Below are 81,919 nucleotides of genomic sequence, written 5' to 3' on the forward strand. Positions count from 1 at the left end.
CCCCAAAGCGCCAAGCGATCTAAAATGTACACTCTGAATTAAAGCTCTATTAATAGTGTACACTCCAGCAAAGATGATACCTATACTATTTCGAAGGTGTAAACGTTGTTAAAAGTAATTCAATACTTTATAATAAATTAGTTAGTATATCCCCCGAATTATCCCCATAAATCCATTTCAATGGATTCAAATAACCAGGACCTTGTCCAAGCGCATATTCATGCAAAACTAAAACTAAAACAAAAAAACTGAAACAAAAAAGTTAAATAATACCACTCAAATTTAACTGAATCATCTAATTATTCACTTTTTAACATTCGGAAAAGAGGTGCTTTTAAATGAAATTATCGCCAGTTGAACAGGAAAAATTACTTCTTCACGTAGCTGGAGAACTTGCACTTAAACGTAAAGCGCGAGGAGTAAAGTTAAATTATCCGGAGTCGATGGCGCTTATATGCCATTACATCATGGAAGGTGCACGTGACGGTAAAACGGTTGCACAGTTGATGAGCGAAGGAAAGCATGTACTTAGGGTTGAGGATGTAATGGAAGGTGTCGGCGATATGATTAGCGATGTGCAGATTGAGTGTACATTCCCGGATGGTACGAAACTTGTAACTGTCCATAATCCAATTCAATGAGAGGAGGAAATTCATATGAAACCAGGAGAAATTAGACCGTCAGAAGGTTTGATCGAAATTAACTTTGGGCGAGATGTGTCAACAGTTCGAGTTGCGAATACAGGTGACCGGCCGATTCAAGTCGGTTCCCATTTCCATTTCATCGAAGTAAATAAATTTTTAGAGTTTGATCGTCAACAGGCAGTCGGTATGCATTTAAATATACCCTCAGGCACTGCGGTTCGATTTGAACCGGGTGAAGAAAAAAAAGTAGATCTGGTTGAATTCGGAGGCAAACGTCAAGTATTCGGTTTGAATAAATTGACGGAAGGTTCTACGCATAATAAGGATGAAATTATAGAGAAGGCATCCGAAGGCGGTTATAAAGGAGCTGAAGGTCATTGAAGTTAACGCACGAGCAATATGCAAAAATGTACGGTCCGACGGTAGGCGATAAAGTACGTCTTGCTGATACGGATCTATGGATTGAAATTGAAAAGGATTATACAACATACGGCGACGAAGGTATTTTTGGAGGCGGAAAGTCATTACGAGTTTCAATGGGTCAAAATGGTAAAAATACATCTGATGAAGGTGTTCTTGATTCTGTGATAACAAACGTCATGATTATTGATTACACAGGTATAGTGAAAGCGGATATTGGCATGAAAAACGGGCGTATTGTCGGCGTCGGAAAAGCAGGGAATCCACATACAATGGATGGCGTGGATCAGGACATGATTATCGGTGTTGGAACTGAAGTTTATGCAGGCGAAGGCTTGATTGCAACAGCTGGGGCGATTGACACACATATTCACTTTATCAGTCCTCAACAGGTAGATACTGCACTTAATGCTGGGACAACAACATTCATTGGTGGAGGAACAGGTCCTGCAGCCGGCTCAAAAGCAACTAGTGTGACGCCAGGAAAGTGGCATCTTCACAGGATGTTGCAAGCGGTTGAAGGTTTACCCGTCAATGTCGGTTTGCTTGGAAAGGGTAGTGCATCGACGCACGAACCTTTGGTAGAACAGATCCTTGCGGGTGCAATTGGCCTGAAAATCCATGAAGATTGGGGTGCGACACCATCCGCGCTGGATCAGAGTTTAATGGTTGCAGACGACTATGACATCCAAGTTGCACTTCACTCTGATACCCTCAATGAAGCGGGCTTCGTTGAAGATACGATCGATGCGATTGCGGGGCGCGTCATCCACGTTTTCCATACAGAAGGAGCAGGCGGCGGGCATGCACCCGATCAGCTTAAGATGGCTGCATTGCCGAACATCTTGCCTGCGTCAACAAATCCGACAAAACCATTTACAACGAATACAATCGATGAACACTTGGACATGCTGATGGTTTGTCACCATTTGAAACATGATGTGCCAGAAGATGTAGCATTCGCAGATTCGCGTATTCGTCCCGAGACGATTGCCGCGGAGGACATCATGCAGGACATGGGTATTCTTAGCATTATGTCATCCGACTCACAGGCTATGGGCCGTGTTGGAGAAGTGACAATCCGAACATTTCAAACGGCGAATAAAATGAAACAGCAGCGCGGACCTCTCCCTCAAGATGAAGGAAAAGATAATGATAACCACCGTGTAAAGCGTTATATTTCAAAGTTGAACATTAACCCGGCGATTGCCCACGGAATTAGTCATGAAGTCGGTTCGCTTGAAGAAGGAAAACTGGCGGATATTATCCTCTGGGATCCAGCATTTTTTGGGGTGAAAGCAGAGGTTGTTATTAAAGGTGGAATCGCTGTTTACGCAATGACGGGAGATCCGAACGCATCCATTCCTACACCACAACCTATGATGGGGCGCCGTATGTACGGTTTTCAAGGTCAGGGTCCGCAAAACGCGGGAATGACTTTCCTACCTAAAATTGCCGTGGAAGAGGGACTGCCGGAACAACTTGGTTTGAAACGAATGATCGGTACGGTGAAAAACTGCCGTTCTATTAGCAAAGCAGATATGAAGCATAATAGTGAAACGCCTGAAATTGACGTCAATCCGGAAACATATGAAGTGAAAATTGACGGTGTTTTGGCTACGTGTGAACCTGTAAGCGTTCTCCCGATGGCACAGCGCTATTTCCTATTTTAACTTCATTTAACGGGGTTCAAAACCCGAACGCAATCACACCGAGGCGTGATTGAATTTTAAAGGAGGATGTAAAGTGTTAATTGAAAAGTTAATCGGCAACGTGGGTAGAGAAGAAGAAATTGCCGGTAAAAAAACGGAATGGGTTGAACTTGACTGGGAAGAGTTGAGCAAGCGCATACTCCGTACAGAAACCGATCATGGGACAGATATCGCACTAAAACTTAATCAGGAAGAACCGCTTCAATACGGCGACCTCCTTTTTGAAGATGCTGAGCGCCGCATTGCAATCCGGACGAAAATGGAGCCGGTCATTGTTATCAGCCCGAAAGATATGACGGAAATGGGTAAAGCCGCATTCGAACTCGGCAACCGTCATACCCCTTGTTTAATTGATGAAAACGAAATTATCGTGCGTGCAGACCATACGTTAAATAAGTTGCTAGATGAAGTAGGTGTTTCCTATGAAACAACGGAAAGAAGATTCAAACAGCCCTTCAAATACCGCGGACACTCTCACTGATTCTGCACTTTTACGGTTATTCCAAATCCATGACTCTGCTTTTCCAATCGGATCCTACACGCAGACCTATGGCATGGAAACGTATATACAAGAGGATTTAATCCGGACGAAAGAGGATTTAATCGCTTATTGTACATCGTTTCTATTTCATAACCTGGTTCGCGGTGATGCAATCTTGATCAAAGAAGCGTATGCAGCAGCAGAGGAAAAGGATGTTGAGCAACTTCTTTATTTGGAGCAATTATGCGGGGCCATGAAGCTTGCGAAGGAATCACGTGATGCGAGTATTAATCTTGGCAGACAGTTTATTAAAACGGTGGCTCCGCTCGGAACGGACAAGTTCCTGGCTGAATGGAAAGACCGCATTGATTCGAAAGAGATTAAAGGGCATTATGCCATTTTATATGGCATTTACAGTGCAACAACAGGCGTCAGTGCGCAACATGCCGTCATGACCTATTTATTCGCATCGCTTAACGGACTCGTCCAAAATGCAGTCCGGGCAGTACCATTCGGACAAACTGCCGGTGTCCAGACGACCTACGGGCTGATTGGTCCTGTGACGGAAGCGGCTGAATTGGTGTCGACACTGACGATTGATGATATAAGCAACAATGCGCTAGGCATCGAACTAGCTTCAATGAAGCATGAATATTTATTCTCGAGGATGTTTATTTCTTGATTTTTTTGGGAGGAGTTTTTTTATGAAACCAGTACGTATAGGCATCGGTGGACCGGTTGGATCGGGCAAAACGTCGCTCGTTGACCAACTGACACGTGCAATGCATAACGATTATAATATGGCTGTCATTACGAACGATATTTACACACGTGAAGACGCACAGTTTTTAATCAATAGCGGGGTACTTGAAGAAGACCGTATTTTGGGCGTTGAAACAGGAGGTTGCCCGCATACGGCAATCCGTGAAGATGCTTCCATGAACTTTGCGGCAATCGATGAGCTGAAATCTCGCTTTGAAGATCTTGATATTATATTTGTGGAAAGTGGCGGCGATAATCTATCTGCTACATTTAGCCCAGAACTTGTCGACGGCTATATCTATGTAATTGACGTTGCAGAAGGCCAGGATATTCCGAGAAAAGGCGGACCTGCTTTAACGCGTTCTGATCTTTTGTTGATCAACAAAACGGATCTTGCTCCGTACGTCGGGGTCGATCTTGATCTGATGGATAGCGATACGAAAAAAATGCGCAACGGACGTCCGTACATTTTCACGGATGTGCGAACACAGAAAAATGTAGACAAGGTCGTTGCTTGGATTAAGCACAATATGCTGTTGGAAGGCGCGGAATCCGCTGGTTCAAATGCTTAATCCGACCCGCTCCATCCATCACGGAAAACTAGATGTAGAGTTCGAGTTTAGAAGGGGCTATACACGGATGCCTCATGTTTACCAGCAGCCTCCTTTGAAGGCAAGCCGCGAACTTTACGAAGGGAAAGACCCGACAGCGACGGTTTACATAATGGAATCGTCTGGCGGGATGGTTGCAGGGGATCGAAATGACATTACGGTAAAAATTGCACCAGACAGCAGCGCGAGGCTGATTCAGCAGTCAGCTTTGAAAATCTATCCGTCCCATACAGGGGATACTTGTGTGTTGACAATCGATGTACAGCTCGCCGAACGAGCGCGTCTGGAATGGATGCCTGAAGTCATTATTCCATTCGCCGATGCGAAGTTCCAAGTCGACACGACACTTAGGCTAGCCGCTGATTCAACGGTATTATGGGGAGAAATCCTCGCTCCGGGTCGCGAAAAGCGCGGTGAAATTTTTGACTATGAATCATTGAAATCAAACTTTATGATTTTCGTTGAAGACGAACTGATCGCCTTTGATTCACTGCATTTTTCACCGAAAGAAGTTGACTTAACTGGTATTGGTGTACTGGTAGACGCAATGTATGTTGGCTCAATCTGGCTAGTATCTCCTAAAGCAAAGGACATTGATATCCGTGCATTACAGGAAACACTACGGGTAGAAGAAGGCTTAAATGCCGGTATGACAAGGCTCGAAGGGAACGCGATTCATTGCAGATGGCTCGCGGTTGATCAGTGGATGATGCAAGAAGAGATGAAACGGGTTTATGCGCTTTTGGCGTCAATGGTTTGAGGGGACACTCCGGTTGGGAGGTATCCAATTGGACTGTGGGTTTCATTGAAGAATTGTGCGACGCAGGGAAAGAGCTGCCCAGTTTTCTGTTAGTGTTGTCAAGTTTCACATTTACGTTGTTTACTCACAATTTCCTTCTAAGAAAGCCGGAAATACCGGTCATCGACCTTTGAAACGGATATATTTACCACATATTTCTACATTGTAAATGGGAGTGTAGGAAAAAAGGCTCATTCCCCAGTCCCACATAATCCAATCGAAACTGGTATTGCCGCCGCATACAAATCATCTCAGCTGTTCCGAAAATATATCCCGAAACAGAAGCTGAAAGAGCCTATCTGAAACAGGTCCCGCACGCCGTGAACACCGGAAATTACGGAGTGAGATGCAACACTGAATAATAATTGTAGAATTAGTTTAAAAGGTGAACCCTTATTTAATGGGGTTCACCTTTTTGGTTTGTCCGACAAGGTCGCGGTGATATAGGGTGTGAGATCCGAGCGGCAGGTCTCTAATTTAAGGAACACAACCACATACAAGGCACGGCAGGTTGAGTATGTTTTCCGAACATAACGAGGTCCAATTTTGCCGAAGGGTGTATGTAATAAATGAAGCAGCTAGGCGGGAAGGGAATGATTACTCTCTTGCGAGGGAGGTTCGATTGATACACAAAGTCCAATTGGTTACCCAATATAAGTAGTTATTTAGTGGTGTTTTTGATAAAATTCTTAATACGCCCAATTTGGAATTGACTAACTATTATTATTGTCTTACAATAATACATACAAGCAAAAAGTAATAGATTACCATTTTTAAAAAGGGAGGTATTGATTCAGTAGTGCAGTGGAAATTTTTAAAGCTTTATGCATAAAGTGTAAGCGGTTTCATCGAGCTGGCTATCTGTAGTTAGATTATTTAGTTGAATAACTTTTCTTCCTTTATAAAAGTGAAGCCCTATTTTATTTGTATATGGATGTTAAGGGTGGTTTGAAGATAGGGTTATCAGTGGTTTCAAGTCTAACGATAAAATATGAATTTAGGGGAAGTGAGCACATGGTAAGCGTTCAAGAGAAGGTTCAAGAAAAGGTTCAAGGGGAAGCTCCAAATATGTCAATTAACAATAACGAAATTAAGCCACCGATTATTAATAAACAAAAAAAGACAAACGTTCGTTGGTTTACGGTTATGATTCTCTTTTTAGTCACAGCTATAAATTATGCGGATCGAGCTACCTTGTCTATTGCAGGAACAGATATGTCGCGAGACCTGGGACTAAATTCAGTTATGATGGGTTTAATATTTTCAGCATTTGCGTGGTCATATGTGGCTGGTCAAATTCCAGGAGGGTGGCTGCTTGACCGCTTTGGATCGAAGAAAGTATATTTCTGGAGTATTTTCTTATGGTCAGGATTTACATTGTTGCAAGGATTTCTTGGCACATTCGGATCCGCAGGTACCGCTGTCATTATTTTATTTGGACTACGTTTTTTAGTCGGCTTGGCAGAGGCACCTTCTTTTCCGGCCAACAGCCGAATTGTTGCTTCCTGGTTTCCAAGTCATGAACGTGGAACCGCTGCTGCCACATTCAATTCAGCGCAATATTTTGCAACTGTCCTTTTTGCCCCGATAATGGGCTACATTACGTACACATTTGGCTGGGAATATGTTTTCTACTTTATGGGGGCACTAGGTATTCTCGCAGCCTTCGGATGGTTGAAGGTATTTTATAATCCGAAAGATCATCCGCGAGTTAATCAAGCCGAGCTTGATTATATTGAACAGGGCGGCGGTTTAACTAGTATGGATCAACAAGTAACGAAGAAAGAGAAAGTAAAAGGTGAAGGTTGGAATAATGTTAAGCAGCTTTTAGGTAACCGTATGTTACTTGGTATATATCTCGGACAGTATTGTATTACAACTTTGACCTACTTTTTCCTAACTTGGTTTCCTATTTATCTGGTACAAGAAAGAGGCATGACAATCCTTCAAGTTGGTTTTGTCGCTTCGCTTCCGGCAATTTGCGGTTTTATTGGCGGTTTGTTAGGAGGAATTTTCTCGGATTTCTTGCTGAAAAAAGGATTCTCGCTGACGGTTGCCCGTAAAACACCTATAATTTTAGGGATGATTATGTCAATGAGCTTAATAGCAGCAAACTTTGTGGATGCACAATGGGTAGTTATTTTCGTCATGTCTCTTGCATTTTTCGGTAAAGGATTTGGAGCACTTGGCTGGGCGGTCATGGCAGACACATCACCAAAAGAGATGTCAGGCATAAGCGGTGGCTTATTCAACACATTTGGAAATGTTGCCGGAATTACGACACCTATTATTATCGGTATAATTATTGCTACAACTGGATCATTTAATGGAGCACTTCTATTTGTTGCTGCCAATGCACTTGTTGCAATACTTAGCTATCTTTTCCTTGTAGGTGAAATCAAGCGAGTAGAATTGAAGGCATAAGCATTTAAACTATTGATCGAACGATTGAAGAAGTTGGTTGGGAAATTTTCAATGACATTCTTGAAGTTGCTAGCGGAACGAAAAAAACATGGGCATATAAATGGGGAGTTCATAATGACTTGGCTTTGTTCAATCCTTCGCCAGTAACATAATCACTGTTTTCAGAACAAATAAAAATATCGTTTGACAGATTAGTTTAATTGTCTTACAATAAGACATATAGAAACTAATTAACTATTATTGAAGGGTGGAATTCACATGACAACAAAGAAAAGGCAAGCTCCGAAAGGGATTTTAGGATTCCCAGTCGCTCCAATGGATGCCGAAGGGAAATTGGATTTACATGGATTAGGAAAGAATATCGAGTTTTTAATCGAAGGGGGTTTGTCTTCCATTTTTGTGGCGTGCGGAGCAGGTGAATTTCATGCTATCAGCAACGAAGAATACAGATCGATGGTAGAAGTTGCCGTAGAAAAGACAAAAGGCAGAGTTCCACTATATACAGGTGTTGGTGGAAACATTACGCACGCGTTGGAGCAGGCGAAGATTTCTGAAGAGCTTGGCGCGGAAGGGTACTTGATTTTACCGCCGTATCTGATCGAGCCTTCACAGGATGGTATATACAATTATTTGAGCGAGATCATAAAAAGCACGGAGTTGAATGCGATTGTTTATCAGCGTGATAATTGCATTTTTGAAGCCGAAACCCTTCAAAAGTTATGCAAACTGCCACAACTGGTAGGGTATAAAGATGGTATTGGAAATATGGAGAAGAATGTCGAGTTTACACATCTAATCGGGGACCGTCTTGAGTGGGTCAACGGTATGCCTCTAGCAGAAGTAACGATGGCTGCCTATGTGAACCTTGGATTCACTTCGTACTCATCAGCGATTTCAAACTATATTCCACATATTTCAGCGAAATATTATGAAGCGCTTCTAAGTGGAAACAAAGAAGTGTTGAATGAAATATATGAAAACGTGATATTCCCAATTCATCGTATCCGTAAACAGAAGAAAGGATACGCGGTTTCTTTAATCAAAGCAGGCATGCAAATTGTTGGTCTTCCTATTACAACGAATGTCAGGGCACCAATCGCTCCTGTTGAAGAAGGGCATTATGAAGAACTCAAAGTAATTATTGAAAATGCATTGAAGAAATATCCTGCTCATGCAGAGACAGTACAATAGGAGGCAATTATGACTACTACAACTGAAGTAACAACAAAAACGTATTTAAATTATATTAACGGCGAATGGGTCGCATCAGAAACAGGGAAGACAGGGGTGAGTAAAAATCCGGCTAGTAAGGATGAAGTTGTAGGATCTTATCAACTATCCTCAAGTAATGATTTCGACAATGCCGCGACTTCCGCACGGCAAGCTCAAAAAGCGTGGCGCAAACTTACTGGAAACGTTCGAGGCGACTACTTGTTGAAAGCTGCTTCTATTATGGAAGAGCGCATTGACGATATCGCGACTGCGATGACACAAGAAATGGGTAAGACATTCCCAGAAGCAAAAGGTGAGACTGCACGCGGCGTAGCCATTTTACGTTACTACGCCGGTGAAGGGATGAGACCGGTTGGTGACGTAATTCCATCGACAGACAGCGAAGCACTAATGTTTACAACGAGAGTACCGCTTGGCGTTGTTGGAGTGATTACTCCTTGGAACTTCCCGGTAGCAATCCCTCTTTGGAAAATGTCTCCGGCCTTAATTTATGGAAATGCAGTTGTTATTAAACCCGCGAGTGAAACGGCTATTACATGTGCAAAAGTGATTGAGTGTTTGCATGATGCAGGAATTCCTGCAGGGGTTGTCAATATGGTAACAGGTTCCGGTTCACTTCTCGGGCCAGAAATGGCAAGTAACAAAAACATTGACGCAATCACGTTTACAGGGTCAAATACGGTTGGGAAATCACTGGCTCAGACAGCTGTTGATAGAGGCATTAAATACCAACTGGAAATGGGTGGGAAAAACCCTGTAATCGTTGCCAACGATGCAGATCTTGATTTGGCAGTCGAAGCAACGATAAGTGGTGGATTAAAATCATCTGGCCAAAAATGTACAGCGACGAGCCGAGTCATCGTTCAGCAAGACGTCTATGAAACGTTTAAAGGGAAACTGCTTGAAAAAGTGGCTGAAATCACTGTCGGGGACGGCATGGATGCAGGAACATGGATGGGGCCTAGTGCAAGTCAAGGTCAGTTGGATACAGTTCTATCTGCGATTGAAAAAGGAAAAGCAGAAGGGGCTACATTGCTCCTAGGTGGAAACGAAGTTAAGAAAGATGGTTTGAATGGTTACTTTGTTGAGCCGACTGTATTCGAACATGTATCGCCTGACATGGCGCTTGCGCGAGAAGAAATTTTTGGCCCAGTTCTTGCACTTATGAAAGTAGAGACAATCGAAGACGCACTTGAATTGGCAAATGACTCGGAATATGGACTAAGTGCATCCATTTTCACGACGAAAATTAGTAATATGCTTTCATTCATCAATGAAATGGATGCTGGTCTAGTCCGCATCAACGCGGAAAGCGCAGGGGTTGAACTGCAAGCTCCTTTCGGCGGCATGAAGCAATCTAGCTCCCATTCACGTGAACAAGGGCAAGCAGCTAAAGAATTCTATACGTCAATCAAAACAGTATTTATAAAATAAGATGAATCAGAAGGAGTTATGCGATAAAAAGCTTAACTCCTTCCTTTTCAAAAGAAGGATAAGCATGAGGGGTAGGGAAAATAGTAGTCGGGGGGAATTATGAATGTTAATTGGTGAAAAAAAGGAAAGTACAGTTACTTTTAATGCGGATGGGGAAAAAGCGGGTACTCCGCAAGTTACGAAAATGACTGTCATTCCTGTTGCAGGCCACGACAGTATGCTATTGAATCTGAGTGGTGCACATAGCCCATACTTTACGAGGAATATTGTCATTCTTGAAGATAATCATGGGAATAAAGGGATAGGAGAAGTACCGGGTGGAGAGGCGATTCGCCAGACGTTAGAAGATTCAAAGCCATTCGTAATTGGTGAATCCATCGGTACATATAACTCAACTTTAAATAAAGTTCGACAGCAATTCGCAGTTAGGGATGCAGGCGGACGCGGTTCGCAAACATTTGATCTGCGAACGACAATTCATGTTGTTACGGCTATTGAAGCAGCTTTACTAGATTTACTAGGGAAGTTCCTAGATGTACCTGTCGCTGAATTGCTTGGTGAGGGTCAGCAACGCGATAGTGTAGAAATACTTGGGTACCTTTTTTATCTAGGTGATCGAAACAAAACGGATTTACCTTATCTAAGTGATACGGAATCGAAAGATGATTGGTTTAGACTACGTCATGAAGAAGCTTTGACGCCTGAATCGATTGTTGCACTTGCGGAGGCGGCCTATGAACGCTATGGCTTTAATGACTTTAAACTAAAAGGCGGAGTGCTTTCCGGAGATGAAGAGATGGCAGCGGTGACAGCGCTTGCAAAACGTTTCCCTGAAGCAAGAATTACACTGGATCCAAACGGTGCCTGGTCTTTAGAGGAAGCAATTCGACTTTGTAAAAACCAACATGATGTACTTGCCTATGCTGAAGATCCATGTGGAGCGGAAGCTGGATATTCGGCTCGTGAAGCAATGGCTGAGTTCCGCCGTGCTACAGGACTTCCAACAGCTACCAATATGATTGCAACGGACTGGAGACAGATGGGCCACGCAATTCAGCTTAATGCTGTTGATATTCCATTAGCAGATCCACATTTCTGGACGATGCAAGGTTCAGTTCGAGTCGCGCAAATGTGTAATGACTGGGGATTGACGTGGGGCTCGCACTCAAATAACCATTTCGATATCTCTCTTGCAATGTTCACACATGTTGCAGCAGCTGCACCTGGAAAAATCACGGCGATTGATACGCATTGGATTTGGCAAGATGGTCAACATTTAACGAAGGAACCGCTTCAAATTAAAAATGGGAAAATTGAAGTTCCCTCTGCGCCTGGCTTAGGTGTTGAAATTGATATGGAACAGATTGAAAAGGCGAATAAACTCTATATCGATCAAAAACTTGGAGCTCGTGATGATTCTATAGGTATGCAGTATTTAATTCCAGAATGGCAATTCGATAATAAACGACCTTGCTTAGTAAGGTGATTTCAAATCGACAGAGTTTTACTATATAAAAAAATGTAGGATAGACCAGCGGAAAACGTTGGTCTCTATTCTCGTTTGAGGGGGATAAACATGCATTTTATTGACGAGCAAGAAATTAGAAGTCTTATCTCGATGAAAGAGATAATCGATACTATCGAAGACTATTATGTGAATGACGGGGAGAAGAAATCATTTGTTCCAGAACGATTATTCATCAATGATGCCGAGAACTCGGCTCTATTGATGCCTTCCTTTTACGAAGATTATTACGGGGCGAAGCTGATTGGTATTGCTCCAGGCAATGCTGCAATCGATGAAGCAACGTTGAGGGGTATCTTCCTGTTGAATGAAAGGAAGACGATGAAACCACTTGTGATCATGGATGCACGAACGATAACTGCTATGCGGACTGGTGCTGTAAGTGGATTGGGTATGAAATACTTGGCATCCAATGAAACGGAGACCATTGGTATTATAGGTACTGGCGATCAAGGGTGGAGTCATTTGCAGGCGGCTTGTGCTGTAAGGTTAGTACAGAGGGTTTTAGTGTATAATCGTAGTAAGGAAAGACTCGATAACTTTATAGAGAAAGCGAAGAAGGAATTTCCAACTATTCGATTTGATAGTTCAGATCCTGCGACCATTGTAAAAGAGGCGCAAATTATTATTACAACGACAACATCAACAAGTCCGGTTATTCCTTACGACGGGCAAGTTGATTTGACTGGAAAGCATTTCGCAGGTTCAGGTGCATTCAAATCATTCATGCAAGAGATTCCCGACTCAATTATCAAAGAAGCAGATCATCTATTTGTAGATACGCACGCAGCGTTTTCCGAATGCGGTGAAATGATTAACGCAAGAAAGTTTGGCCATAGCGAAGAGACAATCCCTGAACTGGGGACCTTGGTTCAACAAGGTGAAAATGAAGAGACGAAGCAAAAAGTAACCGTTTTTAAATCGGTAGGTGTATCTATTTTTGACATCCTAACAGCAAAACTAATCTACGAGAGATATCAAAGTCGGGTTGAAGTATAAAGTGTACTTGAAAACCTGAGAAAAGGAGGGATGAAATGAAAGAATATAAAGTGGACAATGTCCGTAGAAGCACCCTCTCGCAACAGGTGTTAGAACAAATTGTTCAGCTATTAATGAGCGGACAGCTAAACCCGGGTGATAAATTGCCATCGGAAATGAATTTGATGGAACAATTTGATGTTAGCCGACCTGTTCTGCGGGAAGCGCTTAGTTCTTTGGAGACCTTGGAAATCATTACAAGAAGGCCGCGCGGAGGTACGTTTGTAAATGATAGGGTCGGAAGTAATCCGTTTAAGGTAATGCTCGCCTTATCTATTAACAATGTTCCTGCAATCATCGAAGCGCGCATGGCGTTAGAGTTGGGGCTCGTTACGATTGCTGCCGAAAAGATATCGGATGAGCAACTTGAAAAGATCAAAGAAACAATTGATAGTATTCAAGAAAATACAGATAGTAATTATGGTCGTTTGGATAAGGAATTCCACAGATTGATTGCACAAAGCGCCGATAATCCAGTTGTCGAAGGAATGATAGATTCACTGCTCATCACGCACGAGAAAACAGATAGCTTAATCACCTATCGAGAGCCTGATATTACGATTGAGCATCACTTAGCAATCTATGAAGCGTTGAAAAAAAGGGATCCTTTTGAGTCCTTCAAGCAGATGTATACACATTTAAGTTATGTGAGAAAGAAAATAATGGCAGACTATGAGGGGAAACAGTAGCTAGGAAAAGTTGTACACCCTAGCTTTTTTGTTTGCCTAACTTGTCTAAGGAAAAAGACATAATTAAAATCTTTTGTATATTCTGTATTGACATTCTATTTAAAGACCTGTATTGTACTGGTTAACAACTAAATACGTAACTTTCTTATCCAGAGAGGTGTAGGGACTGGCCCGATGATACCTCAGCAACAGACTTTTTAAGTACTGTGCTAATTCCAGAAGCGTAAGTGTAATGCTTACTGCTTGGAGATGAGAAGAGCAAATAGCGAATTCGCCAAAACCTCTTCTATAAATTTAGAAGGGGTTTTTTGTTCTTTCTGGAGACCAAAGTTACCTTCAAAAAATGAAGGGAGAATTATTATGTTTTTGAAAAATTCACCAATTAAATTGAGTTATCAACAAACTTAGATAAAGTGCCCTCAAAAGACTCAGTCGTTTTTAACATCGTTCCGAAGCCAGAAAAAGCATCCGGATTTCCAGTCCGCTCATACGCGCGACTGTCGATAGAGAAGGGAAATAACCCGCTCATACGCGGAACTGTCGTTAGAAAATAAATAAAGCCCGCTCATACGCGGAACTGTCGTAAGAAAAGAAAAATAACCCGCTCATACGCGATACTGCCGAAAGAAAAGGAAAAGAACCCGCTCATACGCGGTACTGCCGAAAGAAAAGGAAAAGAACCCGCTCATACGCGATAATGCCGAAAGAAAAGAAAAAGAGTTCGCCCATTCGCGTCCTGTTCGAATAAAATCAAAATCCACTAAAAAAAGAGAGAAGGAATTTACTATGACAAATCAAGCGACAACACTAACGAAAGCACCATTCAGAGCGGATCACGTTGGAAGTTTACTACGACCGGATAACTTGCATAAAGCGCGCAAAGACTTCAAAGAAGGCACAGTTACTGCACAACAATTACGAGAAGTAGAAACACAGGAAATTAAACGGGTGGTTAATAAGCAAATTGAAGTTGGCTTGGAACTTGTAACAGACGGTGAATTTAGACGTACATGGTGGCATTTGGACTTCTTGGAGCATTTGAATGGAATTGAAGGATATGTGCCTGAGAAAGGTTACACATTTGACGGGGTTGAAACTGAAAAATACGACGTTCGCAACACAGGTAAGATTTCATTTAACCCCAATCATCCATTCATTCAAGACTTTGTTGAGCTTAATGAAATCGTTGGCGGCCGTGCTGTTGTGAAACAAACGATTCCGAGCCCAAATCAACTCTTTAATATTGGAATCCGTAATAGTGACATTTACCCTGACGTTGAAGAATTTGCAAAAGATGTTATTCAAGCATACAAAGATGCTTTGAAAGCATTTTACGAAGCGGGTGTACGCTACTTGCAGTTGGATGATGTCTATATTGCCGGGCTCTCTGCACCGAATATCCCATTCAATGACGGAGCCTATTCAAGAGAACAACTAATTGACTTGGCACTGCGTGTCATTAATGGTGTGCTGGAAGATAAACCAGAAGATTTAGTCGTAGCAACTCACTTATGCCGCGGGAACTACCAATCGACGTGGGCGTTTGAAGGAAGCTATGCATTGATTGCGCCAACGCTCCTTGCAAAAGAAAAAGTGGATGGCTTCTTCTTGGAATATGACGACGAACGTTCAGGAGACTTTAAACCGTTGGATCATGTTCCAAATGGTGGAGCAAAAGTCGTGCTGGGTGTTGTTACATCGAAAAATGGAGAAGTAGAAGACAAAGATGCGGTTATCGCGCGCATTCAAGAAGCGGCGCAATACGTGCCACTTGAACAGCTGTGCTTGAGCCCACAATGCGGATTTGCTTCAACGCATCACGGCAACAAATTGACAGAAGAACAACAATGGGAGAAATTGAAATTCATTGTAGACGTAGCGAAGGAAGTCTGGAACTAAATTAAGTAGACCTGAACAGAGCTCATTTGCTTTGTTCAGGTCTATTTTTCATTTCACAGTAAATGGTACAGCGACGGATAACTCATACAACGGCTCACCAAGCGATAAAAATGTTTTCACAAGACGGTATTCGCCTGGAATCAGCGTCACGCCGAGCGCATCGACCGAAAAAGTCTGGCGTGCTTTGCTGCCGGCTGACAATACATTTCCATAGTCTTTGAAGGACGGATTCTTTAAGAACACAGCATCTGAATACGTAATGATAAACCACTGGTCATCTTTAATTACTTCTATATGATAAAACTCACCCAATTGATAGTCGGATGAAGTGGCATTTTGTACGACCGTCTTGATAACAGATGGTGATCCGAGGTAAGTATCTTCTTCAAGCGTAAGTGATAAACCTTCCTCGGATGCATGCATCTCTTGGTCAGGTACTGGGTAAGACAATGTAGAAATGGTAGATTCATTTCCGCACGCGGTGAGGACAAGTATAAGGGTAAGTGCAATTGTTAGTGGCTTCTTCAAAATAGGTACACCTCCACTTCTATCATATCCCTTTGATTGTGGATAAACATTGATTAAAATCAAGTACTTGGTTGTGGATAAGTTGTAATAGTAAAAAAATACTATTTATGAACATGTGGATAGTTTATTAAGTGAGAATGAAACTTCCCCCTCAGATTTCCGTATAACAAAGAAAGGGGTGGTTTTGGTGAGAACAGATCTACGTGAACGGCAATTGGAACTGGCAATGAGACGGACGCAACGCAATCGAATCAAACGGCGGTTGGAAGGGACTGAGTCGCAACTATCAGAAGCAATTGGAATGCGTGATAAATTTCGAGAACAGCTGACAAAAGAGCAGCGTGACGTCGTGAAACTTGGGAAGTTCTCTTTCATGAATAAAATTAGTGAGTGGACGGGCACATGGAATGAAAAAATGGACAAGGAAATTTCAGAAGCTGCTGAGGCTGAATTGCAATACAATGAGGCTGAAAAAGTAATGATAGATTTAGAGGCGGAAGCCAAAAAACTGCGTGAAGACATGAAAAATCCAACTTTCTCTTATATAGATGAAGACTGGGCAGATTTTATAAAGGAAAAGGAGACATGGATTTGGCACAATGATTCCGTTGCAAACAGTACACTGCAAAAAATTGCAGATGACCGGGTAAGGGTGCGTTCGCTGTGCCGCGAAATCAACGAAGCAAGCGACGCTGGTCAAAAAGCTAGCCTTGCACTGGATGCGGCGCTGGATAAGCTTGAATCAGCGGAAGGTATGTCGGTTTGGGACACGTTTCTGGGCGGCGGTTTGATTGTATCAGCGCTCAAGTATTCCGAAATTAACAGTTCCGACGACCTCGTCCACCGCGCGCAACGTGCACTTCGCCATTATGAAACAGAATTGATGGACGTTCAGAATGCTGCGACTGAATCATTCATAGTAAATAAAAAGGATATTTTCACATTCACAGATCTGTTTTTTGATAATATATTTTCAGACTGGATGGTTCATTCGCGCATTACAGATGCGAAAAGCAATTTAAATGCTGTGTTACAAGACGTTCGCAAAGTACAGGACAGACTTGCAAGAATGCGGGATGAAATGATCCATGAGTTGGAACGATTGGATGTGCAGGAAAAGGAGATTATTGAAGCGTGACGGCTAGTCCGCGGGGGATTAGTAGAGTTCGGCAGCCTGTCATGGCAAACAAAAAATCCTTTACTTTTAAAGCAGCGGGATGCAGGTAATGCATCCCGCCGTATAATGCAGCAGTTTTCGAACAACTGCTGCATGGTTCATGCGAAAGCCAAGAATTCAAGCCGATTGCCAAAAGGATCATGTGTGAAAAAGCGAGAACGGCCTTCAATTGGGGGCTCTTCGCTAATGATGTAACTAGCTTCTTCCAATCTCGATTTTAACTGATCAAGTGCATTCACTGTAAAACCGGGGTGCGCTTTTTTGGCTGGGATGAAGTCTTGCTGAATGCCGATGTGCACTTCTTGTGAACCACACTGGAACCAGCAACCGCCGCGTGCCTTCAAGTTTTCTGGTTTTGGGATTTTCTGCATGCCAAGAAGGTCTCCATAAAACGTCCGAGCTGCATCCTCAGAACCGGGTGGCGCTGCAATTTGGATATGATCAATGCCTGTTAGAAACGAACTCATGATTCATCACTCCTTTGAACGTTATACCTTCAGTATAGCCCTCATTTAACCGCCACACCATTCCTCATTTTGGACTGCCAGACATAAGTAACTCTTATTGAAACCGGTAAAAGTATTCAATTTTTCCTATCAGAGTCAATTTCATTGTTTCTTATTTTAATTGCAAAAACTAATATTAACAAGATTTCTTAATCGATTATTCGTTTGCATGGATGAGTTCCGTTGATTGTAACATAAGGCGGCGACTCCTGCGGGAACAGCGCGAGCGGAAAGCCCCGCAGGAACGAAGTGACGAGGAGATTGAAGCCGTGCCCGCGGAAAGCGTCCGCCTGGAGTGTAAATCAACCTTGTTCGGATTTCATATAAAATCTTCAATTATGAAGTTAACTCATTAATCAAACGAATATCTTTACACCATATTGCATATAGTGTACTATGTAACTAATACACCAATACATTAAGGAGGAAAGCTTATGAAGCAGTGGAATGGGTTAGTGAAAAAAGAGTGGATAACGATGAAGTGGGCGTTACTCGTTAGTGCATTGTTCGGAACCCTTGTCATGTCCTTTTTTCCGCTATTGATAACCAGATTTTTGGGATCCGAAGTACATGTTTTTGAAGTCGCGCTTGTTATCTGTTTTCTATGGGCGATTGCAAGTGCGTTCGCTCCGGTGATTGCATTGTCTACGATGCTGGAAAGGGACATGAAGCGTCCGGATGTATGGCTTCATTCGACAGCATCTATTTATAAACTGGTTGGCGCAAAAGCATTGTTGGGATCCCTTATTGGCGCAGTAGGACTGCTAATTTCTACAATCGTTCTTGCGGTACAATACGCATTATTCAAATCTGCAACAATTACATTCAACGATTTGTTTTTCTTTGGAAGTATTTTCATCGTACTGGTTTTTGCGGTTTCGTTCATTTTCATGAGTGTCGGATTTTTCTTCTGGGTCATTGATCGTCTGATGAAACCTTTTTTAAAGGGATATTCAATAGTGGCTACTATCATTTTGATCTTCATTTCATCTCGAATCTATAGTCTATTCACCCTTTCGGAATTTTATCAGAAGCTGGTGTCGATTGGACCTATTGATGTCATGAAACTCAAAAATCCGTCACTTAATGTGGAGTTCATTTACATTGAGCATATGGAGACACTATTTTACTCAGGTGAAATTCTATTCAATGTTTTTTGTACAGTCGCTTTTTTCATCGTAGCAGCTGTTCTGTTTGAGAAGAAAGTGAGGTTGTAAGGCCTATGAAAAGATGGAGAGGGTTAGTGCTAAAAGAATGGGTGCAGATGAGATGGAGACTTGTTTTCTATATTTTCATCAATAGTCTAATCCTATTTTGGGGAGTAGATCATCTGGTTTTTGGATTGCCAGAGGACCTTTTCGCTTCTCTCCAACCGATGATTGGACTTTGTTTCATCCTCCACTTGGTTATGGCGGTAACTTTGCTGTTTGATAGTCTTGGAAAGGAAATGGGACATCTGGCTATTTGGCTTCATTCTCCGGCATCGATATGGCAGCTGGTGGGTGCAAAGTTTTTACTAATTAGCTTGACGGTAGGCTGTTCGCTCGTACTATGCGGAATGATTGCTGGAATTACTTATTACGCGGACGGTGGAACGGTGTCCGTTGTAGACAATCTGCTTTTATCGCTTAGTGTGGGCGCTGTCATTATGTTGAACGCCCTCTATGGCATGGCACTCGTGTTTTTCTTCTGGTCGATTTACCAGGTGTTTCGTTCACGGATAGGCTTGTTCTCGATTGTTTTCATCATTATCTTGGTCAACATTTGGATTATTGGATGGGGATTTGTCTGGTTCACGGAGGCATTCCAAACGGTCAAGGATATGGGGCCAATGTATGGCTCGATTCAGGAGATGAATCTACTAATGTTTAACAATTACATTGTCCCAAGCGGAACGATTTTAACAATCGGCAGTATTGTATTATACGTTTTACTGACGGTATTCTATTTCGTTTTCGGGTCCATGTTATTCGAAAAGAAAGTGAGGTTGTAACAATGGGCATTAATTTTCTTCCAGACAAACCGATTTACCAACAGCTCATCGACCTGATTACGGGAGATATCATCCGAAGAACGTTGAAGCCAGGGGAGAAATTGCCGTCTGTTCGTGAGTATGCCATTGAAGCTGGTGTGAATGCCAATACGATGCAGCGCGTCTATAAGGAGCTGGAGCAAATGGAAATCACCGAAACGAAGAGAGGGCAAGGATCTTTCGTCACGGAAGATGAAGTGAAAATAGCCATGCTTCGTAATGAAATGAAGGAACAGCTTGTGGCGTCATTCATTCAAAATGTTGAAGCACTTGGTTTTACGACTTCAGAAATGCTGCAGCACCTACAGAAAAGGGGTGGAAAAGATGATTGAGCTTAGAAATGTATCGAAAAAGTATGGCAGACGAAAAGCGCTTGACGGTCTTACACTTTCCCTGCCGCAAGGAAAAATAATCGGGCTTGTTGGAGAGAATGGAAGCGGAAAAACAACGCTGTTGAAACTGATTGCCGGATTAGTGACACCTGATTCTGGAAGTGCTGTGTTAAACGGAAGTCACATTAAGCGAAGGGTGGCATCGACTATCGCTTATATGCCGGACACGGACCTGTTCTATCCGTATTTCACTGTGGGTCAACTCATCGAATATTACGAGTCGCAGTTCACCGATTTTAACTTGGTGAAAGCGAAGGAGATTGCGCAATTTTTAAATCTTTCACTCGATTCTAAAATAAAACATTTGTCCAAAGGGAACCGGGGACGTGCCAAAATTGCGGTGACGCTTGGACGTGAAGCGGATTACTATTTGTTGGATGAACCCTTCTCCGGCCTCGATCCGATGGTGCGTGATGACATCGCGAAAGGCCTGATCCGTTTCACTGATACTGAGCGCCAAACCATTTTAATGTCGACACATGAAATAAAAGAAGTGGAACCATTGCTCGATGAAATCGTAGTACTAAGAGGGGGACGTATAATCGCTCATGAAGCGGTTGACGAAATCCGGAATACTTACGGGAAAGATGCCACTTCATGGATGGTGTCACTGTTCAAAAAGAAAGGGTGATGTGGGGATGAAACCAGTAGTAGAATTAAAGAATTTATCGAAAACAATCGGTAGAAAAAAGATTATCGACAACTTGAGTCTATCGTTGTATCCTGGACAAATTACAGGGTTCCTCGGACCAAATGGAGCTGGGAAAACGACGACAATTCGTATGATGGTTGGTCTCATGAAGCCATCGGGCGGGGATATCGTCATTGACGGTAAATTACTAGCTGATGATTTTGAAGAAGGCCTATCGAAGGTCGGAGTCATTGTAGAGAATCCGGAAATGTACAAATTCATGTCGGGTTACAAAAACTTAGTGCACTTTGCGCGTATGCATGACGGTGTGACAAAAGAGCGGATTAATGAAGTCGTTAATAAGGTAGGTATGCAAAATCGAATTCATGAAAAAGTATCAACCTATTCACTTGGAATGAGGCAGCGACTCGGATTGGCACAGGCGCTTTTACACAATCCGAAGTTTCTGATTCTTGATGAGCCGACAAATGGACTCGATCCCGCAGGAATTCGCGAGTTCCGGACGCATCTAAAAGCAATTGCGGAAACAGAAGGCGTTTCTGTTTTTGTTTCAAGCCATATGCTATCGGAAATTGAACTTATGTGTGATCGGATTGCAGTCATTCAGAACGGGAAACTGGTTGATATCCGAGATGTGTCGAATGAGCAGGAATCTCATTACTATATTGAAGCATTTCCGATAGAAACTGCTGAAGCTTTGCTAATTGCGGGCGGATTTACAATTGAACCACTGAATGGCGGATTTATCATTAATGCAGAAAAAACGCAGATACCAGGACTTATCCAGCAGATGATGGCACAGGAAATTCAATTGTTTGCAGTCCAACCGCATCGCAAAACACTGGAAGATCAATTCCTAGAAATGACTGGAGGTGGCCAGATTGCTGAAGCTCATACAAAATGAATGGATGAAATTATGGAGTAAAAAAGCGACTTGGGTTATGACTGGCCTACTCGTGTTGGCGATTTTAGGAATGTTCGGTCTGACGAAATGGATTGATTCGGTCAATGATTACGACGAACAAGATTGGAAAACAAATGCACAGAACGAATTAACCTACGCAGAACAAGATTTAAGCAGTCCGGGTCTTTCAGAAAGCGACCGAAAGCGAATTGAAAAGAATAAGAAGATTCTTGAATACCGCTTGGCAAATTCAATCGAACCGCTAGACGGTAATAGCCGGGAGAGTATGATTATGAATTCAAGTACAATCGTCGGAGCTATCGTTGTTTTGCTTACGGTTATTGTTGCGGCAGGAATTGTTGCATCTGAATTTACACAAGGAACGATAAAGATGCTGTTATCCCGCCCCGTCAAAAGATGGAAAATCTTAACGTCCAAATACACGACGGTCATATTATTTGGCATTTTTCTTATGTTACTCGGATTTATCGTCTCCATACTTGGCGCGTTTCTCTTATACCAATCAGGCAATGGTGCAGAACTTGTTTGGAACGGGAAGGAAGTTGTAGAAGTATCGGTCTGGGGTAAAGGGCTTTATATGTTGTTACTATCATTCGGGAATGTTTTCGTAACGGCAACATTTGCGTTCATGATTGGTAGCGTATTCCGTTCTAGCTCACTCGCAATCGGACTATCGCTGTTCATTTACTTCATGGGCTCGACATTGGTCATGCTATTAGCAAAATACGAAGTCGTGAAATACATCGTCTTCACACATATGGATTTGACGATTCATGAAACAGACTTTCAAATTGTAGAAGGCATTACGATGCAATTTTCACTCGCCGTTCTTGCAGTGTATGTTGTAATATTCCTGTTTATCAGCTATACGACGTTCATTAAACGGGATATTACAGCTTAATCGCTCTTTTTTTAACGAGATAGTCAGAGACTTGCCCGAATGTTGTCTCGTGGAAATGCTAAATTACCAAGCAAAAAGCCCTCCATCATCGGAGGGCTTTTGCATGTAATTAATTATGGTTGCTGAATGTACGAACGAGACCAGCGATATTCCCTACGATTACAAATGTAAACAGTGCGATTAGAATGTATACGAAAAACATTGGCTATCACTCCTTTTATACAATAAATCCTACCTCTATTATACCACTGGGTTGATGGGTGGGCAATGATATCCCGATTGAACTGCTATTAATTGTGACGAGGTTGTTGAGCAAGAAGGATTGAATCAGAAGTTCTTATTATTCTGTGACAATGAAAAGTCCACAAATTTACTAAATTACCAATGAAAACATTACCATTCAATAGAATATTCGATATAATCAGATAGTGAAGGGGGAATGGGAATATGATCAAGCAGTCAACTATTGAAAACGTGTTAGAAGCCGCACTTTCTACAGGCGGGGACTTTTCGGAAGTGTTCATAGAAGACAAATTGTCTAATGTAATGGAGTTGCAGGGTGGAAAAATAGAAAAAAGTATTTCTGGCCGAGACTTCGGTATTGGGATACGTATCTTTTCAGGTCTGCAGAGTATCTATACGTACACGACCGATTTCTCAGAAGAAGGATTAATTAATGCGGCGAAACGGGCAGCACTTGCCATCAAAGGTGGGGGCAGCGGAACAATTCACCCGCTTCAGAAAGAGACGTTTGAAGCGATCCATAAAATTGCCCAAATGCCGCAAACGGTGGAGCATGCACGGAAAGCGGCAGTCATGAAAAAAGCCAATGAAATTGCTAGAAATTACGATGAACGCATTAAGCAGGTAGAACTTCGATATATTGATGAGCAACAGAACGTTCTCATTGCAAACTCGGAAGGGAAATTTATTGAAGACACACGTGTCTATAGCAGGCTTGCTATTCAGGCAACTGCATCAGACGGTATTGAATTGCAAACTGGTTTCTACGGTCCGGGTGCACATGCCGGTTTTGAATTTATCGAAAACCTTGACCTTACTCATTACGCGGGTGAAGCTGCGCGCATTGCGGTGACGATGCTTGGAGCGGATGAATGTCCGAGCGGAAAGTTTCCTGTCATCATTGACAATGAATTCGGCGGGGTCATTTTTCACGAAGCATGTGGGCATGGACTTGAAGCGACAGCCGTTGCGAAAAACAATTCCGTTTTTGCAAATCGAATTGGTGAAAAAGTCGCTCCGGATATCGTAACGTACATCGATGACGGAACACTGCCAAATGAGTGGGGGTCGCTCAATATTGACGATGAGGGTGAAAAGACACAAAAGAATGTCTTAATTGAAGACGGTATTCTCAAAGGCTATCTCGTCGATAAATTCAATGCGCGTCGCATGAATACCCAAGCAACAGGTTCTTCACGTCGTCAATCATACCGCTTTAGTCCGACATCCCGTATGACGAATACCTATATTGCTTCTGGTAAATCGACTCCCGAAGAAATTATAGCATCGACTGAACACGGTATTTATGCAAAATATATGGGCGGTGGCCAAGTGAACCCGGCTACTGGTGACTATAATTTTGCCGTGGCCGAGGCTTATCTAGTGAAGAATGGAAAAATTGACCGACCAGTACGTGGCGCAACATTAATTGGAAACGGCGCAAAAACACTGCAGCTCGTTGACATGGTTGGTAATAATCTTGCACATGGCGCAGGAATGTGTGGTTCAATAAGTGGAAGTTTGCCGGTCAACGTTGGCCAGCCCATGATTCGTATCAGTGAAATTACCGTCGGCGGGACAAAGGGGGAGTAATTGATGACGATTAACGAATTTCAAAAGAAACTGTTGGCTGAAGCTATGAACGCAGGTTTTAAAGAAGCTGAAGTTTATTACGAGAAGTCCGAGTCGTTTCAGGTCATGATTTTCGAAGGGGAAATTGACAGTTACGAGACGTCTGAAGAAGGCGGCCTTGGTTTACGTGGACTCTATAATGGTAAAATGGGATACGCTTATACAGAAAAAATTGAAGAAGCGTCAATCGGATTTTTGATAAACAGCGCCAAAGCCAATGCGGATGTTCTTGATGAAGACGACGGAACAGACATATTCGAAGGCAGTGAAACGTATGCAGCGCATGATTTCTATAGTGAAGCGCTCGCACAGGTTCCTACCCTTGAAAAGATTGAACTCATCAAGTCAATCGAAAAGAAAGTTTTTGCATTTGATTCACGAATTGTCACGCTCAACTACTGTGCGTTGCAAGAGTTTTCGGCGGAGCGCGTAATGGCGAACAACAAAGGCCTAATGTTGAATGAAAAGCAGAATGGACTCATTATCTTCATTTCCGCAGTCGTTAAAGAAGGGGAAGAAATGAAAACGGGAAGCTTTAGTAAAATGACGCGTGATTTCAATGAACTTGACGCCGACGCAATTGCGAAAAAAGTGGCGGAAGAAGCACTATCAAATCTGGGTGAACAATCAATTCCAGCCAAGAAGTACAAGGTTATCCTGCGCCACGATGCATCTGCATCGCTACTCGCCGCGTTCACACCAATCTTTTCGGCTGAGAACACACAGATGGGTCAGTCATTATTAAACGGGAAAGTTGGGGAACAGATTGCGTCTGCTCATTTCACTTTACTAGATGATCCAACACATCCAGACGCGATTGCCGGTTCGAACTTTGACGGAGAAGGCGTTGCGACTAAAAAACGTGCAATCGTCACGAATGGGACACTAGAAACATTGCTTCATAACCGGAAAACGGCGAAAAAAGATGGTGTCGAAACGACCGGACATGCACGTAAATCATCCTACAAAAGTACACTGACAGTCGCTCCACAAAATTTGTATATTGCACCAGGTACGAAGAGCAAGGAAGAAATGATTGCATCTACACAAGAAGGCGTTATGATTACAGGCTTGTCAGGCCTTCATTCCGGAGCGAGTACAGTCTCAGGCGACTTCTCCCTCGCTGCAACAGGCTTCTATATTAAAGATGGGCATATTGCATCCGCTGTTAAACAGATGACAATTGCCGGAAACTTCTTCGATTATATGAAAGACATCGAAGAGACAGGTTCAGACTTGGAATTCAAGCCAGGCGGCTACGGTTCGCCATCTGTAGTGGTCAACAGTCTTTCCGTTACGGTTGATTAAATCGAGTTGATGACAGATGTAGCAACTAAGCTACTTATCTCGGAATCAAAAAAGGGGCAATCCCATCGTTCGGATTGCCCTCTTTTTAGTTGAATGTTAAAGTGTTTTTCCTTCTTTTAACAAGTCACGAATTTCCTCTAGAAGTGCTTCCTTAGCGTCGATTGGTGCATCATCAACGATTGGCTCTTCTTTACGCTTGAATTTCATAAGTAAACGAATGACCATAAAGATTGCAAATGCAACAATAAGGAAATCAATGACGGTTTGAATGAACATCCCGTACATAATTTTAGTATCGAGGAAAGTATAGCTTAGTCCGGAGAAGTCAATGCCGCCTGAAATTAGTCCGATTAATGGTGTAATAATATGTTCTACGAGTGAGGACACGATTTTTCCAAATGCAGCACCAATTACAACTGCGATGGCAAGGTCGAACACATTGCCTTTAAATGCAAATTCTTTGAAGTCTTTTAACACTTCATTCAATCCCCTGTCTCTTCTTAACTTTATTGAAGAGGTAAACTATGTAATGACTTTACCCTCTACCAATAGATTATAAACCGAGAGAATGCGATTAACAACAGTCGCAATACATAGGGAATGGATTAGAAATCCTCCTAATACCGATCCGACGCTTTGTCGATGCCTCCGAAGCCACCGAAAAAGTCCGATTTCCTTCAATGCCGTTGATTTCCGTTCCGAGCGGACGCTTTCCGCGGGCACGGCTTCAGCCTCCTCGTCACTGCGTTCCTGCGGGGTCTTCAGCTCGCGCTGTTCCCGCTGGAGTCGCCGCTCTTCACTACAATCAACTAGTTCTTACTATAAAAAAGAGCTTTTTCAGTGCCCTCGATGCCTCTCGCAGTAAGCCGGAAGTGAGCCCAGGGAGGGATTGAACTATATCCCTCCATCAGTCTTATCGCTCCGGCTACCACGAAGTCGCGCTTTCGCTAGATGGTCTCTATGTAGGGAAGCACATTTCGTTATCGGGGAAAAGACCTGTAGCCTTTAGTGAGTCATTCTTCAATGAAATTAGTATCAAATAGTAATCTCATTATAATCTCAGTCTATACGTCTTAAAATCACTTTCAATAATGTGCACCCCAGCGCAAGCGCGACAAGGGGTAGCCGAAGCTGTGAGACTGGATGCGAAGCGCTAATCCAGGCTCATGGCCAGAGGCATCCCCAAAGCGCCAAGCGATCTGAAATCCGCACTCTGAATTACAACTCTCTCAATAATGGGACACCCTAGCGCAAGCGCGACAAGGGGTAGCCGAAGCCCTGAGACTGGATGCGAAGCGCTAATCCAGGCTCATGGCCAGAGGCATCCCCAAAGCGCAAAGCGGTCTTTATTCCACACTCCGAATCACAATAATATTGCTATTCAGCCGTCCACTGCGTCATCAGGAAACCAGCGGTAAACAGTCAAATCAACTTTACCGTCCGCACTAAATGTAATGCCTTCCATTTCAAGCAACTCGCGTTGGTGAAGACCCTTGCTTTCCACGTCGGCAGGTGCAGAAATACCGCCTTGTGCATTGATGATTCGGTGCCAAGGTAGCTCATACTTTGCACTCATCGAGTGGAGTACCCGGACAACTTGCCTTGCGCCACGCGGACTTCCGGCAGCCGCGGCAACTTGTCCATAAGTCATGACGTGCCCGACGGGGATACCTTGGATAATTCCTATGACTCGTTCGGTAAATAAATTCATAAACAACACTCCCATTTTGCGTTACTTCCATTATATCAAAGCTTCATATGAAACTTTTAACGACTCAGTTCGTATAGTTAATAGAATAGTTTGGATAGGGAAAGGGTTGATGAAATGCAAGAGTTATTTGTCAGGCGCACACTCATCGGTTTTGTGTTGAAAGTCGTCGGACTGATTGCGATAAGTTGGGGTATTCTTCAAGGATTCCTCCTATTGGTTCAACTATCTTATTCCTTTCCAAATGGAATGGGGTTTATTAGTTTAGGAAGTGTGGTTGTACCCTCTGCTATTTACGGGGTGGTATTCATAGGACTTGGCGAAGTAATTGATTTGCTGCAAAAGATTCATGACCAGAATGACCCGAAAGTTCAAGCATTACAAGCAGTGGAAAAAGAGTTGCGTGCTTCAGCCATTGCACCAGTCCCTTTATATGCCGAAAAGGAAATAAAGGAATTCTATTCCAATCAAAACAGTTGGGTGGACCATATCCTACCTACGAAGGCGAAGGACATTTTTATTGTAATAGCGAATGGTCGTACAACGTATATTGAACTTGGCGGACTTGTACCAAAAACGCTCAGTGAGGATGAAGCACTGAAGCGCTTGTAATACATGGCAAAGAATATTCACATACACATCAAAACAAGAGCGTTTCCCATCACTCATCGACGCGAAACATGCTTATTTTTTTCTCATATTTGTGTTGGAAATAGGCATAAACTGAGATTGCGACTGTAACCCATAAAGCACTCGCCGCAATTCCGCCGACGACATCGCTTGGATAATGGACACCGAGATAGATTCGACTGATCCCAATCATACTAATCATGAAGGCGGCGAATAAGAACAGCAGCACACGAGTCCATGCTGTTTGCACATTGCGACTGATGCTATACGCAACGATCGCATAGGCACTAAATGCCATCATCGTATGCCCACTTGGAAAGCTGAAACCATTCGCGTCCATGATACGGTAGATTTCAGGGCGCTCTCGTTTGAAATAAATTTTTAGTAGAAAATTCAAGATAGGTGTCAGAAAAATAACGACTATGAACAAGATTGCTTGGTGTTTATGGTGTTTCACAAAGTAAAAATAGAAAAACGCAATGAGCGCAAGTGGCATGACGAAAAAAGCGGATCCGCCCCACGTGAACACGATCATGATCGTTGTCAGCCAAGGAGCTTCCAGTCCTTGAACGTATTCAATAATAGAAGTGTCGAAGTTTACTATCGATTTGTTGCTGATAGCGGTTGCGATATATCCAAAAGCGATACCGAAACCGAGAACTAGGATAAATGCTGAAAATAATCGGAGTTGGAGTTCGCGCATTACATGCACTCCTTTCGTTTTCCCAATTATATACCATGCTGAAGTAGAAAATATAGCTAATCTCGTTTTGAAGACTATATCATTAATGGGGAAAGATGCTACACTATTAAAAACTATCATTTCCAAAAAGGATGTATTATGACACTCCTTCTTTTATTTGTTGGTTCATACTTGCTAGGCAATGTGTTGACAGGCTCCATCATAAGTCGTTTCCTTTATAAGAAAAACATTAGAACAGAAGGCAGTGGGAATCCCGGAGCTCGCAATGCAGGGCGGATTTTAGGTAAGAAAGCTTTCATTGCGACCTTTATTGGAGATGCATTAAAAGGTGCACTGGCTGTTATCGTTGCTAAATCGCTCGGTTTTGATGCGTTCATAGCACTACTGGTGCTTTTCGCCGTAACTTTAGGACACGTGTTTCCAGTCATCTTTAAGTTTCGTGGCGGGATGGGCGTGTCCACTTACATTGGCGGTATGCTGGCTTTCGACCTGTTTCTATTTTCAGCTTTCGTGGGAATTTTCCTTGTCTTGTATCCTTTATTGAAAAGCTTCACACTTGCAGGAATGGGTGGAGTCTTACTCATGCCTGTTTTAGTGCTATTATTTCCATATACAATGCCTGTTTTCATCGCCGCCTGTTTGCTGTCCACACTTCTTTTATTCACACATCGGGATGATTTGAAACAGAAACTTATGCCGGAAAAGAGTTGAGAGAATGACTTTCATCTACAAAGTTGCGGAAACGCATTCGGAGTTTGAACAGATTCACGATTTGAATTATCGGACATTTGCAGAGGAAATCCCTCAGCATGAACGAAATGAAAAACATCAACTGATTGATAAGTTTCATGATGAGAATACATATATTATTTGTAAGAAAAAAACACAAGTTATCGGGATGATTGCGGTGCGCAGTAAGCGGCCTTTCTCGCTTGACGGAAAAATCGGGATAGTGGAAGATCATTTACCGTTTGAAGCAAATAATCCTGTTGAAATCAGACTTCTTGCGATTGAGCGTAACTATCGGAATGGTCGAGCTTTCCTTGGTCTTACGCAGGCGCTTGTTCAATATTGCCTAAAAGCAGGTTATGACGCCGCACTTATATCGGGGACAGTGCGGGAACAGAAACTCTATGGTCAACTAGGGTTTTTGCCGTTTGCTCAATTGACAGGTACAAGGGAAGCTGCTTTCCAGCCGATGTACTTAACAAAAGAAACATTCGACGCTGGGATTGCAGGAAGAATTTCGAAACCGCTCATCAATTTACTGCCGGGTCCTGCGACCATTTCTGAAGATGTGAGAAAGGCAATGATGACTGAACCCTTTTCGCATCGGTCTACGGCGTTTGAAATGATATTGAACCGCGTGAAAGAGAGGCTGACAACTTTGACAGGCGCAAAGTATGTACAGCTCTTTCAAGGAACAGGTACACTTGCGAATGATGTAGTGGCGGCACAGTTAAGTGTGCACGACGGCAAGGGCCTTATACTGGTTAATGGTGAGTTTGGCTCAAGGCTATCAGATCATGCAAAGCGCTTTGGTATGGCGTTCGACACAATCGAAACCGAGTGGGGCTGTTCTTTTGATGAGGATGAAATCGACCATGCATTGCAATCCGGTCAATACAGTTGGTTATGGCTTGTGCATTGTGAAACGTCCACGGGTGTGCTGAACGATTTGGATTTGGTGAAAAAATACTGTTCACTTTACAACATCACACTTGTAGTCGACTGTGTGAGTGCAATTGGGACAACACCTGTCGATTTATCAGGAGTCACATATGCAACAGGTGTCAGCGGAAAAGGACTATTGAGTTATACGGGTCTGTCGTTCGTTTTCCATAACGAGATAATCATCAAGAGGGATAGCTTGCCGCGTTACCTTGATTTGGGCGCATACGCAGATGCATCTGGAATTCCTTATTCCCAGTCATCTAATCTGGTCTCCGCACTGGATGCAGCTTTACGGAAATTTCAGCTCCCGGAGGAAGTTTTCACGGCAATTTCAAACCGTGCACAAAAAGTTAGAAGAGCGGTTGAAGGAGCTGGATTCACAATCCTGTCGTCGGAGGAATCTGCAGCTGCTGCAATTGTTACGATTGTATTGCCGAAAGGTTTATCGGCAATACGGCTTGGAGATAATTTGTTTTTGAACGGCTTTAACGTGCATTATGAAAGTGAATATTTACGCCAACGAAATTGGCTTCAGATTTCATGTATGAACGACGTGAAGGAAAAAGAGCTCGACAGATTACTTCACTTGCTCCCGTTCTTAACATTTGCAGACGAACAAGTGTTTAAGGTAGACTCCATAGGGAAAACAAATGATAGAGAAGGAGTGGTTAGTCATGAAGGAATTAACAACAGTAGGTGAGTGGAACGACGTATTGGAACAATCAAAAGAAGGACCTTTACTCGTTTTAAAACACAGTACGACATGTCCAATCAGTGCTGCTGCCTACAGTCAGTTTGAAACCGTTACAACAGACGCACCGAAATACTTTCTGAAAGTTAGTGAAAGTCGTCCTGTTTCCAATGAAATCGAAAGTAATCTCGGAGTAGCACATGCATCTCCGCAACTGTTTCTGCTGAAAGACGGAGAAGCAGTCTGGCAAGCGACCCATCATTCAATTCAAGGAACAGCCATTGAAAAAGCAGTAGAAGATCTCGTAAATAAATAAGCTGAAACAGGTATTCCAATTGAGGATACCTGTTTTTTGTTAGAAAAAATTCGTGCTTTCCAATAACTATGTTAAAATTGGAACAATGGAAATAATCAATCACAATTCAAATGAGGGTAGGTCAAATGTATGCGATTAAGAGATAAAATAGTTGTCATAACAGGCGGTGCGAATGGAATTGGAGCTGTTGCCGCTTCACTTTTCGGCAGACATGGAGCGCAGATTGCCATCGTTGATTTTGATAAAGAGGCTGGAGAATTAAAAGCGCAACAGCTGCACGGCGAAGGAATCGAAGCTGCATTCTTTCAGGCTGATGTTGCTAATAGTGAAAAAGTGAAGGAGATGGCAGCAAAAGTCATTGAGCAGTTCGGTAAAGTGGACATCCTTATTAATAACGCGGGTATTACTAGAGATGCCATGATGCTAAAGCTTGAGGCAGCAGACTTTCAAAAGGTAATTGACGTAAATCTAACAGGTGTATTTAATTGTACGCAAGCCTTTCTTCCAACAATGCTTGCGGAGGGAAAAGGAAAAATCATTAATACATCTTCCATTGCAGGGACAGGCGGAAATGTTGGCCAGACGAACTATTCTGCCGCAAAAGCGGGCATTATCGGCATGACAAGAACGTGGGCAAAGGAATTTGGTCCAAAAGGGATTAATGTCAACGCGGTTGCCCCCGGTTTCATCGAAACGGATATGGTTGATACGATTCCAGTGAAAGTGATGGAACAAATTAAAATGATGACTCCTTATAATAGAATGGGAACACCCACGGATGTGGCGAATGCCTATCTGTTTTTAGCATCTGACGAATCCGATTTCATCAATGGAACTGTTTTGGAAGTGGATGGCGGCATGTTGAAGTGACAGTGAAGGGCAACAAAGTAGTTAGAAATAAGAGGAGTAATGGAGATGATTGAACATCTCCATTACTCCTCTTATTTGTGCGGGGCGCTTTTATATTTGAATATCCTTACGTTTACTTGAAGGGGGGATTCGTAATTCTTCCCTGTATTTGCTGATTGTCCGTCTGGATATTGTAATTCCTTGTTCAGCATTGAAGTATTCCGCTATTTTTTGATCGGAATAGGGTTTGAATTTGTTTTCTTGTGCAATGAAACTTTCCAGAAGTGTTTTCATCTTCGTTTGGGAAATGGTATTTCCATCTGCCGTTTCTAGCTTGGAAGTGAATAGCAACCGCAAATCAAAGGAGCCGAATGGCGTCTGTATTACTTTGTTTGTCGTTGCCCGGCTGACAGTCGATTCATGCATTTCAATTTCATCGGCGACTTCTTTAAGGGTTAGAGGTTTCAATGAACGGAACCCATTTTTGAAAAAGTCCTCCTGTCGTTCCAAAAGGACATGCACAATTTTAATGATCGTATTTCTGCGCTGTTCAATGCTGCTAAGAAGCCATTGATAGTTTTTGAATTGCGTATTCATATATTTTGATGCGTCATTTTTTGCGTGAAGATGCTGTGCATAGTCTTTATTCACATGAATCTCCGGTAAAAACCCGTCATTCAAATGGAAAGCGAATTCATTATCCTTCCACTCAACGATGATATCGGGTGTCAAATACTCCGTGGAAGAATCAGAAATGAAGGAGCAAGGTCTAGGATTCAGTGTTTGGATAAAATCGAAAAGGTCTTTCACTTCGTTCATTTGGATGTTCATTTTTGAAGCGATTTCGTTCCATTTACGGTCAGCAACTAGGTTCAAATGGTGTTCCACCAAACAAGCAGCCAATTTGTTTTCCGGATAGCTATACGTAATTTGTAGAAGCAAACATTCTTTTAAGTCCCTCGCGCCTATCCCGATTGGACCTAGTTGTTGCAGGAGGTGGATACCTTTTTCGATGTCATCTTCTTCAAATGCTAAATAGTCATTCGAATAGGCATCGGTGATTTGTAAATAGCCATTGTCGTCGAGATTGTAGAGGAGATACTTAATCAGTTTTTGCGTCTGGATATCCGGGTATAAGAATTTTGCCTGTTCGAGTAATTCATCACGCATATTTTTATCGTTGCTTTGGACCGCGTCCATGGGCATCTCGGAACCGCCGAAAGAGGAAGATTGTCGATGCAAACGTTCTTCGTGGACTGGTTTCTCTTCTTTTTCCTTCAGTTCGATAATTGGGTTTTCCAGCTCCTGCTCCCTGATATATTGCTCAAGTTCATGAGTGGAATATTGTAGTAGTTCAATAGCTTGTCTTAACTCAAAAGTCATTAATAGATTCAGTTCCTGCCGTTGCTGGAGTCCAATTTCCATGATGATTCCTCCTTTTGGTTCTGAAAAGATGTATGCGCTTTCATATAGTGTTTTTCTAATTGTAGCATAGGTAGTTCTAAATTTCGATGCGGAATTTGAATTTTCACACTAGTTCAATAGAAAAAAGCCCTTGTACGTGTTTGGTAGTGGCAATACATGAAAGCCGTCCAACGACACATACAAGAACCTATTTGTCATGAATCACTTATAGAATTTGCAGTTGTTTCGGAAACGAAGACAATACTTCCGCTTTCCCGTCTTCATTGATATAGACAATGTCTTCGATACGAACACCGCCGACATTCGGGATATAAATACCGGGTTCAATTGTAAAGACAAGCCCCACTTCCGCAATCTGCTCATTGTTTTCATGAATGGAAGGCTCTTCGTGCACTTCAATCCCCAATCCGTGCCCGACACGGTTATTGAAATACTCCCCGTAGCCACTAGTGGTGATGACATTTCTCGCTGCGATATCGAATGTTTTTACTGGTACGCCTGCTTTGACGGCATTGATGCCAGCTTCATTGGACCGCAGAACGATGTCGTAAATTTCTTGTTGTTTGTCTGAAGCCTTTCCAATAATGAAAGTCCTCGTAATATCAGAACAATACCCATCTTTGATGACGCCGAAATCAATCAGCAAATAGTCACCTTGTTGAATTTTACGTTCACCAGGAGAACCATGCGGCAATGCTGCTTTTTCACCGGTAAGCACGATAGTCGAGAAAGAAGGACCATCTGCACCGAATTTCCTCATCAAAAACTCTAATTCTGCCGTAAACTCGGATTCGGACATTCCGATTTCCACTTTCTTAATGCCTTCTTCCAAAACCTTTTCAATGATTTCAATAGCCGTCCGTAATTTTGCGATTTCTTCTTTAGATTTCTTCATTCTTTGTTTGTTAATGAAAGGCTGTACATCGACTACTTGCACACCCGGGAAAAACGCCAGCAAACTAGTGTACCGATCATAACTCAGCGCTTTGGCTTCAATTCCAACTGTTTCCGAAAGCGTTCCAACCGATTCACGAACAACCTCGAAAGGGACTTGCTCGTCTGAAATCGCAATGATTGTCGTAACATCGGAGTCTAGTATAGAGGCATCCTTGTCCAAAGCCGGTACGAACAAATAGGTTTTATCAGCTTGGGTGTCAATAAACATAGACATGAATCTTTCATGGGGATCTGAGTTGAACCCGGTATAATAATAAACATTTGCAGGTGCAGTAATCATAATTGCACCGATATTGTTCTCAATGAGATGAGCTGTCAAAAGCGATCGTCTTTCTTCATATATAGTAGCCAATATGGAACCCTCCTAAGTAGGTATTACTAATAATTATGCAAGAAGGGTATCTAGTTAGCAAACAATGATAGTGACTTGGAAATCTATCCTTGTGAATTAATTCACAACAAGTGACACTTGTCATATCGATAATCATGACATCTATGCCTTCTTTAAGATCGGATATTTCTTTATCATTAGATTCAAGATAGTGAATCAGAAAAAGAACATCAGATTGAAGGAGGATCACTCAACATGTCTAAAGAAAAAACAAAGCAGTTACACAAAGACGTTGCCCCTTTTGCGAAGTCGGATAAAAAGAAAAGTATTATACAACTTATCAATACAGTCCCACCATTGCTAATCCTATGGTTCTTGGCATACCAGAGTTTGTCGGTTTCAATCTGGCTAACACTTGGACTTTCTGTGATTGCATCAGGATTCGTCATTCGGACGTTCATCATCTTCCATGATTGCACGCATGGTTCATTCTTCAAAAACAAGAAAACTAATGACATTGTCGGTACCATTACTGGCATCCTTACACTGTTTGCTTATGAAAAGTGGAAACGTGAACACTCAATCCATCATGCAACAAGCTCGAATCTCGACAAGCGCGGCACGGGTGACATTTGGGTCATGACCGTTGAAGAGTATGTAGAAGCATCAAAATGGCAACGTTTTGGTTACCGGTTATACCGTAACCCGATTGTTATGTTCGGTTTTGGACCGCTTTTCCTTGTACTTATCTCAAGCCGTTTCAACCGCAAAGATGCGCGTAAGAAAGAGCGCAACAATACGTATTTGACGAACGTAGCACTTGTTGTCATTTACACAGGCATGATCTTACTTGTTGGATGGCAGGCATTCCTCCTCATTCAAGGAACAATTATGTTTGTTGCAGGAGCACTTGGAATTTGGTTGTTCTACATTCAACATACGTTTGAAGACTCATATTTCGAAGAGGAATCTGAGTGGGATTATGTGAAAGCTGCTATCGACGGCAGTTCATACTACAAGTTGCCACGTGTGTTGCAGTGGGCTACGGGAAATATTGGTTTCCATCACGTCCATCACTTGTCACCGCGTGTTCCCAATTACAACTTGGAAATGGCACATGAATCGACACCACCTCTTCATGTGGCAACAACGATTACAATCAAAGAAAGTATTTCGTCAATCCGATACCGGTTGTATGATCCTGAGAAGAAAAGATTTATCGCATTTAAAGACGTAAAGCATATGATTAAATCAGCAAGTCCTTCTATTGATCTGAAACCGAAACGCACAAGTTTCGACCAGAAATAATAGCGAAAGCAGTCATCTCTTTAGAGGATGGCTGTTTTTTTTATCCGGAAATTTGGTACAATGGTAAGTATAGACAGGACGGTGAACGAACGGTATGCAAAGTTGGTATAGTATCTTCCCGAAAAATCCATGGGTCAGTATTTACGCATGGGTTGTATTTTGTTTTCTTCCGTTCTTTTTCATCTTTAGATCATCTTCTCCACTTGAAATAGCGATTGGCATTTCGTTGTTATTATTATTTTTCCTGTCCTACATGTTTTCATTCAAATCGAAGAGTGGACTCGTTTATATGTGGATCAGTTTTGAAATTGTGATTAACGTTGCGATGACGCTGTTATTCGGTTATGTTTATTTGTCCATTTTCACTGCATTTTTCATTGGTAATATAAAAAATCCAATTGGCTTTTTTGTCATTTACGGGTTACATATTGCGATTACAATTTTTGCGATTGTCATAGGATTCTTCATCGAAATCGAATTGTTCATCTCGCAAATCCATTTCATCCTCATTTGCGTAATTGGTACAGTGTTGTTGCCATTTAATCTTTACAACCGCAATAAACGTGAAAATCTTGTTGATCAATTAGAAAATGCGAACGAACGCATTTCAGAGCTGATTATCCTTGAGGAGCGCGAACGAATTTCCCGTGATTTGCACGATACACTCGGTCAAAAGCTATCGCTGATTGGATTGAAAAGTGATTTGGCCGGAAAGCTGGTATCTCGTGACCCGAGAGCAGCTGAAAGAGAACTGCGGGATATCAGGCAGACTGCAAGTACAGCATTGAAAGAAGTCCGTGAGTTAGTGGCGGGCATGCGGTCGATGAAGCTTGAAGATGAAGTAATTCGCATTGAGCAGATGTTGAAGGCGGCTGAAATGGATTATACAATCGAGGGCAATCCATCATTCACCAACATTCCTGCGATTGTTGAAAGTGTCTTAAGCATGTGCTTGAAAGAAGCGGTGACCAATGTCGTGAAACATAGTTTCGGAAAGACATGCTGTGTATCGTTTGAACAGTTGCCAAATGAATTCGTTATCAATGTAGAAGATGATGGAATTGGCATCACGAGAGGCGGAGAAACCTCGCCTGGTAATGGTTTGACTGGAATGCGCGAACGACTTGAGTTTGTCAACGGAAGTCTTCGAGTGGAGGGTGGCGAAGGAACGAAATTATCGATTCGTGTTCCTGCAGTCATACAACATATTATGGAGAGTGATTGACGTGATACGTATTGTCATAGCGGAAGACCAAGGGATGATGCTTGGAGCGCTTGGATCCTTGTTGAATATGGAAGATGATATGGAAGTGGTCGGCAAAGCAAAAAACGGAACAGAAGCAGTTGCCCTCGTGCAAGAGCACCAGCCGGATGTCTGTATCATGGACATTGAAATGCCTGTAATGACGGGGCTCGACGCCGCCGAAGCTTTGAAAAGTGATTCTTGTAAAATTATTATTTTGACGACGTTTGCCAGAGCTGGCTATTTTGAACGTGCCCGAAAAGCGGGTGTTCGTGGCTATCTGCTAAAGGATAGTCCGATTGAAGAGCTAGTCAATTCAATTCGGACAATTATGGACGGTAGACGGATTTACGCGCCGGAACTCGTCGACATCGCTTACGGCGACGGGGACGAAACTGAAAACCCGCTGACGGAACGCGAAACCCAAGTTCTTAAGCTCATCGCTGACGGCAAGACAACGAAAGAAATCGCGGGGGATTTATTTTTAACGCCGGGCACAGTACGAAATTACATTTCTGCGATTTTGGATAAACTCGACGTCGGTAACCGGATAGAAGCCATTTCTCGATTTAAAGACAAGGGCTGGTTTAAGTAAGTGGATACATATGAAGAGGAGGCCGACAGCGATGTCGGTTTTTTTGTTTTTTTATTGTGAACCGCTCGAAAACCGGAGTGAACCGCTCATATCCTGGAGCGGACCGCTCGAAAACTGGAGTGAACCGCTCAAAGCCGGGAGTGGACCGCTCGAAAACTGGAGTGAACCGCTCAAAGCTGGGAGTGGACCGCCCGAAAACCGGAGTAAACCGCTCATATCACGGATCGCACCGCCCGAAAACTGGAGTAAACCGCTCGAATCCCGATGCGTACCGCTCAAAAGCTGGAGCGGACCGCCCGAAAATCGAAGTAAACCGCTCAAATCTCGGGGCGCACCGCCCGAAAACCGAGGTATACTGCTCGAATCCCGGAGCGAACCGCCCAAAAACCGAAGTAAACCGCTCAAATCCCGGAGCGAACCGCCCGAAAACCGAAGCATACCGCCCGAATGCTAGAGTATACCGCTCATATCCCGGATCGCACCGCCCGAAAACCGAAGCATACCGCTCGAATGCTAGAGTATACCGCTCATATCCTGGAGCGAACCGCCCGAAAACCGCTCATATCCCGGAGCACACCGCCCGAACCCTGAAGTAAACCGCCCAAAACCCCAACACTATCCCCACATTACACACCCCACCCAATATGTTACACTTTCACTAATAACGGAAACTTCGCACAAGGGGGAAACGAACATGTTTGGAGTCGAATACGCACGGGGGCTTGACGATAAAGACAGTTTGGCTCATTACAGGAGTGAATTTTATTTACTCAAAAACACCATATATATGGATGGCAATTCGCTCGGTTTGTTGTCGAAAAGGGCGGAGCGCACGCTGCATGACTTACTGGATTCTTGGAGAAATTTAGGAATCGATGGATGGACGGAAGGGGACAATCCTTGGTTTTATTTGTCTGAGTCGGTTGGGGAGAAAATGGCACCACTTGTAGGCGGATTGAGAAATGAAGTGATTGCAACTGGTTCTACAACGACAAATTTACATCAGTTGGCGGCCACATTTTACAAACCTTCCGGAATGAGAACAAAAATTCTTGCGGATGAACTCAATTTCCCTTCAGACATATATGCATTGAAAAGCCAACTCCTGCTTAAAGGATATGACCCTGCCGAACACCTTGTCCAAGTGAAGAGTGAGGATGGCAGATTTCTGCGTGAAGACGATATTATCGAAGCGATGACAGATGACATTGCACTCATTGTCCTACCGGCTGTTTTGTACAGAAGCGGACAAATTCTAGACATGGAAAAACTCGCAAAGGCGGCGAACGCAAGAGGCATCCCGATTGGTTTTGATTTATGCCATTCCGTTGGTTCGGTTGAACATGAATTGCATGACTGGGGAGCGGATTTCGCATTTTGGTGTACGTATAAGCATTTGAATGGGGGACCTGGTTCGGTTGCAGGATTGTTCGTTCATGACAAGCATTTCGGTAAAGCGCCTGGATTAGCAGGATGGTTTGGTTCGAAAAAGGAATCGCAATTCGATATGAATCATACAATGGATCCAGCGATGGATGCCGCGACCTATCAAATCGGGACGCCGCATGTACTTAGTCTGGCGCCGGTTATTGGTGCGCTTGAACTGTTTGACGAAATAGGCATTAAACGTATCCGCGAAAAATCGCTTCAACTTACGGATTATATGCTGAAACTCATTCAACAAGAACTGTCTGCGCATGGTTTCGTCAATGGAAATCCAATTGACGATACGCGTGGGGGGCATATCTTATTGGAACACGCTGAGGCGGCGCGCATTTGTAAAGCGTTGAAAGAAGCCGGTGTTATTCCAGATTTCCGTGCGCCAAATGGCATTCGACTTGCGCCGGTCGCACTATACAATTCTTTCGAAGACGTTTGGCATACAATTCAAAAGTTAAAAGTGATTATGGATGAAAAACACTATGAAAAGTTTGAGAACAAAAGGGGTGTTGTCGCATGACTGGGAAATGGATTGATATTTCGCAACCATTGCATAATGAGATTGCCGAATGGCCGGGCGACACGCCGTTTTCTTACGAAGTCGAGTACTCAAAGAATGAAACAGGATCCGTCAATATTGGGAAACTATCTACAAGTACGCATATGGGAACACATATCGACGCGCCATTTCATTTTGATGACAATGGGTTGAAAGTGCTTGATTTACCGATTGATTTATACATCGGACGTGCACGTGTTGTTGACGTTTCAGGAAAAGAAAGCATTGGTCGTGCAGAGCTAGAAGCCATTGATTTCGACGGCGCTGAACGGATTTTATTGAAAACAGGAAGCCGTCCTGATTCAAATGTCTTTCCACAGACGTTTACGTATTTACGGACGGATATTGGGCCGCTATTGAAAGACCGAGGCGTTCGACTTATTGGTGTGGATACGCCATCTGTTGACCCGGAAACAAGCAAGACAGTCAGTGCCCATCATGCGCTCAATGACAATGGCGTCATGATTTTGGAGAACATTGATCTCAGCAAAGTGGATGCTGGCGATTATGAGCTGATTGCATTGCCGCTTCCCATAAAAGAAGGTGACGGCAGTCCTGTTCGTGCTGTGCTGCGTGCTATCGAGGGGAGTCGACAACCGTTATGACGGAAAAAGGAATTCACACAGATTTCAAAGATACAATGACATATGGGGAGTATTTGAATCTGGATACATTGCTGTCGAGCCAGCAACGCTTGTCTGGCCATCATGATGAGATGCTGTTCATCGTTATTCACCAAGTGAGTGAATTATGGATGAAGCTGATTTTACATGAACTCAACACGGGTATCGAATTAATTGAAAAAGACGAACTGCCGGAAGCGTTTAAAATGCTGGCACGCGTGTCAAAAATTCAGACGCAGATTATTCAGGCATGGGATGTACTGTCCACGCTGACGCCTGCCGAATATATGGAATTCCGGGACAGTTTGGGGCGTGCATCAGGTTTCCAGTCCTACCAGAACAGGCTTATCGAGTTCGCCCTCGGGTACAAACAATCACATATTTTGAAGATTTACGAGAAAGATACCGAACTTGTGAATCGTCTAGAGACGGCTTTCCGTGCGCCAGGTATTTACGACGTAGCGATACGTGCACTTGCGAGAGCCGGCTTCGCCATTAATCCAGAACTATTGAATCGCGATTTCTCTGTTACGTACAAAGGGGATCCGTCGGTAGCTGCTGCGTGGCTTGAAGTCTATCGCAATGTAGATGATCACTGGGATTTATATCAGCTGGCGGAGAAGCTAGTCGATATCGAAGACAGCCATCAGCAGTGGCGTTTCCGTCATATGAAAACCGTTGAACGAATCATCGGTTTTAAAATGGGGACGGGCGGTTCGTCGGGTGTCAATTACTTAAAGGCTGTTCTTGACCATCAGTTCTTCCCGGAGCTATGGGATGTACGAACAAAATTGTAAATGGGAAAACTCCGCCAACTATTATTTGTCGGCGGAGTTTTTTTATAGGGTGGTAAATCAAACTAAGTAGATGTCACTCCAATCTTTCAAATGAAATTTTCTCTTCGTTCACTCGAAGAAGCGAATTCTGCAAGGAATTTTCATGAATCGATAGAAATCCAATGTTATTCTTTGTTTCAACAATCGTGCCATTTCTCATCGACACATAACGGAGCTCCTCTTGCCACTCCGCACTGTCCGGACATTTAGCACCTTTTTTCCCGTTGACAATCTTCAAGGTTTCATCGCAATAGCGCTGTATTTTCTTCCCTTTTCGCTTTTGAGCATTTAGCAAAATCGCCATTCTCATACAGAATCCCCATACACCCCTAAAACTCATATTATTTGAAGGACTGCTTGTAAATTGCACAATATCGGCAACTGTACCGGTTTTAGACGTTATATGTGAAGTGACTGCAGAAGCATAATGGACGTCACCCGATAAAATAATACAGCGAGAAGGCTGCCATTTGAAAATGGTTCGGATAAAATCATTGAACCCTTTCCCGTTATATTTCCATGCTTCAAAATCGAATCCTTCATCAACCGGAATCCCTAGTGCACGAAGGGGATAGACGTATGCATGAAGAATAGATTCAATCAGACCAATGCCGTAAAAAGGCGTCGGAGAGATAATAATTAGTGGGTTGCCCTTTTTCCAACCGGATGCGACGAGCGTCTCAGACACAAAACGCCACCCCTCGGGACCGATCAGCCGAGGACTTCGGACACTTTCTTTGACCATCCAGCCTACTTTTACCGGTTGTGGCGCATCGTCAAAAGAACGCAATGTACGCGTATTTAGAAACAAGGCAGCGGGATTGGTAGGCGCTACGAAGTGCCAATAACGGAAATCCCAAAGGTGTTCCGTCCACTCTTCATATGCAGGTGTATCGGCAATAAACCCGTCGACATGATTGCCCATCGACAGTAGGAACTCCTCCGCGAACCGCTGTGGTTCATTGCCCCAACCTTGAAAAGCCCAGTAAGCGAACAATCCGTTTGTGATTACATGTTTCCCTAAAGGTGATTGTGCTACGCGATCACGCCAATTGGCCGATAAATTCCAATCATCCGTTACATCGTGGTCATCAAAGATCATATACGTAGGAACATTCGCAAGTAATCTTCGAACCTGATGGAGCGCTCCGATTGTTTGGAGAAGGTCTTCGCTTTGCCGGTTGTATCTCGCCTTGCAGCGCGCCCATTCCGCCTCATCATCCGGCAACATGAAATGAAAGCCATCCGTTTCAAGGATTTCATCAAATGAAGGGATGCAAGCGGTTTCCCATAAGCTTGGGCTCCAGGACAGTAAGTACATAGCGGCATACTCACCGAATGTCATTAGATGATTGCCGGCATTTGTAGCTGTAAATTGGCAAAACTGTTCCATGATGAATTGCCTACCGTTTACTTGCACGGATGATGTATTGAATGGTCTATCGGCAAGCCGGCTGTCCAGCTGAGTTAAATCTTCTTGTCTATTTAAGCTCCCTGCAACTGTCTGGATAACCGGGAACAAAGGATCTGCTACATCATCCGCATAGATTTGATCGCCGAGAAGGAACAGAGCGCTTGGTCGTTTCTCCAAGTCTTGCTGGGTATTCTTTATAAGTTCATCCCCTGCCGCAAGTGCATCTTCGCCTTTCCCGTGTAACTTTCTACATGAAGCATAGAGGAAGTTCGAGGTTTTACCGGCGGGGATGAAAAATGAGGGATAAGCAAGATCACCGTGAGTGATGGATTGCTCTTTATTGGCTGAAGTTAAACCGAGGCTTGCAAAGGTGTAAGAATCTATTCCATTATGGAAAAACAGGTCATACCCGAGCAACGTATCTACCGGGAAGTTTCCGTTTATTTGTACGAGGTAAATGAAAAGCTGCTGTCCAGCACTAATGGAAGAGGTGCGCGTCCTTGTAGGAAGCTTAGCCTCAGTAGAAATAACATAAACGGAAGCATCAATATCAAAAGGCTGGCTTGTTGCGATCCAAATTGTAACCGAATCGGCTTCAACTCTTCGCAAAATAGGGCCCGCAAGTATCGTTGTTAGTTTCATTTTAAGCACCGCCATTACCTGAGTTGTTCTACTAGCATATTCGCAACGGACGGGGGTGGTGTGTGCTGTTGAATCGACTCATTTAGGAAAAGGAACTGTAAATGGGACATTCTTTTGAAGTAACAACAAAAAACCAGTCATCCTTCTTAAGAAAGGATGGCTGGTTTTTAAAATTTTCTGATGTTCATTTTAACAAAACTCACGAATTAACCTTGATGCTTTTGATTGGCTGATGTTAAGATCCTTCGCTACTGCCCTCGATGATTTGTTGTTTTTATATGAATTTATAACTAATGACCGTGTAACTTCATTCAAGGCATCGTCCAATGAGTTGGGATGGATAAGCTCAGGCGTATTTTCTGCACTATCTTTAATGACTTGCGGTAGGTCGTCCATCTCGATAATAGAATCACTAGTGATGACTAGACGTTCGATTAAGTTCTCGAGTTGGCGTACGTTTCCGGGCCATGGGTAATAAAAGAGTATATTTAAACATTCCTCGGAGATCACTTTATTCATATTGTATTTATTATTGAATCGATTTAAAAAATTATATGTGAGTGGAACGATGTCTTCCTGGCGTGCGGACAGGGGCGGCATGTGAATATCGATAACGTTAAGTCGATAATATAAATCTTCTCTGAAGGTTTTATTTTCAACCATCTTTAGTAAATCCTGATTGGTTGCGGTAATAATTCGGATATCGACTGTCTTACTATCATTGCTTCCGATTGGAATGAACTGCTTATCTTGAATTACCTGCAGTACTTTGGCTTGTAAAGGCAATGCCAACTCCCCAATTTCATCCAAAAAGATTGTTCCATTATTGGCTGCTTCGAGCAAACCTGTTTTACCGCCTTTAACCGCTCCAGTGAAAGCTCCATTTGTATAGCCGAATAGTTCAGATTCCAACAAATCTGCGGGTATTGCGGCACAATTGACAGTCAAAAAAGGTCCATCTTTTCTGTTGCTTATGCAGTGCAGGTGGTGGGCAATTACCCCTTTACCTGTCCCGGATTCTCCATGAATTAGAATGGTTGAGTCAGTTGGAGCTACTCTTTTGCAAAACTTCAATATGCTTCTAACCTTTTCACTGTTTGTAATGACCGTATTTGCGGGATTATTACTAGAGATTTCTTCCTTCTGAAACTCCTTTTTTGTAATCAGTCTATTAAAGCTTTTAAGTTCGGTTGCTGTAGTGACGATATACTCTATTTCCCCGGCCTCGTTTAGGATTGGGATTGCCCTCGTTAATAATTCAGCTCCGATATATGTCTGTTGCCTGAGAGAGACAGGTTCTTTGCTCTTAAAAACTTCGGGAACGATAGAGGGGCTCCAATATCCTTTTTCAAATAACTCACCATTTAATTTTCCTATGACATCGGCCTTTTTAAGTCCATAATGTTTTTCACAAATTTTGTTGACGTATACAATTCGTGTTTGACTATCCATAACATAGATTTCATCAGAAGAATAATCTAATATCTTCAGAATAGATTCCAGAGTCAAATCAACGTTCTTAAATACTAAGTTATCTAGCATTTTCGTCCCCCTGTTTAATTTAATATTGAGTCAATTTTAAATTGTTAGACCTCTTTTTGAGTCAAAGACAACTCGATTATAGCAGGGATTTTAAGAAGTAGCGATATGAATGTATATATTTAAGGTTTTTTTCAACTTGGCACGCAAGTTGCATATATAAAAAGTAACGTGAATCTAATCGGTCTATCCTGATTGGCACGTCATCTCTTAATGCATTGGAAATAGAGGCGGAAGAAAAAGTGAAAGGATGTGTAATAGGGTAACTGATCCTTTACCTTCGGTGTATGTGTAGAGTTGGTCGATACTTTATAGATTGGGAATTAAAAAAATATCGAAAAAGTTTCAAATCTACAGGAATTCTTTCAAGAAGAAACCCTGCTAAACAGATAGGGAGGTAAAAATATGAATAGATCGTCTGAAGTATTTGATATTACAATAATTGGGGGTGGCCCAGTAGGGTTATTTACCGCCTTTTATGCAGGCATGCGTCAAGCCACGGTAAAAGTTATTGAAAGTTTACCGCAATTAGGAGGCCAATTATCCGCACTTTATCCAGAAAAAAATATTTACGATATTGCTGGTTTTCCAAAAATAGGGGCACAGGAACTCGTAGATAATTTAATAGAACAAATGAATCAGTTTGAACCCGCAATCTGTTTAGGAGAATCAGTGGAGGTTGTTGAAAAAGAAGAAGATGGTGCATTTAAACTAACAACGAATGAAGGTATTCATTATACAAAAACAATTATCATTACTGCTGGAAACGGCGCATTTCAGCCAAAAAAGATGAATATACCGGGAGAAGTGCAATTCCAAAATAAGAACTTGCATTACTTTGTGAAAAATGTAAACGAATTCAAAAATAAGAAAGTAGTCTTGTTCGGTGGTGGTGATTCGGCTGTCGATTGGGCGTTGATGCTAGAGCCGATTGCGGAGAAAGTTACTCTCGTTCATAGGAGAGACAAATTCCGTGCTCACGAACACAGTGTTGAGTTATTAAAACAATCAAATGTTGAAATTCTTACTCCTTATGCTCCGACAGAACTTGTGGGAATCGAACGAATCGACAAGGTAGTTATTCAAGAAACAAAGACTAGCGAATCAATTGAGCTTGGAGTAGATGATGTACTCGTCAATTATGGATTTATTTCAACTCTTGGGCCTATTAAAGACTGGGAGCTTGAAATTGAAAAAAACTCCATTGTTGTGAATTCTAGAATGGAAACAAATATAGAAGGCATTTATGCAGTAGGAGACATTTGTACGTATGACGGAAAAGTTAAATTGATTGCCACTGGTTTTGGCGAAGCACCTATTGCCGTAAGTAATGCAAAAGTATTTGTAGATCCTACGGCGAAGCTACAGCCGCTTCATAGTACGAGTGTAATGGGTGACAAAGAGGAAGCAGCCAAAGAAGCAGCAGTACCTACAAGATGAAACAGGAAAAGGAAAAGGAAAAGGAAAAGGAAAAGGAAAAGGAAAAGGGGGAGATGGTGTGGCCAATTTTACGATGGTCGATCAAAGCACATGTATTGCTTGCGGTGTCTGTGGCGAACTAGCACCTAATCTATTTGCTTATACGAATGACGGTATTTCATATTCAATGCTTGATGACAACGAAGGAATTACAGAAGTATCCGAAGACTTGATTGAAGACTTGGAAGATGCATTCGATAGCTGTCCAACAAATTCAATCAAGATGTCAGATACACCTTTCAATTGTAAGAAGTATGAAGCCAGTTAAGATGAAAATCATTTAATGTTAGATATTTTAGATAAGATAAAATTTCACTATAGAGGAGAATGAAAAATGGCTTATAATAAAGTAGAAAACGCGGCGAACAGAACATTCGAGAGAACGATGACATATGACAAATACACAGATCCAAAAGTATTGGAAAAGGAAATGGAGTTAATTTTCTCTAAATCATGGCAACTTGTGGGGCATGTAAGTCAGGTAGAAAAAGCAGGTTCTTTTTTTACGGCTGATGTAGCTAATGAACCACTTATTATAATTAGGGGGACGGATGGGGTGCTCCGTGCATTTTACAATGTGTGTCCACACCGTGCAACTAAGCTTGAACAAAGTGAGAACGGTAAAAAGAAGATTTTACAATGCATGTATCATGGATGGACTTTTAAAACTGACGGTAAATTGAATAAAGCACCTAACTTCCAAGGTGAGGACGCGGCTTGTGTTCAGGATGCTTGTTTACGATCTGTTCGGATGGAAGTGTTAGAGTCTTTAATCTTTGTTAATCTGGATGATGACGCTACACCTTTAATTGATTCATATGGGGATTTCTTTGACAGATTAAGCAAGTTCCCATTCATAAGTGAGTTAAAACGAACTCACAGAAAATCACGTGTTATTAAAGCAAACTGGAAAGCATATATCGATAACTATTTAGAATGTGACCATTGTCATATCGCGCATCCAAGTTTTGTAGATGCTCTTGACATGGATGATTATCAAATCATTACATGTGAAAATTATTCTGTTCAAGGGTCCATTGTCAAAGCTGACAAGCAATATGGTGAAGTGAACTTGAATGAGGCAGAAATGCAAGGTGGTTCCTTCTTCTGGCTGTGGCCGAACCTGATGTTGACTATCTACCCGGGACCTGGGAATATGGCGTCCATAGAGATGGTACCAATAGATCACGAAACCTCTTTGGCAGTATATACGTATTATTTCCGAGAGGATAATTTGGAAGCTTTAGGACAAGACGAGAAGGATTTAATGACGTTTGCGGAACAGGTCCGTGCGGAAGATATAGATCTCGTGGAACTCGAACAAATTGGTTTCCGCTCCCGCGCATTTAACAAAGGGCATTATGCTTCTTCTGAACAAGCAATCGTACAATTTCATGAAATGGTATTGGAGGCTCTCAATGAATAATTTAGGGATTAAAACTAATGAAATTAAAAAGTACTTACTCATCAACGGTAAAAGAGTAGAAGCAAAAAAATATGTATCACTTTACTCCCCATATTCGCAGGAAAAAATTGCTGAAATTGCGATGGCGGATAAAGAATTAACGATACAAGCAATCGATGCCGCTCATGAAGCTCGTCAACTAATCGGTGAAATGCCAGCGTACAAGCGTGCGGAAATTCTAGAGAACGTTGCTCTATTATTAAAAGAGAGAGCAGATGAAGCAGCGGAAATCATTTCCCTTGAATCGGCCAAACCACTGATGTTTGCAAAAGCGGAAGTTGCAAGAACGATTGAAACTTATAAATTTGCAGCGGAAGAAGCGAAAAGAATTCACGGTGAAATGATTCCTTTTGATGCAGCGGTAGGTGGTGTCGGTAGAATTGGCTACACGCTAAGAGAACCAATAGGTGTCATAGGTGCTATCACGCCATTTAACTTTCCTCTAAACCTTGTCGCACATAAGGTTGGACCTGCAATTGCAGCTGGAAATACGATTGTATTAAAACCTGCATCGCAAACTCCGCTCAGTGCTCTTTATATTGCAGAACTCTTTGCAGAAGCGGGTCTTCCGGCGGGCGTTTTGAATGTAGTGACTGGACCTGGCAGTGTTGTTGGAGAGGCAATCGTAGAAGATGACCGAGTAAGTATGATTACATTTACAGGCAGTCCTGAAGTAGGTATTGGTATTAATAATAAGGCTGGATTGAAGAAAACAACGTTAGAGTTAGGATCAAACTCAGCATTAATTATTGACAAAGATGTAGAAATTGATGGCATCATTGACCGCTGTACGATGGGGGCCTTTTCCAATCAGGGACAAGTCTGTATTTCATTACAACGGGTATTTGTTCACGAAGAAAAATATGAAGAATTTATTGTGAAATTTACAGAAGCAACAAAACAGCTAAAACTGGGTAATCCGCTAGATTCGGAAACGTATGTCTCATCTTTAATTACTAAGGGAGAATTAGAGCGTGCCGTTAGTTGGATTGAAGAAACAAAACAAAGTAATGCAGAAATCTTATCAGGGGGTAAGGTACGGGATAATGTTCTTGAACCGACAATTATTGCGAATGCGGATCAGTCATTGAAAGTTTCATGTCAAGAAGTCTTTGCACCAATTGTTATCGTGAACCAGGTGAAGTCAATCGAAGAAGCTGTAGAACTAGTAAATGATTCCCGTTTTGGGCTGCAAGCTGGCATTTACACGAACAATGTAAAAAATGCCTTTTACGCATCGAAAAACTTACATGTTGGCGGCGTTATCATTAATGACGTTCCAACGTTTAGGGTTGACCAAATGCCATATGGCGGTGTGAAAGATAGCGGTACGGGCCGAGAAGGTATTAAATATGCAGTAGAAGAAATGACGGAATTAAAACTAGTCGTTTGGAATCAAGGGTAAAGGAGATTATGATGAAAAACTATAAAATTGCTGTTATTGCTGGCGATGGAATTGGTCCTGAAGTAATCGATGAAGGGATCAAAGTATTAAATAAGATTGCTACTCTCGACGGGAACTTCCATTTTGATTTTACACATTTTCCATGGGGTTGTGAGTATTACACGAAGCATGGGAAAATGATGGCTGATAATGGGATAGAGCAGCTAAAAGAGTTTGACGCAATCTATTTAGGGGCTGTTGGTTTTCCAGGAGTTCCCGATCATATCTCCTTATGGGACTTATTATTAATCATCCGAAAGGAATTCGATCAATATGTCAATATTCGTCCAATCAAGTTATTAAAAGGCGCCCATTGTCCGTTATCTGACGTAGAGCGCGAGGACATTGACATGTTATTTATCCGGGAGAATACAGAAGGTGAATACTCGGGTGCGGGAGACTGGCTATTCAAAGGAAAAGAAAATGAAGTCGTGTTGCAAAATGGTGTATTTTCTCGTAAAGGAACAGAAAGAATTATTCGTTATGCGTTTGAGACAGCTAAAAAAGAAGGACGTAGCTTAACGAGTATTAGTAAAGCGAATGCATTAAACTATTCAATGGTTTTCTGGGATCAAGTATTCGAAGAAGTGAGTGTAGATTATCCAGAAGTAAAAACAGCATCTTATCTTGTTGATGCAGCAGCAATGCTTATGATCACAGACCCTAAGCGATTTGAAGTTGTCGTTACATCCAATTTATTTGGCGATATCCTTACAGATGTAGGGGCAGCTCTTGCTGGAGGGATCGGGCTTGCGGCGGGTGCAAATATTAATCCTGAAAGAGAATTCCCATCGATGTTTGAACCTGTACATGGTTCAGCGCCTGATATTGCTGGTCAGGGAATTGGGAACCCACTTGCCTCGATTTGGTCGGCAAGTCAAATGCTCGATTATTTCGGATATGAACATTATGGTAAAATTGTTATAGACGCCATCGAGCAAATTTTGGTAGAGGGTGGCACGCTTACACCTGATATGAAAGGTACGGCTTCCACATCTGAAGTAGGAGATCAACTAGTTGATATTATGATAAATTCAATAACTGCACAAGTATGAGTGAGGTCTATCGGTGTTATGTGGCTATCACCGATAGACTTTTTACAAAACGCTCGTCTATTTTCCGCTAAGAATTGATTGAATATTCTAGTACCAAGTGGTAGTAAAATTCAACTAGGGGTGAAATACTTGAAAACCAATACGATTGATAAACAAATATTGACTATAGCATTATCATTGGTAGCGCTATTGGTTGTCCCCATTTTGATTAACCCTAAACAGGGAACCGCTTTCTTGAAGACAATATTGGATTTCATTACCGGACGTTTCGGTCCTTTATACTTGTGGGCTTGCCTAGGTATATTTGGATTTTTGCTTTGGTTGGCCTTTAGCAAATACGGGAAAATTAAGTTAGGTGAAGGTAATCCTGAGTTTTCTACTTTCAGCTGGTTAGCACTAATCTTTACAGCGGGAATCGGTTCTGGAATTATGTATTGGGGAATCATTGAATGGGCGTTCTATTATACAAGTCCACCTTATAACATAGATCCTAAAAGTGTTGAGGCAGCAAGCTTCGCACCGACATACGGAATGTTCCATTGGGGGTTTTCGGCTTGGGCAATTTATTGTGTTCCATCGATTCCAATCGCATATGCAGTCTATATAAAAAAACAAAAGTCTTTCAGGCTTAGTACGGCATGTCGTGGAATCATCGGCGACCGCGCGGATGGGCTACTCGGAAAAGTGATTGATGTTTGTTTTATGTTTGGATTAATTGGCGGTATCGGAACTTCCCTAGCCCTTGGAACACCTTTGTTGGCTGAGGGGATTCATCATATCTTTGATGTGAAGAAAACGCTTACATTGGATTTGAGTATTGTAATTGCGCTAATGATTTTCTTTTCAATTTGTCTATATTTCGGTCTGAAAAAAGGGTTGAAGTTGCTAAGTGACTGGAATCTATATTTATATGTAGCCATCGCAGTGTTCATTTTCATTTTTGGTCCAACTGCTTTTATTATTGCAAGCTTTACAGATAGTGTCGGCGTGCTCTTCTCAAACTTTTTTAGAATGAGTTTATATACAGATCCTGTCGGTAAGTCAGGATTTAGTGAAACATGGACGTTGTTTTATTGGGGCTGGTGGTTCTCATACGCTCCTTTCACTGGCATGTTCGCTGCTCGTATTTCAAAGGGAAGAACCATCAAAATGCTCATTCTTGGTCAATTGATTGGCGGAACGTTAGGATGTTGGCTCGCTTTTGCGATATTCGGAAACACGAGTATGTTCTTTGAAATGAGCGGCCTAGTACCTGTTCTTGACATCTTGCAGAATGAAGGTGCACCGGCGGCAATATTGGCATCTTTGAATGCCCTTCCACTAGGTGGAATCGTTGTGGTTCTATATTTGCTCATCGCAGCAATATTTCTTGCCACTACAGTCAATTCGGCAGCCTATACATTGGCAGATGTAGCATCCGTAAACTTGAAAGAGGGAGAAGAGCCAGTTCGTTGGTACCGGGTATTTTGGGGAATAGTTTTGACTAGTATATCCATTGTATTAATGTATGGAGATGGGTTAGAAGCCTTGCAGACCTTATCAATTATCACGGCCTTACCTTTAGTATTCATCATATTATTGATGGTAGCTTCTTTCATGAAATGGGTGAGAGTCGATTATGACTCAGTGATCTTGCATCAACAAAAAACAGCATCCGAAGCAGTTCGTGTAGAAAAACTTCCTAAACTTAAAAAGGAAAAGAGAAAAGCAGGAGATAAACCTAAGCTTTCAACTGAAACAAACAAATTATAGATGAACGAAGGCTGTCTCATTTCATTGGGACAGCCTTTTGTATCTGGATGAAAATATTTATTTGTTTTCAATTAATGGTAGAATTGGCGTATTGAGATAACCACTTAGAAAAGAGGGACTAGAAATGCGGTGGATACTACTAATTGTATTGGCAATTGCGTTAGAATTCTTTGTACGGTTTTTAACGAAAAATATGGAAGATAAAAAGAAAAGGGAGAAACTACTTGCGCTAATTTGGTTTGGATTTGGTACGATTTTAGTTGTGGTATGGCTAATCGGTCGATTCCTGTAGATCACATGTATAGAGAAACTTAAGGAAATCTTCATAATCACGCTAAGAGAATCTTCATGATTAGGGTTCAATATTAAGGGAATGAACCCTATCGACTGAAAAGGCGGGAAAAGATGAAGAAATTAATTTTTATACTAGTGCTAGTTCTACTTAGCGTAACGGTTGTATTAAAAACGAAGGAAGCAACCCCGGAAATAGTAGATTTAAATGTTGCTGCGAAAGCAATCATTCTAATAGATGCCGAAACAGGGAAAGTGATTTATGGAGAAAATAGTGCAGAATCGTTACCAATCGCAAGCATGTCCAAAATGATGACACAGTATCTTGTCCTAAACGCCGTCAATAGTGGCACGCTGTCATGGGATAGTACATACAATCCAAGTGAAGCAATTCAAAAAGTCATGGGGAAATCCGCAGCGGTCAAACTTGGGATGACTGAAGGCAATACTTATTCATTGAAAGAACTGTTTACTGCCATGACTGTAAACTCCGCGAACGACGCTGCGATAGCGGTAGCCGAAATGGTTAGTGGAACGGAAGAAGCGTTTGTTGAATTGATGAATGAACAAGCCAACAGTTTCGGATTGAAAGAGACAACGTTCTTCAATGCGAGCGGTCTGGATGGTGATTACATCGGCAAAGGACCTGAACAAACGAATCGTGCATCTGCCCGTGACGTTGCAGTCATTGCACAAAAGCTGATTGCCAAATATCCTGAGGTGCTCGACTTTACAAAGATGGCGAGTTTTAAAACAAGTGCCGGCGCTACATTGTGGAGTACAAATTTAATGTTGGCGGGTATGCCACAAGCAATGCCAGGGATTGACGGATTGAAAACCGGTTACACAGATCAAGCAGGATCTTGCTTTGTGAGCACGGGCGTATTTGACGGGCGACGAATTATCTCGGTCGTTATGGATGTTGAAGCAAATGGCGAAGATACGACGAACCCAAGATTCGATCTGACAAGAGAGCTGATTGAGAAATTAGTTATGGAATAATGGGGAGAAATCAAATTTACTGAAAAGCAAACTCAATCATCAATCCAAAAAAATAAAGAAGAGTAGCCCTGCCGCCCATGGAAGGGCTATTTTGATTGGCGATTTTAAGGCGCACATCATGATATACTGTTGTTACAAAATTAAAAAAACGAGGCGATAAACATGATGGATCAAACACAAGTCAACGAATGGATAGCAAAATTACCGCTCATCGAGCAGATGGCGGCACGAGAAGAAGTATTGTGGCTCAATCCCTTAATCGAATCGTCAACAACAGGCCTTGTGAAAACAGGCGTGACAGCAGCAGACGTGAAAGACGCATCTGATCGTCTAAAGCGTTTTGCACCGTACATCGAGCTCGTTTTTCCGGAAACAAAAGCATCTAATGGCATTATTGAATCGCCGATTACCGCTATACCCAATATGAAAGATGCGCTTTCCAATGCATACGGAACAACAATTAAGGGAGATTTACTCCTGAAAGAAGACAATGCACTTCCCATTTCAGGTTCTATCAAAGCACGTGGTGGTATTTATGAAATACTAAAACATGCCGAAACACTTGCGATTGAACATGGATTGATAACAACAGAGGAAGACTACAGTAAATTTGCAGAACCTGAATTCGGTAATTTGTTTGCAAAACATAAAATTGCTGTTGGCTCAACGGGAAATCTAGGTCTCAGTATCGGCATCATGAGCGCTAAACTAGGTTTCAATGTCACAGTTCATATGTCTGCAGATGCAAAGCAGTGGAAGAAAGACATGCTGCGTGAAAAGGGTGTAACGGTCGTTGAATACGCGGACGACTATAGCAAAGCTGTTGAAGAAGGACGTCGTCAGGCAGATGCAGATCCTTTATGTCATTTTGTCGATGATGAAAATTCACTCGATCTGTTCTTAGGTTATGCAGTGGCAGGAGAACGCGTTGCAGACCAGTTGAGAGCTCGAGGTACAATCGTTACTGAAGACAACCCACTTTACGTTTACCTGCCATGCGGTGTTGGTGGAGGACCTGGAGGTGTAGCGTTTGGATTGAAGCTCGCTTTCGGTGACGTAGTGAGTTGTTTCTTTGCAGAGCCAACACATTCTCCGTGTATGATGCTTGGCATGATGACTGGTCTTCACGATAATGTTTCCGTTCAAGACTTCGGACTCGACAATAAAACGGCCGCTGACGGACTCGCGGTTGGCACAGCATCTGGTTTTGTCGGAAAAACGATGGAACCTTTACTAGCTGGCTGTTACACAATAGCTGACGGAACAATGTTCAAGTTATTGAAGCTACTTGCAGATACAGAAAGCATTCGACTTGAACCATCTGCACTTGCGGGGATGACTGGCCCGATACAAGTCGTTAACAAGAATATTCCAGGCGCAAATTCCTTAAACGCAACTCATCTCGTGTGGGGAACAGGCGGTAGTATGGTGCCCGAATCTGAAATGAATCTGTACTATGCGATGGCGGAAATCGAAGGGGAATGAACGGGAAATAATTCGAGCTATTTCCCGGGAAATGGACATTATTCGGGAAATAATTGCAGAGAATAAAAAACCTCACAGAAATGTGAGGTTTTTTAGGTTTGTATGGGATTTACTGCATCTCCTTATGTGAAAACGGACATTTACCTTGAATCGGTTCCACGTCATCGCCAATGAAAAACTGTTTCCATTCATTATGATCGGGATCGCCAAAATGACTGATGTCGGGATGTTTCGGAAGCTGGTCCCAAACTTCTACGCGTTCGCGTACCTTTTCACGCGACATCACACCGCCTTTTTCTGTTCCTTTCAGCCCTTCGAAGATTCGTCTCGGCTGGAAACCGAGCACCATTGCATTGCCAAGATCTCGCGTTTTCCGTTGCTTGTAAGCTGGTGCATTGCCAAAAACAAAAATCGGCTCACCGTGGAAACGAAAATCCCATAAGTGATGCGCAGGATCTCGGGGACTATCGGCAGGCCATTCAATGTCATCTGCTCCATGCAAATACTGTAATATTTCCCAGAACTGCATCCGATAATCCTCTAAAGAGCCTTCGTTTTTAAACGGTTCTACAAAAACGAAGAGACCATGTCGCTTATGCTCGGGGTTCTCGAATAGTGCTAAAAATGCCTTTAAAGTCGCTGGCAAGTTGGACCAGTCGTCTTGTGTCACATATCCATAACGCAATTCACCCTTTAACTCTCCACCCATACCGAAATAACAAGGAAACGATTTGTCTGTCACCGTTTCATGGAATGTTTGGTATTCTTTCAACAACCAATCTGGTAAATCCGTTCGCTCCGCAAAATCCTCTTTTGTCAATAAAGCATTATCTAACTGAATCATTGTTTCTCCCCCAATCTACTAATTCTTTAATCTTTCACCTTCCCTCTAGTTACAGAAATTAAACAAAAAATGTTTGAAAACGAAGCATTAGGGAAACGTATAGAAGACGAAAATATAGAAAATGAAAAAATCAATTGGAGGAACGATGATGAATTCCCCTATGGAAGATACCGCGACAACTCAATGCAATACTGAATATGATACGCTTCTCCGTGTCATCCTATGTCAGCCGAAATTTATGGCTATTGAAGAAGTCATAAATGACGTACAGAGAAAGTATGAAGATGAAAATATAAATATTGAATTAGCGATGAAACAGCATAATGAGTTTGAGAAACTCCTTATAGCGCATGGAGTGGAAGTCATTAAATTGCCTTCATCCGAAAAGTTTCCAGAGCAAGTTTTTACCCGAGATATCGGTTTTACTGTGGGTGAAGATATTTTTGTAGCAGAAATGGCAAGTGATATACGCAAAGGGGAAGAAGAAGCACTCGAGGAATGGCTGGACGATGAAGATATTTCGTTCCAAACCACTACGAGTCAAGTTGAAGGCGGCGATGTCATTGTAGATCGCGGAACGCTGTTTGTTGGTATTAGCAGTCGAACTTCGATTGAGGCCGCTGAGAAACTAAAGGTGGATCTACCGGATTACACGATTATCCCTGTCCCTTTTAATGAAAAGTATTTACATCTCGATTGCGTATTTAATATCCTTTCACCTGAAGTCGCGCTGATTTTCAGAGAAGCGTTTGACCAGAGAATTATTGACTATCTTGCAGAAAACTATAAACTGATTGATGTTTCTGAAGAAGAACAATTCACGATGGGCACAAACGTCCTATCCATTGGGAACAAAAAAGTGTTCAGTCTCCCACAAAACAAACAAGTCAATGCTCAAATTCGTGCACACGGTTTTGAAGTCATCGAAGTCGAATTCGATGAAATCATTAAATCCGGCGGCTCTTTCAGGTGTTGCTCAATGCCTGTCAATCGAGAATAGGATTGATGAAAAACCTCACTGTAGAGTGAGGTTTTTGTATGTCCTGTTTTCATATTGCTCTGCCAAACAGCGTATTTTCACCTTAGTTTTTTGCTTCAGCTTTCAAGCAAATTCCCTTGTGCCGGAATCGGATGTTCCTTCAGCATTCTGGCTAGATGGATTGTATTATAAGCAAGCATTTCAACATGCTTTTTGGTGAAATCATTCGTTTGCCCGGCGGCGATATAAGAAGGACCAGGTCCTGCTTCGCCGACCCAATATGTATCGACATTCGGAGGAATGACAAACCCGATATGCGATAACCCGTATAGAATGGAAGCGGCAGCATGCTTTGCTCCGTCCTCGTTACCTGTTACAACGACGCCACCCACTTTGTTATAATAAATGGCTTGTCCTTGCTCATTCGTTTCCTCGCTGCTACCATACAATCTTTCAATGGCAAGTGTTGCTATACTACTTTTTTCTCCAAGCCAAAGGGGCGTCCCGATAATAAGGATATCCGCTTCCTTCACCTTTTCGAATAGCTGCGGCCACTCATCACCATCTCCCATATCAGGACTCATTCCGTAGGGAATTGTGTAATCCGCTAATCTAATGATCTCTGTTAGCACATTTTCATTATCATAAATTTGGCAGACCTTCTTCGCAAGAGCCTCTGTATTCGATTCCTCCTCCGAACTTTTCAACGTGGCATTCAAAATAAGTGCTTTCAACGCTCCCATGAAAATCCTCCTCTTTCCACCAATTTGTCTTCTACTCAACTAGTACCCTATGAAGCCAAACAAAAACGTAAACAAATTGACAATCTAATTGAAACGCTCACTAAACAGCGCACCTCTTGAAAGGCTGTACTTGACCTTTACTTACCCAAAGTGCATATTGGAACTATACATTTCGAATCACATTGTACGTATTTTATATGGATTTCTAGACATTGTGGTAGGGAGGAAACCGGAAATGGATGCTACCGATAAAAGAATTTTAGAGCTGCTTATAGCCAATGGACGTCTTTCTTACGTGGATATAGGTAAAGAACTTAATTTATCACGTGTTGCCGTACGTGAAAGGGTTCATAATCTCCAAGAGAATGGGATTATTGAGCGCTTCACAGTCGTCGTGAATAGTGAAAAAGTGGGGAAGGGTGTTTCAGCATTCTTCGAAGTAGACTGCGAACCTGCATCCCTAGTGAGCGTTGCACAGGCGCTCGCGGACAATCCCTCTGTAGCTAGCTGTTATCAAATGACTGGCCCATCAACCCTTCATATGCACGTATTAGTTAATGATTTTACCGACCTGGAGAAATTTATCAATGAAGAATTATATGCACTTGATGGAATAACGAGAGTGGAGAGTCATATCTTACTTCGGAGATTTAAAAGTCGAGCGGGACTGAAATTGTAAAATGGACAGAAAAAACCTATTCTTGGATAGGTTTTTTTATTTTGTGAATTAAAATGGGTATACATTTTTTAAAAAACCATGTATTGCTTTAACTGAATCTTTGTTTTATACTCGTGACAACCATATTTATAACATTTGTTAAGTGAAATATGATTTTTGATTAACAAATGGTTCAATAATGCACGATTTAGCAGAAAATAAAATTACCCGAGGAGGGCTTTCATGGATCACTTATATCATCCGTTCCAATCACAGCGACATACAGGATTTGCTCGAAAAGGAATGGTCGCTACATCACAGCCACTTGCAGCAAATGTAGGATTGTCTATTTTACAAAAAGGGGGCAATGCCATTGATGCTGCAATTGCTACGGCGGCAGCACTTACTGTCGTCGAGCCAACATCAAATGGCATAGGCGGCGATGCGTTCGCCCTGGTCTGGGTGAAGGATAAATTGTACGGACTTAATGCATCTGGACCTGCACCGGCGACATTAACGGTGGAAGCAGTTAAAGCACTGGGTCACGATAAGATGCCAACTTACGGGATGGTTCCAATTACAGTGCCTGGGACGCCCGCCGCATGGGCAGAACTGTCACGCAGGTTTGGAAAGCTGCCTTTGAAGGAAGTGCTGGAGCCGGCCATTCGTTATGCAGAAGAAGGTTTCCCACTCACACCTATCCTCGGCAAGTACTGGGAATCAGCCTATAAAGAGTTTAAAAAGAAATTCAGCGGAGATGAGTTCAATGCTTGGTTCGAAACGTTTGCACCAGATGGCCGTGCACCTAAAATAGGTGAAATGTGGTCTTCACCAGGTCATGCAAAGACACTTCGAGCCATTGCGGAAACTGAGGCACGTGGTTTTTATGAAGGTGAAATTGCTGATGAGATTGATGCATTCATGAAAAAACATGGCGGCTTTTTATCGAAAGAAGACCTAGCTACATACAAACCGGAATGGGTTGAACCTATTTCAGTGAACTATAAAGGCTATGATGTGTGGGAAATCCCTCCAAATGGTCATGGGATGGTAACACTTATGGCGTTAAATATTTATCAGAAACTGAGTAAACCTGAGTGGCAATCTGCTCAATCGATTCATGAACAAATCGAAAGTATGAAACTAGCATTCACAGATGGCAAGGCATTCATTACGGAAGAAGCGGATATGCCAGTCGAAACAGCACACCTGTTGTCAAACGAATACGCGGAAAAACGGGTACAGTTGGTTGGTGATGAAGCGATGGATCCAGAGCCGTACGAATTGCCGAAGGGGGGAACCGTGTACCTCGCGACAGCAGACGAAGAAGGGAATATGGTATCTTTCATCCAATCCAACTACATGGGCTTTGGCTCGGGTGTTGTTGTTCCAGGAACTGGGATTGCATTTCAAAATCGAGGACACGACTTTTCGCTCGATGAAAACCATCCGAACGTTCTGAGACCAGGTAAACGATCCTATCATACAATCATTCCTGGTTTCCTCACAAAAGATGGCAATGCGGTTGGTCCATTTGGTGTAATGGGGGGCTATATGCAGCCACAAGGTCATTTCCAAGTCGTTGTAAACACAATTGATTACTTGCTTAATCCCCAGGCGGCGCTTGACGTGCCGAGGTGGCAATGGACGGAAGCGAAAAAAGTGCGAGTGGAGCCAGAATTCCCGAATCATTTGGTGCAGGCACTTAGTAGAAAAGGCCATGAAGTGACAGTCTCAATTGATGGCGGAGGTTTTGGACGTGGCCAAATCATATGGCGAGACCCAGAAACAGGCGTACTTCAGGGCGGAACTGAATCTCGTACGGATGGGGCGCTAGCAGCTTGGTAAAAGTTAACGAGACTACCCGAAGTGTCGAGAAAACGGCCGTTTCTGGAAAATGGAAGCTACAAAAAGATTTATTCGCCGCCTTTTGCAGAGTAGGCTTATTGGGTTTTGGTGGAGGACCTTCTGCAATTCCGTTGTTCCATCAAGAAGTTGTACGCAAATACAAGTGGATGGATGAAGACGAATTCAGCGACACACTTGCGCTCGGAAATACAATGCCTGGACCGATTGCTACAAAACTTGCAGGGTATATTGGCTACAAAGTGGGCGGTAAATTAGGTTGTCTCAATGCCATAATTGCCTCTGTGATTCCAACGTCCATAATGATGATATTGTTAATCGGCATTTTGCAGACATACAAAGACATTCCATGGGTAAAAAACATGTCCGCTTCTGTTGTGCCAGTCGTGGCAGTTATGCTAGGCATACTAGCCTGGGATTTCATCAAAAAGTCCGGCGATACGCTCGGTTGGAAAAAGGCATTAACGATGTTGGTCGCCGCGGGGATTTTATTGGAAGCATTGAACATACACCCCGCATTTGTTATATTGCTCGTTCTAATATTCATCTTCCTTCCAATTCGAAATAGGAGGGGAAAAGCGTGATTTATTGGCAACTGTTTCTTGCGTTTTTCATACCTGGAATACTAGGGTACGGGGGCGGACCGGCTAGCATTCCGCTCGTGGAAAACGAAGTCGTCGGTACTTATGGGTGGATGGACACCCAAGAATTCAGTGAGGTCGTCGCTATCGGGAATTCCTTGCCGGGACCCATTGCGACGAAAATGGCTGCATCCGTCGGTTATTCAGAAGGCGGTATCCTGGGAGCGGTGGTCGCTTTATTCGCTTCCGTTGCACCTTCTCTATTATTGATGATCGGATTAATGGCAATTCTCATGAAATACAAAGACCATCCTAAAGTGAAAAGTATAACGAAATTTGTTCGTCCAATCATCGCCATTCTTTTGTTATTCATGACTCTCCAGTTTGTGCAGACAGCAGTTGAAGGGGTAGGGTTTCTACTCACCGGCGGCATCGCCCTGGCAAGTTTTTTGATGCTTCAAAAGTGGAATTGGCATCCGGCATTCGTTATCATGCTAGCGCTAGGTTTTGGTGCTGTGACTGGGATTGATTGGTGAAAAATCAATCCAAATGCGAATTTTTAACATCAAAAACCTTGTTGTGGTAATATACACCGATAATCTGAACCGCATAGAAAAACGCCATTGCTGACACTACATCAGCAATGGCGTTTTCCTATTTGTAATAGAGTATTGATACCAAATCAGGTTTAGTAGTGCTATTCAAACTGAGAAGCCGTCTTGCTAGGTGAACCTTCATAAGCGACGAGTGTAACCCCTAATTTAGTTTCAAGGGCAAGTAGTTCTTCCAATTGTTCAACGTCCAAGTCCGCTACTTTCACATTATCAAATGCCATCTTATCTCTCCTTTCCACTTAAACGTATTGTCTCCGCTTCATACGGCAATATACATGGTGAAGTGGAGAGTTGCATTAGGGGCGTGATGCATCAAACTCATCCCGCGCCTTCTTCACAATCTGCTTCAACTCATCTTCCGGAACACCTTTCAAATAATAAGCAACTGCAGCCTTCCCAATGGCAAACGTTCCGCCACTCGCGATACTTGCGCTAATCGCAGACCCCGCGCCCGGCAGTACCAGATTCGCGAACTTACTGCCTTGCTGCGCAATCATTCGCAATGTAAAACCAGTCGCTCCAATTCCGCCAATCGAAACCAGTAGTTCCCTTGCCGTTTTAAACTCCAAATCACGGCCAGACAAATAGGCAATAATCATCAAAAGGACGGTCTGTAGCGATAGGAGAACAGCGATATCCGTCGCGATAATCGGACTCAGTGCAACTGTCGCGGAAAGTGCCGAAAACACTTTAATGAACCGCAGCGCAATCTTTTCAGAGATTTTATTCATTCGTATCGTCATGCCGAGGTGAATGGCTGCCCGTATGTCGATACTTTGTTCCAAAAAATCCAGCAGTTCCTCAATGCCGTAACGGCCGTCAAATTCAATCGTCAACGTACTGCGTTCAGCTTCAGACAACTCATCAGGGTTTCGATTCCATTCGATATAAGAAGAAACAGGAATAATCGCCTCCACCTGCGCGTCACGCGCCTTGAAGATCCGTTGCAGCTGCGCTTTCTTCTCCTCCACCAAGTCCAACTTGCCCAACGGATAATCCGCGGGGTCTTTCGCGCGTGAAGGATTCAGCTCGTCCACATGCGTAAGTATGCCAACCATCGGCAAATCATATCCCACATTCAGCATGATTTTTTTCGCACTGTCCACGTCAATATCAATATGCGCCCGCTCCGTCGCTTTCTGCAAAAACAGAATGGCATCTGGTCGAAATTCCTTAATAATAGCCGTAAGCTCAGCTTCAGCCGACTTGGTAAACGACTCCGATTCACCAATCCCACGCGTGTCGATGACTTCAAAATACACCTGTCCGTCTGATTCATATGTAAACCGTCGAGCTTCCTTCGTCCCAATCTCAACATCGCTCACTTCTGCAAGATATCTCCCGCTCATCGCGTTGATCAAACTACTTTTACCGACACCCGTCCTGCCTACAAGCACAAACCGCGGCGGCCGGGGATCCTTCAAACCTTCCAGCAGTTTGTTCAAATCCTTATCATCTAGCAAAACATCCATCAATTTCTCCTGTTGCTTACCCGACAACAAGTTACCCGGGATTTTAGCAAGCAAATCCTCCAAGTAATTATTCAAGTTCCCGATATGATTCATACGTTTCTGCATCTCTTCGAATTGGGGATTCATGAGGGCTAAAACTCCTTTGCGACATAGTTACTAGTTCTTTACCCGTTTTGGGGTGATTTCAGTCAGAATGAATTCCTAAAACAATGTGGTTAAAAAAGCGATGATAGGGGGATCGGAAGCATATAGATAAAAATGAATGCAGAGGAGAATTTATTATGAAACCAACGATCAAGTATGATATTGAAGAAACACTAGTCCAAGTGATCCATGATGATGGAGAAGTTGTCGTTAAAAGAGGGGTTTGGATAGAAGGGGAAGGCCTTTGTGCGATTTATGACTTAGATGAAAATTGGTTTCCATATGTCTGTGCAATAAGCGGTGATTTAGGCAACATGCTTGCGAGTCGATGTGTGAATGTAATAGAGATCGAGTAGGACAATAAGGTTTATATCGAAACATAATTGATTCGTAGATCCGTGCGATACGAATTGTTCCTGAATCAGAATAGAAAAATCACCTAGAAGAGATGTATTTTAAAGGAGTGAGGGAAATTGGAGTTCAAAAGTGCGTCTATTCAATTACTGGACGATAGCGGAAAGATTGTTGTTCAAAACGCAATACTGGTTGAAAGCGATAGGGTGTGCGCAATTTACGATATGGATGAAGAGGATTTTAAATTTATTTGTACAACACATATCGAATTAGACACTATCCTCGCCGCTCAAGATCTTCGCGTGAAAGATTTGGAAGAAGATGAACGTTTCTGTTCTGAATGTGGGGTGGCGATGGATGAAGGATTTGTTTTTGAATCTGATGCAACATTCTATTGCAGTGAAGAATGTCTGACGAATGTAATTACGTGGGATGAATACTTAGCGATTCATGATAATGGAAATGGTGATGCTTATTGGACGGATTGGTATGACAGTTGATGATATATGGCACACAAAAGTACTTAGGGAATTGAAATTATTGGGTAAAAATAAATATATAAATGGAAACTATATGGTATGATTTGTTTATATTATCAGATAAATAATTTAGGGATTTCAATTATGAAAATAAAAACTAGAATAGGTGATTAAAATTAAAAAAACAGTACACGTAGTAGGAGCAATTATTGAAAATGACAACAATGAAATCCTTTGTGCACTACGGGGACCAGAAATGACCTTACCGAATTACTGGGAATTTCCAGGTGGAAAGATTGAAAAAGACGAAACAAAAGAAGAGGCCTTGAAGAGGGAAATTCAAGAGGAGCTTGGGTGTGTAATCAAAGTATTTGATCACGTTGAAGATACGACATATGAATATGAAAAAATTATCGTGAGGTTAGAAACATTTATGTCGAAAATTATTTCTGGAACACCAGTGCTTTCGGAACATGCAGAAATAAAGTGGGTTTCACGAGAAGAGTTACCTTTATTAAACTGGGCACCTGCCGATATTCCGGCAATTGAAAAGTTAACAGATGCAATCCTGAAGAAATAAAATTACGAAGAGATGCGGTGATTATATGGAAAGCTTTATGCGGAATTTAAATTACTCTTTGCAGGAAGGCTTTATAGACAAAAGCCAAAGCAACTCCGGTAGTTTTAAACCAGAACTATTAATCAATAATGTAAAGAAAAATATAATTGTATTAAACACACTTCGGGAAGAACTTGAGACGAGTGAAGACTTCATCTTTTCAGTGGCATTTGTTACTGAAAGCGGTCTAGCTACAATGAAATCACTATTTCTGGATCTTAAAGAAAAGGGGGTTAATGGGCGAATACTAACCTCTACATATTTATATTTTAATCAACCTAAAGTATTTAAAGAACTAATGAAATTAACAAATGTGGAAGTACGCTTAACGCAGTTAAAAGGTTTTCATTCCAAAGGTTATATCTTTAAACATAAAACGCATTACTCTCTGATTGTGGGGAGTTCCAATCTAACCGCGCATGCTCTAAAGGTAAATTATGAGTGGAATGTAAAATTAACGTCCCATGAAAATGGCGATATCGTTCATCATTTTAAAAACCAGTTTGAGGATGTTTGGGCAGATTCTGATCTATTAACGAAAAAATGGATTGAAAATTACGAAGTAGAATACATAAAAAATGCAGATCTTAAACTAGCTGAGCAGGTAATTGAGATGCCGGCAAATTATAAACCAAATGCAATTGAAGAATCTGTTAAAATTGTTCCGAATGCAATGCAAAAAGCAGCGTTATTACAAATACAGACGGTTCGTGATGAAGGAAAAGATAAAGGGTTAGTTATTTCTGCAACAGGTACCGGGAAAACGTATTTGTCTGCATTTGATGTTCGAAGTTTTGCACCTAAGAGAATGTTATTTATTGTTCATCGGGAGCAAATATTAAACAAAGCAAAAGATGATTTTCAAAGAATTCTCGGAGGAATCAATGAAGAGTTCGGATTGTATGTGGGTGCTAGCAAACAATTAGATAAGAAATACCTTTTTGCTAGTATTCAAACGCTGTCAAAACAAGAAAACTTAGATCAATTTGATCCGAAGGATTTTGATTATATTCTAATAGACGAAGTACATAAAGCAGGGGCCGCTTCTTATCAGCGGGTCATTAATTATTTTAAACCACAATTTCTAATGGGAATGACTGCTACCCCAGAGCGGACGGACGACTTTAATATCTACGCACTCTTTGATTACAATATTGCTTACGAAATAAGGCTGCAGGAAGCACTTGAAGAGGACATGCTTTGTCCATTTCATTACTTCGGCGTGACGGACCTTGAGTTAGATGGGGAATCAGTGGATGATACAGCCGTTTTCACAAAGCTAGTATCCGAGGAGCGTGTAACACATATTATTGAGAAAATTAATTACTATGGTTTCTCTGGTAATGAAGTAAAGGGGTTAATATTCTGTAGCCGAAAAGCTGAAGCCACAGAATTATCTATTGCATTGAATAATAGAGGATTTCGTACTGTGGCATTAACAGGTGACGATTCACCAGGCGAAAGAGAACGTAGAATTAACCAATTAGAAAATGGAATTCTTGATTATATTTTGACGGTGGATATTTTTAATGAGGGAATTGATATCCCTAGCATAAATCAAGTGGTGATGTTGAGACAAACGCAATCGAGTATTATTTTTATTCAACAGCTCGGACGTGGATTACGTAAGCATGAGTCGAAAAACTACGTGACGATTATCGACTTTATTGGTAACTATAAAAACAACTATCTAATTCCAGTTGCACTGTCAGGGGACAAGTCCCAAAACAAAGACAATGTCCGTCGGCGGACAAAGGACACGAGCTATATTAAAGGCGTATCAACAGTTAACTTTGAAGAAATCGCTAAAAAACGAATCTTTAGTTCGATCAACGAAAGCAATTTGACCGCCCTGAAAATTTTACGAGATGCCTATGTAGAATTGAAAAATAAAATCGGCAAAGTTCCTTACCTATACGATTTTGTAACGAATCATTCCATAGATCCAGTTGTCATTGCAGAAAAGCATACGAACTATTATCAGTTCTTATTGAAGATGAAGGAAGAAGTTCCCGCTTTAACGAATTATGAAGATAAAGTGTTAACAATGCTCTCGTTAGAAATATTAAATGGAAAACGTCTACATGAAGTTCTATTGCTTGAACAATTGTTACAACAGGATAAGGTTCGTCATGATTCCTATGTGAGTTTATTATCCGCAAATAATTGTCGGATAGATGAAGCGACGATGGATTCAGTAAAGCGTATCTTAAATTTATCATTTTTCACAACAAGCGTTCAAAACAAATATGGCGGAAAGCCGTTAGTCACGGAAGATGAAGATCAAAATTATGTGCTAAATGAATCGATTCGTAATGGATTAACAAGCAATCCCTACTTTGAAAAACTAGTTCTAGACATTATTCATAGTGCAATAGCGAAGTCGAAGCTGTATGAATGCAATCGGCAGCTCACGCTTTATGAAAAGTACTCCAGAAAAGATGCTTGTAAGCTCCTGAATTGGAATGCAGATGAAAGTTCAACAATGTATGGATATAAGCCAAAGCATAATACATGTCCCATCTTCATTACTTATCATAAGAATGATGAAGTGGAATCCAGTGTGAATTACGGCGACGAGCTCTTAAATCCGGAATTACTAAAATGGTACACAAGAAGTAATCGATCATTGAAGTCGCAAGAAGTTCAGAAAATCATTCATTCAGACGACAATAATATCGATATCCATATCTTTGTAAAAAAAGATGACGACGAGGGAACAGACTTTTATTACTTGGGACAAGGTTTTCCCGATAAGTCTAGTGTTGCAGAGGGCAGGATGACTGATAAGAATGGCAAGGACCTTCCGGTTGTTCATATGAATATGGTGATGGAACAGGCTGTGGAGAGTAAACTTTATCATTATTTAATAGACGAATGAAAAGGTGAACCGTATCATAAGTAAATAAGGTTTTTGTTATAGAGGTAATAATTTTTTTGAAAAAATAAGATAGTATAGGTATTTCTTAAGGTTGTGATATTTGCGTACCTTGAATTTTAGCTAGAATTTATAGTGCTCATGATTGGAGACCGTGTGAATGTTAAGTGAACAGACGAGGTATTCTAGGCTTGCGAACATAACGAAAATAATAAATACAAAATTAGAACTACGCGAAGTACTACAGAGGGTAACTAGGGCAATATCCGAAGAGATTGTTCAATGTAACTCCGTAGGTATTTATTTGCCTCAGAAAGATGGAACGTTCAGGGGGTTTGCGGGAAAACCAGAATTCATAAATGGCATATCGCTCGATACGCAGGTAATTGATGTTGAAATAGATTTACTAGCCAGGGAAGTTATTGAAACTCAAAAAACCATCTACATCCCTGATACCTCAAAGGATAATCGACCGGATCCGAGGTCAGTCGAAGCCTTCAAAATTAAATCCTTATTAGCTCTACCTATCGCATTTGGGCAAGAGTTATTTGGTCTAGTATTTTTATTTGATTACGGAACCCCAATGAACTTAACAGAGACAGAAATTCAAAGTGTTGAAGCCTATGTGAATATGGCTGCAGTCGCGATTCAAAACGCAAATAATTTAAAACAAAAGGAAAACCTTATTGCTGAAAAGCAGTTGTTACTTAATGTTACACGTGATTTATCAATGTGTTCCTCAATCCAGGAAAGTCTCGATAAATGTTTTGTCTATTTAGGAAAGGTTTTAGATAGCAAAAATATTGCTGCTCATCTCTTAGATCCTTTAGAAAAAACTGCAATTAGATTAACGAAGTTAAGTAAAGACTGTGAGTGGACACAAGCAGATTGCGTTGAGAATCTTAATAGCATAAGAATTGACCAAAGTTATGAAACCATGATGCAAAAGGTTATTGAAACAAAAAGTGTAATTCCCGGTCCGAATGTAGATAGCAAGAATCTACTTATGATTCCGTTGGTTTCAATGGGACAAGTATTAGGGGTAATAGTAGTTGTTCATATAGAGGGGAAAGCTCACAATTACGATGAATCTCAAATTCGATTGGCAAAATCTATAGTTGATGCGACAGCTCCTACGATTTCAAATTTGTTATATATGGACCAACTTGAAAATATGGTGGAAGAGCGAACGAGAGAACTAGCTGTCGCTAATGAAAAAGTTACAAGCGTTATTGAAAGTATCACGGATGGATTCTTTGCTTTGAATGAAGAATGGGAATTTATTTACATAAATAAGCATCAATATTTACCACAAAAGAAAACAGCAAAAGATGTATTTGGTAAGAATATTTGGGAGGTCTTCCCGAAGAACGTGGGCACAATTATGTACAAAGAACTCCATCGGGCGATGTCAGAGCGAGTATCAGTACATTTCGAATTTCTCTCAACCCCTGATGATTATTGGTACGAAGTAGTCGCTTACCCTTATGACGAGGGGATCTGTTGTCTCTTAAAAAACATAACGGAAAAAAAGAAATATGAGAAGGAATTGAAAAGGTTATCAAATTTAGATTTAATAGGACAGATGGCAGCAGGTATAAGTCATGAAATTAGAAATCCAATGACTACGGTACGAGGATTCTTGCAGTTATTAAAAAAGGAGGTTGAATTGGAGAAACATAATGGCTACTTTAATTTAATGATTGAAGAACTTGACCGTGCAAATTCTATAATTACTGAATTTCTTTCAATAGGTAATACAAGGACATCTGGTTTAGAGATGTTAGATTTAAATTCAATTATTCGTGATATTACACCTTTAATAAAGATTGATGCATTTAATCAAAATAAATTTATTCAATTCGATACGAAAGACATCCCAGAATTACTTGTAAACCGAAATGAGATACGGCAATTATTAGTAAACCTATATCGTAATGGCTTAGAAGCGATGAGCACAGGGAAGGTTCTATCCATCAGCACATACAAGGGAGATGAAAATTGTGTGGTTCTTGCAGTGCGGGATCAAGGAGAAGGTATTAGGCCTGAAATAGTAGAGAAATTGGGTATTCCATTCTACACCACCAAAGATAATGGTACTGGACTGGGATTAAGTGTATGTTATGCTATTGCTGCACGCCATAATGCGAAGATTGAGATTCAAACAGGGCCGGAAGGAAGCACCTTTTTTGTTAAGTTTGGCACCAAAATACGTTCAAATAATGGACCCATTTGAATTTGCCACGGGATGCCTCCACTCTGTTTATCTAGATATTCATTTGTTCAACATTAAATTAAACTTAATAAAAAAAACCTGCTTTAGATTAGTCACGGATAACCGTACCACAAATAACGCCAAACCAGAGCCTCAACTCTTGCAAGCAGCTGGATTTAATTTTTGGGATGCCAATACGAATTTAAAGGAAGTTGAACCTTTAATAAAGTGCAGTATTAAACCGCATTTATTTAGGTTACGGAGAAGCGTACCACAAGTAAATGAGGCTTTTTCAGAAAAATTAAAAGCCAAAAGTGAACAAGTTATGAATAGAAACTTGTTCATTTTTGGCTTTTATAAGGAAGATCAACATTTGTTACATTAATAAAGCCTTTCTAATTAAAAATGAAAGGAAAAGTAAATGTAACGAAAGCCGCCCAAAGTACGTAGACTGGCAAATACTTAGTAACCGCATCTTGGATGGGTGAAGGTCCGGTCTTGTTTTGTAGAAAACGCATATAGGAGACCATAATCCAAATTAGATTTCCCCAGATAAGTATGTTTACACCTAAAACAGCGAGTCTGTTTGGTGTAATCCCATAAGAAGAAAGTCTGAACACGATGGCTGACAAAGCCACACTGTCAATGATAAGAGCAAGAACAATTAGGGCGAAATTTATATAATCAGAAATGTTCTTTTTCTCGTCTGTACCGCTTTCAGTAATTGAAAATATGTTAACGGCCAAGACACCGAGGAGTATTCCGTTAAATGCTATCAGGAAATTTCTGTCCAAGAATGGATTTTTTTCGACCCAAATAACCGTTATAAGATAGACCAACAATGTCGCCAGGACAAGAGGACTAAAAATTTTAGCTATATATGGTGTAATATTCTTAGCAAGTTTAAGATTCATCGATACCAGGTATGTAGCCACAATAGCGAGAGCGGCAGCACCGAATAACACGACATTTCTAAAATAGAAGTCTTCTATATCCAAATCGACAAAGCTAAACAACTGCATGGTTAATGCTGCTAACAGCATTCCGCTAATGGCCATGCTGACGTAGAGTATGCAAAGTTCCAAATTGAATTTTAGATAGGCTAATCTTGTGCTGCCTATACCATATTCATTTCCTGTAAATGCTAGCCCTATCAATCCCCATAAGAATATGGGAAGGTGTAAATAAGCAAGGATAGTACTGTCATTATCATTTAATGGCAGCATATTAAGATACAAACCGGAGATTAGGAACATCAATGCAAGTGTGTAAATAACCTTTTTATGGGGTTTATTTTTGTATACAAAATAAACTGCAATAAAAGGAAGAATCCCAAAAGCAAGGTTAATTGGGGCAATTGCTTGCTGTTCGACAAAATGGAAAATGATCCTAGTACTTATCCCGGCCAGAATGGCTAAAATGCCCATGAATAAGAAACCTTTCTGAAGCAAGGAAGCTTTTTCTGGATGTGCCGTCTCCTTGAAATTCAATCTTTCATACCAAGCAGCAAGAACCGGCGAATCAGGATTTTGTTCCCATGCGTATGAGAATGACTTTTTAAAGGCATTGGGGTCATTTCTAAACATTCTCTCCAGCTCACGGGGGTTAGCAATATTTTTACTAATCGAATTGTCGATTTCCACGGTTATACCTCCTCTAATAATTGTCATACTAAGTCCTACTTTCCTCCACGATGCTTATAACCAAATTTTATTATCTTTAAATGTCTTCGTCACTTTTGTTTCTGAAATCTGTCCATACTGACATTCTAAAGCCTTACAAATCGCCTCTAGAGTTAATAATGGAATTGCTTAAGCCTTTCCAATTTTCAATATAGAAAGGTTAGCCATTGAGTACATCGCATACCGTTAAATCATTTTCAAGTTTCATGAAAAGCAATTCACATATATATGTTATGTTTCATTTTAATACATTATTTATTGTTTATCAATAAATATTTATTAATTTTAGCAATATAATTGTTGTTAAGGTATAATTCAGACGAAAATATAAAACATTCCTCTATTTAAATTAAAACTTATGGAACTAACCTGTCTGTTACTTCCATAATGGATAAGGGCTTAACTGGAATTAAACTTTTGATGTATAAAAGACGGATTCAAGATAAAATTGAAGTCTATAAAGAAAGAAAAACAGAAAGTTAAAATAAACGTTAGGTGCATCACGGGGAACCCTATCATAAATAAGTGAGGTTTTTTGCTTCAATAATTAGTAATTAAAAATGCTGAAGATAGCTCTGAATTGGTTAGAAAGGGAGGTTAAATGAATCATTAACCCACGGGGGCTCCCTACAAGTAACAGACCAACTTAACAATTCCAAAAACCATTATAAACAGCCATGCCTAAACAAACATATAATTATAAGAACAGGTAGTTCCCACAAGTAAATTTGTGATAAGGGACTGCCTTTTTTGTATAAGCATTCATTCACGTAATTGCATGCATATAGTTAAATTTTTCTGGAAAGGAGGATATTCATGTGAAGAATAAAAGCGAAATCATGTGGATCATTCAGTAATTGAATCATCATATTGCAGATGATTTTGAAGCGCAGGATCTAGACTTTAAACAATGGAATTATAGTGCTTTGGAGGAAAATATCAATAAAATGATTAAATATGCAGTTTGTATGGCAAATGGCGGCGGGGGCAGCGTTGTTTTCGGCGTGGCCGACAAAGTGCGGGGATTAGACAATGTTTTATTGGGGATCCCATTTAATGTAGAGATAGAAGAATTACAAAAAAGGGTCTATGAAAATACGGATCCACACATAACTGCTTCATTTGATGAACTCTTTTATAATGATTATTCAACCCGGCTCTTAGTTATGAATATTTCGCCGGAAACACCGCCTTATACAGTAAAGGGAGGTACAGCAAGCATTAGGCAAGGAAAAGCGTGTCTGCCGTACAAGAACAATTCGTAGGGATTGACTTTTTCTGAGCTCCATATATTTTATTTTTTAGCACTTATGAAAATAAAGTTGTATTATTATGCATTACTTGTTATAATTATAACAACATTAAGACATTGTAAGTATAGGAGAGATTGCTATGGAAAGAAAAAATATTATTATCATAGGTGCTGCAGGAAGAGACTTTCACAACTTTAATACGTATTATCGCGGGAATGAGGCATTTAATGTTGTTGCTTTTACAGCGGCACAAATTCCGGATATCGATGGACGAAAATATCCAAGCGAATTAGCAGGTGAACTTTACCCCGAAGGAATTTCGATTTATTCACAAGATCAATTACCAGAGCTGATTAAAGAGCTACAAGTGGATGAATGTATTTTTGCATATAGTGACATTCGTTACGATGATGTAATGAGCATAGCTGCGATTGTCAATGCAGCGGGTGCTAACTTCACATTGCTAGGGCCAAACAGCACGATGTTAAAGAGTAATAAGCCCGTCATTTCTGTTTGCGCTGTGCGAACTGGAACTGGAAAAAGTCAAACGTCTCGAAAAGTGATCGAAACGCTACTGGAGGATGACTTAAAAGTCATTGTAGTGAGACATCCGATGCCTTACGGCGATTTAAATGCACAACGTGTTCAGCGTTTTGCTACAGTTGAGGATTTAAAGAAACATAATTGTACAATCGAAGAAATGGAAGAATATGAACCACATGTAGCACGAGGTAATATTGTGTATGCTGGCGTGGATTATGCAGATATTTTGGCTGCAGCTGAAAATGATCCAGATGGCTGTGACGTTATTTTATGGGACGGGGGAAATAATGACTTCTCATTCTTCAAGCCTGATTTAGCTGTTACTGTCTTGGACCCACATCGCCCAGGCCATGAATTGAAATACTATCCTGGCGAAGTATGCCTCAGAACAACTGATGTGGCCATCATTAATAAAGTGGATAGTGCACCAGAGGAATCTGTTCAAATCGTCGAAAATAATATTAAATTTGCAAGTCCAAATAGCAAAATCATTAAAGCTGAATCCAAGATTACAGTCGATTTTCCGGAGAGAATTGTTGGAAAACGCGTGTTAGTCGTTGAAGATGGTCCGACGTTGACACACGGAGAGATGAAACTTGGCGCGGGTACAGTTGCTGCAGAACGTTTGGGTGCGGCGGAAATCATTGACCCACGTCCATTTGCAGTAGGTACACTAGCTGACACGTTCAACAAGTACCAACATATTGGAAACGTGATTCCAGCGATGGGCTACGGCGAACAGCAATTGAAAGATCTTGAAGAAACGATTAATAATGCCGACTGTGATGCAGTGATTATTGGCACACCAATCGATTTAACACGTATCATTTCTATTAATAAACCGTGTACACGTGTACACTACGATTTAGATGAAATAAGCGGTCCGAACTTAAAAGGTATTTTGAAAGATTTTATCCAAGAACATAAACTTGTCTAATAAACAATTAGAAAGACTAGCGACTCAGTTGCTAGTCTTTTTTAAATGTGAGCTTCCATTTTAGATGCTGTGCAAGATATTATTTGAATAATATAATATAATTAAATAGTTATAAACTTGAAATCAATATATAGGTAAATATCTACCCTGTATGGATGAATTGTGTGCTAGTGTTTCTTGCTAATCCCGACCACCCGGAGTATGAGCATATGGTTGAGTGGGGACGGATGCAGCGTTATCAGGACTTTGCTATTGGCCATAGTATTCGTGTGGAAAACACTTGGTTTGGCGGTGAAAAACTGTTTGTTGACGGGGTACTACAAGACCAACAAATAGGAATTCGGTTCAGTTCAAGATTATTCGGGAAGGTAGAGATTGAAGCTGGTAAATATGAAAATATCAAGGTTTCAATAGGTTCAATCGTGAGAACGCATTGTCAAATCTTTGTAGACGATCGCCTTATCTATTCTTCGATGTGAATGTATAAGTGGTTGGAAGGCTGTTTAGGGAAATTTAGAGTTCTGATACAATTTCGAATTATGTTAGCACGGGTACCTTTTATTTAGTCCATTTTCATAATTTCTCACTTTTAAGACAAGCTATACAAAAAGGAGAAAGGTGATCATATGGATACTAATTATGGATTAGGTAATTCACGGTATGAATAAACCCTTTACACCACAGCTTGTTTATTTTGAGCCAAATGCGCTTGATTATCCGCTTGGCAAAGAACTAAAGGAAAAGTTCGAGAACATGGGGATTGAAACACGTTTTACGACATCACATAATCAAATTCGGGATTTACCGGGTGATACGGACGCTCAAAAATACCGTATCGCAAAGTCCACCTTGGTTGTAGGCATAAGAAAAACGTTGAAATTCGATACGTCCAAGCCATCAGCTGAATACGCAATCCCACTTGCGACCGGTTGTATGGGGCATTGTCATTATTGTTATTTACAAACGACGATGGGCAGCAAACCCTATATTCGAACTTACGTTAACGTGGAGGAGATTTTAGAAGCGGCTGATCAATACATCGAAGAACGCGCACCCGAGATTACCCGGTTCGAAGCTGCGTGTACATCCGATATTGTGGGAATTGACCATTTGACCCATTCATTAAAGAGAGCAATTGAACATATTGGTCAAACAGAACTAGGTAGGCTGCGTTTTGTGACGAAATTCCATTTTGTCGACCATTTACTGGATGCCAAGCATAATGGCAATACGCGCTTCAGATTTAGCGTAAACGCTGATTACGTCATTAAGAATTTCGAGCCCGGCACATCTCCTCTGGATAAAAGAATCGAGGCTGCAGGGAAAGTGGCAAGAGCCGGTTACCCACTAGGCTTCATCGTTGCGCCCATCTACCTTCACGAAGGCTGGGAGGAAGGCTACCACCACTTGTTTAAGCGACTTGACGAGGAATTACCGCAAGATGCAAGAGACGACATAACATTTGAATTCATTCAACACCGGTTTACGAAGCCCGCAAAAAAAGTGATTGAAAAGAACTACCCAAAGACAAAACTGGAGTTAGATGAAGAAAAAAGACGCTACAAATGGGGCAAGTATGGAATCGGTAAGTATATTTACCAAAAGGACGAAGAGGATGAAATAAAGATGTATTTATACGGATATATGGAAAAGTACTTTCCGAATGCGAAGTTGGAGTATTTTACTTGAGCCGTCAAAAAAAAGCGTAAGGCCCTGGGGAACTGGGGCTTTACGCTTTTTCTTGCACCGATCACTTACTCCTTATTTACTAACCAAGTGCTTAACTTTTTTAGATATTTCTTCATAAGAAGTATCCAACGACACCGCTAATTCCTTATACATAATTTTTTCTATGTTTGCCAAAAGAGCTCGATCATCTCCATCGAGTTTCTTTTCGTCCTCATCCGCCTCGCGCTTTTTCTCCATTAACGTAACTGCCACTTGAGCAATTACAGTACGGTCTCCTGTGTTTACAAGACTTTTATATTTTTTCGTACGCTCTCTTGCGTTCTCTATCCACTCGATGCCTGGCTGTTGGAAGGAAATCAAAATCTCTTCCGCTTCTTCTTTATTTAAGACGTTCTGCATGACAATTTTTTCACTATCAATAGGGATATTTATGATTAATCTCGCATTATCAAGTGGATGCAATACATAATAGGTTCCCGTACTGTCACCATAGGTTTTTTCGCATATATCGTCAATTTGACATAATCCATGTGACGAATAAATAATTACATCTCCAATATTAAACATACCTGTTAGCCTCCAACTCTACAATCGTCAATTTAGTTTACAATTTTCATTTTACGCCAAATTCACTAAATTGTCAATTTGGTTGACAATGGAGTAGTGGTTTTATATAGTAGGTGCAAAGATATCTTTAGGGGTGAAATGGTTGGATTTGGAATTTAAAAACTTAGATTTAATAGATATATTAAGCGAACGACATCTTCAACTGAGAAAAATAACAGAAAAACGATGGAATGCCAGCAGTGATATTTATTTGTCTAATTCCGAGTGGTTCATCATGGCGAGAGTTTATAAAAAACAGTCTACGATTGCATATGTTTCCAAACATGTGGATATATCCAGGCAAGCCACCCATAAAGTCATTAAAAGCTTGGAAGCAAAAGGCTTAGTTGAAATTAACAACATGGAAAATAACAAAAAAAACAAACGCATACGATTAACTCAATTAGGCGAAGAGTGTTATGAAAAAAATGAGTCGTTGAAGGCAAATTTAGAAACAGAAATCGCAAATAAGTTAGATCCTGGACAGTTAAAAATTCTAAAAGACTTTCTGAAATTGGATTGGGGCTTATAGTTTAGGGTTTACTCAACTCATAGTTATCATACTAAAAAAGGAACAAATCCATTTGACAGGATTTGTTCCTTTTCATTGTTATTGAACGATTCCTGTAAAGTCTTCGAGGGCATCTTGCCAAATGGTTACGCCTTGGCTCATTGCGGAACCGCCGCCTAGAGCTGCAGCCACTCCGATTGCCTCCATCATTTCTTCCTCAGTAACACCCGCATCCAGGCAACCCTTTGTATGGTAAAGGATGCAATATTCGTTATGAGCGTGCACGCTAATGGCGAGTGCGATTAGCTGTTTGTCTTTCTGCTTCAATTTGCCGTCTTCGAAACACGACTCGGTGAATGCATGAAAAGCCTTGGCCACATCCGGCAACTTTTCTGCGAAACTGCCCATGCCAACTTTGTATTCCTGTAATACGGCTTCTGAATACGTAATTTCCTCCATTTTGTACCCTCCTGTTCGAGGGTAGTATTAGCTAAGACCGCGGAAGGCATGCATTGTTTTGAAGTTAAATTAATTCCTTATCTTTAAATTGAAATAGCCTGAGCCGCGCATACTTTAAGAATATTTCACAATACTAAGCGCGCTGTAACTAATTTTATTTGCAGGAAGGGAGAGGTAAAAATGGCTAAGCGCTCTGAAACAAGTTGGAAGAAGGATAACCCCAACACATTTTTAAGCAACTCCGTTCAAAAGGCGGATCGTGCGGTGAAGCAAGCAATGACACATCCAGAAGAAATTGCAGTTGAGCATGCTTTCAATTCGATATCACGTGCGGACAAGGCGTTCTTACATGCAGAACAGCAGGATGAGCCGGCAAATTCAGTCCAGCAAAACAAAGAGCAGCTAGATTTGATGAAGCAGCAGTTGAACGAAGTCAATGGGATTGTGAAAGAGCAGTAAGATGAAGCGAATACCCCGTAGGTTTCGCAAAGCTTTTGGGTGTGATTCATTTCTCGTCTTACGTACTTAGTTTAATGTACCCCTTCAAATAGGAAGAAAAACAGCATAGGAAACATTTGCGAAAGAAACACTACAGCGGCTCTTTGTAGTGTTTCTTTCGTATGAATGGAAATACCCGTTGGGAATTAGGAGTAAGTAGGCGGAAATGGGGTAATTTAGATAAATAGAGTAGCTACAGAAAATCTCCATTGTTTTCGGAACTATGCTACCCAGTGGAAAACATAAAGGAGGACTAAATTAAAATGCAACAGCCCATTCCAACACATTCGCCCACACTCGGGCAGTATCTTTTCGACAGTCTGAAAGAAGAAGGCATTACCGAAGTTTTCGGCGTTCCAGGAGATTATAATTTTAGCCTTCTAGATACATTGGAGCAATATGATGGAATTCGTTTCATAAATGGACGTAACGAGCTGGGGTCGGGATATGCAACTGATGGTTACGGACGACTTCGTGGCTTATCAGCGCTCATTACAACTTTTGGCGTTGGCGAGATGAGCGCCTGCAATCCTATTGCGGGTGCGAACAGTGAATTTGTGCCCCTCATACATATCGTCGGTGCGCCCAAATCAATGGATCAGCAAGCGCATAAACTAGCGCACCATTCTCTCTTGGACGGCGATTTTGACGTATTCCGGCAAGTGTATTCGCATCTGAGCGCATACACAGCAATCGTGACGCCGGAAAATGCCGAACAGGAGATTACAGCAGCAATCCGTATAGCTAAACAAAAAAGCAAGCCGGTCTATTTGATGGTAGCTATGGACTTGGTCACAAAGCCCATCGTCCAACGCCCTGTTCCAGAAGTGAAAAAAGTTACGACATACAAACCTGCGCTTGAGGCAGCGATTCAACATGTAACGAGATTGTTGAACGGGACGAACAATGTTGTTCTTTTATCAGATATGCTGTCGCTCCGCTATGGACTCAGAGATTCCGTTCAGCAGCTCGCGTCGAATTTAAACTTACTGGCTGCTTCGCTTATGATGGGCAAGAGTAGCTTCGATGAACGACATCCGAATTACATCGGCGTGTACGGCGGAGCACTAGGAAGTGATCAGGTCAGGACAATCGTCGAAAGCGCAGACTGTGTGATTGCGGTTGGCATGATTTGGAACGACACAAATTCCGCGAAGGAAACGGCAAAACTTAATCGTCTTCGTCTCATCGACATTCAGCCCGAGTATGTACGGGTCGGGGAATCCATGTACGAGCAGGTGATGGCTGCAGATCTCATAGCTGCCTTGAACGATTGTGGTTGGTCCCGAAGCGGCGCTTTACCTCAGGTTTCCTTCCCTTATGATGAAATATCCGGCGAACCGGAGCAACCAATCCAGGCATCTACGTATTATCCACGCATTCAGCGGATGTTGAAAGACAAAGACATTGTTGTGGTTGAGACAGGAACCTTGTCGTACGGCATGTCACAGGTGCGACTTCCGGCAGGAGCCGAATATATTAGCCAGCAAGGTTGGCAAAGCATCGGCTATGCAACACCTGCTGCATTCGGGGCATGCATCGCGGAACGGGACAGGCGTGTGCTGCTGTTTACGGGAGAAGGTTCGCTGCAGGTGACGGTTCAAGAAATCAGCACGATGCTGGATAATGGCTGTCGACCAATTCTGTTCATCCTCAACAACAGCGGGTACACGATTGAGAAGTATTTGAATGTTTTAACGTCCAACCAGCAGTACAACGAGATTCCGGACTGGAATTATACGCAGCTAGCTGAAGCCTTTGGCGGTAAGGCGTTCACGGTTGCGGTGCGTACCAATCAAGAGTTGGATGAGGCAATTGTTGCAGTGGAGCAAGCACAAACGAGCCAACTGTGCATGATTGAAATGATTGTCACTGATCCTATGGATGCACCGGACTATTTGATCCGACTCCGCAAGCATTTAGAAGAACAGGAACGTCTGAAAGAATAGCTGTATGCTGTTACTTCAAATAAGGATATTGCATTGAGCGCACTCCGCGGAGTGCGCTTTTATAATTTTTCGATTGCAAGATTATTACCCCGCAACTCAAAATTGTTGTAAGTCGGTGGAATAAAAGATTCGTATTCATCATAAAGTAATGTCACCAACGAGTTACAGGCGTTAAGTGGGACATGCTCCATACCCCCGTTTCAAAACAAATTTCAATACTTCAACTACCGCAATGAAAATTTAACTTTCTTTGTTAGTTTATGAATCCAAAGGAGATTGAAAAATGACTTGATGAATTAAAAAAGGGGATTATTGGTAGTGGAAAAATATTTTAGAAGGATAGGAAGTAGTATTGCTACATTACTAATAATCGTAGCGTTTGCATCTATCTATTCATTATGGCATTCAAGTAAGATACCTGGAAAACCTCCTTCTGTATTTGGATACATCAGTATGACCGTTTTAACGGGGAGTATGGAACCGGGGCTTAAAGTTGGGGATTTAATAGTGGTTAAGACTTTTAACGCAGAGAAAGCAAAGGTGAATGACATAATCATGTTCAAAAATAGCAATAATACGTTAATCACGCACAGAATTGTAGATGTCGTTGACAAAAAGAATGACGTTTTTTTTCAAACAAAAGGAGATGCAAATAATAGTAGCGATCAAGACCTTATTCCAAAAGAGTTGGTTATTGGGTCTCTACAATTTCATATACCTAAAGCTGGGTACATAGTAAGTTTTCTAAAGAGCCCTCCTGGGTTAGCGATAGTGGCTACCCTTCTATTTATAGCTGTAACACTAAGATGTTTAAAAAAATTCACTACCGACTATCCAGAAAAGAAGGAAGGGGTATGATCATTAAATTGTAGAGTCTAAAAAATACCTGGAAATCCAGAGCCTAAAGATCCAAAGCCAGAAGTACCCGAGAATCCGGAACCTAAGGATTAACAACCAGAAGTATCTGAGCGTCAGAAATCCAAAGAAGCAGAACCAGAAATGTCTGTAAATCCAGATATAAACGCTTTGAACCTGAAGAATAGGTGCCTTTCTCATGGTCAAAAGTTCTGGACCAACTATTCCTCGTGTTGAAAGACAACTACCGGTAGAAAAACCCCTCGAATGGCACGTCATAATCCATGAAAGCCTCGCTGAATAAAGCTTTGTCGATGAGTTCGCGCAAAACGCCTGAATAATAGCCGGGCAGATTTCGAATGTTTTTCACTTTTGTCGTTTGAATCGCAATACGAAGTGCTTGCATAGCTAATTGCTCGAACAGCTCCCCTTTGTCTTCGTGAATACTGAATTTCAGCATTTGCAGGGACTGTTTCCGGTATACGCCGTAAAAGTTGCGTGCTAATTTACTCTCTCCGATTGTGGAAGAAAGAAAAGATTTCATCTTACCGAAAAGTGTAGTAGGCACAATTTCCGGAGGAGACGTTCTATTAAGATCTTTAGTACTTAACGCTTTAGAAAGAAAAGCTTCGTTTTGTGGTTTAGCAGGTTCCGCCTTACTGGCAGAAGGCTTTTCGTCACTCACTGGGGTGTTCAATTTCGACTGGTCATTAGTAGGTTTAATGACATAAATGTTAGCGCCTAGACCGCTCATAATGGGACGAATATAGTGAATCCTATCGATGATTTCGAGTTTTTCTAACTTGCGAATGGCACGTCGTACAGTAGCATTGGATTTCTTAATGGCCTTTTCGATGGTTTCGTGTTTCAAGTGGGCAGCGCCATATTTAACAGAGTAGCGACGGATCATATCAAGAACAGCCCGCTCAGTTTGGTTCATTCCGTTCCAGTGTGTGAGTACGTGTTGCCTTGTTGCTGCGTCCAAATCGTGTTTGTTTGTGAAGTGTGCGTATTCCGTTAAGTAAGTTGTCATAAAGAATATCCCCTTTATTCTTTATATAGAAGAAA

The 81,919-nt window shown here is 41.7% G+C and carries 80 protein-coding genes, 1 pseudogene and 1 riboswitch; of the genes and pseudogenes, 62 read left to right on the plus strand and 19 right to left on the minus strand.

Annotated features, from left to right (window positions below; genetic code table 11):
- Positions 1–338: 338 nt before the first annotated feature.
- From ureA to AC25Y5_RS14800, 14 genes are all read left to right on the plus strand, one after another.
- Positions 339–641: an urease subunit gamma gene (gene ureA, locus AC25Y5_RS14735; RefSeq protein ID WP_482102689.1), complete on the plus strand. Its 303-nt coding sequence runs from the start codon at positions 339–341 to the stop codon at positions 639–641.
- Between the two features lie 15 nt (positions 642–656).
- The gene (locus AC25Y5_RS14740) at positions 657–1,025 is read left to right on the plus strand and encodes an urease subunit beta (protein ID WP_488140954.1); all 369 of its coding nucleotides are present in this window, start codon (positions 657–659) and stop codon (positions 1,023–1,025) included.
- Positions 1,022–2,737 (plus strand): urease subunit alpha, encoded by a 1,716-nt coding sequence (ureC, locus tag AC25Y5_RS14745; protein ID WP_488140955.1) that lies wholly within the window; start codon positions 1,022–1,024, stop codon positions 2,735–2,737. The genes AC25Y5_RS14740 and ureC overlap by 4 nt, the downstream gene beginning before the upstream one ends.
- A 73-nt stretch (positions 2,738–2,810) precedes the next feature.
- Positions 2,811–3,257, plus strand: a complete 447-nt coding sequence (locus tag AC25Y5_RS14750; protein WP_482102692.1) for an urease accessory protein UreE — start codon at positions 2,811–2,813, stop codon at positions 3,255–3,257.
- Entirely contained in the window at positions 3,199–3,939 is a 741-nt protein-coding gene (locus AC25Y5_RS14755) for an urease accessory protein UreF (protein ID WP_488140956.1), read from the plus strand. Before AC25Y5_RS14750 ends, AC25Y5_RS14755 begins: the two co-directional genes overlap by 59 nt.
- A 22-nt stretch (positions 3,940–3,961) precedes the next feature.
- Positions 3,962–4,591 (plus strand): urease accessory protein UreG, encoded by a 630-nt coding sequence (gene ureG / locus AC25Y5_RS14760; protein ID WP_488140957.1) that lies wholly within the window; start codon positions 3,962–3,964, stop codon positions 4,589–4,591.
- Positions 4,584–5,390, plus strand: coding sequence for an urease accessory protein UreD (locus tag AC25Y5_RS14765; protein ID WP_488140958.1), 807 nt, complete (start codon positions 4,584–4,586; stop codon positions 5,388–5,390). Before ureG ends, AC25Y5_RS14765 begins: the two co-directional genes overlap by 8 nt.
- Positions 5,391–6,497: 1,107 nt before the next feature.
- The gene (locus AC25Y5_RS14770) at positions 6,498–7,853 is read left to right on the plus strand and encodes an MFS transporter (RefSeq protein ID WP_482104935.1); all 1,356 of its coding nucleotides are present in this window, start codon (positions 6,498–6,500) and stop codon (positions 7,851–7,853) included.
- Positions 7,854–8,111: 258 nt separating this feature from the next.
- Positions 8,112–9,044 (plus strand): 5-dehydro-4-deoxyglucarate dehydratase, encoded by a 933-nt coding sequence (gene kdgD, locus AC25Y5_RS14775; protein ID WP_488140959.1) that lies wholly within the window; start codon positions 8,112–8,114, stop codon positions 9,042–9,044.
- 9 nt (positions 9,045–9,053) lie between these two features.
- Complete coding sequence (gene gucD / locus AC25Y5_RS14780; RefSeq protein ID WP_482104884.1) at positions 9,054–10,520, plus strand: alpha-ketoglutaric semialdehyde dehydrogenase GucD; 1,467 nt, start codon at positions 9,054–9,056, stop codon at positions 10,518–10,520.
- 103 nt (positions 10,521–10,623) lie between these two features.
- Complete coding sequence (gene gudD, locus AC25Y5_RS14785; RefSeq protein ID WP_488140960.1) at positions 10,624–12,006, plus strand: glucarate dehydratase; 1,383 nt, start codon at positions 10,624–10,626, stop codon at positions 12,004–12,006.
- A 90-nt stretch (positions 12,007–12,096) separates the two neighbouring features.
- Positions 12,097–13,044: an ornithine cyclodeaminase family protein gene (locus tag AC25Y5_RS14790; RefSeq protein WP_488140961.1), complete on the plus strand. Its 948-nt coding sequence runs from the start codon at positions 12,097–12,099 to the stop codon at positions 13,042–13,044.
- Between the two features lie 35 nt (positions 13,045–13,079).
- On the plus strand, positions 13,080–13,772 hold the full coding sequence (locus AC25Y5_RS14795) for a FadR/GntR family transcriptional regulator (RefSeq protein WP_482104881.1): 693 nt from the start codon (positions 13,080–13,082) through the stop codon (positions 13,770–13,772).
- Between the two features lie 142 nt (positions 13,773–13,914).
- A riboswitch (SAM riboswitch) is annotated at positions 13,915–14,028 on the plus strand.
- Between the two features lie 530 nt (positions 14,029–14,558).
- Positions 14,559–15,671, plus strand: coding sequence for a 5-methyltetrahydropteroyltriglutamate--homocysteine S-methyltransferase (locus tag AC25Y5_RS14800; protein WP_488140962.1), 1,113 nt, complete (start codon positions 14,559–14,561; stop codon positions 15,669–15,671).
- Positions 15,672–15,719: 48 nt separating this feature from the next.
- On the opposite strand, the gene AC25Y5_RS14805 is transcribed toward AC25Y5_RS14800, so the two are convergent.
- On the minus strand, positions 15,720–16,199 hold the full coding sequence (locus AC25Y5_RS14805; protein WP_488140963.1) for an immunoglobulin-like domain-containing protein: 480 nt from the start codon (positions 16,197–16,199) through the stop codon (positions 15,720–15,722).
- 187 nt (positions 16,200–16,386) lie between these two features.
- On the opposite strand from AC25Y5_RS14805, the gene AC25Y5_RS14810 reads away from it, so the two are divergent.
- Positions 16,387–17,337, plus strand: coding sequence for a hypothetical protein (locus AC25Y5_RS14810; RefSeq protein ID WP_488140964.1), 951 nt, complete (start codon positions 16,387–16,389; stop codon positions 17,335–17,337).
- A gap of 137 nt (positions 17,338–17,474) precedes the next feature.
- Here the strand turns inward: AC25Y5_RS14810 and AC25Y5_RS14815 are convergent, their stop codons facing one another.
- Positions 17,475–17,843 carry a VOC family protein gene (locus tag AC25Y5_RS14815; RefSeq protein WP_488140965.1) on the minus strand — a complete coding sequence of 123 codons (369 nt, stop codon included), beginning with the start codon at positions 17,841–17,843 and terminating at the stop codon, positions 17,475–17,477.
- Between the two features lie 473 nt (positions 17,844–18,316).
- On the opposite strand from AC25Y5_RS14815, the gene AC25Y5_RS14820 reads away from it, so the two are divergent.
- The 8 genes from AC25Y5_RS14820 to AC25Y5_RS14855 all read left to right on the plus strand — a co-directional run bounded on the left by AC25Y5_RS14820 (position 18,317) and on the right by AC25Y5_RS14855 (position 25,967).
- Positions 18,317–19,099, plus strand: coding sequence for a hypothetical protein (locus AC25Y5_RS14820; RefSeq protein ID WP_488140966.1), 783 nt, complete (start codon positions 18,317–18,319; stop codon positions 19,097–19,099).
- A gap of 5 nt (positions 19,100–19,104) precedes the next feature.
- Positions 19,105–19,875, plus strand: coding sequence for a hypothetical protein (locus tag AC25Y5_RS14825; protein ID WP_488140967.1), 771 nt, complete (start codon positions 19,105–19,107; stop codon positions 19,873–19,875).
- Between the two features lie 2 nt (positions 19,876–19,877).
- On the plus strand, positions 19,878–20,246 hold the full coding sequence (locus tag AC25Y5_RS14830; RefSeq protein WP_488140968.1) for a GntR family transcriptional regulator: 369 nt from the start codon (positions 19,878–19,880) through the stop codon (positions 20,244–20,246).
- Positions 20,239–20,937 carry an ABC transporter ATP-binding protein gene (locus AC25Y5_RS14835; protein WP_488140969.1) on the plus strand — a complete coding sequence of 233 codons (699 nt, stop codon included), beginning with the start codon at positions 20,239–20,241 and terminating at the stop codon, positions 20,935–20,937. Before AC25Y5_RS14830 ends, AC25Y5_RS14835 begins: the two co-directional genes overlap by 8 nt.
- A 7-nt stretch (positions 20,938–20,944) precedes the next feature.
- On the plus strand, positions 20,945–21,862 hold the full coding sequence (locus tag AC25Y5_RS14840) for an ABC transporter ATP-binding protein (protein ID WP_488140970.1): 918 nt from the start codon (positions 20,945–20,947) through the stop codon (positions 21,860–21,862).
- Complete coding sequence (locus AC25Y5_RS14845; protein ID WP_488140971.1) at positions 21,831–22,784, plus strand: ABC transporter permease; 954 nt, start codon at positions 21,831–21,833, stop codon at positions 22,782–22,784. The genes AC25Y5_RS14840 and AC25Y5_RS14845 overlap by 32 nt, the downstream gene beginning before the upstream one ends.
- Before the next feature lie 447 nt (positions 22,785–23,231).
- Positions 23,232–24,620 carry a TldD/PmbA family protein gene (locus tag AC25Y5_RS14850; protein WP_488140972.1) on the plus strand — a complete coding sequence of 463 codons (1,389 nt, stop codon included), beginning with the start codon at positions 23,232–23,234 and terminating at the stop codon, positions 24,618–24,620.
- Positions 24,621–24,623: 3 nt separating this feature from the next.
- Positions 24,624–25,967 (plus strand): TldD/PmbA family protein, encoded by a 1,344-nt coding sequence (locus AC25Y5_RS14855; protein ID WP_488140973.1) that lies wholly within the window; start codon positions 24,624–24,626, stop codon positions 25,965–25,967.
- 96 nt (positions 25,968–26,063) lie between these two features.
- Here the strand turns inward: AC25Y5_RS14855 and mscL are convergent, their stop codons facing one another.
- Together mscL and AC25Y5_RS14865 are read right to left on the minus strand one after the other, a co-directional pair.
- Positions 26,064–26,444, minus strand: a complete 381-nt coding sequence (mscL, locus tag AC25Y5_RS14860) for a large conductance mechanosensitive channel protein MscL (RefSeq protein ID WP_482102731.1) — start codon at positions 26,442–26,444, stop codon at positions 26,064–26,066.
- 904 nt (positions 26,445–27,348) lie between these two features.
- Positions 27,349–27,678 (minus strand): MGMT family protein, encoded by a 330-nt coding sequence (locus tag AC25Y5_RS14865; RefSeq protein ID WP_488140974.1) that lies wholly within the window; start codon positions 27,676–27,678, stop codon positions 27,349–27,351.
- 114 nt (positions 27,679–27,792) lie between these two features.
- Here AC25Y5_RS14865 and AC25Y5_RS14870 point away from each other — a divergent pair, with 114 nt between their 5' ends.
- Positions 27,793–28,287, plus strand: a complete 495-nt coding sequence (locus AC25Y5_RS14870; protein ID WP_482104867.1) for a hypothetical protein — start codon at positions 27,793–27,795, stop codon at positions 28,285–28,287.
- A gap of 49 nt (positions 28,288–28,336) precedes the next feature.
- Here AC25Y5_RS14870 and AC25Y5_RS14875 read toward each other — a convergent pair whose 3' ends face one another.
- Positions 28,337–29,008: a phosphatase PAP2 family protein gene (locus tag AC25Y5_RS14875; RefSeq protein ID WP_488140975.1), complete on the minus strand. Its 672-nt coding sequence runs from the start codon at positions 29,006–29,008 to the stop codon at positions 28,337–28,339.
- A 138-nt stretch (positions 29,009–29,146) separates the two neighbouring features.
- Between AC25Y5_RS14875 and AC25Y5_RS14880 the strand changes: the two genes are divergently transcribed.
- The 4 genes from AC25Y5_RS14880 to fabG all read left to right on the plus strand — a co-directional run bounded on the left by AC25Y5_RS14880 (position 29,147) and on the right by fabG (position 32,559).
- Positions 29,147–29,719, plus strand: coding sequence for a glycerol-3-phosphate acyltransferase (locus tag AC25Y5_RS14880; RefSeq protein ID WP_488140976.1), 573 nt, complete (start codon positions 29,147–29,149; stop codon positions 29,717–29,719).
- Between the two features lie 4 nt (positions 29,720–29,723).
- On the plus strand, positions 29,724–31,382 hold the full coding sequence (locus AC25Y5_RS14885; RefSeq protein ID WP_488140977.1) for an aminotransferase class V-fold PLP-dependent enzyme: 1,659 nt from the start codon (positions 29,724–29,726) through the stop codon (positions 31,380–31,382).
- Positions 31,357–31,689, plus strand: a complete 333-nt coding sequence (gene ytxJ, locus AC25Y5_RS14890; protein WP_482102714.1) for a bacillithiol system redox-active protein YtxJ — start codon at positions 31,357–31,359, stop codon at positions 31,687–31,689. The genes AC25Y5_RS14885 and ytxJ overlap by 26 nt, the downstream gene beginning before the upstream one ends.
- Before the next feature lie 129 nt (positions 31,690–31,818).
- Entirely contained in the window at positions 31,819–32,559 is a 741-nt protein-coding gene (gene fabG / locus AC25Y5_RS14895; RefSeq protein ID WP_488140978.1) for a 3-oxoacyl-ACP reductase FabG, read from the plus strand.
- Between the two features lie 90 nt (positions 32,560–32,649).
- Here the strand turns inward: fabG and rpoN are convergent, their stop codons facing one another.
- Together rpoN and AC25Y5_RS14905 are read right to left on the minus strand one after the other, a co-directional pair.
- Complete coding sequence (gene rpoN / locus AC25Y5_RS14900; RefSeq protein ID WP_488140979.1) at positions 32,650–33,963, minus strand: RNA polymerase factor sigma-54; 1,314 nt, start codon at positions 33,961–33,963, stop codon at positions 32,650–32,652.
- A 205-nt stretch (positions 33,964–34,168) separates the two neighbouring features.
- Positions 34,169–35,272, minus strand: a complete 1,104-nt coding sequence (locus AC25Y5_RS14905) for a M24 family metallopeptidase (RefSeq protein WP_488140980.1) — start codon at positions 35,270–35,272, stop codon at positions 34,169–34,171.
- A 234-nt stretch (positions 35,273–35,506) separates the two neighbouring features.
- Here AC25Y5_RS14905 and desA point away from each other — a divergent pair, with 234 nt between their 5' ends.
- The 3 genes from desA to AC25Y5_RS14920 all read left to right on the plus strand — a co-directional run bounded on the left by desA (position 35,507) and on the right by AC25Y5_RS14920 (position 38,397).
- The gene (gene desA, locus AC25Y5_RS14910) at positions 35,507–36,559 is read left to right on the plus strand and encodes a Delta(5) desaturase DesA (protein WP_488140981.1); all 1,053 of its coding nucleotides are present in this window, start codon (positions 35,507–35,509) and stop codon (positions 36,557–36,559) included.
- Between the two features lie 94 nt (positions 36,560–36,653).
- Positions 36,654–37,784, plus strand: coding sequence for a sensor histidine kinase (locus AC25Y5_RS14915; RefSeq protein WP_488140982.1), 1,131 nt, complete (start codon positions 36,654–36,656; stop codon positions 37,782–37,784).
- Position 37,785: 1 nt separating this feature from the next.
- Positions 37,786–38,397, plus strand: coding sequence for a response regulator transcription factor (locus AC25Y5_RS14920; RefSeq protein WP_488140983.1), 612 nt, complete (start codon positions 37,786–37,788; stop codon positions 38,395–38,397).
- 51 nt (positions 38,398–38,448) lie between these two features.
- Here AC25Y5_RS14920 and AC25Y5_RS14925 read toward each other — a convergent pair whose 3' ends face one another.
- The gene (locus AC25Y5_RS14925) at positions 38,449–38,835 is read right to left on the minus strand and encodes a hypothetical protein (protein WP_488140984.1); all 387 of its coding nucleotides are present in this window, start codon (positions 38,833–38,835) and stop codon (positions 38,449–38,451) included.
- A gap of 256 nt (positions 38,836–39,091) precedes the next feature.
- Between AC25Y5_RS14925 and kynU the strand changes: the two genes are divergently transcribed.
- The 3 genes from kynU to kynA are packed head-to-tail and all read left to right on the plus strand — an operon-like array spanning position 39,092 to position 41,816.
- Complete coding sequence (kynU, locus tag AC25Y5_RS14930) at positions 39,092–40,357, plus strand: kynureninase (protein ID WP_488140985.1); 1,266 nt, start codon at positions 39,092–39,094, stop codon at positions 40,355–40,357.
- Complete coding sequence (kynB, locus tag AC25Y5_RS14935; protein WP_488140986.1) at positions 40,354–41,001, plus strand: arylformamidase; 648 nt, start codon at positions 40,354–40,356, stop codon at positions 40,999–41,001. The genes kynU and kynB overlap by 4 nt, the downstream gene beginning before the upstream one ends.
- Positions 40,998–41,816 carry a tryptophan 2,3-dioxygenase gene (gene kynA, locus AC25Y5_RS14940; RefSeq protein ID WP_488140987.1) on the plus strand — a complete coding sequence of 273 codons (819 nt, stop codon included), beginning with the start codon at positions 40,998–41,000 and terminating at the stop codon, positions 41,814–41,816. The genes kynB and kynA overlap by 4 nt, the downstream gene beginning before the upstream one ends.
- Before the next feature lie 73 nt (positions 41,817–41,889).
- On the opposite strand, the gene AC25Y5_RS14945 is transcribed toward kynA, so the two are convergent.
- On the minus strand, positions 41,890–43,911 hold the full coding sequence (locus AC25Y5_RS14945; RefSeq protein WP_488140988.1) for an alkaline phosphatase D family protein: 2,022 nt from the start codon (positions 43,909–43,911) through the stop codon (positions 41,890–41,892).
- Between the two features lie 189 nt (positions 43,912–44,100).
- Entirely contained in the window at positions 44,101–45,453 is a 1,353-nt protein-coding gene (locus tag AC25Y5_RS14950; RefSeq protein ID WP_488140989.1) for a sigma-54 interaction domain-containing protein, read from the minus strand.
- Between the two features lie 402 nt (positions 45,454–45,855).
- Here AC25Y5_RS14950 and AC25Y5_RS14955 point away from each other — a divergent pair, with 402 nt between their 5' ends.
- The 9 genes from AC25Y5_RS14955 (at position 45,856) to dsdA (ending at position 55,423) form a co-directional block, all read left to right on the plus strand.
- Complete coding sequence (locus AC25Y5_RS14955) at positions 45,856–46,890, plus strand: NAD(P)/FAD-dependent oxidoreductase (RefSeq protein WP_488140990.1); 1,035 nt, start codon at positions 45,856–45,858, stop codon at positions 46,888–46,890.
- Complete coding sequence (locus AC25Y5_RS14960; RefSeq protein ID WP_488140991.1) at positions 46,844–47,197, plus strand: ferredoxin; 354 nt, start codon at positions 46,844–46,846, stop codon at positions 47,195–47,197. The genes AC25Y5_RS14955 and AC25Y5_RS14960 overlap by 47 nt, the downstream gene beginning before the upstream one ends.
- 66 nt (positions 47,198–47,263) lie before the next feature.
- Positions 47,264–48,355, plus strand: a complete 1,092-nt coding sequence (locus tag AC25Y5_RS14965) for an aromatic ring-hydroxylating oxygenase subunit alpha (RefSeq protein WP_488140992.1) — start codon at positions 47,264–47,266, stop codon at positions 48,353–48,355.
- Positions 48,348–49,799 carry an aldehyde dehydrogenase family protein gene (locus AC25Y5_RS14970; RefSeq protein ID WP_488140993.1) on the plus strand — a complete coding sequence of 484 codons (1,452 nt, stop codon included), beginning with the start codon at positions 48,348–48,350 and terminating at the stop codon, positions 49,797–49,799. The genes AC25Y5_RS14965 and AC25Y5_RS14970 overlap by 8 nt, the downstream gene beginning before the upstream one ends.
- Before the next feature lie 11 nt (positions 49,800–49,810).
- Entirely contained in the window at positions 49,811–50,893 is a 1,083-nt protein-coding gene (locus AC25Y5_RS14975) for a tartrate dehydrogenase (protein ID WP_488140994.1), read from the plus strand.
- A 129-nt stretch (positions 50,894–51,022) separates the two neighbouring features.
- Entirely contained in the window at positions 51,023–52,645 is a 1,623-nt protein-coding gene (locus tag AC25Y5_RS14980; protein ID WP_488140995.1) for a BCCT family transporter, read from the plus strand.
- 124 nt (positions 52,646–52,769) lie between these two features.
- Positions 52,770–52,937 carry a hypothetical protein gene (locus AC25Y5_RS14985; RefSeq protein WP_488140996.1) on the plus strand — a complete coding sequence of 56 codons (168 nt, stop codon included), beginning with the start codon at positions 52,770–52,772 and terminating at the stop codon, positions 52,935–52,937.
- Positions 52,938–53,050: 113 nt separating this feature from the next.
- Positions 53,051–53,938: a D-alanyl-D-alanine carboxypeptidase family protein gene (locus AC25Y5_RS14990; RefSeq protein WP_488140997.1), complete on the plus strand. Its 888-nt coding sequence runs from the start codon at positions 53,051–53,053 to the stop codon at positions 53,936–53,938.
- Positions 53,939–54,100: 162 nt separating this feature from the next.
- Positions 54,101–55,423 (plus strand): D-serine ammonia-lyase, encoded by a 1,323-nt coding sequence (gene dsdA / locus AC25Y5_RS14995; RefSeq protein ID WP_488140998.1) that lies wholly within the window; start codon positions 54,101–54,103, stop codon positions 55,421–55,423.
- A gap of 109 nt (positions 55,424–55,532) precedes the next feature.
- Here dsdA and AC25Y5_RS15000 read toward each other — a convergent pair whose 3' ends face one another.
- Positions 55,533–56,267 (minus strand): YqcI/YcgG family protein, encoded by a 735-nt coding sequence (locus AC25Y5_RS15000; protein ID WP_488140999.1) that lies wholly within the window; start codon positions 56,265–56,267, stop codon positions 55,533–55,535.
- A gap of 148 nt (positions 56,268–56,415) precedes the next feature.
- On the opposite strand from AC25Y5_RS15000, the gene AC25Y5_RS15005 reads away from it, so the two are divergent.
- Positions 56,416–57,267 carry a dimethylarginine dimethylaminohydrolase family protein gene (locus tag AC25Y5_RS15005; RefSeq protein WP_488141000.1) on the plus strand — a complete coding sequence of 284 codons (852 nt, stop codon included), beginning with the start codon at positions 56,416–56,418 and terminating at the stop codon, positions 57,265–57,267.
- Between the two features lie 95 nt (positions 57,268–57,362).
- On the opposite strand, the gene AC25Y5_RS15010 is transcribed toward AC25Y5_RS15005, so the two are convergent.
- Positions 57,363–57,989 (minus strand): flavodoxin family protein, encoded by a 627-nt coding sequence (locus AC25Y5_RS15010; RefSeq protein WP_488141001.1) that lies wholly within the window; start codon positions 57,987–57,989, stop codon positions 57,363–57,365.
- 235 nt (positions 57,990–58,224) lie between these two features.
- Between AC25Y5_RS15010 and AC25Y5_RS15015 the strand changes: the two genes are divergently transcribed.
- The 4 genes from AC25Y5_RS15015 (at position 58,225) to AC25Y5_RS15030 (ending at position 61,630) form a co-directional block, all read left to right on the plus strand.
- Positions 58,225–58,668, plus strand: coding sequence for an Lrp/AsnC family transcriptional regulator (locus AC25Y5_RS15015; RefSeq protein WP_482101733.1), 444 nt, complete (start codon positions 58,225–58,227; stop codon positions 58,666–58,668).
- 222 nt (positions 58,669–58,890) lie between these two features.
- Positions 58,891–60,495: a gamma-glutamyltransferase family protein gene (locus AC25Y5_RS15020; RefSeq protein ID WP_488141002.1), complete on the plus strand. Its 1,605-nt coding sequence runs from the start codon at positions 58,891–58,893 to the stop codon at positions 60,493–60,495.
- A gap of 98 nt (positions 60,496–60,593) precedes the next feature.
- Positions 60,594–61,097, plus strand: a complete 504-nt coding sequence (locus tag AC25Y5_RS15025) for a chromate transporter (protein WP_488141022.1) — start codon at positions 60,594–60,596, stop codon at positions 61,095–61,097.
- Positions 61,094–61,630, plus strand: a complete 537-nt coding sequence (locus AC25Y5_RS15030) for a chromate transporter (RefSeq protein WP_488141003.1) — start codon at positions 61,094–61,096, stop codon at positions 61,628–61,630. Before AC25Y5_RS15025 ends, AC25Y5_RS15030 begins: the two co-directional genes overlap by 4 nt.
- A 161-nt stretch (positions 61,631–61,791) precedes the next feature.
- Here AC25Y5_RS15030 and AC25Y5_RS15035 read toward each other — a convergent pair whose 3' ends face one another.
- Together AC25Y5_RS15035 and AC25Y5_RS15040 are read right to left on the minus strand one after the other, a co-directional pair.
- Entirely contained in the window at positions 61,792–61,929 is a 138-nt protein-coding gene (locus tag AC25Y5_RS15035; RefSeq protein ID WP_488141004.1) for a hypothetical protein, read from the minus strand.
- A 75-nt stretch (positions 61,930–62,004) separates the two neighbouring features.
- The gene (locus AC25Y5_RS15040) at positions 62,005–63,306 is read right to left on the minus strand and encodes a GTPase (RefSeq protein ID WP_488141005.1); all 1,302 of its coding nucleotides are present in this window, start codon (positions 63,304–63,306) and stop codon (positions 62,005–62,007) included.
- Positions 63,307–63,461: 155 nt separating this feature from the next.
- Here AC25Y5_RS15040 and AC25Y5_RS15045 point away from each other — a divergent pair, with 155 nt between their 5' ends.
- The 6 genes from AC25Y5_RS15045 to AC25Y5_RS15070 all read left to right on the plus strand — a co-directional run bounded on the left by AC25Y5_RS15045 (position 63,462) and on the right by AC25Y5_RS15070 (position 70,254).
- Positions 63,462–63,680 (plus strand): hypothetical protein, encoded by a 219-nt coding sequence (locus AC25Y5_RS15045; RefSeq protein WP_488141006.1) that lies wholly within the window; start codon positions 63,462–63,464, stop codon positions 63,678–63,680.
- Between the two features lie 117 nt (positions 63,681–63,797).
- A complete protein-coding gene (locus tag AC25Y5_RS15050; RefSeq protein ID WP_488141007.1) occupies positions 63,798–64,178 on the plus strand; it encodes a hypothetical protein in 381 nt (126 codons plus the stop codon).
- A gap of 154 nt (positions 64,179–64,332) precedes the next feature.
- Positions 64,333–64,737 (plus strand): (deoxy)nucleoside triphosphate pyrophosphohydrolase, encoded by a 405-nt coding sequence (locus AC25Y5_RS15055; RefSeq protein ID WP_488141023.1) that lies wholly within the window; start codon positions 64,333–64,335, stop codon positions 64,735–64,737.
- A 25-nt stretch (positions 64,738–64,762) separates the two neighbouring features.
- Entirely contained in the window at positions 64,763–67,657 is a 2,895-nt protein-coding gene (locus AC25Y5_RS15060) for a DEAD/DEAH box helicase (protein WP_488141008.1), read from the plus strand.
- A 157-nt stretch (positions 67,658–67,814) separates the two neighbouring features.
- The gene (locus tag AC25Y5_RS15065; protein WP_488141009.1) at positions 67,815–69,890 is read left to right on the plus strand and encodes a GAF domain-containing protein; all 2,076 of its coding nucleotides are present in this window, start codon (positions 67,815–67,817) and stop codon (positions 69,888–69,890) included.
- Positions 69,844–70,254, plus strand: a complete 411-nt coding sequence (locus tag AC25Y5_RS15070) for a hypothetical protein (protein WP_488141010.1) — start codon at positions 69,844–69,846, stop codon at positions 70,252–70,254. The genes AC25Y5_RS15065 and AC25Y5_RS15070 overlap by 47 nt, the downstream gene beginning before the upstream one ends.
- Positions 70,255–70,264: 10 nt before the next feature.
- On the opposite strand, the gene AC25Y5_RS15075 is transcribed toward AC25Y5_RS15070, so the two are convergent.
- Together AC25Y5_RS15075 and AC25Y5_RS15080 are read right to left on the minus strand one after the other, a co-directional pair.
- On the minus strand, positions 70,265–71,512 hold the full coding sequence (locus tag AC25Y5_RS15075) for a DUF4153 domain-containing protein (RefSeq protein ID WP_488141011.1): 1,248 nt from the start codon (positions 71,510–71,512) through the stop codon (positions 70,265–70,267).
- A 54-nt stretch (positions 71,513–71,566) separates the two neighbouring features.
- Positions 71,567–71,728 (minus strand): annotated as a pseudogene (locus tag AC25Y5_RS15080) (helix-turn-helix domain-containing protein).
- A gap of 680 nt (positions 71,729–72,408) precedes the next feature.
- On the opposite strand from AC25Y5_RS15080, the gene AC25Y5_RS15085 reads away from it, so the two are divergent.
- From AC25Y5_RS15085 to splB, 4 genes are all read left to right on the plus strand, one after another.
- Entirely contained in the window at positions 72,409–72,816 is a 408-nt protein-coding gene (locus tag AC25Y5_RS15085; RefSeq protein WP_488141012.1) for an RNA-binding domain-containing protein, read from the plus strand.
- Between the two features lie 127 nt (positions 72,817–72,943).
- Positions 72,944–74,284 carry a cyclic 2,3-diphosphoglycerate synthase gene (locus AC25Y5_RS15090; RefSeq protein WP_488141013.1) on the plus strand — a complete coding sequence of 447 codons (1,341 nt, stop codon included), beginning with the start codon at positions 72,944–72,946 and terminating at the stop codon, positions 74,282–74,284.
- Positions 74,285–74,448: 164 nt separating this feature from the next.
- Positions 74,449–74,763 (plus strand): hypothetical protein, encoded by a 315-nt coding sequence (locus tag AC25Y5_RS15095; protein WP_488141014.1) that lies wholly within the window; start codon positions 74,449–74,451, stop codon positions 74,761–74,763.
- A 181-nt stretch (positions 74,764–74,944) separates the two neighbouring features.
- Positions 74,945–75,973 carry a spore photoproduct lyase gene (gene splB / locus AC25Y5_RS15100; RefSeq protein ID WP_482101714.1) on the plus strand — a complete coding sequence of 343 codons (1,029 nt, stop codon included), beginning with the start codon at positions 74,945–74,947 and terminating at the stop codon, positions 75,971–75,973.
- A 72-nt stretch (positions 75,974–76,045) separates the two neighbouring features.
- On the opposite strand, the gene AC25Y5_RS15105 is transcribed toward splB, so the two are convergent.
- Positions 76,046–76,540: a CarD family transcriptional regulator gene (locus AC25Y5_RS15105; RefSeq protein WP_488141015.1), complete on the minus strand. Its 495-nt coding sequence runs from the start codon at positions 76,538–76,540 to the stop codon at positions 76,046–76,048.
- A 142-nt stretch (positions 76,541–76,682) separates the two neighbouring features.
- Here AC25Y5_RS15105 and AC25Y5_RS15110 point away from each other — a divergent pair, with 142 nt between their 5' ends.
- Entirely contained in the window at positions 76,683–77,111 is a 429-nt protein-coding gene (locus AC25Y5_RS15110) for a MarR family winged helix-turn-helix transcriptional regulator (protein ID WP_488141016.1), read from the plus strand.
- Between the two features lie 78 nt (positions 77,112–77,189).
- Here AC25Y5_RS15110 and AC25Y5_RS15115 read toward each other — a convergent pair whose 3' ends face one another.
- Positions 77,190–77,549, minus strand: a complete 360-nt coding sequence (locus tag AC25Y5_RS15115; RefSeq protein WP_488141017.1) for a carboxymuconolactone decarboxylase family protein — start codon at positions 77,547–77,549, stop codon at positions 77,190–77,192.
- Positions 77,550–77,729: 180 nt separating this feature from the next.
- Between AC25Y5_RS15115 and AC25Y5_RS15120 the strand changes: the two genes are divergently transcribed.
- The 3 genes from AC25Y5_RS15120 to AC25Y5_RS15130 all read left to right on the plus strand — a co-directional run bounded on the left by AC25Y5_RS15120 (position 77,730) and on the right by AC25Y5_RS15130 (position 80,854).
- Positions 77,730–78,008, plus strand: a complete 279-nt coding sequence (locus AC25Y5_RS15120) for a hypothetical protein (RefSeq protein WP_488141018.1) — start codon at positions 77,730–77,732, stop codon at positions 78,006–78,008.
- 302 nt (positions 78,009–78,310) lie between these two features.
- Entirely contained in the window at positions 78,311–79,996 is a 1,686-nt protein-coding gene (locus AC25Y5_RS15125; protein WP_488141019.1) for an alpha-keto acid decarboxylase family protein, read from the plus strand.
- A 318-nt stretch (positions 79,997–80,314) separates the two neighbouring features.
- Positions 80,315–80,854 carry a signal peptidase I gene (locus tag AC25Y5_RS15130; RefSeq protein ID WP_488141020.1) on the plus strand — a complete coding sequence of 180 codons (540 nt, stop codon included), beginning with the start codon at positions 80,315–80,317 and terminating at the stop codon, positions 80,852–80,854.
- 241 nt (positions 80,855–81,095) lie between these two features.
- On the opposite strand, the gene AC25Y5_RS15135 is transcribed toward AC25Y5_RS15130, so the two are convergent.
- Positions 81,096–81,884, minus strand: coding sequence for a helix-turn-helix domain-containing protein (locus tag AC25Y5_RS15135; RefSeq protein WP_488141021.1), 789 nt, complete (start codon positions 81,882–81,884; stop codon positions 81,096–81,098).
- Between the last annotated feature and the right edge of the window lie 35 nt (positions 81,885–81,919).

The organism is Sporosarcina sp. Y1011, assembly GCF_057669885.1.

Excerpts from the sequence above, each read along its gene's own strand:
- ureA (WP_482102689.1), top strand. The coding sequence starts at position 339 with ATGAAATTATCGCCAGTTGAACAGGAAAAATTACTTCTTCACGTAGCT.
- AC25Y5_RS14740 (WP_488140954.1), top strand. The coding sequence starts at position 657 with ATGAAACCAGGAGAAATTAGACCGTCAGAAGGTTTGATCGAAATTAAC.
- AC25Y5_RS14755 (WP_488140956.1), top strand. The coding sequence starts at position 3,199 with ATGAAACAACGGAAAGAAGATTCAAACAGCCCTTCAAATACCGCGGAC.
- ureG (WP_488140957.1), top strand. The coding sequence starts at position 3,962 with ATGAAACCAGTACGTATAGGCATCGGTGGACCGGTTGGATCGGGCAAA.
- AC25Y5_RS14765 (WP_488140958.1), top strand. The coding sequence starts at position 4,584 with ATGCTTAATCCGACCCGCTCCATCCATCACGGAAAACTAGATGTAGAG.
- AC25Y5_RS14770 (WP_482104935.1), top strand. The coding sequence starts at position 6,498 with ATGTCAATTAACAATAACGAAATTAAGCCACCGATTATTAATAAACAA.
- kdgD (WP_488140959.1), top strand. The coding sequence starts at position 8,112 with ATGACAACAAAGAAAAGGCAAGCTCCGAAAGGGATTTTAGGATTCCCA.
- gucD (WP_482104884.1), top strand. The coding sequence starts at position 9,054 with ATGACTACTACAACTGAAGTAACAACAAAAACGTATTTAAATTATATT.
- gudD (WP_488140960.1), top strand. The coding sequence starts at position 10,624 with ATGTTAATTGGTGAAAAAAAGGAAAGTACAGTTACTTTTAATGCGGAT.
- AC25Y5_RS14790 (WP_488140961.1), top strand. The coding sequence starts at position 12,097 with ATGCATTTTATTGACGAGCAAGAAATTAGAAGTCTTATCTCGATGAAA.
- AC25Y5_RS14795 (WP_482104881.1), top strand. The coding sequence starts at position 13,080 with ATGAAAGAATATAAAGTGGACAATGTCCGTAGAAGCACCCTCTCGCAA.
- AC25Y5_RS14800 (WP_488140962.1), top strand. The coding sequence starts at position 14,559 with ATGACAAATCAAGCGACAACACTAACGAAAGCACCATTCAGAGCGGAT.
- AC25Y5_RS14815 (WP_488140965.1), bottom strand. The coding sequence starts at position 17,843 with ATGAGTTCGTTTCTAACAGGCATTGATCATATCCAAATTGCAGCGCCA.
- AC25Y5_RS14820 (WP_488140966.1), top strand. The coding sequence starts at position 18,317 with ATGAAGCAGTGGAATGGGTTAGTGAAAAAAGAGTGGATAACGATGAAG.
- AC25Y5_RS14825 (WP_488140967.1), top strand. The coding sequence starts at position 19,105 with ATGAAAAGATGGAGAGGGTTAGTGCTAAAAGAATGGGTGCAGATGAGA.
- AC25Y5_RS14830 (WP_488140968.1), top strand. The coding sequence starts at position 19,878 with ATGGGCATTAATTTTCTTCCAGACAAACCGATTTACCAACAGCTCATC.
- AC25Y5_RS14835 (WP_488140969.1), top strand. The coding sequence starts at position 20,239 with ATGATTGAGCTTAGAAATGTATCGAAAAAGTATGGCAGACGAAAAGCG.
- AC25Y5_RS14840 (WP_488140970.1), top strand. The coding sequence starts at position 20,945 with ATGAAACCAGTAGTAGAATTAAAGAATTTATCGAAAACAATCGGTAGA.
- AC25Y5_RS14850 (WP_488140972.1), top strand. The coding sequence starts at position 23,232 with ATGATCAAGCAGTCAACTATTGAAAACGTGTTAGAAGCCGCACTTTCT.
- AC25Y5_RS14855 (WP_488140973.1), top strand. The coding sequence starts at position 24,624 with ATGACGATTAACGAATTTCAAAAGAAACTGTTGGCTGAAGCTATGAAC.
- AC25Y5_RS14865 (WP_488140974.1), bottom strand. The coding sequence starts at position 27,678 with ATGAATTTATTTACCGAACGAGTCATAGGAATTATCCAAGGTATCCCC.
- AC25Y5_RS14870 (WP_482104867.1), top strand. The coding sequence starts at position 27,793 with ATGCAAGAGTTATTTGTCAGGCGCACACTCATCGGTTTTGTGTTGAAA.
- AC25Y5_RS14875 (WP_488140975.1), bottom strand. The coding sequence starts at position 29,008 with ATGCGCGAACTCCAACTCCGATTATTTTCAGCATTTATCCTAGTTCTC.
- AC25Y5_RS14880 (WP_488140976.1), top strand. The coding sequence starts at position 29,147 with ATGACACTCCTTCTTTTATTTGTTGGTTCATACTTGCTAGGCAATGTG.
- AC25Y5_RS14885 (WP_488140977.1), top strand. The coding sequence starts at position 29,724 with ATGACTTTCATCTACAAAGTTGCGGAAACGCATTCGGAGTTTGAACAG.
- ytxJ (WP_482102714.1), top strand. The coding sequence starts at position 31,357 with ATGAAGGAATTAACAACAGTAGGTGAGTGGAACGACGTATTGGAACAA.
- fabG (WP_488140978.1), top strand. The coding sequence starts at position 31,819 with ATGCGATTAAGAGATAAAATAGTTGTCATAACAGGCGGTGCGAATGGA.
- rpoN (WP_488140979.1), bottom strand. The coding sequence starts at position 33,963 with ATGGAAATTGGACTCCAGCAACGGCAGGAACTGAATCTATTAATGACT.
- desA (WP_488140981.1), top strand. The coding sequence starts at position 35,507 with ATGTCTAAAGAAAAAACAAAGCAGTTACACAAAGACGTTGCCCCTTTT.
- AC25Y5_RS14915 (WP_488140982.1), top strand. The coding sequence starts at position 36,654 with ATGCAAAGTTGGTATAGTATCTTCCCGAAAAATCCATGGGTCAGTATT.
- AC25Y5_RS14925 (WP_488140984.1), bottom strand. The coding sequence starts at position 38,835 with ATGCTTCGGTTTTCGGGCGGTTCGCTCCGGGATTTGAGCGGTTTACTT.
- kynU (WP_488140985.1), top strand. The coding sequence starts at position 39,092 with ATGTTTGGAGTCGAATACGCACGGGGGCTTGACGATAAAGACAGTTTG.
- kynB (WP_488140986.1), top strand. The coding sequence starts at position 40,354 with ATGACTGGGAAATGGATTGATATTTCGCAACCATTGCATAATGAGATT.
- kynA (WP_488140987.1), top strand. The coding sequence starts at position 40,998 with ATGACGGAAAAAGGAATTCACACAGATTTCAAAGATACAATGACATAT.
- AC25Y5_RS14945 (WP_488140988.1), bottom strand. The coding sequence starts at position 43,911 with ATGAAACTAACAACGATACTTGCGGGCCCTATTTTGCGAAGAGTTGAA.
- AC25Y5_RS14950 (WP_488140989.1), bottom strand. The coding sequence starts at position 45,453 with ATGCTAGATAACTTAGTATTTAAGAACGTTGATTTGACTCTGGAATCT.
- AC25Y5_RS14955 (WP_488140990.1), top strand. The coding sequence starts at position 45,856 with ATGAATAGATCGTCTGAAGTATTTGATATTACAATAATTGGGGGTGGC.
- AC25Y5_RS14965 (WP_488140992.1), top strand. The coding sequence starts at position 47,264 with ATGGCTTATAATAAAGTAGAAAACGCGGCGAACAGAACATTCGAGAGA.
- AC25Y5_RS14970 (WP_488140993.1), top strand. The coding sequence starts at position 48,348 with ATGAATAATTTAGGGATTAAAACTAATGAAATTAAAAAGTACTTACTC.
- AC25Y5_RS14975 (WP_488140994.1), top strand. The coding sequence starts at position 49,811 with ATGAAAAACTATAAAATTGCTGTTATTGCTGGCGATGGAATTGGTCCT.
- AC25Y5_RS14985 (WP_488140996.1), top strand. The coding sequence starts at position 52,770 with ATGCGGTGGATACTACTAATTGTATTGGCAATTGCGTTAGAATTCTTT.
- AC25Y5_RS14990 (WP_488140997.1), top strand. The coding sequence starts at position 53,051 with ATGAAGAAATTAATTTTTATACTAGTGCTAGTTCTACTTAGCGTAACG.
- dsdA (WP_488140998.1), top strand. The coding sequence starts at position 54,101 with ATGATGGATCAAACACAAGTCAACGAATGGATAGCAAAATTACCGCTC.
- AC25Y5_RS15000 (WP_488140999.1), bottom strand. The coding sequence starts at position 56,267 with ATGATTCAGTTAGATAATGCTTTATTGACAAAAGAGGATTTTGCGGAG.
- AC25Y5_RS15005 (WP_488141000.1), top strand. The coding sequence starts at position 56,416 with ATGAATTCCCCTATGGAAGATACCGCGACAACTCAATGCAATACTGAA.
- AC25Y5_RS15010 (WP_488141001.1), bottom strand. The coding sequence starts at position 57,989 with ATGGGAGCGTTGAAAGCACTTATTTTGAATGCCACGTTGAAAAGTTCG.
- AC25Y5_RS15015 (WP_482101733.1), top strand. The coding sequence starts at position 58,225 with ATGGATGCTACCGATAAAAGAATTTTAGAGCTGCTTATAGCCAATGGA.
- AC25Y5_RS15020 (WP_488141002.1), top strand. The coding sequence starts at position 58,891 with ATGGATCACTTATATCATCCGTTCCAATCACAGCGACATACAGGATTT.
- AC25Y5_RS15035 (WP_488141004.1), bottom strand. The coding sequence starts at position 61,929 with ATGGCATTTGATAATGTGAAAGTAGCGGACTTGGACGTTGAACAATTG.
- AC25Y5_RS15040 (WP_488141005.1), bottom strand. The coding sequence starts at position 63,306 with ATGAATCCCCAATTCGAAGAGATGCAGAAACGTATGAATCATATCGGG.
- AC25Y5_RS15045 (WP_488141006.1), top strand. The coding sequence starts at position 63,462 with ATGAAACCAACGATCAAGTATGATATTGAAGAAACACTAGTCCAAGTG.
- AC25Y5_RS15060 (WP_488141008.1), top strand. The coding sequence starts at position 64,763 with ATGGAAAGCTTTATGCGGAATTTAAATTACTCTTTGCAGGAAGGCTTT.
- AC25Y5_RS15065 (WP_488141009.1), top strand. The coding sequence starts at position 67,815 with ATGTTAAGTGAACAGACGAGGTATTCTAGGCTTGCGAACATAACGAAA.
- AC25Y5_RS15090 (WP_488141013.1), top strand. The coding sequence starts at position 72,944 with ATGGAAAGAAAAAATATTATTATCATAGGTGCTGCAGGAAGAGACTTT.
- splB (WP_482101714.1), top strand. The coding sequence starts at position 74,945 with ATGAATAAACCCTTTACACCACAGCTTGTTTATTTTGAGCCAAATGCG.
- AC25Y5_RS15105 (WP_488141015.1), bottom strand. The coding sequence starts at position 76,540 with ATGTTTAATATTGGAGATGTAATTATTTATTCGTCACATGGATTATGT.
- AC25Y5_RS15115 (WP_488141017.1), bottom strand. The coding sequence starts at position 77,549 with ATGGAGGAAATTACGTATTCAGAAGCCGTATTACAGGAATACAAAGTT.
- AC25Y5_RS15120 (WP_488141018.1), top strand. The coding sequence starts at position 77,730 with ATGGCTAAGCGCTCTGAAACAAGTTGGAAGAAGGATAACCCCAACACA.
- AC25Y5_RS15125 (WP_488141019.1), top strand. The coding sequence starts at position 78,311 with ATGCAACAGCCCATTCCAACACATTCGCCCACACTCGGGCAGTATCTT.
- AC25Y5_RS15135 (WP_488141021.1), bottom strand. The coding sequence starts at position 81,884 with ATGACAACTTACTTAACGGAATACGCACACTTCACAAACAAACACGAT.